The following is a 112,500-nucleotide window of genomic DNA, read 5'->3' as shown; positions in this document are numbered from 1 at the left end:
GCCGGGACAGAAGAAACGGCTGACGAAGTCGTACTCCTCGTCCGCCGCGCTGATGCAGACCATCTTGCCGAGCCGCTGGAGCTGGTGCATGTCTGGACGGACGGCCTCAACCTGCTGACGATCCGCCAGCACCACCAGATAATCACGCCCGACCCGCACGTCCAGCGCGTGGCTAATTCCCAGCCCGGCCAACAGCTCGGCGGGCAGGTGGGCAACTTCCGTCGTCGACCACGCCGGGAAGTCGAGGGTCAGCCAGTCGCCGTTGCGCGTCACCCGCAGCTCGCCGACAAAACGGGTGCTGAACACGATCGTCGCGGACGGATGGTCGAGGTATTCAAAAATAACGTGCGAGGCCGCCAGCGTCGCGTGGCCGCACAGGTTTATCTCATACTGCGTGGTGAACCAGCGCAGCTCATAGCCTTCATCGGTGCGCACGAAGAAGGCGGTCTCCGACTGATTATGCTGCTGGGCCATTTTCAGCAGCGTCTCGTCAGGCAGCCACTCGGTGAGCGGGCATACCGCCGCGGCGTTACCGCCAAAGTTACGATCGCTGAAAGCATCTACCAGATAAAAATCAATTTCCTGCATAACTGTAGTCCTTTTTTTTACTTATCCTCAACATGACATAAAAGCGCGTTGTGCACACGATCCAGATAGAAATTAATCTGTTAGCCCGTTTATCACTGTAACGGCATAATGAGACATAGATCACAAAATGATTGTATTTTCAGCAGCAATCGTTTTAAGATCGCCTTCTCTTCTTCTTCTAAGCACTAGTGCAAAACCTATGATTACAAACACGGTTTCACGCAGGGTCGCGTGGCTTCGGGTAGTCACGCTGGCGATCGCCGCTTTTATCTTTAATACCACCGAATTCGCGCCGGTCGGCCTGCTGTCCGATATTGCCGGCAGCTTTGGGATGGAAACCGCCCAGGTCGGCATGATGCTGACTATTTACGCATGGGTTGTAGCCTTAATGTCGCTGCCGTTTATGCTGCTCACCAGCCAGATGGAGCGCCGCCGCCTGCTGATCGGCCTGTTTATTCTGTTTATTGCCAGCCACGTGCTGTCGTTTTTTGCGTGGAGCTTTAACGTGCTGGTGATCAGCCGTATCGGTATCGCCTTTGCCCACGCGGTGTTCTGGTCCATTACCTCGGCGCTGGCGATCCGCATGGCGCCGCCGGGAAAACGCGCCCAGGCGCTGAGCCTGATCGCCACCGGCACCGCGCTGGCGATGGTCTTTGGTATTCCCATCGGCCGCATCGTTGGTCAGTATTTCGGCTGGCGCACCACCTTCCTGGTCATCGGTCTTGGCGCGCTGGTGACGCTGGTGTGTCTCTACAAGCTGCTGCCGAAGCTGCCAAGCGAGCACTCCGGTTCGCTGAAAAGCCTGCCGCTGCTGTTTCGCCGCCCGGCGCTGCTCAGCATCTATCTGTTGACCGCTATCGTGGTGACGGCGCACTACACCGCGTACAGCTATATTGAGCCGTTTGTGCAGACGGTGGCCGGTATGAGCGGTAATTTCGCCACCGTATTGCTGCTGGTGCTCGGCGGCGCGGGGATTATCGGCAGCGTGATGTTCGGCAAGATGGGCAATAAGCACGCTTCAGGGCTGATTAATATGGCGATTGGCCTGCTGCTGGCCTGTCTGCTGCTGCTGCTGCCGGCATCGCAAAACGCCAACCACCTGATGCTGCTGAGCATCTTCTGGGGCGTGGCGATTATGATTATCGGCCTCGGGATGCAGGTTAAGGTACTGGCGCTGGCCCCGGACGCAACCGACGTTGCTATGTCGCTGTTCTCGGGGATCTTTAATATCGGTATCGGCGCCGGCGCGCTGGTCGGTAGCCAGGTGAGCACCCATCTGTCGATGGCCTCTATCGGCTACGTCGGAGCCATTCCGGCGCTGGTAGCGCTGGTCTGGGCGGTGATGATTTTCCGCCGCTGGCCGGTGTCGCTGGAAGAGCAGCCCCACCACTCCTGATAGCGGCAGTAAAAAAGCCGGATAGCGCTACGCTGTCCGGCTTTTTTGAGCGGCTGTTCACCCGTCAGGCATGATAGGTGGTAATGATTTCCAACACCCCGTTAATAATAAACTGCACGCCCATGCACACCAGCAGGAAGCCCATCAGGCGGGAGATCGCCTCGATGCCGCCCTTCCCGACCATGCGCATAATCGCCCCGGAGCTGCGCAGACAGCCCCACAGAATAATCCCCACCAGGGCGAAGATAATCGGCGGCGCCACCAGCACCACCCAGTTGGGGAAATCAACGCCGTGTTTCACCGTCGACGCCGAGCTGATGATCATCGCAATGGTCCCGGGACCTGCCGTACTCGGCATCGCCAGCGGCACGAAGGCGATATTGGCGCTCGGCTCATCGACCAGCTCTTCCGATTTCATTTTCGCTTCCATCGAATCGTGCGATTTCTGCTGCGGGAAAAGCATCCGAAATCCGATAAAGGCGACAATCAGCCCGCCGGCAATACGCAGCCCCGGTATCGAAATACCAAAGGTGTTCATGACCACCTGACCGGCGTACCACGCGACCATCAGAATAATGAACACATACACCGAAGCCATCAGCGATTGTCGGTTACGCTCGGCGCTGTTCATGTTGCCCGCTAACCCGAGGAACAAGGCCACGGTAGTGAGCGGGTTTGCCAGCGGCAATATCACCACTAACCCTAGCCCTATCGCTTTAAAGAGTTCGATCATGATTAATTAAGGCCCTGTTAATATTACACTATTAAAAAAGTTTCCCGGCGCAAGTATAGCTTTTGTGGCGTTGGCCTTGCCAGCGCTTATCTTGCTTCTGCCGCCGCGCCAGCGCCGTCTCGCCCCCGCTATCGGCGCTATTTATTGCCGCTTTAGCAAATCGTGTCATCAGCTAATTCATCAGGTTGACTTATGATTGCCTAGGCAATAATATCAACAGCAATTAAATAATTGCCTGGGCAACCATTGTGAAAAGCACAAGTGACCTGTTTAACGAAATGATCCCCCTCGGTCGCTTGGTCCAGATGGTTAACCAGAAAAAAGATCGCCTGCTCAACGAGTACCTCTCTCCGATGGATATCACTTCCACCCAGTTCCGGGTGCTCTGTTCCATTCGTTGCGAAGTATGCATTACCCCCGTTGAGCTGAAAACTGTGCTCTCGGTCGACCCAGGCGCAATGACGCGCATGCTCGATCGCCTGGTCTGTAAAGGCTGGATTGAACGGTTACCCAACCCCACTGACAAACGCGGCGTACTGGTGCAGTTAACGCCAGACGGCGCGGCGCTATGTGAGCAATGTCATCAGGTTGTGGGTCAGAAATTGCACCAGGAATTAACAAAAAATCTGTCGGCGGATGAAGTGGTCACCCTTGAGTATTTACTCAAGAAAGTCCTGCCGTAATAAGAAGAGGTAAGATGATGTCCAGACGCAATAACGACGCCATCACTATCCATAGTATTTTGTCGTGGATCGAAGATAACCTGGAATCGCCGCTGTCGCTGGAGAAAGTGTCTGAGCGCTCAGGTTACTCTAAATGGCACCTGCAAAGAATGTTCAAGAAAGAGACCGGTCACTCCTTAGGCCAGTACATCCGCAGCCGCAAGCTGACCGAGATTGCCCAGAAGCTCAAGCAGAGCAACGAGCCGATTCTCTACCTGGCGGAGCGTTACGGATTTGAATCACAGCAAACGCTGACCCGAACCTTTAAAAACTATTTCGACGTTCCGCCGCATAAATATCGCATGACAAATATGCCGGGTGAATCCCGCTATCTAATGCCACTGAACAACTGTTGTTAATCGCCTGCAAAAAGACGTATTGAGGAAATCATGAAACTATTCGCTTCCGCTGCTTTTGTCCTGCTCGCGCTGGTCTCCAGCCAGAGCTTCGCGGAGCAAACCACCACGCCGGTACGCCACAATCAGCACGATGCCATGATTATGCCGTCCGAGCACAACGACTCGCCGTTTGATTTCAATCATCTGGCCGCCGGTAGCGATAAATCGGATGAGTTAGGAGTACCCTATTATAACTAATTGCACTACCCGAGCATTTCGCCCCGTTTACGGGGCTTTTTTTTGCCTGCCGGAAAACCGCAGTTTACCCTCGCAGACGTTTGCTCATATTAATACCGGTGACATGAAAACCGCTGGCCTCATAGACGTGCCGGGCGCGCGCATTGTCGCCCGCGACGCGAAGCCCGATCTGCTCAAACCCCTGCTCCCGCATCGCATCTTCAAACACCTGCATGGCCTGCTTACCCAGCCCCATTCCCTGGCAGGCGTTGAAGATATGAAAATCATAGATGAAGACCCGGCACCGGTCGGCATCGGGTTTGTACCACAGGTAGCCGACCAGCCTGTCGTTATTATCCTGTCGGGTCATTAAACACAGCAGGACCTGACCAGGGGTATTAACGCCAGCAGGAAGGTCGTCCGCGATCTCCTGCTTTGCCCTGGCCAGTGATGCCTCAGCCGAAAGTCGGTAGTTTGCCGTAATTTCTCGCGCGTAATCGGCAATAAAGTAATCCAGATAGCCCGGATATTCATCCTCGCGCATGGGGCGCAGCGTAATCATTGAAATTCCTTCTAGCGTGTTTTCTTTATAAAAATCCGCGCTTGCGCCGGTGAAATCTGCGCAAGCGCCTGGGCTTATCTCGGCACCGCACCAGCCCGACGCACCCGCAGGCCGAACACGTTGATATACAGCCCGCCCATGATCAACACCGCCCCCAGCATCTGCAATCCGTTCAGGGTTTCGCCGAGCAGTAGCGCGGCGCTGGCCATCCCCACCACCGGTACCAGCAACGACAGCGGCGCCACCCGCCAGGTTTCATAGCGCCCGAGCAGCGAGCCCCAGATGCCATAACCGACGATGGTGGCAATAAACGCCAGATACAGCAGCGAGAACACCGTCAGCATATCGATATGGCGCAGGCTGTCGGCCATCACTTGCGGGCCATCAATAAACCATGACGCCAGCATAAACGGCAGGACAGGAATCAAGGCGCTCCACACCACCAGCGACATAATCTGCGGCTTCTCGGCATGGGACATGATTTTCTTATTAAAGATATTACCCGTGGCCCAGCTCAGCGCGGCGGCCAGGGTCAGCATAAAGCCAATCACCGGCACATGCTGGCCGCCGAGGCTCGCCTCAACCAGCACCAGCACGCCGAAAATGGCCAGCGCAATCCCCGCCATCTGCTTGCCCTGCAACCGTTCGCCAAAGGCAAAGACGCCGAGAATAATAGTGAAGAACGCCTGCGCCTGCAGGACCAGCGACGCCAGTCCGGCGGGCATGCCTAAAGAGATGGCGCAGAATAAAAAGGCGAACTGGCCAAAGCTGATGGTCAGCCCATAGCCCAGCAGCAAGCGCAACGGAATTTTCGGCCGGGCGACAAACAACAGCGCCGGAAAGGCCACGAGTAAAAACCGCAGCCCGGCCAGCATCAGTGGCGGCATATTATGAAGACCGAGCTTAATCACGACAAAATTAAGCCCCCATACCACGACCACCAGCAGCGCCAGCAGCCCGTCTTTACGTGTCATACCCGGCCTCTGTTGTTATGTAAATTTTTGTGAACTAAATCAAAGTACCGAAAAACTGCTCCGGCGGATAGATCATTATTTTTGGCAGGGTCGGAAAGCACCTCCGGACACCTGGCAAGGCTATACAAGCTATTAAGAGCATGATATTTCTGAAGGGTACAACATAAAAATAACATTTCATCAGGCAAAAAAATGATACCGACCATCAGGCGCTCGACCATTGCGTTGCTGGCGTCCTCGCTGTTGCTGACTATCGGTCGCGGCGCCACGCTCCCCTTTATGACCATCTTCCTCACCCGTCAGTACCATCTGGCGGTGGATCACATTGGCTATGCGCTGTCCATCGCCCTGACGATCGGCGTAGTGTTCAGCATGGGGTTTGGCATTCTGGCGGATAAGTTTGATAAAAAACGCTATATGCTGATTGCGATACTGGCCTTTATCGGCGGCTTTCTCGCCATTCCGCTGGTCAATAGCGTGACGCTGGTGGTGTTCTTCTTCGCCCTGATCAACTGCGCCTATTCCGTCTTCGCCACCGTGCTGAAGGCCTGGTTTGCCGATATGCTGTCACCGGAGAAAAAAGCGCGGATTTTTTCCCTCAACTATACCATTCTCAATATTGGCTGGACCGTCGGGCCGCCCATCGGCACGCTGCTGGTGATGCACAGCATCAACCTGCCGTTCTGGCTGGCAGCGGCATGCGCGTCGGTACCGCTGGTGTTTATTCAGCTTTTCGTCCAGCGCACAACGGCGGCGGTCGCCCAGGATAACGCGGTGCAGTGGTCGCCGTCGGTGCTGCTACGCGACCGGGCCCTGCTGTGGTTTACCTTTTCCGGCCTGCTGGCCTCGTTTGTTGGCGGCTCCTTCGCGTCCTGTATTTCCCAGTATGTACTGGTGGTTGCCGATAGCAGCTTTGCCGAAAAGGTAGTGGCGGTGGTGCTGCCGGTGAACGCCGCGGTGGTGGTCTCCCTGCAGTACGCCGTGGGTCGGCGACTGAGTGCCAGAAACATCCGCCCGCTGATGACCTTCGGTACGGTCTGTTTCATCCTTGGACTGGGCGGTTTTATGATCTCTGACAACAGCTTGCTGATGTGGGGCCTGTCTGCCGCGGTGTTTACCCTCGGCGAGATTATCTATGCCCCAGGCGAATACATGCTGATTGATAACATTGCCCCGCAGGGGATGAAAGCCAGCTACTTTTCCGCCCAGTCGCTGGGCTGGCTGGGCGCGGCCTTTAACCCAATGATGACCGGCGCTATCCTGACCCATATGCCACACTGGTCGCTGTTTGTGGTGTTGATGGTGGCGATAATCGTCGCCTGGATCATGATTTTACGCGGCATGAAAGCGCGACCGTGGCATAGCGGCGGCTGCGCGACCGCCAGCGCCTGAGCCCCGTGTCATGCGGCTGTCAGGTTACTGTCGGGTGCGGATCGTGGCGCCCGACGGTGCTCTGTCGCACACTCCATCTCAGGTTTTCACCCGGAGATAGACAACATGAACAGCAGCAATCAGGTTAAACAATTACGTCTGCAACGTGCCTGGTCCCAGGAGCAGTTAGCCGAACTGGCCGGCGTCAGCGTGCGCACCATTCAGCGCATCGAGAACGGCGATCGCCCAGGCCTGGAAACGCTCAGCGCCCTCGCCGCCGTATTTGAGGTTAACGTGGCCTGTCTGAGCGATGACGCGCCCGTCGGTCACGAAGAGTCGCTCGATTTACGCATTGAGGAAGCCAAAGAGCGGCTCCACCAGGAGAGCAGCTTCTTTCGCTCGCTGTCGGTAGCTGTGGTGGTTTGCCTCCTGTTGGCGGTACTAAACCGGGTCACCGGCCCCGAAAACTACTGGTCAGCATGGGTCGCCGCCATCTGGGGCGCGCTGCTGCTGATGAGAGCGGCCCGGCTGTTTGTCTTCAGCGGAATGGCCCGCAGCTGGCGCCAGGCCCGGCTGCAGCGATTGTTGCGCAAGTAGACTCTGTTCAGCGCGACGTCAGGCGTCGCGCTGAACGGTTATTGCGGCTTAGATAGCCACCATTCCGCGCACGCCCTCGGCTTCCATATCCGCACCCTTTCCCTGCTGAATAATTGTCCCTCGCGACATCACCAGGTAGTGGTCGGCAAGGGCAGCGGCAAAATCATAGAACTGCTCAACCAGCAGGATCGCCATATCGCCACGGTTCGCCAACTGGCGGATAACTTCGCCGATCTCCTTAATCACCGAGGGCTGAATGCCCTCCGTTGGCTCATCGAGGATCAGCAGCTGCGGCCGGCTTGCCAGCGCCCGGCCAATCGCCAGCTGCTGCTGCTGACCGCCGGAGAGATCGCCCCCACGCCGCTGCTTCATCGTTTTTAACACCGGAAACAGCTGATAGATCTCCTCCGGAACCTGACGCGCGTCGCGGGCGGAAAAGCGCGACAGCCCCATCAACAGATTCTCTTCAACGGTGAGGCGGGGAAAGATCTCTCGCCCCTGCGGAACATAGGCGATCCCGGCCTGTACGCGCTGATGAGGCCTGCGCGCCGTGATAGTCTTGTCCTGCCATATCACCTCGCCGCTGCGCGCCGGGACCAGCCCCATCAGGCACTTCAGCAGCGTGGTTTTCCCGACGCCGTTGCGCCCCAGCAGGCAGGTAATTTCCCCCGGGCGGGCGGCAAAATCGACGCCGCGCAGAATATGGCTGCCGCCGTAGTATTGATGTAACTGGTTAACCTGCAGCATCGGCGCTCCTTAGCGTCCAAGATAAACGTCAATCACCTGTTCGTTGGCCTGCACCTCGCGCAACGAGCCTTCCGCCAGCACCTGCCCCTGATGCAGCACGGTTACCCGGTCGGCGATGGTTTCGACAAACCCCATGTCGTGCTCCACCACCATCAGCGAGTGCTGCCCGGCCAGGGTACGAAACAGCTCGGCGGTATACTCGGTTTCGGCATCGGTCATCCCGGCGGCGGGTTCATCGAGCAGCAGCAGGTGCGGCTCCTGCACCAGCAGCATGCCGATTTCAAGGAACTGCTTTTGCCCGTGGGAGAGCAGCCCCGCCTGCCGCCCGCGCTCGGCATCGAGACGCAGCAGGCGCAGGGTCTCGCTGATGCGATCCTCCTGCTCCCCGCTCAGCCGCGCGCGCAGGCTGGCCCAGACCGATTTATCGCTTTTCAGCGCCAGCTCGAGATTTTCAGCCACCGTCAGCGCTTCAAAGACCGTCGGCTTTTGAAACTTGCGCCCGATCCCCTGGCGGGCAATGGCTATCGGGTCAAGGGACATCAGGTTGATGGACTGATCGTACAGCGCCCTGCCGCTCTGCGGCCGGGTTTTGCCGGTAATCACATCCATCAGGGTGGTTTTTCCGGCGCCGTTGGGCCCGATAATACAGCGCAGCTCGCCCACGCCAATCTGCAGCGAGAGGTCGGTCAGCGCCTGGAAGCCGTCGAAGTTGACGTTAATCTTTTCCAGCTGCAGCACCGGGTCGGTTTGCTCGCGAAAGCGATCCGTCGGCAGTTGGCGGGTAAACAGGCCGTCATCCGGTTGCATCAGCGGTCTCCTTTACGCAGCAGGCCAATCACCCCACGCGGTAAAAAGAGCGTGACGATGATAAAAATCAGTCCAAGAAACAGCTGCCAGTACTCCGGGATCGCCATCGTAAAGTAGCTTTTCGCACCGTTGACCAGCCCCGCGCCCAGCACCGGGCCGACCAGGGTTCCGCGACCGCCGAGCGCCACCCAGATGGCGGCCTCAATCGAGTTGGTCGGCGACATTTCGCCAGGGTTAATGATCCCCACCTGCGGGACATACAGCGCCCCCGCCAGCCCGCACAGCACGGCGGAAAGCGTCCATACCAACAGCTTAAAGCCGCGCGGATCGTAGCCGCAGAACATCAGCCGGTTTTCGGCGTCACGCACCGCCGTCAGAATGCGGCCGAACTTGCTGGTCGCCAGGCGAAAGCCTATCCACAGCGTTAACAGCAGCAGCAGCACCGTCGCCATAAACAGCGCCGCGCGGGTGCCGGTCGCGGTGACGGAGAAGCCGAGCAGCGTGGTGAAGCCGGTAAAGCCGTTGTTGCCGCCGAAGCCAGTCTCGTTGCGAAAAAAGAGCAGCATGCCGGCGTAGGTCAGCGCCTGGGTCATTATCGAGAAGTAGACCCCTTTGATTTTGGAGCGAAAGGCAAACCAGCCGAACACCAGCGCCAGCAGCCCGGGAACCAGCACCACCAGCAGCATCGCCCAGGCAAAGTGCTGGGTTCCCCACCAGAACCACGGCAGCTCGGTCCACGACAGGAAGGACATAAACGCCGGTAGACCGTCGCCGGCCGCCTGACGCATCAGATACATGCCCATCGCATAGCCGCCCAGCGCAAAGAAGATGCCGTGGCCCAGCGACAGCATGCCGGCATAGCCCCACACCAGGTCCAGCGCCACCGCCACGACGGCGTAGCAGAGGATTTTTCCGGTCAGGGTCAGCAGCCAGGTCGGCACCGCCAGCGGATGCGACTGCGGAAGCAGCGCCAGAAACGGCATGCTCAGCAGCGCCAGGATCGCCAGCAGCCCAAGCCACCGCAGAGGCCGCGGCGCGTTGCGCGCAAGTCGTAAGGTCATCGGTTGGCTCATCAGTCAATCACCCTGCCTTTTAACGCGAACAGCCCCTGCGGGCGTTTCTGGATAAACAAAATAATCAGCACCAGGATCAGAATTTTTCCCAGCACCGCGCCCAGCTGTGGCTCGAGGATTTTGTTAAAGATCCCGAGGCCAAATGCCGCCACCACGCTGCCCGCCAGCTGGCCAACGCCGCCCAGCACCACCACCAGAAACGAGTCGATGATATAGCCCTGGCCAAGCTCCGGGCCAACGTTGCCGAGCTGCGACAGCGCGACGCCGCCCAGGCCCGCGATCCCGGAGCCGAGGCCAAACGCCAGCATATCGACCCGGCCGGTCGGTACGCCGCAGCAGGCAGCCATGGCCCGGTTCTGCGTGACCGCCCGCACGTTCATGCCCAGACGGGTTTTATTCAGAATCAGCCAGGTAAAGAACAGAACGAGGATCACAAAGCCAAGCACCGCCAGCCGGTTCCACGGCAGGATCAGGTTGGGCAGCACCTGCATGCCGCCGGAGAGCCACGCCGGGTTCGCCACCTCGACGTTTTGCGCGCCAAACAGCATCCGCGTCAGCTGAATAAGCATCAGGCTGATCCCCCAGGTCGCCAGCAGCGTTTCCAGCGGGCGCCCGTAGAGATGACGAATGATGGTACGCTCCAGCGCCATGCCGATCCCGGCGGTGACCAGAAAGGCCACCGGCAGCGCAATCAGCGGATAGAGCGCCAGCCACTGCGGAGCGAACTGGGACAGCGCCTGCTGCACCAGCCAGCAGCTGTAGGCGCCGATCATCAGCATTTCGCCGTGGGCCATATTGATGACCCCCAGCAGCCCGTAGGTGATGGCCAACCCCAGCGCCGCCAGCAGCAGCACCGACCCAAGCGACAGCCCCATAAAGGCCTGGCCGAGAATTTCCCCGAGCAGCAGCCGCTGTTTAATCTGGCTCAGGCTGTCGGCCGCCGCGCTGCGTACGCCGGCATCAGGCTCATGCTGCGCATCGGTAAAGGGCACCAGCAGCGCCTGGGTTTCGGGGTCGGAGGAGTGGCCCAGCCGCTCAACCGCCGCCAGCCGCTGCTCTCTGGCAGGGCTGCTGAGCTGAAGGCGAGCCAGCGCCATCTCCAGCTGCGTTTTGACTCCGTCATCCGTTTCTGCCGCCAGCCGCTGCAGCAGCAACCCGCTCATTTCCGGGGTGGCTTCCCGCTGGAGGATCTTCACCGCCGCCGCCCTCTCAGTGACACTGTCACTCACAAGCAGGTGCGTGGCCAGCGCCCCGGCGGCCAGGTTTCGCAGGCGGTTGGTGAGCCGAACTGGTTTGGGGGTGCCTGAAGGTTCCGCCGCCGCGCCCAGCGCCTGCTGATTGCTGAAAGCGTGGCCGCTGCTATCAACCTGCAGCGTTTCTGCCGCTAAGGCGCGCAGCAGCGGCAGACGCTGGGCCTGCGGAGCTGCGGCCCACTGCTCGAGCAGTCGCGCCTGCTGGCTACGATTTGCCGTCACGAAATCATCCGCGTCCGCTGCCTGCGCGCGCCACGGCAAAATCATCACCAGCAGCGCGAAGTAGTAACCCATGATGCGCAGCGCCTTCATGATTGCTCTCCTTGTGGCGTTCCGGGTCGCCCGTACGCTCGTTAATGCACGTTCCACCCGCCCGGGCCGTAGCCCGGGAAGGTGACGCTAAGTGACGTTTAGTTGCTGACGGTTTTTACCGGATGGTCGGGCTTCTTGTCGTTACCGGCGATCCACGGGCTCCACGGCTGGGCGCGAACCGCGTCGTCGGTCTGCCAGACGACGTTGAACTGACCGTTGCCTTCGATTTCACCGATCATCACCGGCTTATGCAGATGATGGTTGGTGGCATCCATGGTTAAGGTAAAGCCGGACGGCGCTTTGAACGTTTGCCCGGCCATCGCCGCGCGAACCTTGTCCACATCGGTCGTACCGGCCTTGCTCACCGCCTGAGCCCACATGTGCAGCCCAACCCAGGTGGCTTCCATCGGATCGTTGGTGACGACGGTATCGGCGTTCGGCAGCTTGTGGGCTTTTGCATAGGCGCGGTAGTCGGCTACGAACTGTTTGTTGGTCGGGTTGTCGACCGACTCAAAGTAGTTCCACGCCGCGAGGTTGCCGACCAGCGGTTTGGTATCGATGCCGCGCAGCTCCTCTTCCCCCACCGAGAACGCAACCACCGGGACATCGGTAGCCTTCAGTCCCTGGTTCGCCAGCTCTTTATAGAACGGAACGTTGGAGTCGCCGTTGATGGTCGAGACCACCGCGGTTTTTCCGCCGGCGGAGAATTTCTTAATATTGGCGACAATCGTCTGGTAATCGCTGTAGCCAAACGGGGTGTAGACCTCTTCGATATCCTTATCCTGAATCCCTTTGGCGTGCAGGAAGGCGCGCAGGATCTTGTTAGTGGTGCGCGGATAAACGTAGTCCGTCCCCAGCAGGAAGAAGCGTTTCGCCCCGCCGCCGTCTTCGCTCAGCAGGTACTCCACCGCCGGGATAGCCTGCTGGTTTGGCGCCGCGCCGGTATAGAAGACGTTCGGCGACATCTCTTCACCTTCGTACTGTACCGGGTAGAACAGCAGCCCGTTGAGCTCCTCGAAGACCGGCAGAACCGATTTACGCGATACCGAGGTCCAGCAACCGAAGACCGCCGCCACCTTGTCCTGAGTCAGCAGCTGGCGGGCTTTTTCCGCAAACAGCGGCCAGTTCGAGGCCGGGTCAACCACCACCGGTTCGAGCTTTTTGCCCAGCACGCCGCCTTTGGCGTTAATATCGTCGATCGCCATCAGCGCGACGTCTTTGAGCGGCGTTTCGGAGATGGCCATCGTCCCGGAGAGTGAATGCATAATGCCGACCTTAATGGTGTCGGCGGCAAAAGCCGGGAATGTGTAGCCCATGCTGATGACAGAGGCGGAGAGTGCAAAAGCTTTTAATAGTGTTCGACGCTGCATGTTCACTCCTGAATATCGCAAAAACAAAAAATGAATTAACGACTAACCGGAAGTGATAAGGCAAAAAAGATGCCAGGTTGCGAAACAACCTGAAGGCGCGGCGCGCGGCGGGAGCGTATAAAAGGAGGCGCGGCGTTGCCTCAAAACGGTGCAACGCTGCGCTAAGAAGAGAGGTTACCAGACCTGGGCGGCCACTCCGGTGACGAGGCGGACTTTATCCCACTGCTGCGCCTCGGTCAGCGCGTTTCCCTCTTCGGTCGAGGCGAAGCCACACTGCGGGCTGAGGCAAATTTGCTGCAGCGAAACATACTGCGCCGCCTCCGCCAGCCGCGCCTTCACCCCTTCAGGATTTTCCAGCTCGCCGTTTTTGGTGGTAATGAGCCCCAGCACCACCTGCTGATGACCCGGGCGGATAAAGCGCAGCGGCGCAAAGTCGCCGGAGCGGTCGTTATCGTACTCCAGGAAGAACGCATCGATATTGACGCTGCCGAACAGCACTTCCGCAACCGGCTCGTAGCCGCCTTCGGAGATCCACGTGGAGCGGAAGTTACCCCGGCAGACGTGCAGACCGACGGTTAAATCATCCGGCTTGCCTTCGAGAGCCTGGTTAAGCACCCGGGCATAGATCCGCGCCAGCTCGTCAGGGTCTTCCCCACGGTCGCGCACCTGCTGACGCTGTTCGTCGGAGCACAGGTAGGCCCAGACGGTATCGTCCAGCTGCAGATAGCGGCAGCCGGCGTCATAGAACGCGCGGATCGCGTCCCGCCAGGTGGTCGCCAGGTCGGTAAAATAGTCGGCGAGGTCCGGATAAACGGTGGCGTCAATGTCTTTGCGTCCGCCGCGGAAATGCAGCACGCTTGGGCTGGGAATGGTCATTTTTGGCTGCGCGTCGCCGCTGATGCTTTGCAGAAAGCGGAAGTCTTCCAGCATCGGATGTTCGCCAAACGCCAGCTTGCCGGTGACCCGAATGCCGTGCGCCCGGGTCTGCACGCCGTTGAACTGGATGCCGTGGTCCGAATCGTAGCGCTCGACGCCCTGCAGGCCGTCAAAGAAATCAAAGTGCCACCACGCGCGACGAAACTCCCCGTCGGTTACCACGTGCAGGCCGCAGTCGCACTGCTGCTGTACCAGCTGGCGAATCGCTTCATCCTCCACCCGGCGCAGCTGCACGCCGTCGATAGCGCCTTCGGTAAACTGCTGACGCGCCAGCTTGATGGCGTTTGGACGGAGGAAGCTGCCGACAATATCAGCGCGGAACGGGGCCTGTGAACGTTGCATGGTGTCTCCTTAGCGGCAGGCCGGTTTAGTTGCCCACCGTGATAGTTCATTATTTGAATTTATAGACTTCTGGATGGCTATATGCCCAAATACTGGCACGCAGCATGCCGATCGGCAAACGAGAAAATTTCATGGCTGATGAAATATTTTCATCCAGCGGTCAGCTTACTCTCCAGAGGCTGACCACCACCCGGCTTAGTCGGCGAAAGGTAGCCCTTCATCCTGCCAGCCGGTCAGGCCGCCGATCATCATCTTCACCGGTCTACCCAGCAGCGCCAGCCGCAGCGCCGCGACGTCCGCGCCGTTGCAGTGCGGACCGGCGCAGTAAACCACGAACAGCGTCTCCATCGGCCATTCGCACATTCTGCCGGCATCAATGTGCCGATGCGGAATATGCAGCGCCCCGGGAAGGTGGCGGTGGGCAAAAGTTTCCGTACTGCCGACGACGTGCAGCAGGACAAAATCGGCCTCTCCTTCGCTCATCGCCCGGTGGACGTCAGCACAATCTGTTTCAAGACCCAGTTTTTTGCCGAACCAGGCGGCGGCTTCGGCGGGTGCGGCAGGGGTAAATTCGGTAACAACACTCATGGCGTATTCTCCTTGTCTGTGATACCACTTATTTAATGACATCTTCACTCTCTTATCCGCTGGCAACCATGACAGAAAACGCTGAAATCATGCCAACCTCCACCGTGACGTTGTCACCTAATCGGGTGGTTGCGCTGGCCTACGACGGCCTCTGTACCTTTGAATTTGGCGTGGTGGTCGAGATCTTCGGCCTGCCGCGCCCGGAAATGGGCGCCGGCTGGTATCAGTTTGCGGTAGCGGCCGTCGACAGCGGCGAGCTCCGCGCGACCGGCGGTATACGGCTGATGGCCGATGGCGGCATGGATCTGCTCAGCAGCGCGGAGACCATTGTAGTACCCGGCTGGCGCGGAATTGATGCCCCGGTTCCCGCAGCGCTCTGCGCGGCGCTGGTTGCCGCCCGCGCCCGCGGCTGTCGCATCATCTCGATTTGCTCCGGCGTGTTCGTGCTTGCCGCCGCCGGTCTGCTCGACGGGCGCCGGGCAACCACCCACTGGCGCTATACCGACCAGCTGCGCCAGCGCTACCCGCAGATAGAGGTGATCGACGACGTGCTGTACGTCGGCGACGAGAACGTGATGACATCGGCAGGCAGCGCCGCCGGGATTGATTTATGTCTGCATCTGGTGCGCGAAGACTACGGCATTGATGCGGCGAATACGGTTGCCCGCAGGCTGGTTATCTCCCCGCACCGCGACGGCGCCCAGGCCCAGCAGGTTGTCCGCCCGGTGGCGAAGGCGCGGGAAAGCCAGCGTCTGGGGCTGCTGTTCGATTTTCTGCATCAGCAGCTGGCGGTCAGCCACAGCGTCGCTTCGCTGGCGCAGCGCGTCGGCATGAGCCCGCGGACCTTTTTACGCCGCTTTGAGGCGGCAACCGGCAAAACCCCGGCGCGCTGGCTGCTGGATGAGCGTTTGCTGCGCGCCACGCAGCACCTCAGCGACACCCGGCTCAGCGTGGAGAAGATCGCCGAGCTTTGCGGCTTTGCCAATGCCGGCGCCCTGCGCCATCATTTTCGCCAGCAGTTTGCCCTCAGCCCGTTACAGTATCGCAAGAAGTTTTCTGCCCCCGCGGTTGTAAAACCGTAGCGGTAGAGCACAATAGCTTGAATTTGTTTATCTAACGCAAGGAGCTGGTTCCAATGAAAAAAGAGTGTCGCGTGGTGCTTTATAAGGAAGGGATACTGGGAAGTATGTTTTTCGGCGAGGCTAAAGCTGACCCCGATAAGATGAGCCGTTTCCTGAATGAATACACCATGCAGGGCTGGGAAGTGAAAACGATGTCCGTGGAAAGGCGCCGCACCGGCCTTTTCTGGTCACGGGAAGCCTATCTTTTCGTACTTGAACGCGCCCTCTGATCCCCCTCTTCGCCCGCCCGCTTGCGCCGCGGGCGTCATTATTGAGATCTTAAATAATACCTTTTGTTAACATCCGGTTGAAGTTGCGCGGACTACTATAGCTTCAACAACCGTACACCCTGTTCAATAAGGACAACCTTAGCGCAAATAAAAACTCGATGGAGGTTAATCATGCTGGGAAATATGCATGTATTTATGGCAGTTCTGGGAACCATTCTGTTCTTTGGTTTTCTTGCCGCGTATCTAAGCCACAAATGGGATGACTGATGAACGACGATAATCCCCACCCTTAAACGCCCCTTGCTGCTGATGCATCAAGGGGCGTTCTGCTTTATTGCGCTGCGCCGCATACCGCGCTGAACCAGGGTGGCGTCGATAGTACCGGACTAGCGTCTTCCCTGCGCATTTTAGCTATACCGGATTTGTTATATCCGGGATTTATTCAATTATTGCTGGACGCCTTCTACGGAGATAATAAGCTCGACGTCCTGTGAGGCCGGGCCCAGATCGCTTTTAATATTGAAGTCTTTGAGGTGGATGCTGCCTGTGGCCTCAAATCCGGCACGCTTGCCACCCCACGGGTCATCGCCCTGACCAATGAGCTTCGCATCCAGAACAACTGGCCGTGTCACGCCATTCAGCGTCAAATCACCCGTAATCTCCAGCTTCTCACCGCTCTTTTTGACCGCCGTCGATACAAACGTCGCCTCAGGGAACTTGCCCGTATTGAGGAAATCAGCCCCTCTCAGATGCTTGTCACGTTCAGCATGATTGGTGTCCAGACTGCCGGTAGCAATTTTAACGTTAACCTTATCCGCCGATGGGTTACTTTCGTCATAGGTGAAGGTGCCATCAAAATCTTTAAATGTTCCATACAGCCAGCTATAGCCAAGATGTTTTATTTTGAAGTTTACAAATGCATGTTGGCCCTCTTTATCAATTTTATAATCCGCCGCTAAAGCAGAACCTGAAACGAACAGAGCGGTAAATAGCGAAAGTCCCAGCAGGTGTTTTTTCATTTTTTTACTCCAGAGTGTATTGACGTTTTACCCAACATTCTGAGCAGCGTTGCGTCTTTATCAATAAAATGGTGTTTAATTGCCATGAGGCCATGAAGAATGGATACCACAACGACGCCCCATGCAACCCACAGGTGTATTACGCCCGCAGTGTCAGCCTGTATCGCGGCGTCCGATACGATTGCGGGTACAGAAAACCAGCCAAAGACGATTATCGGTTTGCCATCGGCTGTTGATATGAGGTAACCGCTAATAACAATAGTGAAAAGTGCCAGATAAAGTAACGCGTGAACGAAACCGGCACCTATGCGAGTTATCTTTGAATAGCTTTTTAACGGCTGAGGCGCAGAGGATATAAACCGCCATAATACCCGGATGATTAGCCCCGTCATCAAAAGGATACCGATCCCTTTATGGATATCCGGAGCTTTATGGTACCAGGTATCATAATATCCTAACGTCACCATCCACAGCCCGAGCGCGAACATCCCATACACCACAGCAGCCGTTAGCCAGTGCAGGGTTATGGATATAAAACCATAAGCTGATTGTGAGTTTATCAGACGCATTTGCCCAGACTCTTTCATGTAACAAAAAACACAAAATGACTTCATTTAATTAATAAATCAATCATTAAGTTAACCTTAATGTGAATTTTTATTGGCATTCAAATTTATTGTTCAAACCAAAGTTTCTCTTACAAATATTCAGCATGCACAATTAAATAAGATGCTTCCTTTTTAATCTTTTATTTATTTACGTAAATTGCATTTACATAAACTCAAGAAAACATTCATTTCTTTGTTTAAGCCCGGAGAGCGTTTCACAGCCAGACTGCGGCGCGGATAGACATAAACATTTGAGCCGTTCAAAGGAGGTCAGGCCGGAGAGTCCGTTTAGTCAGTTTCTTTTGCAGAATGATAACGATAATTGACAACCCTGCTGCGGAAATTGCAGATACCGCCAGCAGCGTGTTCATATTTTGTGGCGCCATGCCATGCTCAGGTAATAGAAAAGCGGACAGGAAAAATGCAACGGTTGTAATCAGATACATTATTGATGTCTGTAATGAAGAGAATCCAGCGCGCTGCCTGTCATCAGGAAACTGAATCGCCACCGCCGAAGATGAAACCAGGCGACTGTAGGATGCACCGAGAAATAACGTTATAAATAACACCGCATGCTGATAGCCGAGAATGGCTATTAGCAAACTCAGTATAAAGACGATGGTTGACCCGCTAGCCAGCGTCAAAGCGGAAAAACGGGAAGTTAGCACGCCGGTAATTTTTGTAGACAGATAACCTGTCACCCCCCCGGCGAAGAACAACCAGGGCAACTGGTCTGGCGAAGCGCCTAGCTGCTGGCTCATTAAGGGTACCAGAACCGGAATAACCAGCATGGGACTAAACTGTACAAGCGCATTACTGGAGGCAAACAGTAAAGTATCCGCATCGAGCGGCTGCGCGGGGAGCGTGTCAAAAGAGACGGGGTCCAGGGGGATGATCAATACAATCAGCGGCAATGCCAACAAACAAAGCGTACTTATTAACCACAAAGCGACATGCCAGCCATAATACGTACACAAAAATAATATCGTGGGCAAGCCTACAATGCTTACCATCGAAAATGACGCAATGACCGTCGCCAGCATCTTTCCGCGCAAATGCGTCGGGGCGTTGTTTATCAATATACTTATACCCACGCCCGTTGTCGTACCTCCAATTAATCCTGCACAGAATCGTAGCGTCAGCAGAAGACTAAAACTGGCGGTGAAGGTAGTCAAAAATGTCAGCAGGCCTAACAGCGCCATATTGGCGATTAAAAAACGTTTTTTATTGAAACGACCAATCCGGTAAAAGGCGATAATTCCTGAAAGGACGGCACCCGCTGTGTATATACCGGATACATACCCTGAGAAGGAGACGGGAACGGCAAAATCGGCTGCCATAAAAGCAAAAATAGGGTTGAACATCATATATTCCAGCGCATTAGCGAACTGGATAAAAGCCATTACAGCGGCTACCCGCATGAGGGCTTTATGATTAAACGTTGGTGTGACCAGTGGCATAGCAAGCAACCTGTGGATGAAAGAGATCCAAGTTTAACCCCTATCAAAAATGTTCATTAGATGGTAAAAATGGCACTCATTATTATCATATGTGGGATAGTTGATGCGCCCGGTTCTTGATTTTAATACCCTGAAAGTGTTCATTACCGTGGTTGAAAGAGAAAGTTTTGTGGGGGCATCGAAAGCCCTTGAAATGCCGACCTCAAGCGTGAGTCGTTGTATTTCTCAGTTAGAAGACAAACTGAATCTTCAGCTTATTGAGCGCAGCACCCGGCATATGAAACTCACCCAGGCGGGGCACCTACTCTATACCCGAGCGAAGCCATTACTGGAGGCGCTTGAGCAAACTGAGACAGAATTAACGTTGCGGCAAATGCAGCTCAAGGGCCCATTACGTATCTGCATTCCCAATGAAATAGGGCCTGCGCTGCTGGGTTCTGTTGTTGCCGATTTCGCCTGTCAGTACCCGGAACTGGAGATCAGCTGCGTCACCAATTTGTCAGGTTTCGAATCCCTGCGCGAGGATCTGGATTTAGCGGTCATTGTCAGTCGCGGTCAGATGGATGACTGTGACTACATAGCCCGTCATCTGCTGACGATCCCCTGCACCATCGTTGCAGCCCCCAGCCTCATTCAGCGGTATGGTACCCCTTCTCGTATACAGCAATTTGAAGAATTACCCTGTATTACAACGGTAAGTGCGCTGAAAGGCGCGCCCTGGCAGTTCGTCAATAAAAAAGGGGGATTCGAAACAATTAAGGTCAGAGGTCATTATCGGGTAAACAGCGGAGAGATGGCAGGAAGAGCCGCGGTCTCAGGTGTCGGTTTTGCCATTCTCTCTAAACAAGCCTGCCAGCCCTATATTAACGATGGTCGGTTAATCGAGATTAAGTTTGAACAATCGGTAGCCCCACTGCAGTTGTTCGCAATTTATTCAGATCGCCGCTATTTGCCCGCTAAAACAAGAGCGCTAATTGATTTCATGCATCAGCAGCTGAGCAATATATCCTTCGAAATATAAAGCAGCGTGGAATAGCCGCAGAGAGTCCAGCTGGCATAATGAAACTCGCCTTAACGCACAACCTCCGCTTCACGCTCAAAACCGCCCCAGGTCTTCGCGTTTGGCTGCCTGATGCCAGAAGCATATATTGTTCGTATAATAGCGTTTTAATCAGGCTCTGTTCACCGCGACCCGCGCCCCTGCAGCCATGCGCCGCGTGGCAGCGTCGACGTCGAATGGGTGCGGCTATGAGGAATTTCGCCATGACCCCCTTTTATCAACTGACTGCCACCAGCCTGCGCGGCCAGCGCATCTCTATGGCCGACTATGCTGGCAAGCTGATTCTGGTGGTTAATACCGCCAGCCATTGCGGCTTTACGCCACAATACGCTGGCCTTGAAGCGCTCTACAAGAAGTACGCCGCTCGGGGTCTGGTGGTGCTTGGTTTCCCCTGCAACCAGTTCGGTAAGCAGGAGCCCGGCGGCGCTGACGAAATAGCGCAGACCTGTCACATTAACTACGGCGTGAGCTTCCCAATGTTTGAGAAAGTGGAGGTCAACGGCGCCGCAACGCATCCGGTGTTTCGTTACCTGAAAGACCAATTGCCGGGCGTGCTGGGGGGACGGATCAAGTGGAACTTCACTAAGTTCCTGATTGGACGCGACGGTAAACCGCTCAGGCGTTTTGCTCCGTTCACCACCCCAGAGAAAATGGAAGCCGCAATCCTTGCTGCACTTGAAATTTCAATGGATTCCAGCTCCGGGAATGAATGAAAGGCCGGTGGTTCTTTCCTTCGATCGATAATGCCTGCTCCTGGCTCAACGCTGCCCGTCATGCCAGCCTGCGAAATTGGCTTAACGATACGCGCAGAGCGGTTGAAAACGGGATTACTTCATCCAGTTTTCGGCGAGGAAATCGACAAAGCAGCGTATTCTCGAAGAGAGGTGGCGTCTGGCGGCCCATAGTGCACAAAAGTGTCCCTGCCTGACGCACGAACCCGGTAAAACTTCTCTCAAGTCCCCCTTCTCCAGCGCATCGCGAACGACAAAATCAGGTACGTAACTTATGCCCATTCCCGCCGTGCTTATGCCGATAACGGCTTCAATATTGATAGAAGCTAATGTACTACCGGGCGGTATCAGTTCAATACGTTCTGTTGACTTATTCTGTAAAAGGATTACTTTTCAGGACATGAAGAAGATACTCATTATTGTCCCCGATGGCGGCATGCTGTTTGAATCCGCCGGTATTGCCGACATTCTGATGCAGGCCAACCGCCTGCATCCGCAAGGCGCTACGGACGCCTGTTACCAGGTTCAGCTGGCGACAACCCAACCGCATCAGGTTATCCATGGTCAGTCGGGTTTAAATCTACTGGCGGATCATCGCCTGCATGAGATAGACCCTCGCGAGCCTCTCGATACCATCATTATCACCGGCAGAGGTCAAAACCCGCAGGAAGGGATTGCGGTAGTCGACTGGCTGCGCCTTGCCGCACCTCATGCCCGCCGCATCGCCTCCATTTGCGGCGGGGCGATGCTGCTGGCGCAAAGCGGGCTGCTGGACGACAGACGAGCCACCACCCACTGGAAGCTACTGGAAACCCTGCAGGCAGAATTCCCTCAGGTGCGCGTCGAAGGCGGTCCGCTGTACGTTCAGGACGAACACATCTGGACATCAGGCGGGGTCAGTTCCGGCTTTGACCTTACCCTGGCGCTGGTGGAAGAGGACTACGGCTTCAGCCTCGCCCGCGACATCGCCCAGGACTTCGTCATGTACCTGCGCCGTCCCGGAGGCCAGCTGCAGTTTAGCCGCTACAACCTTCAGCAGACCAGCACCCTGGGCCCGGTTAACGATCTGCTGGCCTGGCTTCTCGAGAACCTCACCGCCGACCTCAGCGTGGAAAAGCTGGCGGCAAGAGTCGCCATGAGCCCGCGTAACTTCACCCGCGTGTTTACCCGGGAAACCGGCGCCTCGCCGGCGCGCTACGTCGCCGAGGCCCGCCTGGCCGCTGCCCGGCAGCGTCTGGAGCAGACCAACGAGACGCTGGATCGTATCGCCGAACAATGCGGATTTGGCAGCAGCATTAACCTGCGACGGCTATTTGAAAAACAGCTTCACCTGACGCCGGGTGAATATCGCCAGCGCTTTCACTGCCGTAAAATGGCGTAAAGTGATCCTTTTTTGTCATTTACGCCAACTGGTGACCGGCCTACATTACCTTCAGAGACAACAGATAAGGAGTTGATCATGGTAAAGGTCGGTATTAACGGTTTTGGCCGTATTGGACGCAACGTACTGCGCGCCGCGCTGGGTAATCCGGATATTCAGATTGTGGCAATCAACGATCTGACGGACAGTAAAACGCTGGCGCATCTGCTGAAATACGACTCGCTGCTCGGCAAGCTCGACGCCGAGGTCACCGCCGGCGAGGGGCAGCTGGTGGTTGACGGTAAACCCATCACCGTGTTCAGCGAACGCGACCCGGCCAATATCCCGTGGCGTCAGAGCGAGGCTGATATCGTCATTGAAGCCACCGGCTTCTTCACCGATCGCGACAAGGCGGCGGTGCATATCCATAGCGGCGGCGCAAAGCGGGTGATTATCTCCGCCCCCGGTAAAAACGATGATTTAACCATCGTGATGGGCGTTAACGACGGCCTCTACTCCCCGGATAAGCACTACGTGGTCAGCAACGGCAGCTGCACCACCAACGGTCTGGCGCCTGCCGCGCAGGTTCTGCACCAGCATTTCGGTATCAAGCATGGCCTGATGAATACCACCCACGCCTACACCAACAGCCAGGCCCTGCACGACCAGCCGGAAAAAGACCTTCGCGGTGCCCGCGCTGCGGCACTGTCGATTGTGCCTTACTCCAGCGGTGCCGCGAAGGCGCTTGGCAAAGTCATTCCCGAGCTGGATGGCCGCTTAACCGGCTACTCGCTGCGCGTACCGGTGCCGGTGGTCTCCATTGTCGACCTGACCGTAACGCTTGAGCGGGACGTGACGGCAGAAGAGGTCAATAATGCGTTTCGTGAAGCCGCCGCGGCGGGACCGCTGAAAGGGGTCCTCGGCTACAGCGATGAACCCCTCGTCTCAAGCGACTACCAGGGTGACCCGCGCTCTTCCATTATCGACGGTCTGTCAACGCTGGTGATTGGCGGCAATATGGTCAAAATCCTGGCGTGGTACGACAATGAATGGGGATTCTCTAATCGCCTCGTCGACCTGGCGCTGCTGATGGCAAGGCGTGAACGCTAACCCCCTGCTCTTCCACTTCCTCTAAAATCCACGCCTGGCGTGGATTTTTTATCTCTGTCGCGAGCGAGTAGCCGCATGGCGATTCACAACCCGCCATAACGGTTAACTGTCTTTCTTTAACGCGGATGCGGCTTTCCCTTCAGCGAATATACTTTCCAGCCCCTGGCGGTAAGTTGTTATGCGAAAGTCCGGAAAATGCATCTTAAATTTTGAAGAGTCAAAAAGATTATCCGCTTCATAGCGCGGCAGGAGTTCCCGCAGTTCACGTGGCCCTTTAGAAAACATCCCCGCAATGTATAAGGCGAATTTCCCGAGAACTGACCATGACGGTTCTTTTCCAAAGACACTGCACGCCAGAGAAACAAACTGCGCATAGGTCAGTCGTTCTTCACAACAGGGCAGATGCCATGTCTGACCGTAGGCATCTGGCGTGTTACCCAGCAGCGCTAAGGCCCGACTGGCATCGGGGGTCCAGATGAGCGTGCGTAATGTGTCATCACGCAATGGGACGAGTGGTTTTTTCCCAGCTTTAAGTCTGTCTAAAACCAGGGCATTGGTAAAACTCTGGGTTTTCCCGGGCCCATAAAATTCAGGGGAGCGGCCAATGAGTACGGGAATATCACCCCGCTGCATCTCCTCCAGCACCATGTTCGCCATCATAGCCCGGACACGCCCTTTTCGCCCCGCTGGCTGGAACGGTGAGTCTTCCGTCTGCAGCCTGCTGTCCTGAGGGTACATATAGGTATTGTCAAAATAGACAAAATGAGCCCCTGCCTGCCGGGCAGCATTCAGCGCATTCTGCAGCATTACCGGAAACTGCTGCTCCCAGAGAGAGGAATCCGGCGGCAAGCCTGCCGCGAAATACACAATCCGGCTTCCTTTTACCGCTTCCAGCGTCTGACTGTCGTCAAGTAAATCAGCTGACATAAGGGTATCACCGTGAGTGACCTTATGCGGATTGCGGCTAACAAGCCTCAGTTCAGCGTTGAAGGAATGCGTTAACTCGCGGGCCAGTTCCCGGGCAATCTGTCCGCTTGCGCCCAGAATCGTTTGCATTTCATTTCCTCTTCTACAGTTGTGGACGGATGTCCCGGGATTGGCTTTTTTTGAAGTATAAGTTTAAAGTTAACTTTAATGTCAAGAGACTCTCCGGAGATGAAATGAAGATAGGCGATCTGGCAAAAACGACGGGGCTTACGCCTTCCCGCATCCGCTATTACGAGGCGGAAGGCCTGATCGGTGCCCCTCCCCGCCAGAATAATGGCTATCGCCATTATCCGCCTGAGACCGCACTGATACTCATGCTCATTGACCGGGCACAGATATTTGGCTTCACGCTTGAGCAAATCCGGCAGGTATTACCTCAGGGAAAAGGAACCTGGAACCATGAAGGCTTAGTGGCTTCTCTTGAATCAAAGGTTGATGAGATCCGACTCCTGCAGCAGCAGCTCAGGGATAATCAGGCCATGATACTGAGTTTAATCACCGGCATCGAAAACAGGCCAGAGGGTATTTCATGCCAGGAAAATATGCTGCGGGTTATGGGGTTAATGCAGGTCGATGCACCGGTCCTTCATTCCATTAAGTAATCTGACAGACGCTGCGCCTGGCCGGGTTCTGGGCGAAGAGTTCATTAACCAGGCCTGATTTTTACGACCTGTCTTCACCTACAAAATGAAATAAAAAAAACGAGTTAGCAGGAACACTGAAATAACAAGGATGCTTTATGCAAGAAAAAAATACAGCTGTAAAAACACCAAAAGAGCCCAGGTTTGGCCCGATCCTGCTTGTTATAATGTTATCGGTTTGCTACATATTAGTAACAAGAATAGATCTCATGCATACGTATTTTACTATATACGCGTCACTGGATGATGACTCTCAGGTAAAGGGATACTTCATAATTTCTTTTGTTGCTCTTCTTATCCTCTCTGTTTTATGTGTTTTTTTCCTTTATGCTTTCTTTAAAAGAAAAATAATAACCAAAAAACTCCTCCTCTACATTTACTCCATTTATATATTAATTTCTGCCGCAAGCTATCTGTATGGCATTTACGTGGTAGATATTGGAGTCGATATCATCGCCGCCGGATATATTAACAACCTGTTGATTGATATTGTTATTTTTACTTTGTTTATCTTGTACGCTTACTTATCAGAAAGAACAAAAGCGATTTTCACAAACTAACATCAATGATAGCCAGGACATTCAGATGAAGATTTACTGGACAAAAAAAAGCATCCCGGAGCTAGCGGAACTTCCGCGAAACTTAAGAAGGAAAAATTTCAAAGATGCATACAGCGCCATCTCTACCCACAGCGAATATTGGGTCGGAGCTGGCATAGCATTTCTTTATATTGTATTTTTCTTTAGGGCTTATGATTATTTCCTGCCGGGGCCAAACTCATTTCCGCGAGATATAGTAAGAACGGTCGTTGTTGTCTATCCCGCCATGCTTATCTGGTTCCAGTTCACTGTTTATGGTATGAGGAAACATTATCGCCACATACTGGAAAGAGAAAAAAACGAAAAAGAGGAAACAGACGTAGAAAAACTGATTCGTGAAGCCGACGCCAGAGAATATAAGCAATGGATGCCTTGTCGTCGCCTTGCCCTTATCATAATAATTACAGCTGGGCTGTTACTTTTCATCGAGCTAGCCAGAACGACATATTAAAAACAATGTAGCGCCATTACCGACGCGCAGCGGGCTTGCGTGGGGCTGGCTGGTTTTCCCGGCACAGCCAGCGCAACTCGCTGGGCGTCATGGCTGCGATTCTTAATCCTGGTGCCAGCGTGCGCCGCGGCGATTCCGGCGCGCTGGCGCTGGCCTGGGTAGCCAAAGGCCGCACCGACGGCTCACTATCCTCGCCCGCCAGTCAACCCGATCGCGGAAGATTTTCCCGGCTGGGGGATCAATATCTATACAGGCGATAAGCCATCTTAGAAAGCCTGAATTTTTAGACTGACAAAATCATTTATTTCAACCCAGTTTAGGTAATGGCATAATCAGACTGGCAAAAGTGAGGGTAAAAATGGATAAAACATCTAAAAATCAGATAGTAGATAGCGACATCGCGCGTTTATTGCTTAAACACAGAAAGGCTCGCAGCTTGACGGTAACGGAGCTTGCCCAACGATCGGGCGTCAGTCAGGCCATGATCAGCAAAGTTGAACGAGGCGCCTCCAGCCCCAGCGCAACTATTCTTAGTCGCTTAGCCAATGCCATGAATATAACGCTATCAAAACTTTTTGCGGAGCTTGAGCAACATCAGAACTCACTGGTTCGTTTCGCTGATCGGCAGCAGCATTGGACAGATGAACAATCCGGCATTACCCGCTGGTCGCTGTCCCCAGCGGGGGCATGCCCGGAGCTGATAAAAGTTGAAATTCCCGCTTCGGGTCAACTGACGATACCCGCTTCTGCGAATGAGCATCTTTCCGGGCAAACGCTTTGGATGCTGAGCGGAAGACTTGATTTTCGGGTCAATCATCAGCCCCATCATTTACAAGCCGGTGACTGTCTGGCCCTTACCTTTGCAAGCGAGTACCAAATGAGCAATCCTGATAGCGAGCAGAGCTGTTCCTACATCGTCGCTTTTAGCCAAAAAAATCAATGATATTACCCCTGCTAACCGGGTTACATCGCATTAGCCTTACGTAGGTGTAATAGAGGATAGGGCCTTCCCTGATTGTCCCGCTCGGAACGCCCTGAAGGCTGAAAGCCCATATGCAGATAAAACCCTACCGCTTGCTGATTTTGTTCATTTACATCGACGCTTAAATCAGGATGCAGAGCCAGCGCATGTGAGATCAACCGTTTTCCGACGCCAAGTCCGCGAGCAGAAGCATCGACAAAAAGTGCCTCCAGATGGCCCTCATGCAAAAACATGAATCCTAGCGGTTGGTCTTCCTGATTTGTTGCTACCAATACGGGTGTTTGTGAAAAAAAGCTGACAACTTCTTTTTCGATCTCTTGTCGGTCGTGGGCGGTCAGAAAATCGTGCGTAGCATCGACAGAATTTTTCCAAATCCGGATGATGTCTGGCGCTTCGGATGGCCGTGACGTTCTGATTTTTAACATTTTTCTACCTTAAAGTGGTCATTGCGTTGTGCATTAACATACAAAATAAGTCCACTTAAATTTACTATAGTAATATTAAATTCACAATAGTAATTCAACTTCCATACCTTATCATCCCCCCATGAGAAGCGCTAACACGCCGGTTAGTCCGATCCTCTTCACCATCAGCGACAACGATCCTGGGGTTTTGCAAATCAAACCTCCGCTCCTCGCGGATAGCAGGCCTTCAGCCCCCTACTCCTGTCCGCCCCAAGGCAGAAGCGGACATCATCTACTCGTTAGCTCCGGGCGCTGGTTTCAGGGTTATGGCAGCGTCAGCCGATCTTTTATTTCATCAAACAGGGAAATTAAATGATCGGCGACCACTCTCACTCGCCGCGAGTTGGCTAAGTCGGAATGCATCACCAGCCACAGGGTTTGATCGACGCCGATCTGCGCATTCACGCACTGCAGGCCGTTTTCCCTCGCCATAAAGTGCGGCAACACGCCAAGGCCTATGCCGGCTGACACCGCCGCCAGCTGGGCCACCAGCGTGTTCGCTTCCATCCGGCACGGCCTGCCGCGAAGCGCCCGCGTGACCCAGCGCGCAGCGGGCAGATGCTGATGAGATTCCGGCCACCCGATATACTGCGCCTGACTGAACGCCGCGTCAGCGGGCCCTTGTGCGCACGTTTTTAGATAGCCGGCAGCGCCGTATAAGCCAAACCCCACGCTTCCGAGACGCTTCAGCGTCAGGTTTCCGCTATCGGGCTTGACCATCCTGATTGCTAAGTCGGCGTCCCGTCGATGCAGATTGACGGATTGCACGCCGCTGAGCACTTCCACCCGCAGGTCGGGATGTTTTTCCATCAACGCGTTGAATGAAGGCAATATAAAATGCGCGGCCAGATTATCCGAGGTAGCCAGCCGGACATGACCGGCGACGCGCCCCTGCTGCCTCGCCACCTCGCCAAATGCCAGTCCTGCATATTCCAGCGCCTCGGCGTGTTCCAGCAGAGCCTCGCCATCATCCGTTAACCGGTAGCCGCTCTGATGTCGACTGAAAAGGGGGACAGCCAGCGACTTTTCAAGCCGGTCCAGCCTTCTTGACAGGGTGGCAATGCCCATATCCATGGTTTCTGCCGCGCCGCTTAACGTACCCGCGCGGGCAACAGCCAGAAAAACACGCGTATCGTCCCAGTTAAAATCTGCTTTCATCTTTTTCCATTTATGGAAAACGGCTCTCCATTTTCAGGGCTGTTTTATCACTTATCTCAGGATGATACTGCACGCCACGCCACGAGATGGCAACGAGGAACGACGCAAAAATTCGATCGCATCGGCTAAACCGATTCTTTTTCTCCAATTTTTCCAGGGATATACATTAAATGAACGACAGCGTTTTACAGGTAAACCCGGTACCCACGCGCGCCTGGCTCGCGGTAACCGCACTAGGGATCAGCGCATTCACGATTGTGACCAGCGAACTGGCGCCCGTTGGCATGCTCAGCGCACTGGCAAAAGATTTGCACCAGACCGAAGCGGGAGCGGGTCTTGCCGTTACCGCCTACGGCTGGGTGGCCGCGCTTGCCGCTTTGCTGGCCGGTGCGATCCCCACCCGCTTTTCCCGCAAGGCGCTGCTGATTGCGCTCATGCTGATTCTGGCACTCTCCTGCCTGGCGGCGACGCAGTCACACAGCGTGCAGACGTTTGTGACGGCACGGATGACAGGAGCGGTGGCGCACGGCGCTTTCTGGGCATTAATTGGCACCGTGGCGATACAGCTGGTTCCGGCCGACAGGCTGGGGCTGGCTACCGCAGTTATTTTTTCCGGCGTTTCAGCAGCCAGCGTACTGGGTGTTCCCCTAGCCAGTTTTATTGCCAACGTGGCCGGATGGCGGCTGGCATTTACCGCGATAGCCCTGCTCTCATTGGCTACCGCCGTGGCGTTGCTCTGGACGCTTCCGGCGCTGGCGTCACCGCAGCCGCTGAGGCTGAGGATTTACGTCGGGATTTTTAAAAACCCGCTGCTGCTTTCACTCTTCGGCGCCACGGCCTGCATTATTTCCGCCCACTTTGCCGCCTTCACATATCTTGAGCCCTTGCTGACTCAGACCCATGGGATACCGACGGCAACCATTTCAGCTCTGCTGCTTATTTCAGGACTCGCCGGCCTGCTGGGGAATATCATTGCCGGTAAACTTATCGATCGACATATCAAGATACTGATTATGACGTCACTGCTGCTAAGCGCAGGCGCGCTGGGTATGCTGGGCATAAAGAGCGGATCATCGCTTCCGGTCGGGTTCACCGGTACGCTGCTTGCAATCTGGGGAGCAGGAATGGCCATCGTGTTCGTTGGCTTACAAACCTGGCTGCTGCGTAGCGCGGGTAATACGGCGCAGCCCGCATCAGCCGTCTACGTCGCTATTTTCAATGGCGCGATCGGCACGGGCGCGCTTGTCGGAGGCCTGGTGTCGACGAGAGTTGGCCTTCAGACAATGGCGTTACTGGCAGCGGTGGTCATGGTCTGCAGTATGGCACTGATTGGGATGCTGAAAAGCCCGGCACGGCTGAGGTAATGCTGAAGCGGCGCCGCCCATTTTAGAAGGACAATAACCGACAAATAAAAAGATAAAGGAGCCTCCTGGCAGGCGTCATATTTGCCGCAGGAGGTCCGCCGTGTGCCGGGAGCGGACACAACATGGCTGCGCTCCTTGCATCCCGGCAGTAAACCCAACGACGCCTGCCGTGAAGTAAGGTGCAATCCCATTTCGCGCGGTCGCACCTTGCGTCAAGGTCCCGCCCGGGATATTTCCACTACAATAGAATCCCCTAAATTTTAACTTCCCTTCGTAATTTGACACCCTTGGTATAAATTCAAACGTTTCATAAAGTTATACAATAAATATCAAATTGATATCTTTTTCACTTGAAGTATTGATATCATATTGATATATTAATTCTGCTTCATTTCGAAGAACGTTGAGAAACGACACAAATAAACCGGAGAAAACATATGAAAAACAATCTAATGGCCAAATCAGGGCATAGATAAGTCCGTCTTCAATAAGAGAGGTAAATCACTGTAACAACCGAGGTAAACAATATGACAGTCCACATCGTTAAAAAAACCGGCGATTTCGTTCTTCGCTTACGCGAGAAAGATACGCCGAACGCCATCAGCGGAATCACGCTGGAAGCGCTGATGACGGTAACAGGGATGACTAAAACCGAGTTGGCCCACTTGGCTCTTCGTAAACTGGCTGATGCCTATCTGCCGCATTACGAGAAAGATGATGGTCCACTCACCACTGCTCAAATCCAGGCTATTCGTGAAGCCTCAACTGCAAGCGGTAAATCGGAGGAGCGATTTAATAAAACTCTTTTATAAGGAGAGAAGATGGCAACTACCACTAAACCTTTTCCACAACTGCCTGAGCCAGGTGATTTTGTATGGTGTCGCTTTCCACACCTGCCAGGATTCCCTGATGTACCTGGGCCAAAGCTCCGCCCCGGATTAGTGATCGCGGTGTCGGATGCAGACCACGAAGTGATGGTTGTCTATGGGACGAGCCAGAAGACCGATAAAATCTATCCGACTGAGTTTTTGCTCAAAACGACAGATGCCGGTTTCGCTGTATCTGGACTGGCTCATGATACGAAGTTCGATATGGCAGTTCGCATTGAGCTTCCCTACGATAGTGACTGGTTTGATCTTGCCCCGATTAAAAATGGGGTGGCTACGACGTCACCGGTAATGGGTACACTGCACACAACTTACATGGCTGCTGTGAAGCAGGCCAATGCAAAAGTGAGTCATGCTGCATAGTCGCACTCAGCAACCTGTTAAAAAGAAATCCCCGCCGCTGGCGGGTTTTTTTTGCCTTCAATCAGGAACTGTTAAAGTAGATGTGACCTGCTCCCTGATAATTCACACAGAAGGCTGTTAACAATGTCCGTTGATCTCTCAAAGCAGCCCTCAGCCTCAACCTCTGTCTCACCGGCAGCACGGCGAGACCGCCTCTGACGCAAAGCGCGGCAGCCTGCCGATCGACCGGTGTCGTCGTTCTGGGCAAACGGGACGAAAAAAAACCGCAGAGATATAACGGGCTGATTCAATAGTGCAAAATCCATTTAATGCAAACAACATCACAATAACCGGACGTTATTATATGACTTCCGTCACAAAAACACGCCTCCCTGTTTGGGGGGGAGAGGTTATTGAACGGCAAAAGCCTTATCTTTCGCCAGCAAGAACGGCCGCAGATACGCCACCGTATTCGCCAGCGGGATCACATCATCCGCAATATTAATATGAAGTACCTTACGGATATACTCGCGGCGAGCGGCGATACGTGCCCACAGTTCAGGATAAGACGCCTGGATTTTTTTCTGCAGCGCGGCATCGGCTAACGCCACGCTCTCTTCTGCGCTGACGCCGGTATAGCCCGCTATAGAGGGAATAATATCGATCTGCATAATCATCCCACTCTTCAGCGTTTCCTCTGAATGACGGTAGACGGGAGAGGACATCCACTCCTCATCAGCGCTGAGGTGACCCGGATTGAGGTGCCAGCCGTATTGCGCTTTCGGCAGAACTGACTCAACCAGATCGTACAATTCGCCGCCAGTCATCCCTGTTTTGATGTTTTCCAGCCAGCTGACGACTGCCACAAAATATGGTTTTGCCACACGATCCAGATAATCTTTCTGATTTTCAGGGAGCCCGCTCTCGTCTGCTATCACAAAGCCGGTGCGGCTGGATAGCCCGCCCTTAAAACCGGTGGTCAGTGAGAGAGAATTGCCGCGTTCCACTTTTTTATATGTCGGGTAGAAGTTCGCTTTTGCAAAACGTTGACCGGCTGCTGCAATGGTCACAACGGTCTGATACTGCCCTTCTGCGGCCAACAGCGCGCCGAGTTCGGTTTCACGAATACCCGGCTCTACCGCGTTCATGGCATCCAGAATAGCGTTGGAAGCCAGATTTGCGCCGTACTCATAGTGGGCAATTTCGTTTTCATTATTTGTGCTTCGGGCGCCTTTATCACCGCGAATAAACAGATGGGCGGCATTTTCAAGGACCACGTTGGGAGCGGTGCTGTTTTTAACAGCCTCAACGATAAAGTAAGGCAGGTCGAAATAGGCCTTATTATCGCCCAGAGTAGAGGTGAACATTTTCCAGCCGACCAGACCAACTTTAGACCGGGAGTTCAAGCCTGACTCAATGAACAGCGCTTCGAGCGACTTTTCATTATCCATTGGCTGGTTAGGCAGAGAGAAATATGGACAATGCTTCAGGGTAACCGGGATACGGCAATAGTTAGCCATTTTCAGGTTCTCATTTCCCAGAATAACCGTTGCGCTACCTGATTTGTCGAGGATCAGCAGGCCTTCCTCAAACCGAGGAACAAACCCTGTCAGGTACTCAAAGTTACCCCCGTGCTCTTTATCCGCATAGATAACGAGCGCATCGAAACCTTCCTCATTCATTCTCGCCAGTACTTTATTTTTTCGTTCAACCATTGTTGCATCGCTTAAAAATACAGGCGGGACATCAGTGAATTTACGTGGGGGTTCGGTAGTTTGCAGCTGGATATCTTTAGAGTACATAATTTACCTCGCAATCAAGTAGCAGTCAGAATCAGTTCGACGTCGCTTTCCTGTAACGCCTGAATAAAACTGTCGTCAGGACGTATATCGGTAATCAGACAATCAATCAGAGACAGGTCACACACCTTGAAAAAGCCTGTGGTATTAATTTTGCTGTTATCTGCCAGGGCGATGACCCTGGTTCCCTGCATGACCATCTGCCTCTTCACCAGGCCTTCTTCTTCGGTATGAATGAAAACGCCTTTGTCAGAAATGGCGAAAATCCCCAGCAAAACATAGTCAACGTGATATTCGGCTAATTTCTGAATGGTTTCACTGCCGAACAAAAAGAGCTGCTCTTTGTGCAGTTTCCCTGGCAAAATCTTCACATCGGTTGTTGCGTTTTTAGCCAGCCGGTTGGCATTGGTTAAAGAGTTAGTGATTGCCAGTATGTGTTTATCAGCAAGTTTAGGGATAACGGCTTCAACCGTGGTCGACGCATCAAAGATGACGCTGGCGTTGTCGTGGATTAACTCTGCTGCTTTTTTAGCAATCTTTTCTTTAACCGGGCTAAGGGTTCCCGAGCGCTGGCTGTAATCAAAAATCAGGGCGTCACGGCTGTTGATCACCGCCCCGCCATGAGTCCGCTTGATGACATTGTCCTGTTCGAGCCTGATCAGGTCGCGCCTGATGGTGTCTTTAGACACCCCCATTCGCGAGACAAGTGTTTCTATCGAGACACTTTTGTTCTCCTGAATGATTTTTTTAATTTTGTTTAAACGATCTTCAATGAACATAGTTGACTCCTCGATGCAAACAGCCTGGCATGACTTGCATTATTTTGCAATGTTTAGATCGTAAACTCACAAATAAATGCATAACAATGCATTTCGATGCAAAAATCTCTATTCAACCCTGTCATGACCTGAGTCTACGCGCCGCGGCGACAGCCGGCGCGGGTATTATGTTGCCGTTATCCAATATGTGACTATCATCTTTCCCTTAAGCTCTTATCACCTCTAAAAGGATTGTCCGCCGCTATGCCCGTTAATTTTGATCTCAACGATCTTTACGCCTTCCGGGCGCTGGTTGAATACGGTAACTTTCGGCGTGCCGCTGAGTCCATCTGCCTGTCACAATCGGCATTGAGCCGCAGAATAGAGAAGCTGGAATCCGCGCTGGGCATTAAATTATTCGACAGAACGACCCGCCGGGTCACCCTGACGCTTTATGGGCAAACCTTTGCCGAGCGTTCGGATCAGCTGCTGGCAAACGTTGAGCTGGTATTAGCGGATATCGACAAGGTCAGCCAGGACCGCGTGGGGCTGGTCACCGTCGCTACGGTGCCCTCGGCGGCCTACTATTTCATGCCTGACATTATTCGCCGCTTCCAGACCCGCTATCCACGGGTACGCGTCAAGCTTATTGATAGCAGCGCAGGAAACGTCATTGAAGCGGTTGCCAGCGGCCAGGCCGACTTCGGCATCTCTTTTGAGATGAGCATGCAGCCCAATATCGAATTTTTACCGCTGGTGAGGGACCCCTACGTGGCCGCCTGCCGGCGAGAGCACCCTCTCGCCGGTAAAAAAAGCCTGACCTGGCACGAGTTTTATCAGCAGGATTATGTCGGGCTCGATAAGACTTCCGGCAACCGCAATCTGCTCGACAAGATGCTGGAACACATCATTCCACAGCGTCCCAGCATTTGTGAAACCCGCCACGTGACGACCATGCTGGGTATGGTTGAAGCGGGAATCGGCATTGCCGCCGTTCCCGCGATGTCGTTGCCGACGATAGAGCATTCGGTGCTCACCCACCTGCCGCTGACGGAGCCGCAGGTGATGCGCACGGTGGGACTGATCAGGCGCCGCGGACGTATGCAGTCCTACGTCGCCGCCGAGCTGGAAAAACTGCTTACTGAACTCTATCGCGCGGTTTAAGCGGCTTCTCTGCCTTCACGCTTCTCATACCGGTGGTTCGAATGACGCTTTGCACCTCGGCGGAAGAGAGGAAATCCAGCAGCGCTTTACCCTCCCGGCGATGATCGGCATTGGCGGTTACCGCGCCGGCAAAGCGCGTAATGTACTGCAGGTTTTCCGGCAGCTCGCCAATAAAGGTCACGCCCGGGACGGGAATCAGCTCACTGACCTGCTGGAACCCGAGCGTATAGGTTCCTTTTGCCACCTCGGATGCCACAGGAATGCGCTCAATCATGTGCGCCTTCTCTTTTACCTGCTCTTCGATACCCAGTTTTTTGAAAAGCTGGCTGCTGACATAGCGGCCGCTGGCGCTATCAGAATACGCAATGGATTTAGCATGCAGGAGCGTATCGCGCAGTTCCGCCGTCGTTTTAAACCTGGGTTGAGGAGCGCCTTGCTTGACCACCATGCCAATCGACGAGTCGGCGAGCTCCACGCGCGAACCACGCTGTAGCCAGTTCTCTTTTTGCAGATTATCCAGCGCCTCGCCCACCATGATCACCACATCGGCGCGTTCGCCGCGCGCCAGCCGCGCGGGAATGGCCTGAGGTGTTTTACCCATTGAGGGGCCAGACACCAAAATGATGCTATCGCCGCTGGCTGCTTCAAATTGTGGGGCCAGTTTCTCCAGCGCGGCTTTGAAGCCGCCTGAGATCATGACGGTGACGTCTTTTGCCAGCACCTGGGGGCTGACGACAGCAAGCGCCAGCGCGACAGGGAGTAAGGGATTCATTTTTTTCATTACCTGCCCTCTGGTTAACCTGCTGCTTGCAGCGAAAGCGCGCTGCGGCGATAGAGATAAAGCGTCGCCAGCAAGGCGCATACGGCGGCAAAGCTCATCCAGTAGCCGGGAGAGGCCTTATCGCCGGTGAACTCAATCAACGCGGTAGAAATAACCGGCGTAAATCCGCCAAAAACAGCGGTTGCCAGGCTGTAAGCCAGCGAGAAACCGGCAACCCGCACCTCCACAGGCATAATCTCGGTCAACGCCGGGATCATCGCGCCATTGTAAAGGCCGTAGAGGAAGGAGAGCCACAGCAGCACCGCCAGCATCATGGAAAAGCTGGGGGCATTCGCCAGCAGGCTAAGCGCAGGATACGTGGAGACCAGGGCCAGCAAGGCCATGCTAATCAGGACCGGCTTGCGGCCAAAACGGTCGGACAGCGCGCCGCCTACCGGCAGCCACAGGAAGTTAGAAATCGCAACCAGCAACGTTACCAGCAGGCTGTCAGAAGCGCTGAGCATCAGTACCTTCTTACCGAAGGTCGGCGCATATACGGTAATCAAATAAAATGCGGTGGTGGTCATGGCGACCATCAGCATGCCGGCGATAACCACCTGCCAGTTAGCCAACAGGGTTTTAAACACCTCGCGCATTGCCAGATGATGACGGCGGCTGGTGAACTCCTCGGTCTCTTCCAGCCTGCGGCGCAGGAAAAAGATGAAAGGCACAATCAGGCAGCCGAACAGGAAAGGCAAACGCCATCCCCATTCACGTATGGCGCTTTCTTCCATGACGGCATTAAGCGCAAAGCCCATGGCTGCCGCCACCATAATGGCCACCTGCTGGCTGCCGGATTGCCAGCTGGTGAAGAAGCCTTTGCGCCCTGGGGTGGCTATTTCAGCCAGATAAACCGACACGCCGCCCAGCTCTGCGCCTGCTGAAAAACCCTGTAATAAACGACCCGCCAGCACCAGCAGCGGCGCCCAGAGTCCAATCGTTTGATAGGAGGGGATGAGGACAATCAGGAAGGTGCCCGAGGCCATGATGGACAGCGTCACGATCAGCCCTTTACGTCGGCCAACTTTATCAATATAGGCGCCCAGTACGATGGCGCCGACAGGACGCATCAAAAAGCCCGCGCCAAAGACCGCGAAAGTCATCATCAGCGAGGCAAATTCGCTGCTGGCAGGAAAGAAGGTATGCGCGATGTAGGTGGCATAAAATCCGAACAGGAAAAAATCAAATTGCTCCAGAAAATTGCCAGAGGTTACGCGCAGTATCGCGCTGGCTCTGCCCCAGGCCGTCATGCTTGCGTGAGAGGAATACATCTTAATCTCCAGTTTGTTATTGACGCTTTCACCGCGCCTGTTGCAGCAGACTGGCTCAGTAAAATAAAGTAAATAAGCGCAATAAACTCATGGACTGATGCGTTTGTCGCATGAATCAGGTTTAACATTTAGTCGCGACAAGCTGTAACTGGCCATTAACAAAATGAACCTGTAGCGCCGTGCTCCCTGCAGGCTAAAAACTTTATGCATTTTTTGTGACCGGGTTCATGTAGGTGTAAGCGCATAAAATAGCGGAATTTGACGCAGCAAGGCGCGTTTGGGTCCTCTCAGGGCGTGCAGGAGAAAAGCATTTCCCCTGCTTCTGCATGACCTTCATCGCCGGCCGCGGCCGCGAATATTATTTGAAACAGTCTGAGATCTTGCGAATAAACAGGAGAGCACGTGCGGGCAGCAATGAAGGAAAAAATCATCACCACCTGTGAGGCAAAAATCGCGGCTAAGGGCAGTCAAGTGGGGCTTTCATTCTACGCCTTTTTTGCCAATAAAAATGATGACCCTGAGCTGCTGATGGAGGTTGCGCACTGGTGGATCATGGAGATGAAGCTGGATCATTTTGAAAAGGCAGAAAAGATAAAAGCCCTCGTTTTAGATATGTGACGAACAGACCGGCCTGCTGCGCACGTGCATTCGTTCACGGCTGAGGCAGGTCAGCCTCGGCTCTGACGGTTCCATTCCTCTCTGGTGATTTCCCATAATTCGGAGTCCAGCCCCCCCTCTATATACTGTTTCTTACCGGTTTGAATCAGGCGCATCCCGTCATTCAGCGATATTTTTTTGGAGGCGTCATTTCCGCTGGCCTTCGGCGCTCGCAGGGCCTCCCGGTTAAGAGTGTTAAACCAGAAATCCGTCACGATACGGCAGGCTTCGGTCATATAGCCCTGGCGTTGCCACTCCGGCACCAGCCAGAACCCGCGATTGTTGTCCTGCTCATCCGAGAGGCATATATGCCCAATCATCACCGACGGATCTTCCCTGCGCCTGGTCGATCATGAACTTTTATACGTGGGATGCATGTTCCACGACATCGGTTTAACGCATGAGCACTGCAGCTGTGATAAACGCTTTGAGGTGGACGGCGCGAATGCGGCCCGCGAGTTTATGCAAGGCTATGGGATGAAGCAGCAGGATATTGATAAAGTGTGGACCGCTATTGCCCTGCACACGACGCCCGGCATCCCGGAATTTATGGCCCCGGAAATTGAGCTTGTTACCGCCGGCGTGGGGATGGATGTTTTGGGCATCGGCTACGATACCTTCGAAGATAAGGAGAGAGCAGCCGTCGTTAACCAGTATCCGCGCCTTGACAACTTCAAGGAGGAGATTATCCAGGCCTTCTACGATGGCATCAAGCACCGCCCCGAAACGACGTTTGGCAACGTGAAGGCGGATGTCCTGAAGGACAAAGACCCCGGCTTTGCGCCGTTTGATTTCTGCCGCATCATTCGCCAGTCGCCCTGGAAAGGCTAATCCTCTTTCGGCGCTACCCGGGCAATATCAACGATTGTCCGGGGTATTAAGAACCGTTTTGCTCCATTCATAGAACGCGCGCACCGCGGGGGGGAGGTAGCGGTTCTGTGGGTAGACCAAAAACAGGGGTAAATCGAAAGAGCACATATTCAGGCAGGAGACCAGGGCTCCAGTTTTTAAATAGGGAGCCGCCAGATAGCTGGCCACTCTAATTAATCCAGCTCCCGCAAGACCGGCCTGTATATAGGCATCAGTATCATCGACGACCAGGGTTTCCCGCAGGCGAACCGCCCTCTCTTCGCCCTCCAGCGTAAATAGCCACTCCGTGGTGCGCCCGGTTCGGTGATTAAGGAATCCCACCGCCCGGTGGTTCTCCAGACAGTCCAGAGATTCAGGCTTCCCGTGCGCCGCGATATAGTTCGGCGAGGCCATCACCGCCCATGTAAACCTGGCGAGCGGGCGGGCAACCAGGGTCGTAGAGTCTTCGACCCTTCCTGCTCTGATCGCACAGTCATACCCTTCCTGAACCAGGTCCTCAACGTTATCGCTCGAGCAAAGGATCATCTCCAGCTCAGGGTAGCGGTCTAAAAATTCATGTACCCTGGGGATAAAGCTGTGCCTTGCCAGGGAGTGAGGCATCCCCACTTTAAAGCGCCCTCTCGGCTGGCCCGATCTACCCGGAAAGGACGACTCCACGGTAGCGATATCGGCGAGGATCCTTTTGCACTCTTCGTAGTATCGGCGTCCGTCGGCCGTGACGCTCAGCTTTCGCGTGGTTCGCTGTAAAAGCTGAAGTCCCAGATAGGTTTCCATCTCCTTGATGACGCGAGAAACGGTCGATCGCGGCAGGCCCAGCACCTCCGCTGCCCTGGCGAAACTGTGCGTATCCACCACGTGGACGTAGACCTGCATTGCATCCAGCTTATCCATCATTCCACCCTCGCCCTGACGTGCAACTATTCCATTTTTACTCACAGTCTAACCTGTATTCGTAGACTTATCGAATGACCTTCATGCCAGTAAACTTGCCCTCAGTGCAGTAAATTCGCTGCTTTACAGGCTGAGGTATCAACATGCAAGATCGTAAACTCACTTCTCCAGAGAAAGTATTGGTGCTGGGAGCGGGACAACTGGGCGATGCCCTGCTCAGCGCGCTGGTGCCTGGCGTGGCGCAGCGTATGGGATCGGTGACGGTCATCGTTTCCCCTGAGTCACGGGATGCACAAGGCCGCCTTCGCTATGAGAGTCATCAAAAGCATGCGGCGGCGGGCGCTAAATTCATTTCGCTGGATATGGCCGTTGCTACGACGGCGTCGCTGCGGGAAATATTCCTCGGGTATGACACCGTCATAAACTGCATGGGCTTTGTCGCCGGCGCAGGCACGCAGCTGAAGATCGCGCAGGCCGTTCTCGACGCGAAGGTGACGCGCTACTTCCCCTGGCAGTTCGGCGTTAACTATGACGTTGTCGGTAAAGGAAGCGGCCAGCCGGTGTGGGATGAGCAGTACGATGTCAGAAGTCTGCTGCGCGGGCAAAAGGCAACGGAATGGGTCATTGTTTCAACCGGCATGTTTACCAGCTTTCTGTTTGAACCGGCGTTTAACGTGGTTAATCTCGCAGAAAAAACAGTTAACGCCCTCGGGAGCTGGGATACCCGGGTCACGGTCACCTCACCCGCCGATATTGGCCGCCTGACGACCGCCATCTATTTGCATCAGCCGCGTATCAGGAATGAAGTGGTGTTTGTTGCCGGTGAAACCCTCTCCTGGGCTAAGCTCGCCTCGACGGTAGAACAGGTGACGCAGCAATCCTTCAGGAAGCACGTCTTAACCCTCCCCGCGCTGCTTGATGCGCTTGGTGCTGACCCCGACGATCGGATGCTTCGCTACCGTGCCGCATTTGCGCGAGGAGTCGGCACGTGGTGGCCAATGAGCGAAACGTTTAATGCGAAAAACAATATCACCACCGAGGATGTTGCCGGCTGGCTGAAGGCATCGATTTGATTCCTCGTCGCTCGTGAGCGGCTGCCGACGCTGAAAATATGAGTGTCGGCTTTGTTTATCTCTTTCATTCTGCCATTTTGCGTATTCGTCAACGCGGTTACCGCCACCGGCGATACGCAGGAACAGGCTGAATCGCCGCGCCCGGCCGCAACGCCGGTTCGGTGCAACAGAGCGATAGCGCTTACCTTCTTCCCGCGGCCCGGGGGATAATCAGGTGACCGGGGCGGGCTCTCCGCTATCAAGAAGCCACGCGGAGGAGAGGCCGCACCAGGCGACTATCCACATCAGCAGACGCTGGCGATCGAGTTCAGCCTGCTCCGTCACAACGCGCAACCGCTGTTGAAATATCTCAGGCCTGACGGCGACCGGCGTCGCGGGATCCGCCAGGTCGGGATTGGTAAATATATTGGCAAAATCAAAGCCGCGCTCGCCGATTAAGCCCTTAGGGTCAATGGCCAGCCACCCGGAAGTGGCGAAATCGAGAATATTGCCGTGATGCAGGTCGCCGTGCAGTACGACAACCTCGCGGGGAGCGGACAGCAGCGCCTTCGCCACCGCTGCGCAGCGGGTCAGTATGCCGCCATGAGTTCGCGCGGCGGGCTCGAGATCGCCAAACCAGCTCTCCAGGGGCGTGAGCTTCGGCAGCGCCGCCGCTGGCGGGACGTGCAGACGGCTGGCAACTTCGCAAACGATCCGGCAGGCCCTCTCATCCTCCCCCGTTCTCGACATGACGGACAGCAACGCCTCGCCGGTCGCTCGCGTTAATAGAAGCGCCCCCGGTTCATGAGCCAGCACCTGCGCCGCTCCCCGCCCGTCCCACCACGCCATCAGCTCGCAGCCGGTTCGCTCACTGCTATCGGCGGTGAGCTTGAGCATCGCTTTTATGCCCTCTTTGACGGTCAACACCGGCAAAAGATGCGACGTATGGGTCATGACCGGTTCACCATCCGCAATAAGCGCCCAGCGGCTCAGCCAGGGACTAAACATCGACTTTCCTCTGTCTCTGCGCAGATCGGCGCATTTTATCGAAACGGCTTATCCATATTCATTGGGCCAGCATCACAGCGCCTGCGCAAGGCGGCGAATCCCCTCCTCTAGCGTTGCGGGCGAATGGTTGGCAAAGCCCAGCAAAACCCCCTCCCGCGCCATCGGCCGCTGGCAGTAGCGGGCAAAGGTTTGGATCCCCATCCCCAGCTCGCGGGCTCTCTCCACCACGTATTCTGCCGTCAGGCCGCCGTGCAGCCAGCACACCAGATGCACGCCGGAATCCGTCGGATGAACGCTCATTTTCTGCGGCAGATAGCGCTCAACGGCGGCGGCCAGCGCCAGCTTACGCTCATAGCAGGCTTTGCGGACCCGACGAACGTGGCTGGCGTAGTGGCCTTCTGCGATAAAACGGGCCAGCACCGCCTGCTCAAGATAGCCGCTGCACAGATCGGAGAAGTATTTCGTCGTGGCAAACTGCTCGCGTAAATGACCGGGAACGACCAGGAAACCGAGGCGAAACTCCGGATACATCATCTTAGAGAACGTCCCGGCGTAAATGACCCGATTATGCTTATCCAGCCCCTGCAGAGCCTGCAATGAACGCGCGGCGTAGCGAAACTCGCTATTGTAATCGTCTTCGAAGATCCACGCCTGCCGGGATTCGGCCCACGCCAGTAGGGCCAGCCTGCGCGCGAGGCTAAGGGTGGCGCACAGCGGGAACTGGTGCGAGGGTGCGGTATAGGCCAGCCGGGCGTGAGGATAATGCGTCATTCCGTACTCAACGTCCATTCCCTGGCTATCGACCCTCACCGGCCTGACCGTTGCCCCTACCGAGGCAAACGCGCCGCGGGCGCCGTTATAGCCGGGATCGTCGAGCCACACCTCATCTCCACGCGAAAGCAGCGAGCGCGCGGTGATATCCAGCGCCTGCTGGATACCGTTGACGATAATCACGCGATCCTCCGTACAGTTAACCCCTCGCGTCGACTGAATGTACTGACATATCACCCGCCGCAGAGGTTGATAACCATGGGGGCTGGCGTGAAGGCCAATCTCGCGGCGCGACTGCCGCCAGACTCTCCCCAGCAGGCGGCCCCAGAGATCGTAGGGGAAGAGATCGGTGCAGCCGACGCCCACGGCAAACAGGCGGTTTGCGCCGCCTCCGGCCTGGCTTTCTGACCACAGGGGCCGCAGCCCGGTGATATCCGGATTAAGCGACCCGACCGACGGCGGACCGTCAACCTGCCCGCCACCCGAGTCGTCCGTATGGATAAGCCAGTCGGGGATATGCTTGACCACAAACGTCCCCGCCCCCTCCCGCGTGACCAGATAGCCCTCATCGCTCAGGCGCTCAAAGCCGGCAATAACCGAGTTACGCGAAATCCCCATCACTTCGGCCAGCGCGCGGCTGGAGGGAATTTTTGCACCCGCGCTCAGGCGGCCGTCGAGGATAGCGCGACGAATCGCATGATAGACCTGATCCTTGATGGTCCCGCTCTCTAACAGCAGATCCTCAAACAGAGGAGAAACGGTTTTTTTCACAGGCGCCCACGTCCTTTTGGTAAAAGTGGATCCTATAAATATACAAAAAGCGTGACTTATCTGGAACCAAAAATCTCCCTAACATCACCGGCACAGAGACAATCGGGTCATAACACAAACAAGGAAAAGCGATGCACAGAGCAGCAATGACTGGCGATCCAGACAATATTACTGTCGAGATCGTTGCCGAAAATGATTACCCGCAGTGGTTAGCGTTATGGAAAAACTATCAGACGTTTTATCGCGTCGATATTGCGGAAAGCACCACCCAGCTAACCTGGAACCGTTTCTTTAATCCCATCGAGCCGGTGTACTGCGCGGTGGCAAAAGAGAACGGAACCGTCGTCGGGCTGGTGCACTACCTGTTTCACCGTTCGACGTGGGCCGACACGGATTACTGCTATCTGGAGGACCTCTTTGTCAGCGCTGATGTGCGGGGCAAACAGATTGGTAAGCGGCTTATCGAGCACGTTCAGCGGCAGGCGAGAAAGCGGCACTGCGCCCACCTTTACTGGCATACGCATGAAACGAACCTGCGCGGGCAGCGGCTTTATGACTGGATCGCCAGCAAAAGCGGGATGATCGAATACCGTATGCCGCTGAGGTAGGCCCGCGCGGGAGCGGCGGCCTCTTCCCCGCCCTTCGCATAGCGCAGCGATAACGTCCGGCGGCAGTCGATGCCGACCCGCCGGGCCGAGAGTGAACGCCACGCCGCGATCGCGGACAAAGCTCGATACCCCGTCTCAGCGCTCAGCTCTGCGCGGGAAATTTCGCAAACAGCGGCAGCGCCTCAAGCTGCTGAGAGATCGCCTGCAGTCGCGGGTAGCCGCTGGCGCTGACCACCTCTGGAATCATCATCTGAATGAACCCCCACACCACGGCGCTGGTAATGGCGACCTGATCCAGCCTGGCGTCGTTGATTTGACGATGCTGCAGCCCGGCCTCCCATGCGGCGCAATCCGCCAGCAGCTGCCGGGTGACCCGGTCTATCCACGGCTGATGCCTTTTCTCCTCCGGCCGCAGGCGATGCTCGTAAACGTGCTGCACCGCCTTCTCACTCGCCGCGAGCGCCAGCCCGAGCAAGCGGCTATCCTCCGCCAGCGCCGCAATATCCGCGGGCAAAAGCTTAGCGGCGGCATCCGCCTGCGCTTCCAGATAGTGCAATATCAGCGTGGAATCCATTAACACCGTGCCATCATCCAGCAGCAGGGTTGGGGCTTTCACCGCCGGATTCAGCTCGGCAAAGGCCGCATAGTCGCTAAACACGGACAGCGGCCGGTGTTCAAAAGCCATGCCGTAAGCCGCCAGCGATATTGCTACGCGCCGCACATAGGGTGAATCCAGCATGCCAATCAGTTTCATGACTACTCCTCGTTAATTTGTGGATACTAACCTTATTACGCTCGCGCAGGCACGCTTTATGCACCAGCGGACGAGCAGGCTGAGAGCGTTTTCCTCAAGCGCCCGGCAGAACTAAGATAAACATGGAATAGCGCGCCGTTCAGGGTAAAGTAAGCGACTCTCAGCGTGATAGCGACGTTCGAAAAGACCAGCGTCACGCCCTGATAATTGGCAAAGGCATGAACACCGTATCCGCTTAGGTCAGAGGACCTCGGGCCAGGACTTATTCCCTCGCGCAGACTGGCACCCATTAGTCCGATCCAACAAGGAAATATATGCTGACCACACTGATCTACCGGAGTCAGTTAGCTCCCGCCTGGCAGCCGACCGACCTGAGCACTCTCGTCAGCCGGGCACGACAGAAAAACACAAACCTCCACGTCACCGGTATCCTGATTTTTAGTGGGTCCCAGTTTTTTCAGGTCCTGGAGGGCGATGAGCAGGTGGTCGATGCGCTATTCAGCCAGATCCGCAACGACCCGCGCCACACCGACGTGGTGGAGCTAATGCGCGATTACTCTGCCTACCGGCGGTTTCGCGATATCGGTATGCATCTGTTTGATTTGCAGCTAAACAAGCCGGGGGCGTTGACGGAACAGATCCTCCATTTAGGTGAGTTCAGAAACGCGCTCTCTGCGGATGACCGGATGTTCAAGTTTATCAAGGCCTTTATCGCGCACGGCGGGCGCTATATTCTGCCGGAAGGGCTCAATCCCGCGCTGTGGACGATGGAGAGCCGTGGCACCCCTTCGCTCTGCCCGCTGTCGGAATTGTCTCCCGGGCAGCCCTGCCAGTTTGCGCTTCAGCCGATTGTCGAGCCGGAAAGCGGCCATATCTCATCGTTTGAGGCGCTGATCCGCAGCCCATCTGGCGGCTCACCGGCGGAGATGTTCTCCTCGGTGCCGGAAAAGAAGCGCTACGATTTCGATCTGGAAACCAAAGCCTACGCCTTTTCGCTTGCCGGCAGCATTAACCTCGGTGAGCAGCGGCTGGCGGTAAACCTGCTGCCGGGCTCGCTGTATAACCGCACCGGCTCGGTGGCGTTTTTACTGGATAAAATCCGCGACGCCGGGCTAAAGCCGGAGCAAATTATAATAGAAGTCACCGAAACCGAGGTTATCTCCGGTTTCACCGAGTTTCAGCAGGTGCTGAAGGATATCCGCGTGGCCGGCATGAGCCTGGCCATTGATGATTTTGGCGCCGGCTATTCTGGACTTTCGCTTCTGACCCGCTTCCAGCCGAATAAAATTAAGATCGACGCCGAGCTGGTGCGCAATATTCACATGAGCGGAGCCAAGCAGGCGATTGTGGTATCCGTGGTCAGATGCTGCGAAGACCTCGGGATCACCGTCGTCGCCGAGGGCGTGGAGACCATTGCAGAGTGGTGCTGGCTTCACGCTATCGGAATTCGTCTTTTTCAGGGCTTTTTATTCTCCCGACCCCAGTTGAACGGCGTCGGAGAAGTCCGCTGGCCGGTCAGGCTCCCCGGTAAAGGGCTGCCAGCGGCCGCACTGGCGCCATAAGCGGCGGTCAATATCCCCTCCACGCCGCCATCAGAACGCACGTGCCCAGCGGCGGAGGCCGGATAATCTCCGCCGCTGATGACAAAAAAATCAGCTGACGAGCGATTTATCCGCCAGCGCTGAAGCGGGCTCAGGCACCGTCACCCTGAACGTCTCGCGCAGTATATGCGGGAGCTCGTCATCGGAGAGCAGCCGCTGGCGCGTCTCCTGGCCGCGGATCGTCTTAAGCGCCTGGCCGGAGAGAATATCTCTGCCGTCGGGATGGTGTAACACGACCACTAATTGCCTGACAAACACGGTGTCCGGGTGGGTAGAGTTCAGATAGTTGGCGGGCTCAAAATCGATCAGCTCGTGGCGCGAGAGATCGAAACTGTATTGGTTGTGCCAGCCGCTATCAACCCACGCCTGCAGCGTATACACGCCGGTCGCATCGAGGCTGAGACGGAAGGTATCCGGATTTTGCGGCTGTTCAGTATCAAGAATGGCGAGGTCAACGGGCGCCCGTATTCCATAATGACCAAACCCGAGATCGCACAGCCAGCGCCTGCCGTCAACAAAAGCAATCACTACCATATGCGTTCGCGGGCGGCGGGCTGGATAGAACATCGGGCGCGCGGCGGCAAACTGGTAAGGGATCCCCAGCGCGTCAAGCGCCATGGCAAACAGCGCGTTAACTTCGTAGCAATATCCGCCCCGCTGCCGTCCGATCAGTTTTTCGACAATATCTTCCGCGACCAGCGAAACGCCTTTCCCGTCCCGCACGTCGATATTCTCAAACGGAATTGAAAATAGCTGTCTCTGCATAACGTCATGCAGCGTTGCGGCATCCGCTCGCGGCGAACCGCGATAATCAATACGCTGAAAATAGGCGGCAAGGTCAAAATTTTTAGCTTTCATGGCAATCTCCGTGTCTTCGTCATTTGCAGCCGAGAATAGCGTTACGGGCGCTAAGCGGATATATTCAGATTTATTGAAAACCAGCCTGTACAGATCCCATGCTTCCCCGCTATCAGCGCATTGCCCTTTCGCTCCGACAGGCCATCATTGCCGGCGCGCTTCATCCCGGCGACCGCCTGCTTTCAGTACGCAAACTGGCTGAACGGGAGCAGGTCAGCATCCCGACGGCCCAGGAAGCATTGCGTTTTCTGGAAGCCGAAGGGCTGATCGTCGCCCGCCCGCGCTCCGGGTATTACGTCAGCCTCGTCACCCCCGCAGCCGCGTCTGGCGCGGTCCCCAACGCCGCTCCGGTCTCCGTGGATATGTCGACCCTCGCCAGAACGCTGTTTAGCGGTCAGGAGAGTCGCCTGGTTCCGCCTGGCGCCGCGCAGCCCGATCCGGCCTGGCTGCCGGCGGCCCGGCTGCAGCGGGTTCTACAGTCCGCAAGTCGCCGTCTGGAGGCCTGCGGACAGACCTACAGCATGCCGCCGGGAAGAGCCGATCTGCGTTATCAGATAGCCCGCAGGGCCGTCCAGTGGGGCGCGACCTTCGGCCCCGACGAACTGATCGTCACGGGCGGGGCCACTCAGGCCGTACGCCTGGCGCTACAGGCCGTCTGCGTTGCCGGGGATGTTGTGGCGATCGAACGTCCCGCCTGGTTTGGCGCATTGCTGCTTCTGGAGTCAATGGGCCTCAAGGCGCTTGAAATCGCCACCGATCCGCAGGAAGGCATCTCCCTTCCGGCGCTGAATGAGGCCATCGTCAGCTATCGCCCTGCCGCGGTGCTGGTCTCCCCCAGCGCGCAAAACCCAACGGGCGCCGTGATGCCGGTAGCCGCCAAAAGGAAGCTGGTTTCGATGCTGGAGAGACACGGCGTTCCGCTGATTGAAGATGACGTCTATGGCGACCTGGTCGGGGATGGCGCCCGTCCGCCGGCGTGTAAGGCATTTGACCGCAGCGGCTCCGTGCTGTACTGCTCCTCGGTGTCGAAAGCGCTGACGCCAGGCTGGCGTACGGGTTGGATCGCGCCGGGCCGCTACTATGAAGAGGTGATGAAAATTCGACTGGCCAGCGACTGGGCCGGCTCGCCGCTGACGGAGGCGGCGGTAAGCGATTTTATGTCCCGAGGGGACTACGATCGTCACCTTTTACGCCTGAAGAGCAGGATCCAAAAAAGCATCGACATCATCTCCCGCACGGTAGCGGCTCAATTTCCCGCGCTGACCCGGGTGGTCATTCCGCAGGCCGGATTTCTGATGTGGGTGGAGCTGCCCAAATCCATTAACGCGCTTGATGTGCACCGCGCCGCGCTTGAAGCCGGAATTGGCGTCAGTCCGGGACAGCTTTTCTCCCCGCGCCAGGATATGACTCATTATCTCCGGCTTAATTGCGCCTGCGAACCCACGCCACAGCTGATAGCGGCGGTAATAAAGCTCGGCGAGATTTGTCGGCATGTGGATAATAAAATTTAATAGCCTGGCGGCAGCGTTATTGATATTGCGCAGTACTAGTGGCGGGCTGGCCGCCGCCGGTTGCCTGACGCCGTCCGCGCCTGGAAATGGGGAAGACGTGGTTTCAGGATAAATAATATTCAGCTGTGCAGCGGCGATTATTTTTCGTGATTAATAGCCGGCGGCTTTATTGGCAGCCTTAATACGTTTGATTCGGTCGTCTTTTTACTGCTGGTCTTTCGCCTGCATTATTCCACCCGCCGCGTTAATCCAATCACCGGCCGTACATCCTGATAAGGTCATACTCAACATTGCTGCAAATAGATACTTCATTCCGGGTCCCTGTGCTTGAACTGTGGCTCTGTTCGTCCGCGTAAACTTCGAAATGCTTGAGGCGGGATTTTGACAAAAAAAACTGATTTTAATCAAGCCGTGCTGGCTAAGGCCGCTTACTCGTGGGCAGGTTGCGGGCTGTTGTGAAGGCCCCCTGCTGCCGACACGCCAGGGGGCTTATGCCTTGAGGGCTGCTTAGCCCACTCTGCGTTTACTCGCTCTCTTCGAGCGCATCCTGAATAGCGTCAGCTAATGAAGCCACTTCTTGCGCCACGTTGCGCAGATCCATCTGGCTGCGGATCCCTGAATTCGCGGTTGATGAAGAGACGGCGGCTTTCGAGATTTCTAAGGCGGCCTGGACGGCAAGGAGTCGTTTCTTCTCTTCTGCCGTGGCAGCATTACCAAAATATTCTTCTAACATCCTTTCATCCCTATAAGCGTTGGTGGAGCGCCATAATAGCACAGGAACTGGGCGGTATTATATGAGAGGCAGGAAGTCGATGCCCTCCTCCTTTAACGCCTCGCGGACCGCCGGTCTCGCCAGCACCCGCTGATACCATGCGGCAATATTTTTATAATCCGTCAGGTCAATATCCAGGTTATAAACCGATATCAGCCATTCCGCCTGCGCCCAGCCAACCAGCGCGAACAGATAGCCATCGGCAATCGAGAACTGCGCTCCGGTGATAAATGCTTTATCCGCCAGCTGCTGGTCGAGCCAAGCAAAACGCGAAAGCAGCTTCTCGCGCGCAATATTGATATAGGCCCCGCCGTGCTCGCTATAAAAGAGGGGAATAAAGGCTTTATGAATTTCACTATTGAAAAAAACCAGCCACTCTTCAAGGCGATAGCGTTCGAGGGTCCCGCTGGCGGGAGCCAGCCCGGCGGCGGGTGCTAAATCAGCAATATACTGAATAAGCGTGATGCCCTCTCTGAATATATCCCCGCCGGCGGTCTCTAATGCGGGGACATAGCCCAGCGGATTAATATCATAATAGTTATTCCCGGCGCCCCAGGCATGGATTTTGGTATCGACGCGAATAAGCTCAAAATCAAGACCCGCTTCACGCAAGGCAATATGGGGAGAAAGCGATCAGCTGCCCGGAGAATAATAAAGTTTCATACAATAACACCCTCACCGTTTAAGTATAGCGCGAGGTTAACAAAGTGAGTTGATACTTTAAAGAAGGCACATTATTGTAGTATATACTCGTCATACTTCAAGTTGCATGTGTGTTGGCTACGTTCGCTCACCCGAATCACTTACTGGTGTAAGCTCATCGGGATTCACTCCCTTGCCGCCGTCCTGCAACTTGAATTATTTAGAGTATAGGTACATAAATTATACTGAGTATTAAGATGAAAGACGTTATCTCCGGCTGTTCCGTCGAAGTTGCGATGAATCTCATTGGCGGCCGCTGGTGTTTACTTGTTGTGTCGTACCTGCTGGAAAAGCCGAAAAGGTTTAGCGACCTCCGTCGCGATATCCCCACCATATCTCAGCGGATGCTCACCATGGATCTCAGGGCGTTAGAAGAGGCCGGCGTCGTGCAGCGTACCGTGTATCCCGAAGTGCCGGTTAAGGTTGTTTACAACCTGACGGCCGACGGTCTCAGGCTGGTAAAAGTGGTCGAGGGCGTTAAGGAGCCAGGGCTGTGGCTGAAGCAAAAGCAGGATCCCGCGAATGGCTGACGGGATCCTGTTCATCGCCGACCGTCTCTTATCGATGAGGCGGTCGGCGGAGCGGCCTGTCATAGCTGACGCTCTTCCCCCTGACGCAGGGTCAGGACCTCAAAGCCGGTGTCGGTCACCGCGATGGTGTGCTCCCATTGCGCCGAGAGCTTCTTATCGCGGGTCACCACCGTCCAGCCATCTTTCTTGAGCTTCGTTTTGCTGTCGCCCTGGTTGACCATCGGCTCGATGGTAAAGACCATTCCCTGTTGCAAAACGGCCCCTTCGCCGGGTTTACCATAGTGCAGCACCTGCGGGTCTTCATGCATCTCTTTGCCCACGCCGTGGCCGCAGTACTCCCTGACGACGCTGTAGCCATTCTTCTCAACATGGGATTGAATCGCATGGCCAATATCGCCCAGCGTGGCGCCGGGTTTCACGACCTTGATCCCCTTCCACATCGCTTCATAGGTCGTTTTAACCAGCCGGCGAGCGAGCGGAGAAACGTCGCCGATCAGGTACATTTTGCTGGAGTCCGCAATCAACCCGTTCTTCTCAAGCGTAATATCGACGTTAACAATCGTCCCTGATTTCAGGTGCTCCGTCTCCTTCGGCATCCCGTGGCACACCACCTCGTTGATAGAGGTGTTCAGCACGTAGGGGTAATCATACTGCCCCTTGCTGGCGGGCCGGGAGTGCAGCTGGTTGACGATGAAATCCTCGGCGCGATTGTTAATCTCCATCGTGGTGACGCCCGGCTGGATAAACGCGTCCAGCATGTCAAAAACGGCGGCTAACAGTTCCCCGGCATGGCGCTGTAGAGCCAGCTCTTCGGCGGTCTTAATGGGAATGGATGGCATTAATCACCTCCAGCAGACGGTCGGACCCTGATTTGAGCATCAGCAGCTTAATCTGCTGATGGTTAAACTCAGGATAGAGTTCGCTCATCATCCCCACGCGGATCCAGTATTCGGCCTGAGCGTTCACCGATCGCGACATGGCCCGGCTGGCGTCGCGGATATCGTCATGCAGCAGATCTGAAATTTTTACGATTCCCATATATATATACCGTAATAAAACATATACGCATCGTATGCTTTTTGGCCGCTAAAGTCACGCGGTTCGTCGCGCCGGTTGGGATCGTCAGCCGCTGGCCGAAGGGTCGTCATTCCCGGCGGCCGGGTCGGTCATACAAAACACAAATGGGATAACTGTCACATTTTTAGTGTAGGGTACTGAAAATCGCATTGACCGCCAGGACCGTTATAAAGTGAAAACCTCGCTCGCATTCCCGCTGTTCACCCTTTTTGTCGGGCTTCTTATCAGCGCTTTATTTAACTCATCGTCAACCCATCGCGGGCGCAGTAAATGCCAGTGGTCCGATAGCGTGATGCTGACCTGCCTGAGCAAACAGCATGGCGCGGTCGGGCGCATCAATCCCCTGGTTAATAGAGTAAACAGATAGGGTTAACAACGAACAGCGTGGGTTCGGTGGATTTTAGCCTGCCGTTAACGGCCCGACGAGCGACGGCCTGAAGCCGCCCTCTGCTGCCGGCACCAGAGGACGTTTTTTACGCACGGGCGACGGCCCGGACCGTTAACTACACGGATTTATCGACGCGGGTATTGCTCCCGGACGTCAAAACGCGAACCTTATCGCCCTGACTAAAGGTCAGTCTGCCGTCAACCTGCTGAACAACCTGAATTAATTGTCCCGACTGCATTTTGATCGTCAGCTCAAGCTGCTGTATGGCCTGCTGGCTTTGCCGATGACGAGAAACCCCGGCTCCGGCCACCGCGCCCGCGGCGGTCATGGCGGTTTGTCCTTTACCGTTACCAAACTGATGGCCCACTACGCCCCCTAGCGCCCCGGCGGCGACGGTACGCAGAGGGTGGGAGCGCGTTTGGCTGCTGATAATCTGGCTCTGCTGCACAACGCCATACTCCACCACCGTTTTGCTGCCGGCAAAGCCCGGCAGGCTGGTGAAGGCAAGCAGACTAAGCGCGACGAACGTGAATTTCTTCATAGTGCCTCAAACATTGTGCCTCAAAAGAGAGTGCCTCGAGGGAGCGTGCCGCAAAGCGTTATTCCGGCGCCGTTTTGGCAATCCTTCCCCGAAGGGATCCCGCCACTGCTGGCGGGAGCGGATTAATTAAGCGCTTCGCTGAGATCTTTTTTAACCTGGCTGCGCTGGTCCGCCGTCAGAACCTGATTGACGCCAAAATAGTATTTTACACGGTAGTAGCGAACCTGCTGATCGAGCTGACCAAAGGCCGCCAGCTGCTGCTTCACTTTTGCGTCGTCCCACTTCCCGGACTGAATGGTCTCCACCAGCGCGCCCTCTTTGAAACCGTCAATTTTGATATTATTCACGTTGGTTTCAAATTCCTGATGCAGCGCCTTTATTTTAGTCACCTGCTCATTGCTTAATTTAAGATGCTGAACCACCGGGTCCTGAGATACCGGCGGAACGTCGCTCGCGCTGGCAGCCTGAGCGGCGGCGGAGAAACCGGTGGTGATGGCAACGGCAATCAGGGTATTACGCACAAATTTATTCACGAAAGATTATCCTTAATGTTGTAAAAGAACCTGAATTATTACCTGAATAATAAACTCCATCTGTAACAAAGGGTTAAATTTAAATCTGGACAATTAATCATTTGATTATATTGATTGTGCCGCATCTATTGATGGTAATTATGAATTCCGCAACCGCACGCTTGAGCGCCAGACGGCACCGTTCTCTTTTTTCGCCCGTTAAGGGCGCAGATATTATGCAATTATCGCCGAAGCGATATTTAACCCTGCGAGGAGGGCAGAATATAAGACTCTGCCAATTCAGCCGCGGCGATATTGTCGCTCGCCCGCAGAACCCGCGAAGATAGCCGCAGAGGGAAGCGCACCAGGCTTCCTGGCCGCACATGGCCTCACAGCATTTTATGCTGGGTTGAAAACTCTCGCCCAGGAAAGCCGGCGCACAGCCTGCTGCAAAAACAGCGTGTTTATTCCGATAAACGGCTAATAAGAACGCAAATGGTAGCATTAAATAAAATACGCCCGGACGACGTGGGCATCACGTGGGCAAAGTGCGGGCGAAAAAAAACCGCCAGTGAAATGGCGGTAAATAAATGCTTGCATGGATAGATTGTGTTTTGCATTGTACGCAAAAAAAGAGTCCATCCTTCTTTACGCCTGTCGCGCACCTTAGCACCTTCTACTTCAATGAAGCTTAAACCAACCGACTTAAAGCTTTTCCACCAGCGTTTTTAGCTGAGCAATCAGCGGATCGCGGGCCGGCTCGGCACCGTACGCCCAGGTGGACTGGCGCACAATCAGCGTGGTGGGCAGGAGTTCGCGAATCCGCATCTGCGGCGCCGCCATCTGCTGAGCCAGCAGCTCCACGGCCCTTTTCCCCAGCAGATCGAAATTCTGCGCGACGGTGGTCAGCGGCGGCTGGAAGTAGAGGCTATCGGCGGTATCGTCGTAGCCGGTCACCGAGATGGCGCTGCTGCCGGTGCGGTTAAGCTGCGCCAGCGCGCTGAGCACCCCCAGCGCCATCTGATCGTTGGCCACCACGATAGCGCTGATCCGCGGCTGAAGGTGCAGCAGTTCAAAGGTCTTTTGCCAACCGCTGGCCGCGCTCCAGTCGCCGAAGACCGTCACCTCCCGGCTGATGCCGAGGCGATGCAGCGCCTCGCGCCAGCTGCCGAGGCGCATTCGCGCCGAAATAGAGCTCTCCGGCCCCGCCAGCAGGCCAAACTCCCGATGCCCGGATTCCCACAGATGACGCACGCAGGCCCCGCAGCCATCACGGTGATCGAAGCGCACGCAGGAGACGTCCGTTTCTGGAGAGACGTCGAGAAACAGGCAGGAGATATCGGGGTTTTCGGCGGCCAGACGCTCGGCGGTGCTGCTCTCCAGCGGCAGGCTGACGATGGCCCCGCGGATATGCTGGGCGCGAAACTCGTCCAGCCGCGCCTGCAGCGAGGCATAGTCGGTCTGTTCCGGCATGGCGATCGACACCTCCAGCCGGTGCATGCCGGCATGCAGCTTCACCGCCGCGGCAATTTGCGATGGCGCATGCAGGGTCAACGAGGCGGTGATCAGCCCTATTGACGGCGCCGCCTTCCCCGCCAGCAGCTGGGCGGAACGGTTAGGGACATAGTGCAGCGCCTGCATCGCGCGAATCACCTTGTCGCGGGTGCGGTCAGAGACCACGTCCGGATTATTCAGCACCCGGGAGACCGTCTGCTGAGAGACTCCGGCCTCTTTCGCCACATCATCTAAGGTTGCCGAACGCCGCTGCATAATCCTCTCCTGGTCGCCAAAATTCAGTAGGTATTGGTTAAATGTCTCACGCTAACATTTTATGTCTAATTCACGACAAAAATCAGCTCTAATTCCGGCATTTCGTGATCGTTAATGGGTTTCATTTCCAACGATATTGCGGCACGAGGAAAAATATCTGATAACACATTCATTCTTGTCTAGCGAATGACATTTCCTTCACTTATCCGTCAGGTATGCGTATGCAACAACACGACTCAACCGCCGCCCGCGCTCCGCTGTTCCACGAAGTGCTGGCCCGTGAAGATTGGCAAAACCAGACCATTACTCACCTTAACCGCTTAGCGGCCCACCCGACCTTTGCCAGCTGGCGAAATATCGCCGACGCCCGCGACAATCTGCCCGGCGATCGCCGTCGTCTGCTGGACGGACTGTGGCAGTTTTCCTACGCCCGCAGCCCGTTCGCCGTTGACGCCAGCTGGATCGACGCCGATCTGCCGGACAGCCGCAGCACCCCGGTTCCCTCAAACTGGCAAATGGAAGGCTACGACGCGCCAATTTACACCAACGTCCGTTACCCCATCGACACCACGCCACCGCGCGTGCCGGAAGATAACCCGACGGGCTGCTACTCGCTGACCTTTACCGTTGATCGGCAGTGGCTGGCGGAAGGCCAGACCCAGGCGATCTTCGACGGCGTCAACTCGGCCTTCCACCTGTGGTGCAACGGCGAGTGGGTCGGCTACTCCCAGGATAGCCGCCTTGCTGCCGCGTTTGACCTTTCGCCGTATCTGCAGCCGGGCGATAACCGCCTGTGCGTGATGGTGATGCGCTGGAGCGCTGGCAGCTGGCTGGAAGATCAGGATATGTGGCGCATGAGCGGCATTTTCCGTTCGGTGTGGCTGCTCAATAAGCCCCATCAGCACCTCAGCGACGTGCAGATCACCCCCAGGCTGGACGCGCTCTGCCGCGACGGCGAGCTGGCGGTCGATCTGACCATCGCCGCGCCTGCCGGCGAGCTCGACGCGCTGACCGCCGAGGTCAGCCTGTGGCAGGAGGATCAACAGGTTGCCAGCATCCGCCAGCGTCCCGGTTCGCCGGTCATCGACGAGCGCGGTAACTATGCCGAGCGCGCCAGCTTAACCCTGGCGGTCGAGCGCCCGGCGCTGTGGAGTGCCGAAACGCCGCACTGCTACCGCGCGGTGGTCTCGCTGTGGCAAGGCGATCGGCTGATTGAAGCGGAAGCCTGGGACATCGGATTCCGCCGGGTCGAGATAAGCAACGGGCTTTTGCTGCTTAACGGCAAACCGCTGCTGATCCGCGGCGTTAACCGCCATGAGCACCATCACCAGCGCGGCCAGGTGGTGACCGAGGAGGATATGCTGCAGGATATCCTGCTGATGAAGCAGAACAACTTTAACGCCGTGCGCTGCTCGCACTATCCGAACGTCTCCCGCTGGTACGAGCTCTGCAACCGCTACGGGCTTTACGTGGTCGATGAGGCCAATATCGAAACCCACGGCATGGTGCCGATGAACCGCCTTTCCGACGACCCGTCGTGGCTGCCGGCGTTTAGCGCCCGCGTGACGCGTATGGTGCAAAGCAACCGTAACCATCCGTCGATTATTATCTGGTCGCTGGGCAATGAATCCGGCGGCGGCGACAACCATGAAGCCCTCTACCACTGGATCAAGCGTAACGATCCTTCTCGTCCGGTGCAGTATGAGGGCGGCGGAGCGGACAGCAGCGCCACCGATATTATCTGCCCGATGTACGCCCGCGTTGAGCGCGACCAGCTCATTCCGGCGGTGCCGAAATGGGGCATCAAAAAGTGGATCAGCATGCCGGGCGAACAGCGCCCGCTGATCCTCTGCGAATACGCGCACGCAATGGGCAACAGCCTGGGCAACTTCGCCGACTACTGGCAGGCGTTTCGCGAATATCCGCGCCTGCAGGGCGGTTTTATCTGGGACTGGGCGGATCAGGCGATTACCAAAACCTTCGAAGACGGCAGTACCGGCTGGGCCTACGGCGGTGATTTTGGCGATAAACCCAACGACCGTCAGTTCTGCATGAACGGGCTGGTTTTCCCCGATCGCCGCCCGCACCCGTCGCTAGTCGAGGCCAAACACGCCCAGCAGTTCTTCCAGTTCGCGCTGCTGGCGCAGTCGCCGCTGCGGGTCAGCGTCAATAGTGAATACCTGTTCCGCACGACCAATAATGAAGAGCTACGCTGGCAGGTGCAGTCAGCGGGCGAAACCGTCGCCAGCGGCAGCGTCACCCTCGACCTCTCCCCGCAGGGCGAGGCGGATCTGACGCTGTGCGATACCCTGACTCTGCCTCCGGGTGCGAAAGAGGTCTGGCTGCTGCTGGAGGTGGTTCAGCCGCAGGCTACCGCCTGGTCGCCGGCCGAACACCGCGTCGCCTGGCAGCAGTTTGCCCTCGCCGCCCCGCTGACGCTCGCCAAACCGGCGCCTACCGGCAGCGCGCCGGCGCTGGAGATCGATGAGTCTTTCTACGTCGTCAGCCAGGGATCGCAACAGTGGACCGTCGATCGGCAAAGCGGCCTGCTCAGCCAGTGGCGCGCCGACGGCGAGGAGCAGCTGCTGACCCCGCTGCGCGACCAGTTTGTTCGCGCCCCGCTGGATAACGATATCGGCGTCAGCGAAGTGGAACGCATCGACCCTAACGCCTGGGTTGAGCGCTGGAAAAGCGCCGGGCTGTACGACCTTGAAGCGCGCTGCGTTCGCTGCGAAGCCCAGCGTCTGGCCCATGAGGTGGTCATCGACAGCCGCTGGCACTATCTGCGCGGCGATGAAGTAGTCATCGTCAGCAGCTGGCGTATGACCTTTGATAGCGAAGGCCGCTTACACCTGGCTGTGGACGGCGAGCGCGCCGGTACCCTGCCGCCGCTGCCGCGAGTCGGCCTCAATTTCCAGGTTGCCGATCAGCAGCAGCCGGTCTCGTGGCTCGGCTACGGCCCCCATGAAAACTACCCGGATCGCCGGAGCAGCGCGGAGTTCTCCCGCTGGCAGCTGCCCCTTGCGGAGATGAGCACGCCGTACATCTTCCCCACCGAGAACGGCCTGCGCTGCGATAGCACCGCGCTGGACTGGGGACGCTGGCACGTCGCGGGCCACTTCCACTTCTCGGTGCAGCCCTACGGCACCGCGCAGCTGATGGCGACCGACCACTGGCACCTGATGCGTCCGGAGAGCGGCGTCTGGATCACCCTCGACGGCCGGCATATGGGCGTCGGCGGCGATGACTCCTGGACCCCGAGCGTTTTGCCGCAGTGGCTGCTTCAGGAGACGCAGTGGCAGTATCAGATAAGCATTCATTTCCAGTAATAAACCCGGAATAATCGGGCTACGCCGCGGGTGATTCAGCAAGCGAATCGCCCGCCGGCCGCCTGGATCATGACGGTATAAACCCGAAGTAATTCGAGTTGCAGGCAGGGAACCCGACCGCTTACTGACGTCAGCGGCCGGGATGAGCGAGGAAAAGCAGCGCACATGCAACCTGAAGTATGAGCGGTATAAACGGGGCGTCACGCCCCCAACCCTACAGGCATAATAAAAATGGAATCTCTCTATGAAATTCTCTGAACTCGCGCCGCGAGAACGGCATAACTTTATCTATTTCATGCTGTTCTTTTTCTTCTATTACTTCATTATGTCGGCCTATTTTCCCTTTTTCCCGGTGTGGCTGGCGGACGTTAACCATTTAACCAAAACGGAAACCGGGATCGTCTTCTCCTCAATTTCGCTATTCGCCATTATCTGCCAACCGATATTTGGCCTGATCTCTGACAAGCTCGGACTGCGCAAGCATCTGCTGTGGACGATCGTGGTGTTATTAATTCTGTTCGCCCCGTTCTTTATATTCGTCTTTTCACCGCTGCTGCAGATGAATATTATCCTCGGGGCGCTGGTGGGCGGCGTCTATCTGGGGATCGTCTTTTCCAGCGGCTCCGGGGCGGTCGAAGCCTATATCGAACGCGTCAGCCGCGCCAACCGGTTTGAATACGGCAAGGTGCGCGTAGCCGGCTGCGTCGGCTGGGCTATCTGCGCGTCGATTACCGGGATCCTGTTTGGCATCGACCCGAATATTACCTTCTGGATTGCCTCCGGCTTCGCGCTGGCGCTCGGGGTGCTGCTGTGGTTTTCTCGTCCGGAAAGCAGCAATAGCGCCCAGGTGATGGACGCGCTGGGCGCCAACCGCCAGGCCTTCTCGCTGCGCGTTGCCGCCGAGCTGCTGCGCATGCCGCGGTTCTGGGGATTTATTATCTACGTGGTCGGCGTTGCCAGCGTTTATGACGTCTTCGATCAGCAGTTTGCTAACTTCTTTAAAGGCTTCTTCTCCAGCCCGCAGCGCGGAACCGAAGTCTTTGGTTTTGTCACCACCGGCGGCGAGCTGCTGAATGCGCTGGTGATGTTCTGCGCTCCGGCGATTGTTAACCGCATCGGGGCGAAAAATGCGCTGCTGACCGCGGGGATAATTATGTCGGTGCGCATTCTCGGCTCCTCATTCGCCACCAGCGCGGTCGAAGTCGTAATATTAAAAATGCTGCATATGTTTGAAGTTCCGTTCCTGCTGGTCGGCACCTTTAAATATATCTCTTCCGCCTTTAACCCGAAGCTCTCCGCCACCCTGTTCCTGATCGGCTTTAACTTATCGAAACAGCTCTCCGGCGTCGTGCTGTCGGCATGGGTGGGACGCATGTACGACACGGTGGGCTTCCATCAGGCCTATCTGATCCTCGGATCGATTACGCTGTGCTTTACGCTTATTTCGCTGTTTACCCTCAAAGGCAGCAAAACCCTGCTGCCGGCCCCGGGATATAACAACGCCGTCTGAGGCATAATGCCCGCCGCGCGGCGGGCTATCAGCGCCTGATTCGGGTCTCACCGCCGCTGTTTTCCAGCTCATAAATTTGGCTTTCCGCCAGCGAAGAGATGAGTTCGGTCAGCTCCGCCGAGTGGCTGGTCAGCCAGATCTGGCTATAGCGCGATGCTTCAACGATCAGCCGCGCCAGCGCCGGAAACATCTGCCGGTGCAGGCTGTTTTCTGGTTCGTTAATCGCCAGAAATGCCGGCGGCCTTGGGCTCAGCAGCGCCACCGCCAGGCACAGGAAGCGCAGAGTGCCGTCCGACATTTCCGCCGCCAGCAGCGGCCGGTAAATGCCGTCGCGGCGCATCTTAATCGAAAAGCGCGAATTCTCATTTTCACAGAAGAAACGGCACTCCGGAAAGGCGCTCTCGAGGATTTCGTGCAGCAGCTCCACGGCGCCAATTTCGACAATAGTCTGAAACGCGGCGGCCAGATTGTGCCCGTCGCTATCCAGCACCGGCGAGCGATAGCCCACCGCCGGGTGGCGCAGCGCGGAGTGACGGCCGATATTGAATTCGTGATAAAAGCGCCACTGGCGCATGGTCTCCCGGACGCGGGATATTTCCGGGAAGCGGTGCGGTTCACCAAGCTGGCCGAAGATCGATTCATTCTCGTAGATAGCTTCGGTAAAGGTGTTTTTCTCGCCGTTCACGTCAATCAGAAACGCCGCCTGATTTTTACGCTGCAGCACTCTGGCCGAGGGGCGACGGGAGAAGCCGGCCAGCCAGATAGACTCCTCTTTGACAATCGGATCGAGCATAAACTGGGTGGGATACGGCAGCTTTTCCGGAAATCCGACCTGCAGCTCATAATCGAACTGTTCCGTCAGGCAGGCGATCTGTAGCCGTTTCGGGTAGCGGGCCGTGGGCGCGCTCTTTCCCGACCACATGATGTTTTCGAGGCCGCCTTCATCGCTGATATAGCTGGAAAATTTGCCGTCCGCAGAGGCGGTGAGCAGATGGATAGCCTTGTAGATATTGGACTTGCCGCAGCCGTTCGGCCCGAAGACGATATTTAGCGCCCCCAGATCCAGCTCGATATCCCTTACCGATCTGAAATTTTGTATGCGGAGATGGTGGATCATGGTGCTCCCTAAGATCGCGAAATCATTTGCTGCCGCAGGGAGAACGCCGCCTGAGCGGACGGTGGTCTGCCGTCCGGTGCAGGCTCAGCATAGCGATTTCTTCATACCCCGGGTCAGCGCAACTCGCGTTAGCTTATCCGTATCGTCGTGAGTATCGCTAAACACGCCAAAAAAGTAACGCTCATTATCGATAGTCTGCGAGACGATCCGATAGCTCAGCGGCTGCCCGGATTTCGCGCCATATTGCGCGGCGGTGACGGAAAGTTCCGTTGCGGTACCGGCGACGCTGACCAGCAGACCATCCGCCTTCCCCCCCACCAGCATGACCTTAATTAGCGGGTCCACCATGTTCCTCCCGGATTGGGGTCAATGATTAACGTTCGATAGCCGACGGCTGGTAGCAATAACGCTACCTTCAGTACATTCTTATAGTTCATACCGGCCTTAAATAAAAAAACTCTTTCTTATACTGAGCTAAGCATTGATTATTACGACTAAAAGCTGACGAATGATGAAGGAAAAAAGAGAAATTGTGAATCTTCACAACTCTTATTTCGCATTATTTTCAGGTGTGAGCGCCGCCGGGCTCTGCCCATAGCGGCGTGAAGAAATAAAAACTAAGGAACAGTCACCGAAATGCGCCACGCTCTTTTTGCCCCGCTCCTCCTGCTCGCCCTATTCGCCCTGCCCGCCTGGTCTCATGAGGCGACGGTAAAACAAGTCAAAGCCGCTGAGCGCCTGCTTGAGGCGAGAGTAGGTTACGCGGAGCTGGATATCGCCAGCGGACGGCTGCTGACAAGCTATCGCCCCGGCGAGCGTTTCCCGATGATGAGCACCTTTAAAGTGCCGCTCTGCGCGGCGGTACTGGCGCGCGTGGATGCAGGAGAGGAGCAGCTCGATCGCCGCGTGCGCTACCGTCAGCAGGATCTGGTTGAATACTCCCCGGTGACCGAAAAGCACCTCGCCGATGGCATGACGGTAGCGGGGCTGTGCGCTGCGGCAATCACTCTTAGCGATAACACCGCCGCTAACCTGCTGCTGGCGAGCGTCGGCGGCCCGCAGGGGTTGACCGCCTTCCTGCGCCGCAGCGGAGACCAGACTTCGCGCCTCGACCGCTGGGAGACCGAGCTTAATGAGGCCCTGCCCGGCGACGCGCGTGATACCACCACGCCGCAGGCGATGGCAAAAACCTTGCGCAATCTGCTGTCCGGCAGCGTACTCTCCGCCGCATCGCGACAGCAGCTACGCAGCTGGATGGTTGACGATAAGGTTGCCGGCCCGCTGCTGCGCTCGGCGCTGCCGCACGGCTGGTTTATCGCTGACAAAACCGGCGCGGGCAACCGCGGGTCGCGCGGAATTATCGCCGCTCTCGGCCCGGACGGGCAGCCCGCGCGCATCGTGATTATTTATTTAACCGGCACCGAGGCCTCGATGAAGGAGCGGAACCGGCAGATTGCCGAGATTGGCGAGACGCTGGTTAAGCACTGGTAAGGCGCGCGCTGTCGTTCGCGATGGCGGCAGAACGGACGTCCGGTGCGCGATGGCCGGGCATTCGTTCGCCGGCGGGTGCGTTATTGCTGATAAAAGTCGTAGATATTGCGGGCAACCGTTTTATCCGCAGTTGACAGGCTGAAGCCATTCTCTGTTTTCATCTGCGAACCAATTTTCGCTATTAGCAGCTCCTGCCGCTGGAAGGTGACAACCAGGTCCTTGTTGATATTATCCGCGATGACGTTGTTCAGCGCCTCAGAGCAGCTTACGCTGTGTTTGAGTTTAATGAACACCCCCGGCGAGAGTGCATCTCTTACGCGAATCTCTTCCAGACAGCGCTTATTGAGATAAAACGCGTCGTCACCGGCCCGGTAGGTCAGCCCGCTGCCCGCGCGCAGATCGCTACAGGCGCTCATCAGCGCGATGGTTAAAATAACAGCTAAAGCTTTGCCCATACTTATCTTCATCATCTAATCCCTTGCTGAGTGTGCTCTGCGCCCGGCGAGTAAAACGGTCATATGACTGCTGCCCGTTTTTTTTAGCATCCGCGCAATGCGCGGATGCTGCCCGCGCCACGACGTGGACGGCGTCTGCTATACCGTCCGCGAGTTTAAGCGGAGTCCGCCAATCAGGAAAATCATGTAAGCCATTATTTTTTATTACATTACATCTATAGGGAGTCGGTTCTTCGCTGCCGTACTGCACATTTAAGGTTTAAGTAACCGCGAAAGATCGGTGGTTATAAAGCAAGCTATTTTCTCTCCAATGGTATATGGTTAGTAACCGCTCACCAGGACAAATATCATGTCTATTCTCAAAGATAAGGTACGTACATTACGACCGTTAAAAAGTACCTGCCCACACTGCTCTCGCCAGTCAACGCATAGCCTGTCGAGAATTAAAAACGATATAACGTTAATCTGCCCCTACTGCGGCAATATTTTCCTTCCTTCTGAAAGTAAACCAATCAAATAATTGATTGATGACCCGCCAGCTGAAGTTTGAGTCCGCTCTCAGGCTTCAGTAAACAGAAGGTTCAAGCGCGATACCTTATTTTGGGTCAGGATCGGCTTATTCGGGCGTCCCCTTCAACTGGTCAGCCTTATCACCGGTATCGCCCGGCTGCGGCTCCCTTCGGGCGATCAACACGCCCGTCCTCTTCAGCGGATGCGAATGTCAACGTCAGCGCTCCACACAATAGCCCCTGAAGAAACATCTTTTTCCAACCACAGAATGAATATCGTTCTGTCGGCACAAATAAAAAAGCTGCCGCAGGGCAGACTTAAACTAATAAGAGTCGATTAATATCGCTTCATTGTATTGATCGGCGTTCTTTCTGACCAGTCAGGCCGCTCACCAGTCATAATCGCGCGCTGTTGCGATGGCGTCACCGACTGCGTTATTTCAGGCATTGGCTTGTAAACAGGCTTTGTCGCTGGAGCGATCGCAATATCAGAACTACAACCAGATTTTAGGCACATTGTTGTAGCCGGCGTTCATATTCATGAAGCGATATCTTTCCCAGCCGGTAATGCCGACGCTTCAGATTATAAAAACTGTCGATATATCGGCCTTTTCCTCCACCAGCTGCACTACCGCAGTCCCTATCACGTTAATAATTTGAGGTCGCATTCGCATAAAAAACACATTTCCTTTTAACATAACCACACACCTCCTACGGTCTTTTGGCAGGATAACATGGCGTATTATTAGAGGGATCGAAATTTATGCCCTCATTCCCGTATTTAACTGCGTGGCCATGAACTCATTGTCGCCCTGTAGCGCCACTCTGAATATGGCAAGTATTTTGCATAATCACCTCTTACTAAGATGCAAATGGCAGGAAGTGATGATGTTTCGGAAAATTTCCCCGAGCGAACAAGGGCTAATGACGTTGCTGAAACTGGGGCGACTATGTTGGTGCGACCCGCTTGGCCCCCCGCCGCCTGCATATGCAAACAACAGCAGTTACTTTCGGTACGTGGGACTACATCCGAATCGAATAGATATCGATGAGCAGACGCTGCTCCGCTGGGCGGAAAACGCAGAGTTATACGAATATATGAAAGAAAAACTCAACGCCCCGCCCACAGAGAAATGGGGCTAGAACAATCCTGTTTTTCGCCCTCCTGATAGGTAGCGTTCTCGTATTTTGGAGCTATGAATTGACTTACCGCGTTCCCTTGACGATCTGCGAACGGGTCGGGGTGCACATCATTGCACCTTAATAGTGCAATGATGGAAGGTTGAAGGATTCCCGGAGGCCCTACTCACTCAGCCCGCGATTCGCCAGCATCGGTTCAATCTTAGGATCGTGCCCGCGCCACTGGCGATAAAGTTCAGCTAAATCCGTACTGTTGCCGCGCGACAGAATAGCCTCGCGGAAGCGCTGGCCGTTTTCGCGGGTCAGACCGCCCTGCTCAACAAACCACTGGTAGCCGTCGTCCGCCAGCATCTGCGTCCACAGATAGGCGTAATAGCCCGCGGCATAGCCGCCGCCGAAAATATGCGAAAAATAGCTGCTGCGATAGCGCGGCGGTACGGCGGCAAGATCGCACTTTTCCGCGCGCAGGGCCGCGGCTTCAAAGGCGTCCACGTCATGCAGGACCTTCGCCGACGACAGGCTATGCCAGTGCATATCCAGCATCGCCGCCGCCAGCAGCTCGCTCATGTCGTAGCCTTTGTTAAACTTCGCCGCCCGGTACATGCTCTCACGCAGCGCGTCGGGCATCGCTTCGCCGGTTTGATAATGACGCGCGTAGCGGGCAAATACCTGCGGCTCGCTGGCCCAGTGCTCAAAGATTTGCGACGGAAACTCGACAAAATCGCGCGGGGTATTGGTTCCCGACAGGCTGGCATAGCGCTGGCTGGCGAACAGCCCGTGCAGCGCGTGGCCGAATTCGTGGAATAAGGTGATAGTTTCATCCCACGACAGCAGCGCGCTGCGGCCTGGGCCGGGCTTTTGATAGTTACAAACGTTGTAGATAACCGGCTGCTGCTGCAGCTCCGTGGATTGCTCAACGAACACGTCCATCCACGCGCCGCCGCTTTTTGAATCTCGCGCGTAATAGTCGCCGTAAAATAGCGCCATTCCGGCGCCGTTAGCGTCGAAAATTTCCCACACCCGCACGTCAGGATGATAGACAGGAATGTCAAAACGTTCGACGAAGCGCAGGCCAAACAGCTGCGATGCGGTCCAGAATACGCCGTCCAGCAGCACGCGATCGAGCGCAAAATAGGGTTTTAGCTGTGCCTCATCGATAGCGAACCTGGCTCGCCGCACCTGCTCCGCGTAGTACGGCCAGTCCCAGGCGGCGGCGGTGAAATCCTCGCCTTCATCATCAATAACCTGCTGAATATCTGCCAGCTCCCGCTCCGCCCTTGCACGTGCGGCCGGAGCAATTCGACGCATAAACTCAAAGGCCTGGGCAGGCGCGCCCGCCATCTGATCGGCCATTGACCAGCTGGCGTAGTCAGCCGCGCCCAACAGCTCCGCTTTCTGCGCCCGGATCGCCACCAGCTGCAGCAGCAGTTCGCGGGTATCGTTATCATCGCCCTTCTGATTGCGCGTCCAGCCTGCGGCAAACAGGTTTTCCCGGGTCTGACGACTGCTCAGTGACAGCAGCGCCGGCTGCTGCGTGGTGTTGAGCAGCGGCAGCAGCCAGCGGTCCTGGAGACCCTTTTCCGCCGCCGCTCTTGCGGCCTCGGCGATCTCCTCCGCGCTCAGCCCGTCCAGCTGGTGCAGATAATCAAGCACCAGGCCGCCGGCTTTTGCCGCGCTCAGCAACCGCAGCTGAAACTGGCTCTGCAGCGCCGCGGCCTGAGTATTCAGCGCCCGCAGCACCGATTTCTGCTCTTCCGCCAGCCGCGCGCCGGCCAGCAGAAACCGCTGCCAGGTGACCTCAAGCAGTCGCCGGGATTCCGCATCGATCTCCAGATGCTCACGATCCTCCCACACGCGCTGCACGCGTTCAAACAGCGCCGTGTTAAGCCAGATATCGTTGCCCGCCTGCGCAAGCTCGGCGGAAAACTGCTCGTCAAGCTGCTGCAGAAGCGGATTGGTATGCGCCCCGGCCATCGCAAAAAAGACCCGGGTTACGCGTGACAGCAGCTGTCCGCTCAGCTCCAGCGCCACCAGCGTATTGGCAAAATCCGCGGGCGCCGGATTATTCACTATCGCGGCAATCTCTTCGCGCTGGCGTCGCATGCCTTCATCGAAGGCCGGACGATAGTGTTCATCCTTAATCAGATCGAAACGCGGCGCCTGATAGGGCAGCAGGCTGACGCTTAAAAAGGGGTTATTTTCCGACATTATTATCTCCAGGCTGCGGGCATCAGGTTAGATTAGGCAACTCATTGATTGACCGCAATCAATTCCCGAAATGTCGCCTGGCTGTGCCTCATTTTTCATCGCCTGTAACCGCACCAGGCGCAGTGATTTCCGTTACCGGTCCGCGCTAACGCATGCTATGGTATGACGACACAAAAGCGTTGAGGAACAGTAAGATGATTATCCTGGTTACCGGAGCAACTGCAGGTTTTGGTGAGAGTATGACCCGCCGCTTTGTCGAGAATGGGCACAAAGTGATCGCCACCGGACGTCGTGAAGAACGTCTGCAAACGCTGAAAGACGAGCTTGGTGACGGCATTTATACGGCCCAGCTCGACGTCCGTAATCGCGCGGCCATCGAAGAGATGATGGCCGGCCTGCCTGCGCAATGGCAGGCCATCGACGTGCTGGTCAATAACGCCGGTCTGGCGCTGGGGCTGGAGCCTGCGCACAGGGCCAGCGTTGAAGACTGGGAAGATATGATCGATACCAACAACAAGGGGCTGGTCTATATGACCCGCGCCGTGCTGCCGGGGATGGTTGAGCGCAACCGCGGCCATATTATCAATATCGGCTCAACCGCCGGAAACTGGCCCTATGCGGGCGGTAACGTCTACGGGGCGACCAAAGCCTTCGTGCGTCAGTTTAGCCTCAACCTGCGTACCGACCTGCACGGCACGGCGATTCGCGTCACCGACATCGAGCCTGGGTTGGTGGGCGGCACCGAGTTCTCCAACATCCGCTTTAAAGGCGACGACGCTAAAGCCGGCAAAGCCTACGAAAATACCCAGGCGCTGACGCCGGACGACGTGACGGAAGCCGTGTGGTGGGTCGCCAACCTGCCGAAACACGTCAATATTAATACCCTGGAAATGATGCCGGTTAGCCAAAGCTTCGCCGGCCTCAGCGTGCACCGCCAGGGCTAATCCCCTTGCCCGGCCTGCGGGCCGGGTATGGGCGAAAAGGCAAAAAACGCGTAAAATAGCGCACATAATCCATTAAAAAGTAACCATCAATGGCCGCAGAATCACAGCTCAATCCAACACAGCCGGTAAATCAGCAGATTTATCGGATCCTCCGCCGGGATATCGTCCATTGTCTGATCCCACCCGGCACGCCGCTGTCTGAAAAGGAAGTCTCCGTGCGCTTTGACGTTTCCCGTCAGCCGGTGCGTGAAGCGTTTATTAAGCTGGCGGAAAATGGCCTGATCCAAATTCGCCCCCAGCGCGGCAGCTACGTCAATAAAATATCCCTTTCTCAGGTCCGCAACGGCTGCTTCGTGCGCCAGGCCATCGAGTGCGCGGTGGTTCGTCGGGCGGCGGGAATGGTCAACAGCGAGCAAATTTATCAGCTTGAGCAAAATCTTAATCAGCAGCGCACGGCGGTTGAACGCAAGCAGCTCAATGACTTCTTCCAGCTGGACGATGAGTTTCATCAGAAGCTGTCGCTCATTGCCGACTGCCAGCTTGCCTGGGACACCGTGGAGAATATTAAAGCGACGATTGACCGGGTACGCTATATGAGCCTCGATCACATCAGCTCGCCGGAAATACTGCTGCGTCAGCATCACCAAATTTTCAAGGCGCTGGAAAATCGCGATGCCGACGCGGTAGACGCGGCGATGCATCTACACCTGCACGAAATTAGCGAGTCGGTACTATTAATTCGCCAGGAAAACCGCGACTGGTTTAGCGAAGAGTAGTTGCGCTAGCGGCAGGCACTCTCTCCTGTCGCTAAAGATGCAGACCGGGCCGTTATCGAACCACCAGCACCGGTATTTTAGCGTAGCGTAAAATAGACTCGGCGTTAGAGCCCAGCAGATGAGTGGAAATACCCGGTTTGCGCGAGCCGACAACAATCACGTCATACTCATCGCTATTGCTGATAGCTAATATTTCGTCACGCACGTTGCCAAACACGACCCGGGTATGAAGACGCTCTGGCGGGATTGAAAACAGACGCGAGAGGGTCTTCATTTTTTTCTCCGACTCCTCTTTCATAAAGGCTTCGAATTTATGAATATCGGCCGCAAAACCGCGCAGAATAGAACGACCGCTGTTTGGCAGGACGTTTAACAACGTAATTTCGCTGTTTTCCGCTGAGGCTAAAAATTCAGCGTGACGTACCGCCTTATCGCTTAAATCCATTTCAAAAACATCTACAGGCAATAAAACTTTTTTGTACATAGCCCGCTCTCCTTTTTCCCGAGGAAGTGTATTCCAGAGGCCTCACTACGCCATAAAAACTCTATACTCTAAATAATTCAAGTTGCAGGACGGCGGCAAGGGAGTGAATCCCGATGAGCTTACACCAGTAAGTGATTCGGGTGAGCGAACGTAGCCAACACACATGCAACTTGAAGTATGACGAGTATATTTATTTAACTGTGGATAGCTATAGTTATGTATATTTAATGGCGCGGATCATATTTATTGCAGAAAGAGTGAAGATCGGCGGAATGACGTACGGGTAAGACGCGCTGGCGAACGTTGTTCGCCAAAGCCGCGTTAATGCCGCCGGAGCCGACGGCATTAACGCGCGATTACTGCGCCAGTGCCCAGGCCGCAACGGTCGCTTTAGCTCCCTGACGCTGCAGGGAGAGATAGGCTCTAGTCACCGCATCGACAAAACGCGGATCCTGCGCCAGGCTGGTACCGAAGATCGCCTCGATGCCGAGCAGCGCAAGCACCCGCGCCTCACCATCGCTGCTCGCGCCCACGGCCTGTTGAATCACCGGCAATAGCGGATCGGAGATCTCAATCGCCTCGCCCCGGTCGTCGATGCCGCCAACGTAGCGCATCCAGCCGGCTACGCCCAGCGCCAGCAGGCTAAAATCGCTGCGCTGCGCCAGATGCCAGCGTACCGAATCCAGCATTCTCTGCGGCAGCTTCTGGCTGCCGTCCATCGCAATCTGCCACGTCCGGTGCTGAAGCGCTGGATTACTATAACGATCGATCAGCAGCCCGGCGTAGCGAGCCAGGTCAACGCCCTGCACTTTCAGCGTCGGCGCCTGTTCGTTGAGCATCAGGCTGCGGGCAGCGCGAAGATAGTTCTGGTCCTGCATACAGTCGTTAATGTGCTGATATCCGGCAAGGTAGCCGAGATAAGCGAGGAAGGAGTGGCTGCCGTTGAGCATACGCAGCTTCATCTCTTCAAACGGCACAACGTCGGCCACCAGCTCGGCACCCGCCTTTTCCCATTCCGGGCGCCCGGCGACAAAATTATCCTCAATGACCCACTGACGGTACGGCTCGCAGGCGACACCGGCCGGATCGCGCACGCCGGTCAGCTGTTCGATTTTATCCAGGGTCGCAGGGGTCACTGCCGGAACGATACGATCGACCATCGTTGACGGGAAGGTCACGCTCTCGGCGATCCAGTCGGCAAGCTCGCTATCGATAGCCCGCGCCAGGGCGCAGACCACGTTACGCAATACGTGACCGTTTTCCGGCATATTGTCGCAGGACATCACGCTGAATGCCGGTAAACCGGCGGCTTTACGGCGCGCCAGCGCCTCCACGATAACGCCTGGCGCAGACTTCGGCTGATGCGGGTTTTGTATATCGGCGACAATCAGCGGATGGTCCAGCTGCAGCTTACCGGTGGCCGGTGAATGGCAGTAACCCTTTTCCGTGATGGTCAGCGAAACAATCGCCACCTGCGGTTCACACATTTTTGCCAGCACGCTTTCCAGCCCCGCAACCTGCGCATGCATCGCCTGCTTAATGACGCCGACCACCCGCGCGGTCCAGTCTTCCGCCGACATTTCGGCGACGGTATACAGCAGGTCCTGCTGCTGCAGATCGGCAATTTGCTGCTCGCCGCCAATCAGGTTTACCTCGGTATACCCCCAGTCGCTGCCGTGTTCCGCAGCCAGAATATCGGCATAGACCGCCTGGTGCGCGCGGTGAAAGGCGCCGAAACCGAGGTGAACGATACGGGAAATCAGTTTTGTACGATCGTAGTCAGGAAGAGCAGCCTTTGCCGCCAGGAGCTTGTTTTGCATTATATAACCTACTTAATAAATGAAATCAGGACTGTTTCAGAGTAACGCCTGTATGGTTGTATGTTTTGATTTGAATTAAGTTTTGCAGTATTGGTATGACACCATTTTGAAGTTATGTACCACGCAAAGAGGTTTTGGCGGCATTGAAGCCGCCAGGGAGTGTTAGTGTGTTTGCCACTGCTGGTATTCACGCTTGAGCCGCTGTGGTGCAGTTTCTGGCATCATAAGTAAGCCAATTATTGAGATAACACCCAAAACAATGACGTAGGTTGCAAGTCCGTAATAATGACCACCAGTAACTTGCAGAATCTTCACCGCCACCAGGCCAAGGATCCCGCTACCAATAAGAGATCCCATCTGCCAAATCAATGCAATACCGCTACAACGAATATGGGTCGGGAACAGTTCAGGGAAATATGATGCCTGAGGGGCATAACACATACTGTGCCCTATGCTCAGAACCAAAATCATTACTAACTGAGTAAGCCAGAAACTATCCTGATTAATAGCAAGGAAGAATGGAACAATCATAATAACTTGAATCAGCGCTCCAATAATATAGACTGGTTTGCGCCCGATTTTATCACATAGCGATCCCATCAGCGGTATTGCAATAATTTCTATTATTACAGCAACAATCATTGCCTCCATCAAGATATTAGCATCAAGATTATTTACCTTACCATAGGCCAAAACAATGACTGTAAACATCGCAAATGTACACGCTTCGATCAATTTTGCGCACACCCCCTTTACAACAATTCCAGGGAAATCACGAATGACTTCAACTAATGGGCGAGATTCTTCAGCCTTGGTCTCCCGAATTTGAGCGAACACTGGCGATTCATCAATTTTTAAACGAATAAACAACCCTACAATAACCAATAGCAGACTTAACAGGAACGGTATACGCCATCCGTAGTCCATCATCGCCTCTGGAGAGAGCGTGGCATTTAACAAAGCAAACAGAGCTAATGGAAGTAGAAAACCAACTGGCGCACCGATTTGAACCCAACTGGAGAAGTATCCACGATGCTTTGGTTCAGAATATTCAGCGGTCATCAATACCGCTCCGGCCTGCTCACCACCAACACCAAAGCCTTGTAACACACGAATAAAGATAAGCAATGCTGGAGCCCAAATACCAATTTTTTCATATGTAGGTAACAGCCCAATACAAAACGTACCTAAACCTACAATTAATATAGTAATCACCAGCGCTTTTTTACGGCCGACCTTATCACCGATGTGACCAAAAACAATTCCGCCTAGTGGCCGAGCTAAAAAACCAACTGCATATGTTGCAAAAGCAGCAAGAGTACTAATTAAAGGGTCATCACTTGGGAAAAATAGATGTCCAAAAAAGAGTACCGCTGCCGTCCCATATGCAAAAAAATCATAATATTCAGCAGCGGTACCAATTGCAGATGCAGAGGCCACCCGGCGAATAATAGGTTTATTATCTACACTATTTTTAATATTGACTGAACTAACCATAGATTTTTTTACCTTTGATAGGGTATTGGATTAATCGACATCTTTCGTGCGTACAAATTCTGATTACCAGTTCCACAAGGTGCCATCTTCTAACCGGGCCACCGGCAGGTAAGCCGGATCGTACGGATATTTCGCCGCCAGCTTCTCGTCAAAATCAATGCCCAGCCCCGGCTTTTCGCCTGGGTGCATATAGCCGTTATCGAACGTCCAGCTATGCGGGAAAACGTCGAGCATCTGCTCGGAGTAGCCCATGTACTCCTGGACGCCGAAGTTCGGCACCCACAGGTCAAAGTGTAGCGCCGCCGCCATGCAGACCGGCGACAGGTCGGACGGGCCGTGCGAGCCGGTGCGCACCTGATAAAGCGAGGCAAAATCGGCGATACGGCGCATGCCGGTGATCCCGCCGGCGTGGGTCACGGTGGTGCGGATATAGTCAATCAGCTGCTCTTCTATCAGCTGCTTGCAGTCCCAGATGCTGTTAAAGACTTCCCCGACCGCAATGGGGGTCACGGTGTGCTGGCGGATCAGGCGGAAGCACTCCTGATTTTCAGCCGGAGTCGGATCCTCCATCCAGAACAGACGATACTCCTCGATGCTCTTGCCAAAGCGCGCGGCCTCGATCGGCGTCAGGCGATGGTGCATGTCATGCAGAAGGTGCTCGTTGAAGCCAAATCTTTCGCGCACGGCGGCAAACAGCTGCGGGGTAAAATCAAGATACTTCTCCGTCGACCACAGCTGCTCTTCCGGCCAAAGGCCCTTGGTCGCCGGCTCGTAGGCCTGCCCTTTGCCTTTTGCCATCCCGTAGGTGGTCTTCATCCCCGGAATGCCGCACTGCACACGGATGGCCTTAAAGCCCATATCTTTGTGGCGAGCGTAGTCATCCAGCACTTCGTCAATAGAGTGGCCCGTGGTGTGACAGTAAACCATCACCCCTTCACGGGATGCCCCGCCCAGCAGCTGATACAGCGGCATCCCCGCCGCCTTCGCTTTAATATCCCACAGGGCCATATCGACGGCGGAGATAGCCGACATGGTCACCGGCCCGCGGCGCCAGTAGGCTCCCTTGTAGAAGAACTGCCAGATATCTTCGATACGCTGCGCATCGCGGCCGATAAGCTGCGGGCAGAGGTGATCCTGCAGGTACGATGCGACGGACAGCTCGCGACCGTTTAAGGTGGCATCCCCCAGCCCGACGATGCCGTCATCGGTGGTGATTTTTAGGGTGACAAAGTTACGTCCAGGACAGGTGACGAAAACTTCAGCGGCAACGATCTTCATCTTTTTCTATTCCTTACATCTCTGCGGTTAGTGAATAAAATTAAATCACTAGACCTACTACCATACAAGTATAACGATCGAAAAAGATGCCATTGGTCACATTAATGCCCAGACCTGACTCGGCGGTCGCTGGCTGAAGAGGAGAAAAGCGGTAAACAGTGGTGGACTCAGGCGGCCGGCGCATCGTCTGCCCCGGGCTGCGCCCGTAAGGTTAGCCAGGCGCGGCCCCACCCGGCGACGATAATGAGCATCCCGCACAGCGCAATAACCGCGCCGGCCCAGTCGTAGTGGCTGAGCTTAACGCCGTCAACAAAGCGCAGCCACAGCAGCGCGGTGCAGACATAGACTCCGCCGTAGACGGCGTAAACGCGCCCGCTCGCCGCCGGGTGCAGGGTTAGCAGCCAGACGAACATTGCCAGCGCAAGTCCAGCGGGCAACAGTAGCAGCGGCGTGGCGCCCCGCTTTAGCCAGCGCCAGGGTAAATATCAGCCGAGGATTTCGCACAGGGCGGTGGCAAAAAAGAGCAGCGTAGTTTTGAGCATTAAAGATACGTAAATAGCGCAGAGAGTGCGGCATTCTACGCGATAATTGCCCCGCTCCCACTTCCTTTTGTCGGGTATGCCGTAGAAAAGAGATGTAGTAAACTCATATTAAGGGCTATCCCTTTTTATCACTCAAAGGAAACCGTGATGAAAATGACACTGAACAAACGCTGGTGCCTGACCGCCATGCTGGCGCTAAGCGCCGTGGCCTTCACCGCCTCGTCTTTTGCTAAAACCGACACGCTGGTGATTGAATCCGGCGATAGCGCGCAGAGCCGCCAGAACGCCGCTATGGAAAAAGAGCAGTGGAACGACACCCGCACTCTGCGCCATAAGGTCAACACGCGCACCGAGAAAGAATGGGATAAGGCCGACGTCGCTTTTGATGCCCAGGATAACTGCCAGAAAAGCGCGAACGTCAACGCCTACTGGGAGCCAAATACCCTGCGCTGCCTCGATCGCCGCACCGGCCGTACCGTAGCGCCGTAACCCGTCACGCATGGCGCCTGCGGGCGCCATAATTCATTATTATCGCCAGCATTGCTGCACAGGAACTCCCATGACTGACGCTCATACCGTCAAGCTGCGCCCGTTAGAGCGCGAAGATCTCCGTTTTGTTCACCAGCTCGATAACAACGCCAGCGTAATGCGCTACTGGTTTGAAGAGCCGTATGAGGCCTTTGTCGAGCTCTCGGATCTCTATGACAAGCATATTCACGATCAGAGCGAGCGCCGGTTTGTGATTGAGTGCGACGGGGAAAAAGCCGGTCTGGTCGAGCTGGTTGAGATTAACCACGTCCACCGCCGCGCCGAGTTTCAGATTATTATCTCCCCGGACTATCAGGGACGAGGTCTCGCGACCCGCGCCGCTAAGCTGGCAATGGACTACGGCTTTACCGTCCTCAACCTCTATAAGCTGTACCTCATCGTCGACAGCGAAAATGAAAAGGCGATCCACATCTACCGCAAGCTTGGGTTTATGGTGGAGGGCGAGCTCATTCACGAGTTTTTCATTAACGGCGAATACCGCAATACTATTCGGATGTGCCTGTTCCAGCATCAGTACCTTAGCGAACACCGCACGCCGGGACCGACACTGCTGAAGCCAACGGCTCAGTAGTATTCGATGCTATTTTTGATGGTGTAGCGGCGCGTTAGCGGCGGCTGCACGCTTTCATCAACCACCTGCAGCTCGCACTTCACCGGGTTGTCATGACTGTCGTAGTCGCAGGTCTGCCGCACGCTGCCAAGCTCGCGATCGTTGAAGGTGCTCACCGCCGTGTAGTCCAGCTTTTTACGCGGATCGGCCGCCGGCGTTGAGACCACCGTAAAGCGCTCGTCTTTGGCGGTGGTGGTTTTGCCGAGCGGATAGCCTTCGTCATCATAGCGGTAGCTGGCCGTGGTCTCTTTGCCGCGGGCGGTCACCACAAAGCCATTGTCATCCGTTTCCCAGCTCACTCCCGCCGACGGCATTTCGGCAAGCTGACACTTTCCCTGCAGGCGCAGGCGCTTTTCACGCGTTTGCGCATCGAGATAGTAGTTCGCGTCGAGCAGCAGCGTGGCGCCGGTGTTATTTTCGCGATCCTGGAAAGCCAGCAGATCGAAGCAGCCCTCGCTGGACAGTCGCCCGCTGACCTGTTTTACCACTTCATCATGCTCATCGAGCAGCGTCTGGCTGAAATCTTTCACCGGGCCACGCAGCGGATCGAATTCAAATTCGTTGGAGAAACTCGCCATTTCTGGCGTAAAGGCCTGCGGCGCGGATTGATTATCGCAGGCGCTGAGTGCCATGGTCGCCAGTAGCAGTAAAAACGGTTTGTTCACGTCCGGTTCCTTCTGTATCCCTATGCAATCATATTAGCAAATACAATTGTTTACACCAGTTCTGCTATGCTTAAATCTGGATGACGTCAATAAGGAGTTTATAAGGAGTTTATGATGAAAATATCCCCCTTGCTCTGCGCGGCTCTGCTGCTGGGTTCGACATCAGCGCTTGCCGCACCGGATTCCTGCGAACGGGTAAAAAACGATATTCAGCAGAAAATCATCAATAACGGCGTGCCGGCGACGAGCTTTAGCCTGAGCATCGTCCCCAGCGACCAACCTGACCAGCCCGGCGCCCAGGTTGTCGGACACTGCGCCAACGACACCTTCAAAATCACCTATACCCGCGGCGCCGGTACCGACAGCGAAGCGCAGTAACCCGCCCCCGATTCAAGTGAAGGATCAATTATCCCTGGGTTGACCGGGGATAATATTCATCTACCTCTATATAAGTATTATGGCTCTCCCATCCGCTCGAATGCAGAACCGGCGGAATTTCATCATAATAACAATCAGGGAGTGAGTGATGTCTTATCCGGAATATGACGGCGGCCTCAGCCGTCGCGCGCTAATTAAATCCTCAGCGATCGGTTCACTGGCGTTAGCGGCCGGCGCAGTGTCACTGCCGTTTAGCCTGCGCGGCGCGGCGGCGGCCGTTCAGCAGGCCACCCAGGGCGAAGAACGGGTGGTGTGGGGAGCCTGCTCGGTGAACTGCGGCAGCCGCTGCGCGCTGCGTCTGCACGTGCGCGATGACGAAGTGGTGTGGGTTGAGACCGATAACACCGGACAGGATATTTATGGCGATCACCAGGTGCGGGCGTGCCTGCGCGGCCGCTCTATCCGCCGGCGTATCAACCACCCTGACCGCCTGAACTATCCGATGAAACGAGTCGGTAAGCGCGGCGAAGGAAAGTTTGCCCGCATCAGCTGGGACGAAGCGCTGGACACCCTGACCGGCAGCCTGCAGCGGATCGTTAAAGAGTATGGTAACGAAGCGGTCTACATCAACTACTCCTCCGGGATCGTCGGCGGCAACATGACCCGCTCGTCGCCCTCCGCCTCCCCGGTAACCCGCCTGATGAACTGCTACGGCGGCTCTTTAAACCAGTACGGTACCTACAGCACCGCCCAAATTGCCTGCGCCATGCCCTACACCTACGGCAGCAACGAGGGCAACAGCACCTCCGACATCGAAAACAGCAGGCTGGTGGTGATGTTCGGCAATAACCCGGCGGAAACCCGCATGAGCGGCGGCGGGATTACCTATTATCTCGAACAGGCTCGCGAGCGCTCCAACGCCAGAATGATCGTTATCGATCCGCGCTATACCGATACCGCCGCCGGCCGCGAAGACGAGTGGATCCCCATTCGCCCCGGCACCGATGCGGCGCTGGTGGCCGGCATCGCCTGGGTGTTGATAACGGAAAACCTTGTCGACCAGCCGTTCCTTGATACCTGCTGCGTAGGCTACGACGAAAAAACGCTGCCCGCAGGCGCGCCGGCAAACAGCCATTATAAGGCCTGGATCCTTGGCTTAGGGGATGATGGAACCGCTAAAACGCCGCAGTGGGCGTCGCGGATTTGCGGCATTCCGGTCGACCGCATCGTCAAGCTGGCGCGAGAGATCGGCAGCACCAGGCCGGCCTATATTTGTCAGGGCTGGGGGCCGCAGCGCCAGGCCAACGGCGAGCTGGCCGCCAGGGCCATCGCCATGCTGCCGATTCTGACCGGCAACGTCGGGATTAGCGGCGGCAACAGCGGCGCGCGCGAATCAACCTATACCATCACCATTGAGCGCCTGCCGGTACTGACTAATCCGGTAAAAACCGCCATCTCCTGCTTTAGCTGGACCGACGCCATCGAGCGCGGGCCCGAAATGACCGCCCTGCGTGACGGCGTACGCGGCAAGGATAAGCTGGACGTGCCGATCAAGTTCCTGTGGAACTACGCCGGGAATACCATTATCAATCAGCATTCTGACATCAACCGGACCCACGAAATCCTGCAGGACGACAGCAAGTGCGAAACCATCGTGGTGATCGATAACTTTATGACCTCATCGGCTAAATATGCCGATATCCTGCTTCCGGACCTGATGACCGTCGAGCAGGAGGATATTATCCCCAACGACTACGCCGGCAATATGGGCTACCTGATCTTTATTCAGCCCGCCACCTCGCCGAAGTTTGAGCGCAGACCGATCTACTGGATCCTCAGCGAAGTGGCCAAACGTCTTGGCGATGAGGTCCTGCAGAAGTTCACCGAAGGACGCACCCAGGAGCAGTGGCTGCAGCACCTTTACGCCCTGATGCTGGCGAAAGATCCCGCGCTGCCCGCCTACGACGAACTTAAAGCCATGGGGATCTATAAGCGTAAGGATCCCGCGGGCCATTTTGTCGCCTATCGCGATTTCCGCCGCGACCCGCTCGCCAATCCGCTAAAAACGCCCTCCGGTAAAATTGAGATCTATTCCAGCCGGCTGGCCGATATCGCCGCCAGCTGGCAGCTGGCGGCGGATGACACCATCAGCCCGCTGCCGGTGTACGCCTCCACCTTCGAAGGCTGGGATGACCCGCTGCGCAGCCAGTTTCCGCTGCAGCTTTTTGGCTTCCACTATAAAGCGCGCACCCACTCGAGCTACGGTAACGTCGATATTCTGCAGGCCGCCTGCCGCCAGGAGGTGTGGATTAACCCGCTGGACGCCGAGCGGCGCGGGATTAAAAACGGCGATATGGTGCGCGTTTTTAACCAGCGCGGCGAGCTGCGCATTCCGGCAAAAGTGACGCCGCGCATTATGCCCGGCGTCTCGGCGATGGGCCAGGGGGCATGGCATGACGCCAATATGGACGGGGATCGTGTCGACCGCGGCGCCTGCATTAATACGCTGACCACCCACCGTCCGTCGCCGCTGGCGAAAGGCAATCCTCAGCACAGCAACCTGGTTGAAATTGCCAAAGCCTAAGGAGAACGAGCATGGGAAACGGATGGCATGAATGGCCGCTGGTGCTGTTTACGGTGCTGGGTCAGTGCGCGGCGGGAGCGCTCATCGTCAGCGGCCTGGGCTGGCTGTCGCTGAAAAATAACTCCGAGGCCCGGCAGCGTCTGGTGCGCAGCATGATCTTTATCTGGCTGATGATGGGGGTCGGCTTTCTCGCCTCCACGCTGCACCTCGGTTCACCGCTGCGGGCGTTCAATTCGCTCAATCGCCTCGGCGAGTCGGCGCTGAGTAATGAAATCGCCAGCGGCATCATCTTCTTTGCCGTCGGCGGCCTATGGTGGCTGCTGGCAGTCACCGGGAAAATGCCCGCCGCGCTGAGCGCGCCGTGGCTGGCCGCGAGCATGCTGCTGGGGGTCGTTTTTGTCTTTGCGATGACCCGGGTATACCAGATTGATAGCGTCCCGACATGGTATAATGGCTATACCACCGGCGCCTTTTTTCTGACCATGCTGCTCTGCGGGCCGCTATTTGCCGCACTGCTGCTGCGCGCCGCCAACGTGTCGTTTAGCGGCAGCGTCTTCGCCTCGCTGAGCGTTCTGGCGCTGCTGGCCAGCATTGTCATCGTCGTGCTGCAGGGTTTTGGCCTCGGCGATATTCACAGCTCGGTGCAGCGCGCCGGCGCCTTGGTTCCGGGGTATGGGTTTTGGCAAACGTGGCGCATCGCGCTGCTGACCCTTGGTCTCGGCTGCTGGCTGTGTCCGCTCATTCGCGGCATCTGCCCGCGTACCGGCGGGTTATGCCTCGGGCTGCTGCTGGTACTGGCCGGAGAACTGATTGGCCGCGGCCTGTTTTATGGCCTGCATATGACCGTCGGCACGGCAGTTGCCGGTTAATTTTTCGCGCGCGGACAGCCGCGCCGCAGTAAGGAATATAAGTATGATGCACCCCCCATTCCGCGACGCCGTCGCGCTGAGCGCCCGCACCCTCGGCGCGCTATTTTCGTTTGCCCCGCAAAGCGAGCAGGCCGCCCCGCTGGTCAGCGCCCTGCGCGACGGAAGCGGGAAGGCCCAGTGGCCCTTTGCGGTGCCCGCTGAGGTGGTTGCCCGCTTCGCCGAACACAGCGACGAGCCGCTGGCCGAGGCGTGGCAGCGTCTGTTTATCGGCCCCTGGGCCCTGCCGGCGCCGCCGTGGGGCTCCGTCTGGCTGGATAAAGAGAACGTCCTGTTCGGCGATTCGACGCTGGAGCTCAGGGAGTGGATGCGGCAGAACGGCATCGCCCGCGCCGCGCAGAACAACGAGCCGGAAGATAGCTTTGGCACCCTGCTACTGCTGGCCGCATGGCTATGCGAGTCCGGCCAGGATGAGGCCTTTTCGCAGCTGCTGGCCCGGCATCTGCTGCCCTGGTCGGGCCGCTTCCTGGCGGTTTTCGTTAGCGAAGCCGGACATCCGTTCTACCAGGCTCTGGGTCAGCTAAGCCAGGCCACGCTGGCGGAGTGGCAAAACGCACTGACTCTTGCCGTCGCCGATAAACCGCTGTATCGCTAGCCTCATCGCCATCCCGACGGCCTGGGGATGGCGAATACGTGAGTGACAACGTCACCTAAATCCCTTCCGTTTCTCCTTTGCTGCGCCGATCTGCGGCAAAGGAGGCACTTATCGCTTTTGCTTATAACGTTATTCCCCTGCACAATAAGGCACTCATTCCCGCAACGCGTAATGTCCGATGCATCGTTTGCCTGCTTATCCTGATATTCAGGTCATGTTTCGCCGCCTGCTGGTCGCCACGCTGATCGGAATTCTGGCGGCGCTCGCCGTGGCGCTATTTCATGCCGCAATGGGGCTGCTGGAGGCGCTGCTCCTCAGCAATCGCAGCGGAAGCCTGGTTAACGCCGCCGAATCGCTGCCGTGGTGGCGACGGCTGCTGACGCCGGCGGCCGGAGGGTTTGCCGCCGGCGCCCTGCTCTGGCTCTGGCAGCGCCGCACCCGCCAGCGTCCCCATGCGCCGACCGATTATATGGAGGCGCTGGAAACCGGCGACGGCCGCTTCGATACGCCGGCCAGCCTGATAAAATCCTGCGCCTCGCTGCTGGTGGTGACCACCGGCAGCGCCATTGGCCGCGAGGGGGCGATGATCCTGCTGGCGGCGCTGGCGGCCTCGCTGTTCGCCCGGCGCTTTACACCAAAAGAGGAGTGGAAATTGTGGGTTGCCTGCGGCGCCGCCGCCGGGATGGCCAGCGCCTATCACGCCCCTCTGGCCGGAAGCCTGTTTATTGCCGAGATTCTGTTCGGTACGCTGATGCTGGCCTCGCTCGGCCCGGTGGTTATTTCTGCGGTTGTTGCGCTTCTGGTCAGCAATCTGCTAAACGGCAGCCAGCAGCCCCTTTACCAGGTGACGCTCAGCCTTCCCCTCACCGCCGTTCACTACGGGCTGATGCTGGCAACCGGACTGCTGGCCGGGCTCTGCGGACCGCTCTTCGTCTGGCTGATGGGCTGGAGCCATCGCGGCTTTCTGCGCCTGCGTCTCTCGCCGCCCTGGCAGCTGGCGCTCGGCGGTGTCATCGTTGGCCTACTGTCGCTGCTGACGCCGGCGGTATGGGGGAACGGTTACAGCACGGTGCAGAGCTATCTGCAGTCACCGCCGCTGCTGGGGGCAATCGCCGTGGTATTCGCCTGTAAACTGCTTGCGGTACTGGCCAGCAGCGGCTCGGGCGCGCCCGGCGGTGTGTTTACGCCGACGCTGTTTGTCGGGCTGGCAATGGGCATGCTGTTCGCCAGCTTCACCGGCCTGTGGCTGTACGGTTCTGAGGTAGCGATTATGCTGGGTCTGGCCGGAATGGCGACCTTCCTGGCGGCAACAACGCACGCGCCAATTATGTCGACCCTGATGATTTGTGAAATGACCGGGCAATATGCGCTACTGCCCGGCTTGTTGATGGCCAGCGTGCTGGCATCGGTGCTGTCCCGAACGCTACGCCAGGACTCGATCTACCGCCATCACCTCACCTAGCCGCGCGAGGTCAATATACTGGCTCAGCTCGCGCTGCTCGGCGCGCGGCAGATAGGGCAATTCGCCGATCAGCGGACCCGGCAGCTTTTTACTTAAGACGTCGATGATTTCAGCGTAGTGCGCCAGCCCCGGATTAATGCGGTTGGCGACCCAGCCGATAAGCGGCAGGCCGTCATTAGCAATGGCCTGCGCGGTCAGTAGGGCGTGGTTGATACAGCCCTCCTGAATGCCCACCACCATCAGCACCGGCAGTTGCTCCTGCACCACCCATTCGGAAAGCGGACGCAGGTCGTTCATCAGGCTGCGCCAGCCGCCGGTTCCTTCAACCACCACGTGGTCGACCTGGCCGCTCAGGCGCTGCAGTCCGTCCGTCAGCAGCCCGTAGTTGATGGGGCCACTGTGCGCCACGCTGCTTTCATCTTCGCTTAACGCTATGGGATTGACAGCATCATAGGGTAACGCCAGCGTCGACACGCTTTGTAAAATCAGCGCGTCTTTGTTACGCAACCCGTCCGGCGTCTCTTTGCTGCCCTTCGCCACAGGCTTGTATCCGGCGACGCTTTTGCCCTCAGCGGCCAGTGCCTGCAGCAGCGCACGAGAAACCACCGTCTTCCCGACGGCGGTGTCAGTACCTGTTATAAAGAAACGCTTAAACATCACTAACCCCACAGTTATGTTGATGAAATATATACCCGTCATGCTTCAGGCGGCATAGCGGTTAGCGCTCCTCGCTCACCCTGAACACTTAGCAAAGTAAGGCGTCGGGATTCCCTGCGTAGCGGCCTTCCGGCTGCGCGAATCGTGCGGATATATACAGAAAATGGATAGAAAACTGTGGGAAAAGTCTACGCGAAGCCGGCGAATGCCAGCTTGAGATAGCGCAATTTTTAGTGTGACTATGAAAAAATGTTAACCCTGTAACAGTCGTATCAGCAACGATCCGTTATAGAGGGCATCTTTGACCAGCGCGGCGCCGGCCATGGTTCCACGGTTGGAGAACTGGGTGCTTTCGACGGTAATGTGTCGGCTATAGGCCGGCAGCGACTGTTGACGAATGCAGTCAGAAATAGCCGGAAACAGGATATCCGCCGCGAGGCTAAACGGAGAGCCGATAAGAATTTTTTGCGGATTGAAGAGGTTAACCATAATTGCCAGAATTCGCCCGACGTGCTGGCCGACGCCGCTGATAATATCGCGAGCCAGCAAATCACCCTGCAGCGCCGCCTGACAGAGCCACTCCACGCTCAGCGGCTGCTGGTGCAGCATTGAGCTCATTGATTTGGCCATCCTCACCTGAGCAAGCTCCAGCACGCTCTCGACGCTGGCAATGGTTTCCAGACAGCCGTGGTTGCCGCAGTAGCAGCGCTTGCCGTAAGGGTCGACCTGAGTATGGCCGATCTCCACCAGGCTGCTGCTCCCGGCGTGCAGCAGGCGGCCGTCGGTAATCACCCCGGCGCCGACGTTATGGTCAATCACCACCTGAATCACGTCCCTCGCCCCTCTGGAGGCGCCAAACAGCGACTCCGCCATGGTCCAGGCGCTGATATCGTGCTGAATATAAACCGAAACTCCGGTATGGTTGGCCAGCACTTCCCCGAGCGGCAGATCCTTCACGTCATCATAAAACGGCATCCGATGGATGATGCCATTTTCGGTATCGATAATTCCCGGCATGGTCACGGCGATTGCCGTCAGGCGTTCCAGCTTCTTTTGATGGCGAATAAAAAAGCGGTCGATATGCTCAACGACCCGGCTCAGGAAAGGCTGTTCGTGCTGCAGCGCCAGCTCGAGCTGCTCTTCGACCACCAGCTTGCTGCTTAAGTCGCGCAGCGCGAGGTGAATCTCTCCCCGGCTGATGCGCACGGAAAGATAGTGCCAGGCCTCGGTTTCCACCATCAGGCCCACCGCCGGACGCCCACGGCTGCCCGGATCCTGGATTTCCGTCTCCTGCACCAGATGCGCTTCCAGCATCTCGCGGACAATTTTGGTAATACTGGCCGGCGCCAGCTGGGCAAAACGGGAGAGATCGATGCGCGATACCGGGCCAAGCTGATCGATCAGGCGATACACTGCTCCTGCATTGGTCTGCTTTATTTGATCGATATGGCCAGGCTGACTATCGGCTACCACCGTTGACTCCCTTTATTTTCGCGCTTCGAAATAAACTTTCAGCTATGGTGAAGCACTTCGACGGTGCACGTCAAATTTTTGCTTAGCCTTGTGATTTACCGCACAATTTTGAGCTAATTTTGGCCTAATTGTCCATCAAAGCGGCGTGAAGAAGCTGCTCCCGGAAGCGCTGCGCCGCCAGCCCCTGCTCGCGGTGCTTCGACCAGACCAGCCACATTTCGGAAACCGCGTCCTGCTCGACGATCGGCAGCCAGCGCATCTCATTTAGCTGAACCCGCTTAAATGAGGCTGGCAGAATGGATACGCCAAGCCCGGACGACACCAGGCCAATAATCGTCATCGCCTCGCCGACCTCCTGAGCAATCGTCGGCGTGAGGCCATAGCGGCGCATCAGGCCGAGAATATCGTCGTACAGCCCGGTACCCACGTGCGGGTCAAAAAAGACGAACGGCTGGCTCGCCAGATCCGCCAGGCTGACCGCATCCTGCCGCGCCAGGGGATGATCGCTGGGCACCATTGCCAGCAGCGGTTCGCGCAGAATGCACTGCCACACCAGCGTTTCCGGCAGCCGGGTGTTGCGCATCAGCCCGAGGTCTAACGCCCCTTCGTTAAGCGGCACAATTTGTTCCCGGGTATTGGTTTCCCGGGTTTGGATATGCACGTCCGGATAGCGGCGGCGAAAGGTCGAGAGGGTATCGGAGACGGCCTTAATAAACGGCGCCGAGGAGGTAAAGCCGATATGCAGTTCGCCGGTTTCGCCGTGGTGCAGGCGCCCCGCCCGGGCGGCGGCATCCTCAACCTGGGTGAGGATTTGGCGGCTATCGGCAAGAAACTGCTTTCCCGCCGCCGTCAGGCTGACGCTGCGGTTGGTGCGGGCAAACAGCCGGGCGCCGATCTGCTGCTCGAGGATCTGGATCTGCTGGCTCAGCGGCGGCTGGGAGATATTCAGCCGCGCCGCCGCGTGGCCAAAATGGAGCTCTTCGGCGACGGCAATAAAGTAGCGCAGGTGGCGCAGCTCGATATTCATATTTAAAACGTCTTATTTGAGATTATTAATATATTAGACAGAATATTTACATTTTCATACTCTAAAAATGTGATCTGTGAGGTCACCTAACCCGAGTTTCTCAGCAAGGATTTTCCGTGAGTCGTACAACTACTGTTGACATCGCGCCGGCAAGCGAAGTCATCGACAATGTGGTATCCCAGCCAAATCAGTTTATCAAACGCGGTACACCTCAGTTTATGCGCGTCACCCTGGCGCTGTTCTCTGCCGGTCTCGCCACCTTCGCCCTGCTCTACTGCGTGCAGCCGATTCTACCGGTCCTGTCGAGCGAGTTCGGTATCTCACCGGCCAGTAGCAGTATTTCGCTGTCGATTTCCACCGGCATGCTCGCCGTCGGGCTGCTGTTTACCGGCCCCATTTCGGATGCCATCGGGCGCAAAAAGGTGATGGTCACCGCGCTGGTGCTGGCCTCCTGCTGCGCCCTGCTGTCAACGGTCATGACCACCTGGCACGGGATCCTCATCATGCGCGCGCTGATCGGCCTGTCGCTCAGCGGCGTGGCGGCCGTTGGCATGACCTACCTGAGCGAGGAGATCCACCCCAGCGTGGTGGCCTTCTCAATGGGGCTGTACATCAGCGGCAATTCGATCGGCGGCATGAGCGGACGCCTGCTCACCGGGGTGTTTACCGACTTCTTCGGCTGGCGCGTGGCGCTGGCGGCGATCGGCTGCTTTGCCCTCGCATCGGCCATTATGTTCTGGCGAATTTTGCCGGAGTCGCGCCATTTCCGCCCGACCTCGCTGCGGCCAAAATCCCTGCTGATTAACTTCCGCCTGCACTGGCGCGATCGCGGCCTGCCGCTGCTCTTTCTCGAAGGGTTCCTGCTGATGGGGGCTTTCGTGACGCTGTTTAACTACATCGGCTATCGTCTGATGATGTCGCCGTGGTCGCTGAACCAGGCGGTGGTCGGCCTGCTCTCTGTCGCCTATCTGACCGGAACGTGGAGCTCGCCGAAGGCTGGAGCCATGACCGCCCGCTACGGACGCGGCCCGGTGATGCTGGTCTCTACCGCGGTGATGCTTGGCGGCCTGCTGCTGACGCTTTTCGCCTCGCTGTGGCTGATATTCAGCGGCATGCTGCTCTTTTCGGCCGGTTTTTTTGCCGCGCACTCGGTCGCCAGCAGCTGGATTGGCCCGCGCGCCCGCCGCGCCCGCGGCCAGGCATCGTCGCTGTATCTGTTTAGCTACTATCTGGGTTCGAGCATTGCCGGGACCTTAGGCGGAGTGTTCTGGCATAACTACGGCTGGAATGGCGTTGGCGGCTTTATCGCCCTGATGCTAACGGCAGCACTCGTTACCGGCGCCTGTTTGCACAAGCGTCTGAAATAGCGAGTAATCACGTGGCCTTAACGGCCACGCTGCTCACCACATTCCCAGAATCGATGAGGCCCCCAGCAGCTCTCTGACGGCGTCGATTGAAAGGAGTGCGATAAACAGTAAGGTGAACGGATTCATATTAACCCCGCATCAGCGGCCCTGGCTCCCTAAGAGTTTAGCCGCTGGCTGAGAAAGAATCTGCTATCCTGGCCACGTCATGATGACATTTTGATGACCGCCGTCGTCGCGGGATTGCTACAGCATTCCCGCCCACGCGGAAATCAACAGCAGCAGCGCCATCGCGCGCTGGAAGCGAACCAGCGCCGCGGGGGTGCGAAAGACCCGGTTGACGATCTGTCCGAGCCACGCCCACGCCGCCAGGCACAGCAGCGAAATCACTAAAAACCACGCTGCCATCCGCGCAATGCTCCACATCGCCCCTTCGCCGGCGGGCGCAAACAGGCCAACCACCGCCAGCGCCATCATCCACGTCTTCGGATTAACTATCTGCAGCAGCGCGGCCGCGCGAGCGGTAAAGCGTGCTGCCGTGGACGTTTGCAAATTCGGCGCCGGGGCGTTGAAGAGCTGCCAGCTAAGCCAGCTGAGCCACAGCGCGCCGGTCCAGCTCATCAGCTGGCGGACCAGCGGGTGATGATGCAAAAGCTCCCCGGCGCCGGCGCCGGATATCAATACAATCACGCTGGCCGAGACGCAGGCTCCTGCCACCGCGGAGAGCGTCGCGCGTACGCCATAGCGCTGGCTGTTGGTGAGGATCAGGATATTCGTCGGCCCAGGGGTAATGGAGGCGACGAAGGCAAACAGCAGATAGGGCAGCAGATCCACAGGTAACTCCTTGTTGTCAGGAGCCACCACTGTGCGGCTATTTTCTGCAAACGTCTGGAAGGTTTGTGCACAGGCGCCGGTAGTGGGCCGGGGTGAGCCGATACGAACGCAGGAACCAGCGGCCAAGATGGCTTTGATCGGCAAACCCCGTCGCGGCGGCGACGTCCACCGGCAGCTCGCCACAGGCCAGCAGCTGGCGCGCTTTCGCCAGCCGCAGCTGGATAAGCCACGCGTGCGGCGCGAGGTGAAACTCGCGCTTAAAACAGCGCGTCAACGTGAAGCGATCGGTCCCGGTGGCCGCCGCCAGGTCGGCAAGACCGATATTGTCCCCCATATGCGCATACAGATAATCCCGCGCCCGGTGCGCCACCGCCGCGCTCTGGATATGCGACGGCAGCTTCTTCCGCCAGCTGCAGTGCGCGGTGAGCTGGGCCAGGAGGTCATCCATACGGCTCTGCTGCACGATGCGCATCTCATTGCCGTGCAGCGTCGAAAACGTCTCGCCGATAGCCCGAACCAGCCGCGGCTCGCGGGTCAGGGTGCGGGAAAAATGGAGCGAGTAGCTGCCGGGAACCGACTCGTAGAGGCCCTGCAGGGTGTGCGTCAGCCAGCGTTCGTCGAGATAGAAGGTCAGATAGGTGAAGCCCCCCGCCACCGGCGCGTCGCCGTCGTGGATCTCGCCGGGCTCAAGCAGGAAGGCGTCACCGGGATGGCTACGATGGCGCTCCCGGCGACAGGAGAACTGCTGGGTCCCGGACAAGGTTATCCCCACCAGATAGCTGTCGTGCCAGTGCGGATCGTAGGCGTGCCCCTCGAAGTGCGCCTTGATGGTTTCAATTCCCGAATCTGCATGCTGTCGCAGCTCAAGCCAGTCGTTTGTCATAATCTCTCCCCCACGCCATCAGCATTGTCTATCCTTTTACGTCTGTCTGGAAGATTTGTGCAGTTCAGCGCATCGGCCAATCCTGGCAGGCAATTCAGTCGCGTCACTCGACCCGTCCGGAGGATCAGGATAGTGTAGGGGTCAACAGGCTATGCCTCTCGTTCACTTGCAACAGGTCAGAATTTACTATGGCAGAAAACAAAAACTATCAGCAGCTTACCCATACTTTCCAGCGTCTGTCGCGCTTTTCACATCTGGGCGCCATCGCCGGGTGGGATATGTTCGCCATGATGCCGCCGGGCGGCAGCGCGGCGCGCGGTGCGGCGCTGGCAGAGCTGGGCGTGCTGCAGCACCAAATCCTGACCGATAAGAGCGTGGCTCAGGCGCTGCAGAACGCCCTGCAGGAAGATCTTAACGACGTTGAGCAGGCCAACCTGCGCGAAATGACCCGCCAGCACGCCCAGGCGGCCCTGCTGCCGGGGAGCCTCGTTGAGGCTAAATCGCTGGCCGGCAGCCGCTGCGAGCACGCCTGGCGCAGCCAGCGTCCGGCCAATGACTGGGAAGGCTTCGCCGATAACCTACGTGAAGTCGTCAAGCTGAGCCGCCAGGAGGCGGCCCTGCGCGCCGAAGCTAAGGGCTGTTCGCCGTACGATGCCCTGCTGGATATTTTTGAACCCGATATGACCAGCGCCCGGCTGGACGTGCTGTTTGCCGACCTCAAGTCCTGGCTGCCGTCGCTGCTGGCGAACGTGGTTGAGAAACAGGCCCAGCATCCGCTCATCGCGCCGCAGGGCCCGTTCCCTATCGCCGAACAGCGCGAGCTCGGGCTGGAAGCGATGCGCGTGCTGGGCTTTGACTTCAACGCCGGGCGTCTGGACATCAGCGCCCATCCGTTCTGCGGCGGCGTGCCGCAGGACGTGCGTATCACCACCCGCTACAACGAAGACGATCTGCTGAGCGCGCTGTTTGGCGTTATCCACGAAACGGGCCACGCCCGCTATGAGCAGAATTTGCCGCGCACCTGGATCGATCAGCCGGTCGCCCTCGCCCGCTCGACGGCGATCCACGAATCACAAAGCCTGTTTTTCGAAATGCAGCTGGGCCGCAGCGACGCGTTTTTAAACCGTCTGCTGCCCGCCGTGCGCCAGCGCTTCGGCGAGCAGCCGGCGTTCAGCAGCGAGAACTTCGTTGCCTGGAATCAGCGCGTTAAGCCCGGGTTTATTCGCGTGGACGCCGATGAGGTCAGCTATCCGGCGCACGTTATTCTGCGCTATGAGATTGAGCGGGCGCTGATCGATGGCGACATCGAGGTTGACGATATCCCGGCGCTGTGGGATGAAAAAATGCAGAGCTGGCTGGGACTCTCCACCACCGGTAACTATCGCAACGGCTGTATGCAGGATATTCACTGGACCGACGGCGGCTTTGGCTACTTCCCTTCCTATACCCTGGGGGCGATGTACGCGGCGCAGCTTATGGCGGCCGCCAGACGCGCCTTGCCGCAGCTCGATAACCAGATTGCCAGCGGCGACTTCTCCAGCTTGTTCGACTGGCTGCAGCAGAACATCTGGCAGCACGGCAGCCGCTTCACCACTTCCCAGCTGATTCACAACGCCACCGGGGAAGATTTGAACAGCGACTACTTCCGCCAGCATCTGACCTCCCGCTACCTGTAAAACTCCGCGCCGGGCAACGCCCCGGCGCATTATTTCTACATGATGAACCACGTCGTACATTCGGTTACACGCCGATACCAAACACTCACGGAAAGCTCGAAAAGAGAAGCATATAGTTCTTTCACCGGCCCCGCAGTGGGGTTGAATGAAAAAAACCTTTTCGAGGATATCAGAATGAAAAAAGTATTAGCTCTGGTCGTTGCCGCTGCTATGGGTCTCTCTTCTGCTGCTTTCGCTGCTGATGCGGTAAGCACCACTCAGGCTCCGGCTGCTGCAACTCACAGCACCACTGCCAAGACCACTCATCACAAAAAACACCATAAAGCCGCCGCTAAACCGGCCGCAGAGCAGAAAGCTCAGGCTGCGAAAAAACACAAAAAAGCAGAAGCTAAACCGGCCGTAGCCCAGAAAGCCCAGGCCGCTAAAAAACACCACAAAGCCGCAGCAAAACCTGCCGTAGCCCAGAAAGCTCAGGCTGCGAAAAAACATCACAAAGCCGCAGCAAAACCTGCCGTAGCCCAGAAGGCCCAGGCCGCTAAAAAACACCACAAAGCCGCAGCAAAACCTGCCGTAGCCCAGAAAGCTCAGGCCGCTAAAAAACACCACAAAGCCAAACACCACGCTGCCGCTAAACCTGCTGCACAGCCGGCTGCATAATTAACCCGGTTAGTCTGGTATCGTAGTAAATCGGCGCTGCTTCAGCGCCGTTTTTTTCTGGAGGATACTATGCTGCGGCGCTATCGTTTCGAGCTCATTCTGATCCTGCTGATTATCTGTGCGCTGGTTGCGACCCGCTTTTTTCTCTACTAACGCGGCAGCGCTTAGTCATCCCCTTCGATCGGATAACCCGCCTGACGTATCGCATTTCGACAATCGCTGACCCCTGCCGCATAGCCCGCTTCAATCTCACAGACCGGACTCGCACAGCACACCGGCAGCCTCACCGGCGTTGCCAGCTGCCGCTCCAGCTGCGTAATTCTCTCCCGGGCAGCCAGAAGCTCGGCGGCGAAAACCGCAGGCGCAATATCGTCTCTTTCACCGTTCGCCGCTGCGCGCAGCGCGTCATTCTCGATCATCGTTCACTCTCCTCACCGGTAGCCCCCTTCAACCATAGCCTCTTTACGCGGAACCAGGCCCGGCTACCGATGAATTGCCAGAGATTGTAGCCAAGGCCGTAGAGGGATAAGGCCAGCAGAAAAGCAGCCGAAATCGTCGTTAACAGCCGGCTGTGCGCCAGCGTCAACCAGCGATGAATGGCGAGAATATAAAATGAGAGTACGCTGAGGTCGATAACCACCCACAGCGCGGTCAGGATCCCAAGGCTCGTGCCGCTATCGGCGGTGATATGAATAAACTGCGGAAAAAACGCGAAAAAAGCAGAATGTCTTTGGGATTACCCAGCGCGGCGATAAATCCCACCGTCAACCCGCCGCGCCGGGCCGCCGGGCGAGCGGCTGAGGTTTCGCGCAGCATTCCTACCGCCAGAAAGGCAACGTACAGCGATCCGCCGATCGCCACCAGCGTCAGCGCCTGCGGGTCGAGCTTCAGCGCGCCGGTCAGCGTTGCCGCGGCGACGGCAATCAGCAGCAGCGAGGCCAGATTGCCGCCGATCATCGTCCGTACCGCCCGGGCGTAACCCTCCCGCGCCGCCGTCCCTGTCACCAACAGCACCACCGGCCCCGGGGTCGCAATCAGGGCCACGACCGTCAGACAATATCCCGCCACCAGCATGTAGTTCATGATAATAACTCACTCAATGATTTAGATTTCTGCATTCTGTTCTTTGATTAACAGATTGAAAAACGAGAAATGCTGAGTTTGAATGTGAGTATGACTCACTATAGAGATCCATAACGATGTCGACGCCTCCCCTCTACGCCCTGCGCGCGTTTGAAACCGCCGCGCGTCTGGGCTCGTTTAGCCGGGCCGCCGCCGCGCTGCACGTAACCCCCGGCGCAGTCAGCCGGCATATCGCTACCCTGGAGGCGTGGTTCGAGTGCCGACTGTTTATTCGTCAGGGGCCAAAGGTGATTATCACCGATGCCGGGCGGCAGCTGGCAAACGCGCTGGAGGAGAGCTTTTCGGCCATCGACAGGGCCTGCCATTCGCTACGCCGACAGGCGGGAAAGCTGCGGCTGAAGGCTTCCTCGACGCTAACCATGCGCTGGCTGCTGGACGTACTGCAGCGCTTTCGCCAGCAGCATCAGCGCCCTGAAATCGAGCTCAGCAGCGTATGGATGGATAAGGACAGCGTTGATTTCGCGCGGGAGCCGTACGACTGCGCGATCCTCCTCGGTAACGGGAACTTTGGCGCGGATAAGCGCCAGACGCTGCTGTTCGCCGAGTGGCTGATCCCGGTCTGCGCGCCGGCAATGACCCCGGCGGCGCGGGAAGATTTAACCTCCTGCCCGCTGATTCACCCCGACCACCGACCGCCGGGACTGGCGGCGCTGGCTGCAGCATAGCGGGCAGCATTCAGCGGTAGATCTCTCCCAGGGGCTGGTTTTCGATAGCCTGGAACAGGGCAATATGGCGGCCATGAGCGGTCACGGCGTTTCTGTGGGCGATCTGCTGCTTAGCCAGCAGGCGCTGCGGGCGGGACTGCTGACGCTGCCGTTTTCGCAGGCCGTCGCTACCGGTGAGGGATACTATCTGGTGTGGTCGGCAAATACGCTCAGCCCGCAGCCGATTGCTCTGCTGCAGGCGTTTTTGCTCGCGCACGTCCCGGGGCCTTTTCCTGACGGGATCCTTCTTCGGGGAAAGGCCCCGCAATGACGTGCAGCGATGTGGTGATGGCTTACAAAACGCTGACCGCCTGCGCCACCAGATACCCCGCAGCGCCCCAGATAATGACGGACACAACGGATACATAAACCAACGCACGAATACCTTTTTTCGACATACGTCCTCCCGAGACTGGAGCCAGAAATCACCGATATCATCGCGGGGACAACATCTCTGCTTGCTCAACGGCTGCTATCAATAACAACCTTTTGAGTGAGAAAATGTTTCGTTTTGCAAGTAAGCACAAATGGTGTAAAAAAGGACAATTTTTTGTGAAGTTGTCTGTTTTATATAGCATTACTCTAATGATTATTATTAACAAACACTGGAAAAACGCATCATGCCCGGGCGCAGATGGCGCCCTCTTTTTGGTACTTTCTGTAACCCGATATCTGTTGCTTCCAGGGCCGGTTTCTGCGGAAATGACAGCAGCAAAAAATGCGCGCTAACTGGTTGAGTTATCGACCTTCTTTTCGTTCAAAGCGGCAATTTTACCGGGGGCTGACGGTGTGTTGATTTAATTAAAATTACTGTTAACTTTCATAAACTTAAATCTCCTGCTACTTTCAATATAGCCAAAATCATCCCTGGTGCACTCGGGTGGCCAGCAGGATGGTGAGTATAATTATCTCCTCAGAGAGTGATATGCGTAGAGACGTACTGTTATTACTGTGTTCATTTTGCCTGTTTCCTCTGTTTGCACAGGCTGACGATGACGGCATGAGCGCGAAAGATATCAAGACCCTGTTTTTTGGTCATGATGACCGCAAGCCGGTAAGCAACCCCGCCGACGCCCCGTGGGACGCCATCGGCCAGCTGGAAACGGCCAGCGGCAATCTGTGCACCGCCACCCTGATCTCCCCCAACCTGGCGCTGACCGCCGGGCACTGCCTGCTGACGCCGCCGAAGGGCAAGCCGGATAAAGTCGTCGCCCTGCGCTTTATCTCGCGCAAAAACGGCTGGGTTTACGAAATTCACGGCGTCGAGGGTCGCGTGGACCCGTCACTAGGCAGGCGCCTGAAGGCCGACGGTGACGGCTGGATCGTCCCCTCCGCCGCCGCGCCTTCGGACTTTGGCTTAGTCGTGCTGCGCTATGCGCCTTCCGGAATCGACCCGATCCCGCTGTTTCCCGGCAGTAAGGCCGACCTGACCGCCGCGCTAAAGGTCGCCGAGCGCAAGGTGACTCAGTCCGGCTACCCGGAAGATCACCTCGATAATCTGTACAACCATCAGGACTGCATCGTGACCGGCTGGGCCCAGACCTCGGTTCTGTCGCACCAGTGCGATACCTTACCCGGCGATAGCGGTTCTCCGCTGCTGTTAAAAACCGAAAGCGGCTGGCAGGTGATTGCCGTCCAGAGCTCGGCGCCGGGGCCGAAGGATCGCTGGCGCGCGGACAATCGGGCCATTTCGGTGACCGGTTTTCGCGATAAGCTGGAGACGCTGGCCGGCGAGTAACCGCTACCCCTGCTGCTGGCGCAGCTGAAGCAAAGAGGCAATCGGCATGGGCTCGCTAAAATAGTAGCCCTGCAGCTTGTCGCATCCCGCACGACGCAGCAGCGCCAGCTGCTGCTGATTTTCCACTCCCTCCGCCACCACCGTCATGCCCAGCGCGCCGGCGATGCGCACGGTACCGCGTACCAGCTCCGCCGCCTGCGGATCGGTGTCGACCAGCCCGGCCAGCGATTTATCAATCTTCAGCGTGTCAAAACTGAAGCTGCGCAGATAGCCAATACTGGAGTAGCCGATGCCGAAATCATCCAGCGCAACGGCCGCCCCCAGCGCCTTCATGTTTTCAATGGCTGCGCGGGCGCGTTCGGGGTTCTCCATCACGTAGCTCTCGGTGACTTCAACCTGCAGGCGACGGGCCGGGAAATGGCAGCGGGCGAGGACCTGCACCACCCGCGACTCAAACTCCGGGTCGCGAAACTGCGCCGGCGAGATATTTACCGACAGCATCAGATCCCCCATCGGCTGCAGGTCGCAACAGGCGCGATGGAGCACAAACTGGCCGAGCGCGTAAATCAGGCCGCTGCTCTCGGCGATGCTAATAAAGGCGTCCGGGGGCAGCGCGCCCTGGGGCCGACGCGGCCAGCGTATCAGCGCCTCCACGCCTTCGATGGTCAGAGTTCCGGCGTTGACTATCGGCTGATACCAAACGTCAAACTCGTCGTTTTCGAGCCCCTGACGGATGCCGTTTTCCAGATTCAGCTGATACTGCCTGGCGTCGCTCAGCGCCTCGTCGTACCAGGTTGTGCGCCCCTTTCCGGTCTTCTTCGAATGATACATGGCGATATCGGCGCGGCGGAAAAGCTCGGTGCTGGAGCACAAGGCCGGCGCTCCGCTGGCGATCCCGAGGCTGGCGCTGATATAGATTTTGCGATCGCTCAGGTCAATCGGCGATTTCAGCATTTCCAGCACCGCCCAGGCGAATGCCGACGCCTGGTTTATCGCCTGCTCGCCGCCGACGGTCATGGCAAACTCATCCCCGCCCATGCGTGCCAGCATCCCCCCGGCGGGCACCCTCTCCTGCAGCTCGCGGGCGACGTGGGTAATCAGCGCATCGCCAACGTCGTGCCCGTAGTTATCGTTAACATCTTTAAAGCCATCAAGGTCGATAAACACCACGCTCTGCATCTCGTGCTGCGATCGTTCACACACCACGTTGAGCCGCTCAATCAGCGCCCGCCGGTTGGGCAGCCGGCTCAGCCAGTCGGTCATGGCAATTTTACGCGCCAGCTTTTCCCCGCGCGCCAGCTTATACAGCCCCAGGCAGCTAAAGAGGATAAACAGCAGGATCAGGCTGGCGGCCACCAGCGCGATCAGGCGAATGCTGCCGGATGCCGCCTGAGCCGCCTCCGCCCCCGGCAGCCGCGGCTGCCAGCTGAGGTAGCTAATAATCTCCCCGCCGTTGGTGCGCAGCGCCACGCTATAGTCGCCGCTGGTTTTGGTGGTGTGCAGATGACGAATTTGAAAAGTATCCCCGAGCTTTTGCAGCATATCGGGGTTGATGTGTCGGGTAATAACCAAATAGCGCCGCGTATCGTCATACACCTGCAGGCGGCCCATGGTCGGGCGTATCAGGCCAATAGCGATAAAGGCAATGCCCTCCCGGGTTCGAGTTATCCCGGCCCAGGCGCTGGTTCCGTTGCGCAGCGCCACGCCGTGCTCGGCGATCATCGACTGCAGGCCGCTGCCGAAAAAGCCGATATCCGACTCATTAAAGGACTGACTGCGAAACGATCCCCACAGCACCCGGTAGTGCTGATCGAGGACAAAGGTACCGTCGTAGAGGTTATTTATTTTGAAGCCCGAACCCCAGGAATCAAACAGCCATTTGGTATCGAGCGTTGGGGCATAGGTCTGTTTAACGGCGTCGTCCCAGATGGAGTTATCCAGCACCAGCGACATCACGCGGTTCACGGAGGTCTGCACCGCGCCGTTAACCGAAAGCACCGAGCGGTGGCGGTCGATCTCGTTCGCCTTGATGCCAATCAGGTGCTGCGACAGATAAAGCAGAGAAATAACGGAAGCGATCAGGCCTATTCCGGCGAGGAGAATAATGACCGCAAGCGTTTTGGCCGAAGGAAGATGACGCCAACCAGGCAAGTTAACCATTATCTATCCTCATCGCGGCTGGGGAAAAACGCACCGAATATACTCTTTTTTAAAGAGTAATACAGAGAACAGATTTTGCCGCCTACGTAGGCAGGCGGCGTTCAATCAGGCCAGTTTTATTAACACCATCCCGATAATCAACAGCATCACGCCGACCCAGCCTTTACTGTTCAAACGCTGGCCGAACAGGACCCAGCCGGCGGTGATGGTCGCCGCGATACCGAAGCCGCCCCAGAGCGCATAGGCAACCGACAGCTCAATCCCTTTCACCGCCTGCGATAGCGCGCTGAACGCGCCCAGCACGGCGAGCAGTGACATCACGCCGTAGATCTTGCGGCGAAAGCCATCAGAAAACTTCAGGAAGACGTTAGCGGCAATCTCCAGCACGATGGCCAGCGCCAGCCAGGCCGCATGGATCCACTCAAACTGTTGCATGGGTCCTCTCTTCTGGCTGCTTCACCGCCTTTTTGGTGCCGGACTTGATGAGAACAATCCCGACCACCAGCGTCGCCAGACCCGCCATTTTGACCACCGAGAGCGTCTCGTCAAACAGCAGGACGCTGAACAGCGTGATCAGCAAAATACCGATACCCTCCCACAGCGCGTAGGCCACCCCGAGGGCAATTTTTTTAACCGCGAAGGCCAGAAAAATATATGAAAGCGCAATCATTGCCAGCATCAAAATAAAACCGGTGTGGTCGCCACTGACGCTCGCCCATTTCATCGAAAGGGTCCCGGTAATTTCTGCAACGATAGCAAGTGCTAATAAAATCCAATAAAACATGATCCCTTCTCCTGCTTGAGAATATAATCCATTACGGCCTACAGCAAAGGTAAACCGAAAAATTCTGACGTAGATTTAGCCGTGCGCAACGCTGCGCCAGCTCAGGCAGAGAGAGGGATCTAAAGCGCCGAACGCCAGTGCTGTTCGCCAGCAAAGCGTGAGTTTGTGCGGGAAAGCGAAGGGAGATAACAAATATAGATACTGAACTGATTGTCCATAAAATTACAATTATCCGCGGTATTGCTTCTCGTCATTGCGGATGAAAATTGTCCTCGGTAGTTATACACAGCTAATTTGTAGCATAATGCTACATTATACTCAAAGCCTTTGCATTTCTTTACCTCGGCTATTTGATTTAGATTAGCTTTTTCTGATGCCGATCGCCATTATGATGGCGCGCCGTTATTTTAATTCTGTCGCCTGATGATTTTATCGCCGGCGGCAGAGGTGTAGCGAACAAATACTCCACGCTGTACACGCAACAAAGTCGTGATTTTTTATCCGCATCTGCGTCTACAATGTGAGGAAAACAGGCTCTATTTTCAGGGATTCGTATGGCCAAACCCATCATCACTCTTAACGGATTAAAGATTGTCATCATGCTGGGCATGCTGGTCATCATCCTTACCGGCATCCGCTTCGCCGCGGATATTATCGTCCCCTTCGTTCTGGCGCTGTTTCTCGCGGTGGTCCTTAACCCTCTGGTGCAGCTGATGGTGCGCTGCCGGGTCCCGCGGGTGCTGGCGATCTCACTCTTAATCAGCGCGATCGTGATGCTGGCGGTGGTCCTGCTGGCCTCGCTGGGCACCTCCCTGAACGAGCTGGCGCGCACCCTGCCGCAGTATCGTACCTCGCTATCAGAACCGGTGCAGACCGTCACCCCGTGGCTGCAAAGATTCGGCTTTACCGTCTCCGTCGTCGAGCTGAACAAATATATTGACCCCAACGCGGTGATGACGATGGTCACCGGCCTGCTCACCCAGCTCTCTAACGCCATGTCGTCGATCTTCCTGCTGCTGCTGACCGTGGTGTTTATGCTGCTGGAGGTGCCGCAGCTGCCGGCCAAGCTGCAGCAGCTGATGACCCGCCCGGTTGAAGGCATGGGCGCAATCCAGCGCGCGCTCGACAGCGTCTCGCACTATCTGGTGCTAAAAACCGCCATTAGCCTGGTGACCGGGCTGGTCGTCTGGGGCATGCTGGTACTGCTGGAGGTGCGCTTTGCCTTTATGTGGGGACTGCTGGCTTTCGCGCTCAACTATATTCCCAATATCGGCTCGGTGCTGGCGGCCATTCCGCCTATTTTGCAGGTGCTGGTGTTCGGCGGCCTGTATGACGCGCTGATTCTGCTCGCGGGCTATCTGGTGATCAACCTGCTGTTCGGCAATATTCTCGAGCCGCGGATTATGGGGCGCGGGCTCGGGCTCTCAACGCTGGTGGTGTTCCTGTCGCTGATTTTTTGGGGCTGGCTGCTGGGGCCGGTGGGGATGCTGCTGTCGGTGCCGCTGACCATCATTGTCAAAATTGCCCTTGAACAGAGCGAGAGCGGACAGAGCATCGCCTTCCTGCTGAGCGACCTCAGCAAGGATTAACCCCCCGCTCCCACTACGGGCCAGCCGGCCCGTAGACCACTACTCCTTTAGCATTATTGATCCTCGTCACATCCTGCGTCCGTCATTCATTACTCTTAAGCTAACAATCTGCCCGCGGGCTTAATTGATGCCCTGCGCCTCGCGTCGCACACTAACTTCCACACCATGACAGTCAAACGATTTGTCAAATCAGGAGGTTAATAATGAATGCCGAACAAACGACGGGACGGGTCTGGAACCGCCGCCGTACGGAAAAGCAGCGGCGACTGGCCGCTGCCAACGTCTCCGGTAAGGTTATCCCCAGCGAACAGCTGGTCGACGCGCTGGAGCATCTGCTCGCCCCCGGCGATCGCGTGGTGCTGGAAGGCAATAACCAGAAGCAGGCCGACTTCCTCTCCCGCATGCTGGCGGAGGTGAACCCGCAAAAAGTCCACGACCTGCATATGATCATGCCGAGCGTCGGGCGCAGCGAGCATCTGGACCTTTTTGAAAAAGGCATCGCCCGCAAGCTCGACTTCTCCTTCTCAGGCACCCAGAGTCTGCGCATCTCGCAGCTGCTGGAGGATACGGTCTGCTGGAGATCGGCGCCATTCACACCTATATCGAGCTCTACTCCCGCCTGTACGTCGATCTTTCGCCGAACGTCGCGCTGATTGCCGGCTATAAAGCGGATCGCAAAGGCAACCTCTATACCGGGCCGAGCACCGAAGATACCCCGGCGCTGGTTGAGGCGGCGGCCTTCCACGACGGCATCGTGATTGCCCAGGTGAACGAACTGGTCGACGACGAGTGCAACCTGCCGCGTGTCGATATTCCGGGTTCGTGGATCGACTCCGTGGTGGTCGCCGACAGGCCGTTCTTTATTGAACCGCTGTTTACCCGCGACCCGCGCCTCATCAAGCAGGAGCATATCCTGATGGCGATGATGGCCATTAAGGGCATCTACGCCGAGCATCAGGTGCAGTCTCTTAACCACGGTATCGGCTTTAACACTGCCGCTATCGAGCTGCTGCTGCCGACCTACGGCGAACGGCTCGGCCTGAAGGGAAAAATTTGTAAACACTGGACGCTCAACCCGCACCCGACGCTGATCCCCGCCATCGAAAGCGGCTGGGTGGAAAGCGTGCACTGCTTCGGCGGCGAGCTGGGGATGGAGGAGTACATTCGCGCTCGTCCGGACGTGTTCTTCACCGGCGCCGACGGCTCCATGCGCTCGAACTGCGCCTTCTGCCAGCTGGCGGGGCAATATGCGGTCGATATGTTTATCGGCTCAACCCTGCAGGTTGACGGCCTCGCCAACTCGTCAACGGTGACCCGCGGCCGGCTGTCAGGTTTCGGCGGCGCGCCGAACATGGGCCACGACCCGCACGGCCACCGCCACGCAACCCCGGCCTGGCTGAATATGATAACCGAGCCCGACCCGATGCAGCGCGGTAAAAAGCTGGTGGTGCAGACGGTCGAAACCTTCCAGGCCGGCGTGAAGCCCACCTTCGTCGAAAAACTCGATGCTATCGAGGTGGCAAAAGCCTCCGGCATGCCGCTGGCGCCGGTGATGATCTACGGCGATGACCTCACCCACGTGCTCACCGAAGAAGGCATTGCCTACCTCTACCGCGCCGAAAGCCTGGAAGAGCGCCGGGCGATGGTGGCGGCGGTCGCCGGGATCACCGACATCGGCCTTGGCGTTGCCGCGCTGCGCCAGAGCGGCAAGGTGGTTTACCCGGAAGATATCGGCATTCGCCGCAGCGACGCGACCCGCGCCCTGCTGGCCGCCGGCAGCGGTAGCAGGGAGCGTCCCTTATGCACAAACAGCGGGCAGCCCACTCCTTCTTCGAGGGTATGCAGGGCCCGGTGGACGCTGACGCCGCTGAGCTGCATCACTTAGGCGGTTCTGGCGATATTGCCTTTGGCCATAAACATCATAAATACCACCAGCTTACGGAAGGTAATATCCTGGCTAATGTCGTCTTTCATTGCGCTGCTCTCCGTATCTCCGCCGCGTCTCGCTATTTCTTGAGTGAATTCAAGCCAGTATAACCGTAACGCCGGTAAATGCTTTAACGCAGAGTAAGGAATTGCCGAACGGGGCGTGAGGTGGTGCTGGCGTGGATTGCCTCCGGGCGCAGGGGCGGATAAGGCAAAAAAAATGCCGGCCAGCTGCTGAGCTGACCGGCATGCCGCGCGCGGGCGGAGTTAATACGGCGGCTACAGCGCCATATCGTGCTGCGGAGATTCCGCAGGCTTAAGCTCGGCGGACGGCGCGGCGGCGGCCTGCGTGTGGGTCATATCAATCACCGGCGGCCTGGTCAGCTGCAGCGTTGCGGCGGTATCGTCCCACACCTGCTGGGTCAGCGCCGGGCTGTCGTTCAGCTTCTGGCCATAGCTCGGCACGATCGCGTGGATGCGGCCCTGCCACTCCGCGGAGCTGAACTGCTGCGGGAACATCTGCTTGAGCACGTTCAGGGTAATCGGCGCGGCGGTAGAGGCGCCCGGAGAAGCCCCAAGCAGCGCGGAGATGGTTTTCTGCTCGTCGACCACCACTTCGGTCCCCAGCTTCAGCACTCCGCCCTTCTCGGCGTCTCTTTTAATGATCTGCACGCGCTGGCCTGCCTGAATCAGCTTCCAGTCCTCTTTACGCGCTGCCGGATAGTACTCTTTCAGCGCCGCAAAGCGGTCGTCGTCGCTGAGCATCACCTGGCTCACCAGGTATTTGACCAGATCGAAGTTGTCGAGACCGACGTGGGTCATCGGCAGAACGTTATCGGTGGTGGTAGTGCTCAGCAGGTCGAAGATCGAACCATTTTTGAGGAACTTAGTCGAGAAGGTGGCGAAAGGCCCGAACAGCACCACGCGCTTGCCGTCAATGAAACGGGCGTCAAGGTGCGGAACCGACATCGGTGGCGCGCCGACCGAGGCCTGACCGTAAACTTTTTGCAGATGCTCTTTGGTCACCGCCGGGTTTTCGGTCATCAGGAAGGAGCCGCCCACCGGGAAGCCCGCGTAGTTATCAGCTTCCGGAATGCCGGTCTTTTGCAGTAATTTCAGCGCGCCGCCGCCGGCACCGATAAAGACATATTTTGCGTCAATCGCCTGCTCGTCGCCGCTATTAACGTTCTTAATCGTCACGTGCCATGAATTATCGGCATTACGCTTAAAGGCGGTAACCTCAGAGGAGGTTTGCAGCGAGAAGTTATTATTTTTCTTCAGGCTGCCGATCAGCTGACGGGTTATTTCGCCGTAGTTAACGTCGGTCCCGACCGGGGTCCAGGTAGCCGCTACCTTTTGCTGCGGATCGCGCCCTTCCATTACCAGCGGCGCCCACTGTTTAATTTGCGCATGGTCGGTGGAGAATTTCATCCCCTGGAATAAGGCGGTTTGCTGCAGCGCGGTATAGCGCTTTTGCAGATAATCCACGTTATCGCCCCAGACGAAGCTCATGTGCGGGGTGGAATTAATAAAGGAGTGCGGGTCGCGCAAAATGCCGCGCTTGACCTGCGCCGTCCAGAACTGGCGGGAGATCATAAACTGCTCGTTGATATCCAGCGCCTTGCTGACGTCGATAGAGCCGTCCGCACGCTCTGGCGTGTAGTTCAGCTCCATGTTTGCCGAGTGGCCGGTACCGGCATTGTTCCAGCCGTTCGAGGACTCCAGCGCCACGCCGTCAAGCTTCTCTACCATCACCTGCTTCCAGTCAGGCTGGAGTTCCTGCAGCCAGGTCCCGAGCGAGGCGCTCATGATCCCGCCGCCAATCAGCAGAAAATCAGTTTTCTTTGCGGCGTCGGTATTTGCGTAGGTTGCCGTACTGACGAACATCGCCAGCGCGGTCAGGGATAAGATCGAGTTTTTTATTGCAGGCATAATAGAATTATCGCATAGCATAATGAAATAAGTGTAAACATGTTAACGCACTTTCATTATATTTTAAAATATCATTTACATTTTCCGCACAGTTAATCAATTATTTGATTTCACTTTTTTAACTTAAAAAACCAGAAAATGATTAATGAAATTAAATCGGGGCAACGTAGGGCGATAATTAAAGGACTGGCGGCGCAAGCGCCGGTTTATTTAGTTACATAAGGCAAAAATAGCGGCGCACGGAATTATAGCGCGCCGCTGATAATTAACGCTGCGACTCTGCCAGCTGATGCGTTTTATCCCGTAACGCAATGCGCAGATGATCGTTATTTTCCATCAGCAGCTCCCGCGCCTGCCACGCATCAAGCCCGGCGAGCAGCATCAGAATCGCCGTCCGACAGTGCTGGTTGCAGGCGGCAAGCGCGGCTTTCGCCTCGCTGCGCGAACAGCCGGTGGCCTCCATAACGATGGCAATTTGCCGTTCAGCCCAGCGCGGGCTGGTGGCCTGCAGATCGACCCGCAGGTTGCTGAAGACCCTGCCACCGCGAATGGCCAGCCCGGTGGTGAGCATGTTGAGCAGCTGCCGCTGCGCCAGCTGCGCTTTCGGGTTACCAAACCCCGCCACCGCTTCCGGGCCGGTTTGCGGCGCCACGATAATATCCGCCAGCTGCGCCGCTTCGCTATCCGCCTGCTGGGTCAGCACCGCAACCGGCGCACCGAGCGACCAGGCGTGGCGCATCGCGCCCCACACCCACGGCGTTTTGCCGCTGACCGTCAGCGCCAGCAGCATATCGTTATCGCTGAACCGCAGCGCCTGCAGCTCAAGGGCGCCAAGATCGTAGTCGTTAGCGGCCGTTTCCATCTCCTGCAGCACCGCCGTTGGCCCGCCGGCAATGAGCCCTACCAGGGGGTGTTTCTCCTCAGGCGCAAACTCGCTGACCGCCTGCAGGGCCGCGCGGCCGGATGCGCCGGCGCCGACAATCACCAGCCGCCCTCCGCGGCTCAGGGTCGCGGCGGCGTTATCGACCAGGCGGGTCATGTCTGCCAGGCAGGCGTCGATGGCGTTGGCAATCTGCCGGCCGTCGGCGTGCAGCAGCGTGAGCATGTCATAGGTGGTGAGACTATCGATGCGGCGGGTATCCGGGTGGCGTCGTTCCGTCATTGAAGCGGTTGGCTTACTGCTCATAAAAACCTCCATTTAAATAACTCCGCATTTACTATAGGGATATTTAACCTCGCCTCCTGCGAGTGGGGTCACGCTTCCCGGCTCCCGGCGGCGGGTTTCTTGCTTTTTTACATGCCTTTAAGAAATTCACACCTTCAGCGATAATAGGCCTTCGCTGTTTACCCTGGGGTTGTTATGAACGAGTTAGCGGAGCAGGAACCGCCCGCACGCAGACGCCGTAAGAGCATGAAGCTGAGTACCGCCGTGACGCTGATGATTGGCAGCGTGCTGGGATCGGTGCTGCTGCTGGTGTACGCGCTGTGGTTTATCCAAATCAGTGATACCACCCGCGACGGGCTGAAGGACACAGCCCTGGCGGTGGCGCGAACGCTGGCCGATATGCCGGAAGTGAAGCGCGGCCTGACTCTGCCAGCGGACAGCAATATTATTCAGCCGCTGGCGCAGGCGATCGTTCGGCGCAACGATCTGCTGTTTGCGGTGGTCACCGATATGCAGGGTATTCGCTACTCGCACCCCAACGGCCAGATCATCGGCAAGCGGTTTATCGGCGATGACATTAATCCCACCCTGCAGGGAAAGGAGAACGTTGCCGTCAACCACGGCGTGCTGGCTCCGGCCCTGCGCGCCTTTACGCCGGTCTTTGACGCGAACCACCGGCAAATTGGCGTCGTGGCGATCGGGATTTCGCTCAGCAAGGTCGATACCCAGATCGCCAACAGCCGCTGGGACGTCCTCTTTACCGTGCTGTTCAGCGCCGTGGTCTGCGGTATCGGAACCTGGAGCCTGGTTCGCGGCCTCAAGCGCGTGCTGCTCGGCCTCGAGCCGCAGGAGATCTCCACCCAGTTCCAGCAGCGCCAGGCGATGCTGCATTCGTTAAAAGAGGGCGTGGTGGCAGTCGATACCGAAGGACGGGTGACCCTGATCAACCCCGCCGCGCGCGAAATGGTGTTCAGCGGCCCCGATAAAACCCTCGCCCATACGCCGCTGCTCGCCGATCTCCAGGAGGTTCTGCGCACCGGAAGGCCCATTTACGACCGCGAGCTCGGCTGCAACGGCCTGCTGCTCATCAGCAACACCGTGCCGGTGCGCAGCCAGAATGCCACCGTCGGCGCCATCAGCACCTTCCGTGACAAAACCGAGGTCAGCCAGCTGCTGCAGCGCCTCGACGGCATGGTCAACTATGTGGATGCGCTGCGCACCACGTCCCATGAGTTTATGAATAAGCTGCACGTGATCCTCGGCCTGCTGAATATGAAAAGCTATGACAAGCTGGAGGAGTACGTGCTACAAACCGCCCATAATTATCAGGCGGACATCGGCGAAATCCAGCACCGCATCAAATCTCCGGTGGTCGCCGGCTTTTTGATTGGTAAAATCCAGCGCGCGAAAGAGCGCGGATTTAGCCTTAGCCTCGCGGAAGAGAGCCTCGTCCCCGACTGCCCGAACGAAAAGCAGATTACCGTACTGGTCACCGTGCTGGGTAATTTGATTGAGAACGCGCTGGACGCCATGAGCGGCCAGCACGAGGGCGAAGTCAGCCTGTTGCTACACTATCAAAACGGCTGGCTAAGCGGCGAAGTGAGCGACGACGGTCCGGGGATCCCGGAGGCCAATATCGACGCCATCTTTAATAAAGGTTTCTCCACCAAAGGCGAGAATCGCGGCGTCGGCCTGTTTCTTGCCAGCCAGCAGCTACGCGAACTCGGCGGGACGCTTGCCGTCGAGTCCGAACCCGGCGTATTTACCCAATTTTTTGTTCACCTCCCCTGGGATAGTAAAAGGAACAGTGCGTGATAAATGTATTAATTGTTGATGACGATGCCATGGTCGCCGAGCTGAACCGCCTGTACGTGGCGAGGATTTCCGGTTTCCGCTGCTGCGGCACCGCATCGACGCTGAATAAGGCCCGGGAGATGATTAACGACGGCGAGCTGGAGATCGATCTGGTGCTGCTCGACGTCTATATGCAGCATGATAGCGGCCTGGATCTGCTGCCGACCATTCGCGCCTCCGGCCGCGCCATCGACGTGATTATGATCACCTCCGCCGCCGATGCCGCAACCGTGCAAACGTCGATGCACTACGGCGTTATCGATTATCTGATTAAACCCTTCCAGTTCCCGCGTTTTGAGGAGGCGTTAACCGCCTGGCGCGAGAAAAGAAAGCTGATGACCGGACAGACATATTATGAACAGGCTGACGTTGACCGCCTGCTGCACGGCGACGCGCCGGAAGCCACCGACGCGCGCAAGCTGCCGAAGGGGCTCACCTCGCAAACGCTGCGCACGCTGTGCCAGTGGATCGATGCCCATCCGGCGACCGAGTTCTCCACCGACGAGCTGGCGGTGGCAGTGAATATTTCCCGCGTATCCTGTCGCAAATATCTGATTTGGCTGGCACAGATTAATATCCTCTACACCAGTATTCACTACGGCGCCACCGGCCGCCCGGTCTATCGCTATCGGCTGGTCGCCGAGCAGTACGGCCTGCTTAAGCAGTACAGTCAGTGAGCCGATAGCCGCTATCCAGCAGCTGAAAGCGAAAGCGGCGCTGCGATGAGAGGATCACTTCGCGATTTCTAGTCACAAAAATCGCTTCAATATCCTCCCGTTGACGCAGCGCCGCGCGCCCCTTCTCCACGCCCAGGCCGTAGATCAGGGTGGTCCAGATATCGCCGTCGAGGGCGTCGTCAGAAATGATGGTCACGCTCTCCAGCTCGTTATCCAGCGGATAGCCGCTGCGCGGGTCGAGAATATGGTGCCAGCACCTGCCGTCCTGCTCGAAATAGCGCTCATAGACGCCGGAGGTCACCACCGACTGACCGCTCACCGCAATCGTGCCCACCAGCTCGTCGGATGCGGCAAAGGGTTTTTTCAGCCCAATGGACCACTCGCCGAGGGTATGCACATTCCCCCCGAGATTAATCAGCGCCGCGTCGACGCCCTGGCGCCGCAGGTCATCGCGCACCCGATCGGCAATGTAGCCTTTCGCGATGGCACCAAGATCGATCTCCATGCCCGGCTGGGCAAGAAACACGCTGCCCGCCGCCTCATCGAGGATCACATCCTGCGGCCGGGTCAGCGGCAGACGGGCGGCAATCTCTGCCGCCGCCGGCACGCTGCGCCCCTGAAAGCCGATGCGCCAGAGCTTGACCAGCGGGCCAATCGCCAGGTTGAAGGCGCTATCCCGCACCATGCTGGCAGCTTTCGCGCACTGGATCAGCTGAAACACCGGGCGGCTGACGGCAACCCCGTGGCGACCGGCGGCATGGTTAATATCCATGACCTGGGAGTGAGCGCGGTTGACGGTAAGCAGGTCTTCATAGCGTTTAATTAACTGGAAGGTACGTGAGGCGAGTTGATCATCGTGACGCCAGAGCTTAAGCAGAATGGGGGAACCCATTAACACGGCGGAGTAGCTATAGACGCGGCTGTCATCAGACATGATTGCAGCTCCTGTGGATGACCCCGGCGCGCGGCCGGGGCAAATCGCTAAGTGTTATCCTCTGGCGCGTATTGCCGCCTGGTGGCCTGCCAGGGTACCAAAGATAATGATATCCGCCACCGCATTGCCGCCAATGCGGTTGCCGCCGTGGATGCCGCCGACCACTTCCCCGGCAGCATAGGCGCCCGGAATCGGCTGCTGAGCGGTGTTTAACACCGCAGTCGCGGTATTAATCGTCACCCCGCCCATGGTGTGGTGAACCCCCGGGGCGATGCGGATCGCGTGGAACGGCCCTTCGTTAATCGGCGCCCGCAGCGCGGTGGTGCGGCCAAAATCCTCATCGCGCTGGGTTTCAACAAAGCCGTTGTAGCGCTCAAGGGTGGCAAGGAAGGCATGGTAATCCATCCCCAGCTTCTCCGCCAGCTCGCGCGGGGAGCTGGCGCTGGTGGCGAGCTCTTTGGCGATGTATTCATCGGCCGCCTTGTTTTTTGCCCGCACGTGCTCGTCAAAGACGATCCAGGCGTACTGCTCCGGCAGCGCGATAATCGCCGCCGAGACCCTATCGCGGGTCGCCATTTCGTTGTAGAAGCGCTGACCGCGCTGGCTCACCAGAATCGCCCCGCCGCCGCGAATCGACTCTGAAATCAGGTATGAGGTCTTCTGCTCAACGGTCGGGTGGATCTGGATTTCACCCATATCCACGGTGCCGGCGCCGATGCGCTCCAGCAGCGCGATGCCGCCGCCGGTCGCCCCTTTATGGTTGGTGGTAACAAAGCCGGCGAGGTCCGGACGATATTTGACCACCATCGCGCTGTTGGCGCTGAAGCCGCCGGTGGCGACCACGATGCTCTTCGTCTGCACCTCGATGCGCTCCTGCTCGTCGTTAAGCAGACGCACGCCGCTCACCTCGTCGTTGGCCATCAGGATCTCTTCGACCGAGGTATCCAGCATCACGTCAATCCCGCGTTTGCTGATATTGCGTACCAGGCCGCTGATCAGATAGCCGCCGACCGCCGACCCGTCGCGCGGACGGTGGGTACGGTCAATGCTCATCCCGCCGGTGGTGGTGATGTCGTTCAGCATGATCCCGCGACGGGCCAGCCACTCGATGGCCTCGGGGGCGTTCTCGACAAAGCGGCGCAGCAGCTCAGGGTTGTTTTTGTTGTGCCCGCCCTTCAGGCTCTCCTCAAAGAACAGCTCTTTGCTGTCGACGATCCCTTTTACCCGCTGGAAGCGCGTCTCCGCGGCGTTCATCCCGGCGGAGGCTTTAATGGTGTTGCCGCCGATAGTCGGCATTTTTTCAACGATCAGCACGCGGGCGCCTTCATCGTGGGCCTGAATCGCCGCCGCCAGACCCGCGCCGCCGCTGCCGACCACCACCACGTCGTAGCTTTTCACCGCCCGATCGTCGCCGCCTTCCTCAACTGCCAGCGCTTTGCTCGATTTCAGCATCGCTTTGGATACCGCTTTTTTCACCGCCTCGCTTTGGCTGGTGGCGCCGGAGATGGCGTCAACGTGCGGGGTGTTGGCGGTCAAAATACGCTCGCGGATCTCCTCAAAGCTAGTGGTGAACTCTACGGTCTGTACCGCGGCAGAGGCCAGCTCAACGTCAGCAATGCGGTCGTTCTCAAGGCTGACGTGGATCACCAGCTCCCCGGCCTCGTCCTGTATGCTTTCGACAAAGACGCCGGGCTTAAACTTCGCGTCGCCCATGCTCATATCGCGGATCATCGCTTCCACCAGCGAGAAGCGCCACAGCGGCTCCGGAATGTGCAGCGCTTCGCGGCGGGTGCTGTCGATAAACAGCTCCAGGTTTTCGCCATCGGCAACGCGGTCGGTCCAGTCCGGGTAGGCAATGCAGGCGCGCCCGACGGCGATCAGATCGTAGCCGTGGTCCAGCCCCTGCTCGGCGTCCGCGACGTTAACGATCCCGCCAACGCCCATCACCGGAACCTGCGCGAGGCTGGCGGAGCGCTGCGCGCAGTATTTTTCAATCAGCGGCGTCGGATCGCGGGTATCAACGATGGAGGGACGCAGCGAGGCGCCCACCGAGAAGTGCAGATAGTCGAGGCCCCGCGCCGCCAGCTTTTCCAGCAGATAGAGGGTGTCGTCAAAGCGGATGCCCGGCTCTTCCAGCTCTTCCGGCGAGAAGCGGTAGCCGATAATAAAAGCGTCGTCCGCGTACTGGCCAGCCATTTTATGGGCGATCTCCAGCACCGCCAGCGGGAAACGGGCGCGGTTGTCGCGGCTGCCGCCCCAGCAGTCGTCACGCTGGTTAGAGTTTGGGGAGTAGAACTGCTGGATAAGATAGGTATTGGCGCCGTGGATTTCGACGCCGTCAAAACCGGCCTGAATCGCGCGGCGAACGCCGTCACCGAATTTCGCGATGGTCTCCTCGACTTCCTCGGTACTCAGCGCGCGCGGCATCGCGGCGCCGTCGCGCGGGGCGGCCAGCGCGCTCGGCGCGACCGGCTGCCGGCCGCCGATAAGCTGCGGGTCGACCATGCGGCCGCCGTGATAGATCTGCAGGATGGCCTTCGACCCTTCCGCCTGGATGGCTTCGGCAATTTTGGCAAGGCCGGCAATTTTTTCATCGCTGTCGATACCAATGGCGCCAGGGAAGGCCAGGCCATAGTTATCGATAAAGCAGCACTCGACGATAATGGTCCCGATGCTGCCAGCACGGGCACGGTAGTACTCCACCAGCTCGCTGGTGACCGAGCCGTCATAATAGCCGCTACAGGTGGTCATCGGCGCCATAAACAGGCGGTTTTTTAGCTCAGTTCCGTTTGGTAAGGTAAAGGGCTGCAAAATACGTTGATTACTGGTCATAGTAACACTCCAGATTTTAAATATTGAAATTCAGGATTCGCTAAGGAATTTATTTTTGGTTGTGTTTTTAATTCCTGTTGTCATGTTAATAATATAGCGAATTTTTTAGTTACCAAATCACTTACGTTAGTTAAAAAACTATTTAATACTCACAATAACATCACTACTCCTATCGTATTATTATTTTAAAATACAATATTTACACAAAGCATAATGCCGATAACAAATAAGACACTTTTGTTAATAAAAATAAAATCAACTATTTTCATTTAAAGAGATTAAAATCAACATGTTACAATAGATAACCTTGCTAATCAGACGCTAATAATCGACTAAAATTTAACATTTAGCGGTATTTTATACAAATAAACCACTCTCCCCCAGGGTTATTGCGAAAAATAAAAAAAACGCCAGACCCCTGGATTTATTGATCTCAATCAATTGCAATTCGACATCAAAGAGCAATATATAAATAACAAACAGATTTAATTTAGCGCCCTAAAAAATGCGTTAAATAACCGTCGCGGTAATAATAAAAACCAACGATTAATAACTAAAGAAAGTTTTGAAATTAAAGAAAGTAAAAATCACCGACGACTCAAACTTATTTTCAACTACTTGCAGATACTCATTATGAAAGAGAAAAAGACAACCATATCGCCTGCCAGCGCAGCCAGTCCTCAGGCTGCTGATAAGCGTCGTCTGCTGATGATGGCGCTGCCCATTATCGTGGCCGTAATGCTGCTCTTCGTCCCGGTGCCTGACGGCCTGCCGCCCTATGCCTGGCACTACTTTGCCATTTTCGTCGGCGTGATCGTCGGCCTGATTTTCGAACCCCTTCCCGGGGCGGTGATCGGCATCACCGGAGTGGTGGTTATCGCCCTCTGCAGCCAGTGGCTGCTGTTCGACCCGGCGCAGCTGGCGGACCCCAAATTCAAGCTGGCCGGCGCCTCATTTAAGTGGGCGGTCAGCGGGTTTGGTAACTCTACCGTGTGGCTGATTTTCGGCGCCTTTATGTTTGCCGCGGGCTACGACAAAACCCAGTTTGGGCGCCGTCTGGCGCTGATTCTGGTGAAATATCTTGGCCGCCGCAGCCTGACGCTGGGCTACGCCATCACCTTTGCCGATCTGCTGCTGGCGCCCTTCACGCCGTCGAATACCGCCCGCAGCGGCGGGACCATTTACCCAATTATCGCCAACCTGCCGCCGCTGTATGGCTCTAAGCCTAACGACCCTAGCGCCCGCCGTATCGGCTCCTATCTAATGTGGGTCGCCATTACCGCCGCCTGTATTACCAGCTCGATGTTCCTTTCGGCGCTGGCACCTAACCTGCTGGCGCTGGCGCTGGTGAAAAGTATCGTCGGTATCAATATCTCCTGGGGTACCTGGTTTATCGCCTTCCTGCCGGTGGGCGTGCTGCTGATTGCGGTGATGCCGCTGCTGGCCTACTGGTTCTACCCGCCAGAGGTGAAGATCAATGATGAAGTGCCCCTGTGGGCCGCGCGCGAGCTGGAAAAGCTTGGCCGCCTGTCGCGTAATGAAATTCTGCTGCTGGTGTTCGTCTGCTTCGCGCTGACGATGTGGATCTTCGCCGCCGAGTGGATTGAGCCGGCGCTGGCGGCCCTGCTGGTTATCGTTCTGATGCTGTGGACCGGGGTCCTGTCATGGAGCGATATCACCAATAATAAAGCGGCGTGGAATACCTTTGTCTGGTTCGCCACCCTCGTGGCGCTGGCGGACGGCCTCTCCTCTACCGGTTTTATCGCCTGGCTGGGTAAAGAGGGCGGCGCGCTGATGAGCGGCATCTCTCCGGGCGTGGCGACGGTCGTCCTGCTGCTGGCGTTCTTCCTGCTGCACTACCTGTTTGCCAGCACCACCGCCCACACCACCGCGCTGCTGCCGGCGATGCTGACCATCGCCTCCACCATTCCGGGGATCAATATGCAGGTGTTCGTGTTGCTGATGGTCACCTCGCTGGGCATCATGGGGATCATCACCCCGTACGGTACCGGCCCAAGCCCGATCTACTACGGCAGCGGCTATCTGCCGACCAAAGACTACTGGCGCCTCGGCACCATCTTCGGCGCCATCTTCCTGGCCGCCCTGCTGCTGATTGGCTATCCGTGGATGTCCATGATGTTCTGATTCACAACCGTCGGGGTCACTCCCGGCGGTTTTACTCTTAGGGAGCTTAAACAATGTCGACTAAACCGTTTGTTTATCAGGAAGCGTTTCCGCTGGCGAAAGATGAGACTGAATACTATCTGCTGAGCAAAGAGCACGTCAGCGTCGCCGGATTCGAGGGCGAGGAGATTCTCAAGGTTGCGCCTGAAGCCCTCACCCTGCTGGCCCAGCACGCCTTCCACGACGCGGCCTTTATGCTGCGCCCGGCGCATCAGCAGCAGGTGGCCGATATCCTCAGCGACCCGGAAGCCAGCGAAAACGACAAATACGTCGCCCTGCAGTTCCTGCGTAACTCCGAGATTGCCGCTAAGGGCATTCTGCCGACCTGCCAGGATACCGGCACCGCCATTATTACCGGCAAGAAGGGCCAGCGGGTGTGGACCGGCGGCGGCGATGAGGCCGCGCTGGCGCAGGGCGTCTACAACACCTACATTCAGGACAACCTGCGCTATTCGCAGAACG

The 112,500-nt window shown here is 56.7% G+C and carries 107 protein-coding genes and 8 pseudogenes (1 of these 115 only partly in view); 53 read left to right on the top strand and 62 right to left on the bottom strand.

The annotated features are described in order from the left end of the window. Positions 1-588 carry the 5' portion of a PhzF family phenazine biosynthesis protein gene (locus GVK32_RS10215; RefSeq protein ID WP_159869032.1) on the bottom strand. Its footprint begins 216 nt before the window's first position, so only the first 588 of its 804 coding nucleotides appear in the window; it begins with the start codon at positions 586-588; its stop codon lies beyond the left edge, outside the window. A 199-nt stretch (positions 589-787) separates the two neighbouring features. Here GVK32_RS10215 and GVK32_RS10210 point away from each other — a divergent pair, with 199 nt between their 5' ends. Next, positions 788-1,984 carry a sugar transporter gene (locus GVK32_RS10210; protein ID WP_159869029.1) on the top strand — a complete coding sequence of 399 codons (1,197 nt, stop codon included), beginning with the start codon at positions 788-790 and terminating at the stop codon, positions 1,982-1,984. 64 nt (positions 1,985-2,048) lie between these two features. Here the strand turns inward: GVK32_RS10210 and GVK32_RS10205 are convergent, their stop codons facing one another. Continuing rightward, entirely contained in the window at positions 2,049-2,717 is a 669-nt protein-coding gene (locus tag GVK32_RS10205; protein WP_159869026.1) for a MarC family NAAT transporter, read from the bottom strand. Between the two features lie 248 nt (positions 2,718-2,965). Between GVK32_RS10205 and marR the strand changes: the two genes are divergently transcribed. Genes marR through marB form a run of 3 tightly spaced genes read left to right on the top strand, consistent with a single transcriptional unit; the run spans position 2,966 to position 4,035 of the window. Continuing rightward, positions 2,966-3,400, top strand: coding sequence for a multiple antibiotic resistance transcriptional regulator MarR (gene marR, locus GVK32_RS10200; protein WP_159869023.1), 435 nt, complete (start codon positions 2,966-2,968; stop codon positions 3,398-3,400). Between the two features lie 17 nt (positions 3,401-3,417). Then, positions 3,418-3,798 carry an MDR efflux pump AcrAB transcriptional activator MarA gene (marA, locus tag GVK32_RS10195; RefSeq protein ID WP_004862191.1) on the top strand — a complete coding sequence of 127 codons (381 nt, stop codon included), beginning with the start codon at positions 3,418-3,420 and terminating at the stop codon, positions 3,796-3,798. Between the two features lie 30 nt (positions 3,799-3,828). Next, positions 3,829-4,035: a multiple antibiotic resistance protein MarB gene (marB, locus tag GVK32_RS10190; protein WP_159869020.1), complete on the top strand. Its 207-nt coding sequence runs from the start codon at positions 3,829-3,831 to the stop codon at positions 4,033-4,035. A gap of 64 nt (positions 4,036-4,099) precedes the next feature. On the opposite strand, the gene GVK32_RS10185 is transcribed toward marB, so the two are convergent. Beyond that, positions 4,100-4,576, bottom strand: coding sequence for a GNAT family N-acetyltransferase (locus GVK32_RS10185; protein ID WP_159869017.1), 477 nt, complete (start codon positions 4,574-4,576; stop codon positions 4,100-4,102). Between the two features lie 74 nt (positions 4,577-4,650). After that, positions 4,651-5,550, bottom strand: coding sequence for an O-acetylserine/cysteine exporter (gene eamA / locus GVK32_RS10180; protein WP_159869014.1), 900 nt, complete (start codon positions 5,548-5,550; stop codon positions 4,651-4,653). A 192-nt stretch (positions 5,551-5,742) separates the two neighbouring features. On the opposite strand from eamA, the gene ydeE reads away from it, so the two are divergent. After that, complete coding sequence (gene ydeE / locus GVK32_RS10175) at positions 5,743-6,942, top strand: efflux MFS transporter YdeE (RefSeq protein WP_159869011.1); 1,200 nt, start codon at positions 5,743-5,745, stop codon at positions 6,940-6,942. Between the two features lie 105 nt (positions 6,943-7,047). After that, complete coding sequence (locus GVK32_RS10170; protein ID WP_159869008.1) at positions 7,048-7,518, top strand: helix-turn-helix domain-containing protein; 471 nt, start codon at positions 7,048-7,050, stop codon at positions 7,516-7,518. Positions 7,519-7,566: 48 nt separating this feature from the next. Here GVK32_RS10170 and urtE read toward each other — a convergent pair whose 3' ends face one another. The 7 genes from urtE to GVK32_RS10135 all read right to left on the bottom strand — a co-directional run bounded on the left by urtE (position 7,567) and on the right by GVK32_RS10135 (position 14,946). Beyond that, complete coding sequence (gene urtE, locus GVK32_RS10165) at positions 7,567-8,265, bottom strand: urea ABC transporter ATP-binding subunit UrtE (RefSeq protein ID WP_159869004.1); 699 nt, start codon at positions 8,263-8,265, stop codon at positions 7,567-7,569. A 9-nt stretch (positions 8,266-8,274) separates the two neighbouring features. Further along, complete coding sequence (gene urtD, locus GVK32_RS10160) at positions 8,275-9,072, bottom strand: urea ABC transporter ATP-binding protein UrtD (RefSeq protein WP_159869001.1); 798 nt, start codon at positions 9,070-9,072, stop codon at positions 8,275-8,277. After that, positions 9,072-10,145 (bottom strand): urea ABC transporter permease subunit UrtC, encoded by a 1,074-nt coding sequence (urtC, locus tag GVK32_RS10155; protein WP_115192673.1) that lies wholly within the window; start codon positions 10,143-10,145, stop codon positions 9,072-9,074. The genes urtD and urtC overlap by 1 nt, the downstream gene beginning before the upstream one ends. Continuing rightward, positions 10,145-11,710 (bottom strand): urea ABC transporter permease subunit UrtB, encoded by a 1,566-nt coding sequence (gene urtB / locus GVK32_RS10150; protein WP_159868998.1) that lies wholly within the window; start codon positions 11,708-11,710, stop codon positions 10,145-10,147. The genes urtC and urtB overlap by 1 nt, the downstream gene beginning before the upstream one ends. A 98-nt stretch (positions 11,711-11,808) precedes the next feature. Further along, on the bottom strand, positions 11,809-13,080 hold the full coding sequence (urtA, locus tag GVK32_RS10145; protein WP_159868995.1) for an urea ABC transporter substrate-binding protein: 1,272 nt from the start codon (positions 13,078-13,080) through the stop codon (positions 11,809-11,811). Between the two features lie 174 nt (positions 13,081-13,254). Then, the gene (locus tag GVK32_RS10140; RefSeq protein ID WP_159868992.1) at positions 13,255-14,358 is read right to left on the bottom strand and encodes a cobalamin-independent methionine synthase II family protein; all 1,104 of its coding nucleotides are present in this window, start codon (positions 14,356-14,358) and stop codon (positions 13,255-13,257) included. Between the two features lie 195 nt (positions 14,359-14,553). Further along, positions 14,554-14,946: a rhodanese-like domain-containing protein gene (locus tag GVK32_RS10135; RefSeq protein WP_159868989.1), complete on the bottom strand. Its 393-nt coding sequence runs from the start codon at positions 14,944-14,946 to the stop codon at positions 14,554-14,556. Positions 14,947-15,014: 68 nt separating this feature from the next. Between GVK32_RS10135 and ftrA the strand changes: the two genes are divergently transcribed. The 3 genes from ftrA to mgtS all read left to right on the top strand — a co-directional run bounded on the left by ftrA (position 15,015) and on the right by mgtS (position 16,564). Then, a complete protein-coding gene (gene ftrA / locus GVK32_RS10130) occupies positions 15,015-16,028 on the top strand; it encodes a transcriptional regulator FtrA (RefSeq protein ID WP_159868986.1) in 1,014 nt (337 codons plus the stop codon). A 53-nt stretch (positions 16,029-16,081) separates the two neighbouring features. Further along, positions 16,082-16,297, top strand: a complete 216-nt coding sequence (locus tag GVK32_RS10125; protein ID WP_041145651.1) for a DUF4177 domain-containing protein — start codon at positions 16,082-16,084, stop codon at positions 16,295-16,297. 171 nt (positions 16,298-16,468) lie between these two features. Then, positions 16,469-16,564: a protein MgtS gene (gene mgtS / locus GVK32_RS10120; RefSeq protein WP_004102377.1), complete on the top strand. Its 96-nt coding sequence runs from the start codon at positions 16,469-16,471 to the stop codon at positions 16,562-16,564. A gap of 179 nt (positions 16,565-16,743) precedes the next feature. On the opposite strand, the gene GVK32_RS10115 is transcribed toward mgtS, so the two are convergent. From GVK32_RS10115 to GVK32_RS10105, 3 genes are all read right to left on the bottom strand, one after another. Next, complete coding sequence (locus GVK32_RS10115) at positions 16,744-17,316, bottom strand: YceI family protein (protein WP_041145653.1); 573 nt, start codon at positions 17,314-17,316, stop codon at positions 16,744-16,746. After that, positions 17,313-17,885, bottom strand: a complete 573-nt coding sequence (locus GVK32_RS10110) for a cytochrome b (RefSeq protein ID WP_159868983.1) — start codon at positions 17,883-17,885, stop codon at positions 17,313-17,315. Before GVK32_RS10110 ends, GVK32_RS10115 begins: the two co-directional genes overlap by 4 nt. Positions 17,886-18,184: 299 nt before the next feature. After that, on the bottom strand, positions 18,185-19,384 hold the full coding sequence (locus tag GVK32_RS10105; protein ID WP_159868980.1) for an MFS transporter: 1,200 nt from the start codon (positions 19,382-19,384) through the stop codon (positions 18,185-18,187). A 103-nt stretch (positions 19,385-19,487) separates the two neighbouring features. On the opposite strand from GVK32_RS10105, the gene GVK32_RS10100 reads away from it, so the two are divergent. Further along, positions 19,488-20,405, top strand: coding sequence for a LysR family transcriptional regulator (locus GVK32_RS10100; protein ID WP_159868977.1), 918 nt, complete (start codon positions 19,488-19,490; stop codon positions 20,403-20,405). Positions 20,406-20,647: 242 nt separating this feature from the next. Further along, positions 20,648-21,157 carry a glutathione peroxidase gene (locus tag GVK32_RS10095; protein WP_159868974.1) on the top strand — a complete coding sequence of 170 codons (510 nt, stop codon included), beginning with the start codon at positions 20,648-20,650 and terminating at the stop codon, positions 21,155-21,157. 114 nt (positions 21,158-21,271) lie between these two features. On the opposite strand, the pseudogene GVK32_RS10090 reads toward GVK32_RS10095, so the two are convergent. After that, positions 21,272-21,517 (bottom strand): annotated as a pseudogene (locus GVK32_RS10090) (LysR substrate-binding domain-containing protein); the annotation flags it as partial. Between the two features lie 58 nt (positions 21,518-21,575). On the opposite strand from GVK32_RS10090, the gene GVK32_RS10085 reads away from it, so the two are divergent. Beyond that, complete coding sequence (locus tag GVK32_RS10085; RefSeq protein ID WP_159868971.1) at positions 21,576-22,556, top strand: GlxA family transcriptional regulator; 981 nt, start codon at positions 21,576-21,578, stop codon at positions 22,554-22,556. Between the two features lie 78 nt (positions 22,557-22,634). Further along, complete coding sequence (gene gap / locus GVK32_RS10080) at positions 22,635-23,645, top strand: type I glyceraldehyde-3-phosphate dehydrogenase (RefSeq protein WP_159868968.1); 1,011 nt, start codon at positions 22,635-22,637, stop codon at positions 23,643-23,645. Between the two features lie 102 nt (positions 23,646-23,747). On the opposite strand, the gene GVK32_RS10075 is transcribed toward gap, so the two are convergent. Continuing rightward, complete coding sequence (locus GVK32_RS10075) at positions 23,748-24,701, bottom strand: NAD-dependent epimerase/dehydratase family protein (RefSeq protein WP_159868965.1); 954 nt, start codon at positions 24,699-24,701, stop codon at positions 23,748-23,750. Positions 24,702-24,805: 104 nt separating this feature from the next. Here GVK32_RS10075 and GVK32_RS10070 point away from each other — a divergent pair, with 104 nt between their 5' ends. The 4 genes from GVK32_RS10070 (at position 24,806) to GVK32_RS10055 (ending at position 27,266) form a co-directional block, all read left to right on the top strand. Then, complete coding sequence (locus GVK32_RS10070) at positions 24,806-25,234, top strand: MerR family transcriptional regulator (RefSeq protein WP_159868962.1); 429 nt, start codon at positions 24,806-24,808, stop codon at positions 25,232-25,234. 137 nt (positions 25,235-25,371) lie between these two features. Beyond that, positions 25,372-25,833 carry a DUF2569 family protein gene (locus tag GVK32_RS10065; protein ID WP_159868959.1) on the top strand — a complete coding sequence of 154 codons (462 nt, stop codon included), beginning with the start codon at positions 25,372-25,374 and terminating at the stop codon, positions 25,831-25,833. Between the two features lie 25 nt (positions 25,834-25,858). Next, positions 25,859-26,323: a hypothetical protein gene (locus tag GVK32_RS10060; protein ID WP_159868956.1), complete on the top strand. Its 465-nt coding sequence runs from the start codon at positions 25,859-25,861 to the stop codon at positions 26,321-26,323. A 358-nt stretch (positions 26,324-26,681) separates the two neighbouring features. Continuing rightward, positions 26,682-27,266 (top strand): helix-turn-helix domain-containing protein, encoded by a 585-nt coding sequence (locus GVK32_RS10055; RefSeq protein ID WP_159868953.1) that lies wholly within the window; start codon positions 26,682-26,684, stop codon positions 27,264-27,266. Positions 27,267-27,286: 20 nt separating this feature from the next. On the opposite strand, the gene GVK32_RS10050 is transcribed toward GVK32_RS10055, so the two are convergent. Both GVK32_RS10050 and GVK32_RS10045 read right to left on the bottom strand, forming a co-directional pair. Next, positions 27,287-27,730, bottom strand: coding sequence for an acetyltransferase (locus GVK32_RS10050; protein WP_159868950.1), 444 nt, complete (start codon positions 27,728-27,730; stop codon positions 27,287-27,289). 303 nt (positions 27,731-28,033) lie between these two features. Then, positions 28,034-28,927 (bottom strand): LysR family transcriptional regulator, encoded by an 894-nt coding sequence (locus GVK32_RS10045; RefSeq protein ID WP_159868947.1) that lies wholly within the window; start codon positions 28,925-28,927, stop codon positions 28,034-28,036. A gap of 170 nt (positions 28,928-29,097) precedes the next feature. On the opposite strand from GVK32_RS10045, the gene GVK32_RS10040 reads away from it, so the two are divergent. The 3 genes from GVK32_RS10040 to GVK32_RS10030 all read left to right on the top strand — a co-directional run bounded on the left by GVK32_RS10040 (position 29,098) and on the right by GVK32_RS10030 (position 31,541). Continuing rightward, entirely contained in the window at positions 29,098-30,291 is a 1,194-nt protein-coding gene (locus GVK32_RS10040; protein WP_159868944.1) for an MFS transporter, read from the top strand. A gap of 527 nt (positions 30,292-30,818) precedes the next feature. Next, positions 30,819-31,103, top strand: a complete 285-nt coding sequence (locus GVK32_RS10035; RefSeq protein WP_159868941.1) for a hypothetical protein — start codon at positions 30,819-30,821, stop codon at positions 31,101-31,103. 9 nt (positions 31,104-31,112) lie between these two features. Beyond that, on the top strand, positions 31,113-31,541 hold the full coding sequence (locus tag GVK32_RS10030; RefSeq protein WP_035887132.1) for a hypothetical protein: 429 nt from the start codon (positions 31,113-31,115) through the stop codon (positions 31,539-31,541). Between the two features lie 389 nt (positions 31,542-31,930). On the opposite strand, the gene GVK32_RS10025 is transcribed toward GVK32_RS10030, so the two are convergent. Next, positions 31,931-33,322, bottom strand: a complete 1,392-nt coding sequence (locus GVK32_RS10025) for a Xaa-Pro peptidase family protein (RefSeq protein ID WP_159868938.1) — start codon at positions 33,320-33,322, stop codon at positions 31,931-31,933. A gap of 14 nt (positions 33,323-33,336) precedes the next feature. Continuing rightward, positions 33,337-34,098, bottom strand: a complete 762-nt coding sequence (locus tag GVK32_RS10020; RefSeq protein WP_159868935.1) for a DeoR/GlpR family DNA-binding transcription regulator — start codon at positions 34,096-34,098, stop codon at positions 33,337-33,339. 243 nt (positions 34,099-34,341) lie between these two features. Between GVK32_RS10020 and GVK32_RS10015 the strand changes: the two genes are divergently transcribed. Continuing rightward, the gene (locus GVK32_RS10015; protein WP_159868932.1) at positions 34,342-35,241 is read left to right on the top strand and encodes a LysR family transcriptional regulator; all 900 of its coding nucleotides are present in this window, start codon (positions 34,342-34,344) and stop codon (positions 35,239-35,241) included. On the opposite strand, the gene GVK32_RS10010 is transcribed toward GVK32_RS10015, so the two are convergent. Both GVK32_RS10010 and GVK32_RS10005 read right to left on the bottom strand, forming a co-directional pair. Then, positions 35,216-36,022: a substrate-binding domain-containing protein gene (locus GVK32_RS10010; RefSeq protein ID WP_159868929.1), complete on the bottom strand. Its 807-nt coding sequence runs from the start codon at positions 36,020-36,022 to the stop codon at positions 35,216-35,218. The two genes, GVK32_RS10015 and GVK32_RS10010, sit on opposite strands and share 26 nt — an antisense overlap. 14 nt (positions 36,023-36,036) lie before the next feature. Then, entirely contained in the window at positions 36,037-37,332 is a 1,296-nt protein-coding gene (locus GVK32_RS10005; protein ID WP_159868926.1) for an MFS transporter, read from the bottom strand. Between the two features lie 402 nt (positions 37,333-37,734). Here GVK32_RS10005 and GVK32_RS10000 point away from each other — a divergent pair, with 402 nt between their 5' ends. Next, positions 37,735-37,950, top strand: a complete 216-nt coding sequence (locus tag GVK32_RS10000) for a DUF6500 family protein (RefSeq protein ID WP_159868923.1) — start codon at positions 37,735-37,737, stop codon at positions 37,948-37,950. A 50-nt stretch (positions 37,951-38,000) separates the two neighbouring features. On the opposite strand, the pseudogene GVK32_RS09995 reads toward GVK32_RS10000, so the two are convergent. Next, positions 38,001-38,333: pseudogene (locus tag GVK32_RS09995) on the bottom strand (GNAT family N-acetyltransferase); the annotation flags it as partial. 1 nt (position 38,334) lies between these two features. On the opposite strand from GVK32_RS09995, the pseudogene GVK32_RS09990 reads away from it, so the two are divergent. After that, a pseudogene (locus GVK32_RS09990) lies at positions 38,335-38,820 on the top strand (phosphohydrolase); the annotation flags it as partial. A 27-nt stretch (positions 38,821-38,847) separates the two neighbouring features. On the opposite strand, the gene GVK32_RS09985 reads toward GVK32_RS09990, so the two are convergent. Then, complete coding sequence (locus GVK32_RS09985) at positions 38,848-39,750, bottom strand: LysR family transcriptional regulator (RefSeq protein ID WP_159869250.1); 903 nt, start codon at positions 39,748-39,750, stop codon at positions 38,848-38,850. Positions 39,751-39,893: 143 nt separating this feature from the next. On the opposite strand from GVK32_RS09985, the gene GVK32_RS09980 reads away from it, so the two are divergent. Continuing rightward, positions 39,894-40,823, top strand: a complete 930-nt coding sequence (locus GVK32_RS09980) for an aromatic alcohol reductase (RefSeq protein WP_159868917.1) — start codon at positions 39,894-39,896, stop codon at positions 40,821-40,823. Positions 40,824-41,033: 210 nt separating this feature from the next. Here the strand turns inward: GVK32_RS09980 and GVK32_RS09975 are convergent, their stop codons facing one another. Together GVK32_RS09975 and GVK32_RS09970 are read right to left on the bottom strand one after the other, a co-directional pair. After that, the gene (locus GVK32_RS09975) at positions 41,034-41,810 is read right to left on the bottom strand and encodes an aminoglycoside phosphotransferase family protein (RefSeq protein WP_159868914.1); all 777 of its coding nucleotides are present in this window, start codon (positions 41,808-41,810) and stop codon (positions 41,034-41,036) included. Between the two features lie 72 nt (positions 41,811-41,882). Beyond that, the gene (locus tag GVK32_RS09970) at positions 41,883-43,352 is read right to left on the bottom strand and encodes a PLP-dependent aminotransferase family protein (RefSeq protein WP_159868911.1); all 1,470 of its coding nucleotides are present in this window, start codon (positions 43,350-43,352) and stop codon (positions 41,883-41,885) included. Between the two features lie 146 nt (positions 43,353-43,498). Between GVK32_RS09970 and GVK32_RS09965 the strand changes: the two genes are divergently transcribed. After that, positions 43,499-43,960 carry a GNAT family N-acetyltransferase gene (locus GVK32_RS09965; protein WP_159869247.1) on the top strand — a complete coding sequence of 154 codons (462 nt, stop codon included), beginning with the start codon at positions 43,499-43,501 and terminating at the stop codon, positions 43,958-43,960. A 142-nt stretch (positions 43,961-44,102) separates the two neighbouring features. On the opposite strand, the gene GVK32_RS09960 is transcribed toward GVK32_RS09965, so the two are convergent. Then, a complete protein-coding gene (locus tag GVK32_RS09960; RefSeq protein WP_159868908.1) occupies positions 44,103-44,714 on the bottom strand; it encodes a glutathione S-transferase in 612 nt (203 codons plus the stop codon). Between the two features lie 314 nt (positions 44,715-45,028). On the opposite strand from GVK32_RS09960, the gene GVK32_RS09955 reads away from it, so the two are divergent. Further along, entirely contained in the window at positions 45,029-46,276 is a 1,248-nt protein-coding gene (locus GVK32_RS09955) for a diguanylate phosphodiesterase (protein ID WP_159868905.1), read from the top strand. A 90-nt stretch (positions 46,277-46,366) separates the two neighbouring features. On the opposite strand, the gene GVK32_RS09950 is transcribed toward GVK32_RS09955, so the two are convergent. Beyond that, positions 46,367-47,173 carry an arylamine N-acetyltransferase gene (locus GVK32_RS09950; protein ID WP_159868902.1) on the bottom strand — a complete coding sequence of 269 codons (807 nt, stop codon included), beginning with the start codon at positions 47,171-47,173 and terminating at the stop codon, positions 46,367-46,369. 98 nt (positions 47,174-47,271) lie between these two features. Between GVK32_RS09950 and GVK32_RS09945 the strand changes: the two genes are divergently transcribed. Continuing rightward, entirely contained in the window at positions 47,272-48,684 is a 1,413-nt protein-coding gene (locus GVK32_RS09945; protein ID WP_159868899.1) for a PLP-dependent aminotransferase family protein, read from the top strand. A gap of 523 nt (positions 48,685-49,207) precedes the next feature. Here GVK32_RS09945 and GVK32_RS09940 read toward each other — a convergent pair. Together GVK32_RS09940 and GVK32_RS09935 are read right to left on the bottom strand one after the other, a co-directional pair. Beyond that, positions 49,208-49,417 carry a hypothetical protein gene (locus GVK32_RS09940; RefSeq protein ID WP_041145718.1) on the bottom strand — a complete coding sequence of 70 codons (210 nt, stop codon included), beginning with the start codon at positions 49,415-49,417 and terminating at the stop codon, positions 49,208-49,210. A gap of 57 nt (positions 49,418-49,474) precedes the next feature. Continuing rightward, positions 49,475-50,074 carry a glutathione S-transferase C-terminal domain-containing protein gene (locus GVK32_RS09935; protein ID WP_304623237.1) on the bottom strand — a complete coding sequence of 200 codons (600 nt, stop codon included), beginning with the start codon at positions 50,072-50,074 and terminating at the stop codon, positions 49,475-49,477. A 281-nt stretch (positions 50,075-50,355) separates the two neighbouring features. On the opposite strand from GVK32_RS09935, the gene GVK32_RS09930 reads away from it, so the two are divergent. After that, the gene (locus GVK32_RS09930; RefSeq protein WP_159868896.1) at positions 50,356-50,688 is read left to right on the top strand and encodes a helix-turn-helix domain-containing protein; all 333 of its coding nucleotides are present in this window, start codon (positions 50,356-50,358) and stop codon (positions 50,686-50,688) included. A 59-nt stretch (positions 50,689-50,747) separates the two neighbouring features. Here the strand turns inward: GVK32_RS09930 and map are convergent, their stop codons facing one another. Beyond that, entirely contained in the window at positions 50,748-51,527 is a 780-nt protein-coding gene (gene map, locus GVK32_RS09925) for a type I methionyl aminopeptidase (RefSeq protein ID WP_134526214.1), read from the bottom strand. After that, the gene (locus tag GVK32_RS09920; RefSeq protein WP_159868893.1) at positions 51,508-51,726 is read right to left on the bottom strand and encodes a ParD-like family protein; all 219 of its coding nucleotides are present in this window, start codon (positions 51,724-51,726) and stop codon (positions 51,508-51,510) included. The genes map and GVK32_RS09920 overlap by 20 nt, the downstream gene beginning before the upstream one ends. Positions 51,727-51,937: 211 nt before the next feature. On the opposite strand from GVK32_RS09920, the gene GVK32_RS09915 reads away from it, so the two are divergent. After that, positions 51,938-52,132 carry a hypothetical protein gene (locus tag GVK32_RS09915; protein WP_159868890.1) on the top strand — a complete coding sequence of 65 codons (195 nt, stop codon included), beginning with the start codon at positions 51,938-51,940 and terminating at the stop codon, positions 52,130-52,132. A 136-nt stretch (positions 52,133-52,268) separates the two neighbouring features. Here the strand turns inward: GVK32_RS09915 and GVK32_RS09910 are convergent, their stop codons facing one another. From GVK32_RS09910 to GVK32_RS09900, 3 genes are all read right to left on the bottom strand, one after another. Beyond that, complete coding sequence (locus tag GVK32_RS09910) at positions 52,269-52,694, bottom strand: glycine zipper 2TM domain-containing protein (RefSeq protein ID WP_159868887.1); 426 nt, start codon at positions 52,692-52,694, stop codon at positions 52,269-52,271. Positions 52,695-52,816: 122 nt separating this feature from the next. Next, positions 52,817-53,227, bottom strand: coding sequence for a Spy/CpxP family protein refolding chaperone (locus tag GVK32_RS09905; RefSeq protein ID WP_159868884.1), 411 nt, complete (start codon positions 53,225-53,227; stop codon positions 52,817-52,819). A 684-nt stretch (positions 53,228-53,911) separates the two neighbouring features. Next, positions 53,912-54,976: a LacI family DNA-binding transcriptional regulator gene (locus GVK32_RS09900; protein ID WP_123708057.1), complete on the bottom strand. Its 1,065-nt coding sequence runs from the start codon at positions 54,974-54,976 to the stop codon at positions 53,912-53,914. Positions 54,977-55,197: 221 nt separating this feature from the next. On the opposite strand from GVK32_RS09900, the gene GVK32_RS09895 reads away from it, so the two are divergent. Further along, positions 55,198-58,305 (top strand): beta-galactosidase, encoded by a 3,108-nt coding sequence (locus GVK32_RS09895; protein ID WP_159868881.1) that lies wholly within the window; start codon positions 55,198-55,200, stop codon positions 58,303-58,305. A gap of 244 nt (positions 58,306-58,549) precedes the next feature. Further along, positions 58,550-59,815: an MFS transporter gene (locus GVK32_RS09890; RefSeq protein WP_041145726.1), complete on the top strand. Its 1,266-nt coding sequence runs from the start codon at positions 58,550-58,552 to the stop codon at positions 59,813-59,815. Between the two features lie 28 nt (positions 59,816-59,843). On the opposite strand, the gene GVK32_RS09885 is transcribed toward GVK32_RS09890, so the two are convergent. Further along, the gene (locus GVK32_RS09885) at positions 59,844-60,932 is read right to left on the bottom strand and encodes an AAA family ATPase (RefSeq protein ID WP_132510184.1); all 1,089 of its coding nucleotides are present in this window, start codon (positions 60,930-60,932) and stop codon (positions 59,844-59,846) included. Positions 60,933-61,016: 84 nt separating this feature from the next. Next, complete coding sequence (locus GVK32_RS09880; RefSeq protein WP_128879516.1) at positions 61,017-61,277, bottom strand: hypothetical protein; 261 nt, start codon at positions 61,275-61,277, stop codon at positions 61,017-61,019. A gap of 291 nt (positions 61,278-61,568) precedes the next feature. On the opposite strand from GVK32_RS09880, the gene blaTER reads away from it, so the two are divergent. Next, on the top strand, positions 61,569-62,423 hold the full coding sequence (gene blaTER, locus GVK32_RS09875; RefSeq protein ID WP_159868878.1) for a TER family class A beta-lactamase: 855 nt from the start codon (positions 61,569-61,571) through the stop codon (positions 62,421-62,423). A gap of 80 nt (positions 62,424-62,503) precedes the next feature. Here the strand turns inward: blaTER and GVK32_RS09870 are convergent, their stop codons facing one another. Next, entirely contained in the window at positions 62,504-62,893 is a 390-nt protein-coding gene (locus tag GVK32_RS09870) for a hypothetical protein (RefSeq protein WP_159868876.1), read from the bottom strand. 334 nt (positions 62,894-63,227) lie between these two features. Here GVK32_RS09870 and GVK32_RS29510 point away from each other — a divergent pair, with 334 nt between their 5' ends. Next, on the top strand, positions 63,228-63,398 hold the full coding sequence (locus tag GVK32_RS29510) for a YnfU family zinc-binding protein (RefSeq protein WP_223261804.1): 171 nt from the start codon (positions 63,228-63,230) through the stop codon (positions 63,396-63,398). Positions 63,399-63,579: 181 nt separating this feature from the next. Here the strand turns inward: GVK32_RS29510 and GVK32_RS29110 are convergent. Together GVK32_RS29110 and dcp are read right to left on the bottom strand one after the other, a co-directional pair. Continuing rightward, positions 63,580-63,663 (bottom strand): annotated as a pseudogene (locus GVK32_RS29110) (phage holin, lambda family); the annotation flags it as partial. A 1,026-nt stretch (positions 63,664-64,689) separates the two neighbouring features. Continuing rightward, positions 64,690-66,735: a peptidyl-dipeptidase Dcp gene (gene dcp, locus GVK32_RS09865; protein ID WP_159868873.1), complete on the bottom strand. Its 2,046-nt coding sequence runs from the start codon at positions 66,733-66,735 to the stop codon at positions 64,690-64,692. A gap of 194 nt (positions 66,736-66,929) precedes the next feature. Here dcp and ydfG point away from each other — a divergent pair, with 194 nt between their 5' ends. Together ydfG and GVK32_RS09855 are read left to right on the top strand one after the other, a co-directional pair. Next, positions 66,930-67,679 carry a bifunctional NADP-dependent 3-hydroxy acid dehydrogenase/3-hydroxypropionate dehydrogenase YdfG gene (ydfG, locus tag GVK32_RS09860; protein WP_159868870.1) on the top strand — a complete coding sequence of 250 codons (750 nt, stop codon included), beginning with the start codon at positions 66,930-66,932 and terminating at the stop codon, positions 67,677-67,679. A gap of 89 nt (positions 67,680-67,768) precedes the next feature. Continuing rightward, positions 67,769-68,455 (top strand): GntR family transcriptional regulator, encoded by a 687-nt coding sequence (locus tag GVK32_RS09855; protein ID WP_159868867.1) that lies wholly within the window; start codon positions 67,769-67,771, stop codon positions 68,453-68,455. Positions 68,456-68,507: 52 nt separating this feature from the next. On the opposite strand, the gene GVK32_RS09850 is transcribed toward GVK32_RS09855, so the two are convergent. From GVK32_RS09850 to GVK32_RS09830, 5 genes and pseudogenes are all read right to left on the bottom strand, one after another. After that, positions 68,508-68,939 carry a universal stress protein gene (locus GVK32_RS09850; protein ID WP_159868864.1) on the bottom strand — a complete coding sequence of 144 codons (432 nt, stop codon included), beginning with the start codon at positions 68,937-68,939 and terminating at the stop codon, positions 68,508-68,510. A 356-nt stretch (positions 68,940-69,295) separates the two neighbouring features. After that, a complete protein-coding gene (locus GVK32_RS09845) occupies positions 69,296-70,759 on the bottom strand; it encodes a mannitol dehydrogenase family protein (protein WP_159868861.1) in 1,464 nt (487 codons plus the stop codon). A gap of 162 nt (positions 70,760-70,921) precedes the next feature. Further along, a complete protein-coding gene (locus GVK32_RS09840; RefSeq protein ID WP_159868859.1) occupies positions 70,922-72,256 on the bottom strand; it encodes an MFS transporter in 1,335 nt (444 codons plus the stop codon). A gap of 63 nt (positions 72,257-72,319) precedes the next feature. Further along, positions 72,320-73,534, bottom strand: a complete 1,215-nt coding sequence (gene manD / locus GVK32_RS09835) for a D-mannonate dehydratase ManD (protein WP_159868857.1) — start codon at positions 73,532-73,534, stop codon at positions 72,320-72,322. A gap of 167 nt (positions 73,535-73,701) precedes the next feature. After that, positions 73,702-74,076: pseudogene (locus GVK32_RS09830) on the bottom strand (YnfA family protein). 147 nt (positions 74,077-74,223) lie between these two features. Here GVK32_RS09830 and GVK32_RS09825 point away from each other — a divergent pair. Together GVK32_RS09825 and speG are read left to right on the top strand one after the other, a co-directional pair. Further along, positions 74,224-74,565, top strand: coding sequence for a DUF1283 family protein (locus tag GVK32_RS09825; RefSeq protein WP_041145743.1), 342 nt, complete (start codon positions 74,224-74,226; stop codon positions 74,563-74,565). Positions 74,566-74,635: 70 nt separating this feature from the next. Then, the gene (gene speG / locus GVK32_RS09820; RefSeq protein WP_095103262.1) at positions 74,636-75,196 is read left to right on the top strand and encodes a spermidine N1-acetyltransferase; all 561 of its coding nucleotides are present in this window, start codon (positions 74,636-74,638) and stop codon (positions 75,194-75,196) included. Here speG and GVK32_RS09815 read toward each other — a convergent pair. Then, entirely contained in the window at positions 75,190-75,867 is a 678-nt protein-coding gene (locus GVK32_RS09815) for a YnfC family lipoprotein (RefSeq protein WP_255429376.1), read from the bottom strand. The genes speG and GVK32_RS09815 overlap by 7 nt on opposite strands. A 147-nt stretch (positions 75,868-76,014) precedes the next feature. On the opposite strand from GVK32_RS09815, the gene GVK32_RS09810 reads away from it, so the two are divergent. From GVK32_RS09810 to clcB, 5 genes are all read left to right on the top strand, one after another. Further along, positions 76,015-76,278, top strand: coding sequence for a DUF1161 domain-containing protein (locus GVK32_RS09810; RefSeq protein WP_159868851.1), 264 nt, complete (start codon positions 76,015-76,017; stop codon positions 76,276-76,278). A 148-nt stretch (positions 76,279-76,426) separates the two neighbouring features. Then, entirely contained in the window at positions 76,427-78,862 is a 2,436-nt protein-coding gene (gene ynfE, locus GVK32_RS09805; protein ID WP_159868848.1) for a selenate/tellurate reductase subunit YnfE, read from the top strand. 11 nt (positions 78,863-78,873) lie between these two features. Then, positions 78,874-79,731, top strand: coding sequence for a DmsC/YnfH family molybdoenzyme membrane anchor subunit (locus tag GVK32_RS09800; protein ID WP_159868845.1), 858 nt, complete (start codon positions 78,874-78,876; stop codon positions 79,729-79,731). A gap of 43 nt (positions 79,732-79,774) precedes the next feature. After that, positions 79,775-80,383, top strand: coding sequence for a Tat proofreading chaperone DmsD (gene dmsD, locus GVK32_RS09795; protein ID WP_159868842.1), 609 nt, complete (start codon positions 79,775-79,777; stop codon positions 80,381-80,383). Between the two features lie 178 nt (positions 80,384-80,561). Next, positions 80,562-81,845: a voltage-gated ClC-type chloride channel ClcB gene (clcB, locus tag GVK32_RS09790; RefSeq protein WP_159868839.1), complete on the top strand. Its 1,284-nt coding sequence runs from the start codon at positions 80,562-80,564 to the stop codon at positions 81,843-81,845. On the opposite strand, the gene bioD is transcribed toward clcB, so the two are convergent. The 3 genes from bioD to GVK32_RS09775 form a co-directional block, all read right to left on the bottom strand. Beyond that, the gene (gene bioD / locus GVK32_RS09785; protein ID WP_076946855.1) at positions 81,807-82,502 is read right to left on the bottom strand and encodes a dethiobiotin synthase; all 696 of its coding nucleotides are present in this window, start codon (positions 82,500-82,502) and stop codon (positions 81,807-81,809) included. The genes clcB and bioD overlap by 39 nt on opposite strands. 252 nt (positions 82,503-82,754) lie before the next feature. Beyond that, positions 82,755-83,975, bottom strand: a complete 1,221-nt coding sequence (gene mlc / locus GVK32_RS09780; protein WP_159868836.1) for a sugar metabolism global transcriptional regulator Mlc — start codon at positions 83,973-83,975, stop codon at positions 82,755-82,757. A 124-nt stretch (positions 83,976-84,099) separates the two neighbouring features. Next, positions 84,100-85,002, bottom strand: coding sequence for a LysR family transcriptional regulator (locus GVK32_RS09775; protein WP_159868833.1), 903 nt, complete (start codon positions 85,000-85,002; stop codon positions 84,100-84,102). A gap of 116 nt (positions 85,003-85,118) precedes the next feature. On the opposite strand from GVK32_RS09775, the gene GVK32_RS09770 reads away from it, so the two are divergent. After that, positions 85,119-86,369 carry an MFS transporter gene (locus GVK32_RS09770; protein ID WP_159868830.1) on the top strand — a complete coding sequence of 417 codons (1,251 nt, stop codon included), beginning with the start codon at positions 85,119-85,121 and terminating at the stop codon, positions 86,367-86,369. Between the two features lie 33 nt (positions 86,370-86,402). Here GVK32_RS09770 and GVK32_RS29105 read toward each other — a convergent pair whose 3' ends face one another. From GVK32_RS29105 to GVK32_RS09760, 3 genes are all read right to left on the bottom strand, one after another. Beyond that, positions 86,403-86,495, bottom strand: a complete 93-nt coding sequence (locus GVK32_RS29105) for a KPN_01571 family protein (RefSeq protein ID WP_217698319.1) — start codon at positions 86,493-86,495, stop codon at positions 86,403-86,405. Positions 86,496-86,612: 117 nt separating this feature from the next. Further along, entirely contained in the window at positions 86,613-87,200 is a 588-nt protein-coding gene (locus GVK32_RS09765; protein ID WP_159868827.1) for a LysE family translocator, read from the bottom strand. Between the two features lie 37 nt (positions 87,201-87,237). After that, the gene (locus tag GVK32_RS09760; RefSeq protein ID WP_123708093.1) at positions 87,238-88,083 is read right to left on the bottom strand and encodes an AraC family transcriptional regulator; all 846 of its coding nucleotides are present in this window, start codon (positions 88,081-88,083) and stop codon (positions 87,238-87,240) included. A 188-nt stretch (positions 88,084-88,271) separates the two neighbouring features. Here GVK32_RS09760 and GVK32_RS09755 point away from each other — a divergent pair, with 188 nt between their 5' ends. Together GVK32_RS09755 and asr are read left to right on the top strand one after the other, a co-directional pair. After that, the gene (locus tag GVK32_RS09755; protein ID WP_159868823.1) at positions 88,272-89,759 is read left to right on the top strand and encodes a carboxypeptidase M32; all 1,488 of its coding nucleotides are present in this window, start codon (positions 88,272-88,274) and stop codon (positions 89,757-89,759) included. A gap of 174 nt (positions 89,760-89,933) precedes the next feature. After that, positions 89,934-90,416, top strand: a complete 483-nt coding sequence (gene asr / locus GVK32_RS09750) for an acid resistance repetitive basic protein Asr (protein WP_159880932.1) — start codon at positions 89,934-89,936, stop codon at positions 90,414-90,416. A 164-nt stretch (positions 90,417-90,580) separates the two neighbouring features. On the opposite strand, the gene GVK32_RS09740 is transcribed toward asr, so the two are convergent. Next, positions 90,581-90,835 carry a hypothetical protein gene (locus GVK32_RS09740; protein ID WP_159873881.1) on the bottom strand — a complete coding sequence of 85 codons (255 nt, stop codon included), beginning with the start codon at positions 90,833-90,835 and terminating at the stop codon, positions 90,581-90,583. A gap of 232 nt (positions 90,836-91,067) precedes the next feature. Further along, entirely contained in the window at positions 91,068-91,499 is a 432-nt protein-coding gene (locus tag GVK32_RS29100; protein WP_227697838.1) for a LysE family translocator, read from the bottom strand. 116 nt (positions 91,500-91,615) lie between these two features. Here GVK32_RS29100 and GVK32_RS09730 point away from each other — a divergent pair. Together GVK32_RS09730 and GVK32_RS09725 are read left to right on the top strand one after the other, a co-directional pair. Continuing rightward, a pseudogene (locus GVK32_RS09730) lies at positions 91,616-92,534 on the top strand (LysR substrate-binding domain-containing protein). A 654-nt stretch (positions 92,535-93,188) separates the two neighbouring features. After that, complete coding sequence (locus GVK32_RS09725) at positions 93,189-94,001, top strand: serine protease (protein WP_132510039.1); 813 nt, start codon at positions 93,189-93,191, stop codon at positions 93,999-94,001. A gap of 3 nt (positions 94,002-94,004) precedes the next feature. Here GVK32_RS09725 and GVK32_RS09720 read toward each other — a convergent pair whose 3' ends face one another. The 3 genes from GVK32_RS09720 to mdtJ all read right to left on the bottom strand — a co-directional run bounded on the left by GVK32_RS09720 (position 94,005) and on the right by mdtJ (position 96,945). Then, complete coding sequence (locus GVK32_RS09720; RefSeq protein ID WP_159873879.1) at positions 94,005-96,161, bottom strand: bifunctional diguanylate cyclase/phosphodiesterase; 2,157 nt, start codon at positions 96,159-96,161, stop codon at positions 94,005-94,007. A gap of 105 nt (positions 96,162-96,266) precedes the next feature. Continuing rightward, positions 96,267-96,596: a multidrug/spermidine efflux SMR transporter subunit MdtI gene (mdtI, locus tag GVK32_RS09715; RefSeq protein ID WP_041145763.1), complete on the bottom strand. Its 330-nt coding sequence runs from the start codon at positions 96,594-96,596 to the stop codon at positions 96,267-96,269. Further along, complete coding sequence (gene mdtJ / locus GVK32_RS09710; protein WP_123708103.1) at positions 96,583-96,945, bottom strand: multidrug/spermidine efflux SMR transporter subunit MdtJ; 363 nt, start codon at positions 96,943-96,945, stop codon at positions 96,583-96,585. Before mdtJ ends, mdtI begins: the two co-directional genes overlap by 14 nt. 554 nt (positions 96,946-97,499) lie before the next feature. Here mdtJ and GVK32_RS09705 point away from each other — a divergent pair. Together GVK32_RS09705 and mdcA are read left to right on the top strand one after the other, a co-directional pair. After that, positions 97,500-98,534: an AI-2E family transporter gene (locus GVK32_RS09705; RefSeq protein WP_159873877.1), complete on the top strand. Its 1,035-nt coding sequence runs from the start codon at positions 97,500-97,502 to the stop codon at positions 98,532-98,534. A 203-nt stretch (positions 98,535-98,737) separates the two neighbouring features. Beyond that, positions 98,738-100,314, top strand: a pseudogene (gene mdcA / locus GVK32_RS09700) (malonate decarboxylase subunit alpha); the annotation flags it as partial. Here the strand turns inward: mdcA and GVK32_RS09695 are convergent. From GVK32_RS09695 to GVK32_RS09685, 3 genes and pseudogenes are all read right to left on the bottom strand, one after another. Next, positions 100,302-100,508: pseudogene (locus GVK32_RS09695) on the bottom strand (LysR family transcriptional regulator); the annotation flags it as partial. The pseudogenes mdcA and GVK32_RS09695 sit on opposite strands and share 13 nt — an antisense overlap. A gap of 231 nt (positions 100,509-100,739) precedes the next feature. Further along, positions 100,740-102,392 carry a malate dehydrogenase (quinone) gene (mqo, locus tag GVK32_RS09690; protein WP_159873875.1) on the bottom strand — a complete coding sequence of 551 codons (1,653 nt, stop codon included), beginning with the start codon at positions 102,390-102,392 and terminating at the stop codon, positions 100,740-100,742. 265 nt (positions 102,393-102,657) lie between these two features. Further along, positions 102,658-103,578, bottom strand: coding sequence for an N-acetylmuramic acid 6-phosphate etherase (locus GVK32_RS09685; protein WP_159873873.1), 921 nt, complete (start codon positions 103,576-103,578; stop codon positions 102,658-102,660). 174 nt (positions 103,579-103,752) lie between these two features. Between GVK32_RS09685 and GVK32_RS09680 the strand changes: the two genes are divergently transcribed. Then, positions 103,753-105,372, top strand: coding sequence for a sensor histidine kinase (locus GVK32_RS09680; protein WP_159873871.1), 1,620 nt, complete (start codon positions 103,753-103,755; stop codon positions 105,370-105,372). Then, positions 105,369-106,088 (top strand): two-component system response regulator DcuR, encoded by a 720-nt coding sequence (gene dcuR, locus GVK32_RS09675; RefSeq protein WP_041145775.1) that lies wholly within the window; start codon positions 105,369-105,371, stop codon positions 106,086-106,088. The genes GVK32_RS09680 and dcuR overlap by 4 nt, the downstream gene beginning before the upstream one ends. Here the strand turns inward: dcuR and GVK32_RS09670 are convergent. After that, the gene (locus GVK32_RS09670; protein WP_159873869.1) at positions 106,069-107,022 is read right to left on the bottom strand and encodes an FAD:protein FMN transferase; all 954 of its coding nucleotides are present in this window, start codon (positions 107,020-107,022) and stop codon (positions 106,069-106,071) included. The two genes, dcuR and GVK32_RS09670, sit on opposite strands and share 20 nt — an antisense overlap. A gap of 54 nt (positions 107,023-107,076) precedes the next feature. Next, positions 107,077-109,854 carry a flavocytochrome c gene (locus GVK32_RS09665; RefSeq protein WP_159873867.1) on the bottom strand — a complete coding sequence of 926 codons (2,778 nt, stop codon included), beginning with the start codon at positions 109,852-109,854 and terminating at the stop codon, positions 107,077-107,079. A gap of 633 nt (positions 109,855-110,487) precedes the next feature. Between GVK32_RS09665 and GVK32_RS09660 the strand changes: the two genes are divergently transcribed. Next, positions 110,488-111,999, top strand: a complete 1,512-nt coding sequence (locus GVK32_RS09660; RefSeq protein ID WP_159873865.1) for an anion permease — start codon at positions 110,488-110,490, stop codon at positions 111,997-111,999. Between the two features lie 53 nt (positions 112,000-112,052). Beyond that, a partial coding sequence (locus GVK32_RS09655; RefSeq protein ID WP_200842856.1) for a fumarate hydratase occupies positions 112,053-112,500 on the top strand: 448 nt, incomplete at its 3' end.

Origin of the sequence: Klebsiella sp. 18074 (genome assembly GCF_902705905.1) — a bacterium.
GTDB classification, from domain to species: Bacteria; Pseudomonadota; Gammaproteobacteria; order Enterobacterales; family Enterobacteriaceae; genus Klebsiella; species Klebsiella terrigena.
This window is presented reverse-complemented; position numbering and strand designations above follow the sequence as displayed.

Coding starts and splice junctions, on each gene's coding strand:
- GVK32_RS09950 (WP_159868902.1), bottom strand. CDS start 47,173: ATGAAAGCTAAAAATTTTGACCTTGCCGCCTATTTTCAGCGTATTGAT.
- GVK32_RS10065 (WP_159868959.1), top strand. CDS start 25,372: ATGCAAGAAAAAAATACAGCTGTAAAAACACCAAAAGAGCCCAGGTTT.
- urtE (WP_159869004.1), bottom strand. CDS start 8,265: ATGCTGCAGGTTAACCAGTTACATCAATACTACGGCGGCAGCCATATT.
- GVK32_RS10075 (WP_159868965.1), bottom strand. CDS start 24,701: ATGCAAACGATTCTGGGCGCAAGCGGACAGATTGCCCGGGAACTGGCC.
- GVK32_RS09945 (WP_159868899.1), top strand. CDS start 47,272: ATGCTTCCCCGCTATCAGCGCATTGCCCTTTCGCTCCGACAGGCCATC.
- GVK32_RS10140 (WP_159868992.1), bottom strand. CDS start 14,358: ATGCAACGTTCACAGGCCCCGTTCCGCGCTGATATTGTCGGCAGCTTC.
- GVK32_RS10100 (WP_159868977.1), top strand. CDS start 19,488: ATGCGCCCGGTTCTTGATTTTAATACCCTGAAAGTGTTCATTACCGTG.
- GVK32_RS09900 (WP_123708057.1), bottom strand. CDS start 54,976: ATGCAGCGGCGTTCGGCAACCTTAGATGATGTGGCGAAAGAGGCCGGA.
- GVK32_RS10050 (WP_159868950.1), bottom strand. CDS start 27,730: ATGTTAAAAATCAGAACGTCACGGCCATCCGAAGCGCCAGACATCATC.
- GVK32_RS09920 (WP_159868893.1), bottom strand. CDS start 51,726: ATGGGAATCGTAAAAATTTCAGATCTGCTGCATGACGATATCCGCGAC.
- GVK32_RS10040 (WP_159868944.1), top strand. CDS start 29,098: ATGAACGACAGCGTTTTACAGGTAAACCCGGTACCCACGCGCGCCTGG.
- GVK32_RS09985 (WP_159869250.1), bottom strand. CDS start 39,750: ATGGATAAGCTGGATGCAATGCAGGTCTACGTCCACGTGGTGGATACG.
- urtA (WP_159868995.1), bottom strand. CDS start 13,080: ATGCAGCGTCGAACACTATTAAAAGCTTTTGCACTCTCCGCCTCTGTC.
- GVK32_RS09755 (WP_159868823.1), top strand. CDS start 88,272: ATGGCAGAAAACAAAAACTATCAGCAGCTTACCCATACTTTCCAGCGT.
- dmsD (WP_159868842.1), top strand. CDS start 79,775: ATGATGCACCCCCCATTCCGCGACGCCGTCGCGCTGAGCGCCCGCACC.
- GVK32_RS10045 (WP_159868947.1), bottom strand. CDS start 28,927: ATGAAAGCAGATTTTAACTGGGACGATACGCGTGTTTTTCTGGCTGTT.
- ydeE (WP_159869011.1), top strand. CDS start 5,743: ATGATACCGACCATCAGGCGCTCGACCATTGCGTTGCTGGCGTCCTCG.
- mdtJ (WP_123708103.1), bottom strand. CDS start 96,945: ATGTTTTATTGGATTTTATTAGCACTTGCTATCGTTGCAGAAATTACC.
- GVK32_RS10020 (WP_159868935.1), bottom strand. CDS start 34,098: ATGTTCATTGAAGATCGTTTAAACAAAATTAAAAAAATCATTCAGGAG.
- urtB (WP_159868998.1), bottom strand. CDS start 11,710: ATGAAGGCGCTGCGCATCATGGGTTACTACTTCGCGCTGCTGGTGATG.
- GVK32_RS09910 (WP_159868887.1), bottom strand. CDS start 52,694: ATGAAGAAATTCACGTTCGTCGCGCTTAGTCTGCTTGCCTTCACCAGC.
- map (WP_134526214.1), bottom strand. CDS start 51,527: ATGCCATCCATTCCCATTAAGACCGCCGAAGAGCTGGCTCTACAGCGC.
- GVK32_RS09825 (WP_041145743.1), top strand. CDS start 74,224: ATGAAAATGACACTGAACAAACGCTGGTGCCTGACCGCCATGCTGGCG.
- GVK32_RS09870 (WP_159868876.1), bottom strand. CDS start 62,893: ATGATGAAGATAAGTATGGGCAAAGCTTTAGCTGTTATTTTAACCATC.
- ftrA (WP_159868986.1), top strand. CDS start 15,015: ATGACAGAAAACGCTGAAATCATGCCAACCTCCACCGTGACGTTGTCA.
- GVK32_RS10010 (WP_159868929.1), bottom strand. CDS start 36,022: ATGAAAAAAATGAATCCCTTACTCCCTGTCGCGCTGGCGCTTGCTGTC.
- GVK32_RS09895 (WP_159868881.1), top strand. CDS start 55,198: ATGCAACAACACGACTCAACCGCCGCCCGCGCTCCGCTGTTCCACGAA.
- GVK32_RS10070 (WP_159868962.1), top strand. CDS start 24,806: ATGAAGATAGGCGATCTGGCAAAAACGACGGGGCTTACGCCTTCCCGC.
- GVK32_RS10125 (WP_041145651.1), top strand. CDS start 16,082: ATGAAAAAAGAGTGTCGCGTGGTGCTTTATAAGGAAGGGATACTGGGA.
- GVK32_RS10170 (WP_159869008.1), top strand. CDS start 7,048: ATGAACAGCAGCAATCAGGTTAAACAATTACGTCTGCAACGTGCCTGG.
- urtD (WP_159869001.1), bottom strand. CDS start 9,072: ATGCAACCGGATGACGGCCTGTTTACCCGCCAACTGCCGACGGATCGC.
- speG (WP_095103262.1), top strand. CDS start 74,636: ATGACTGACGCTCATACCGTCAAGCTGCGCCCGTTAGAGCGCGAAGAT.
- GVK32_RS09885 (WP_132510184.1), bottom strand. CDS start 60,932: ATGATCCACCATCTCCGCATACAAAATTTCAGATCGGTAAGGGATATC.
- GVK32_RS09845 (WP_159868861.1), bottom strand. CDS start 70,759: ATGCAAAACAAGCTCCTGGCGGCAAAGGCTGCTCTTCCTGACTACGAT.
- GVK32_RS09725 (WP_132510039.1), top strand. CDS start 93,189: ATGCGTAGAGACGTACTGTTATTACTGTGTTCATTTTGCCTGTTTCCT.
- GVK32_RS09855 (WP_159868867.1), top strand. CDS start 67,769: ATGGCCGCAGAATCACAGCTCAATCCAACACAGCCGGTAAATCAGCAG.
- GVK32_RS09850 (WP_159868864.1), bottom strand. CDS start 68,939: ATGTACAAAAAAGTTTTATTGCCTGTAGATGTTTTTGAAATGGATTTA.
- GVK32_RS09720 (WP_159873879.1), bottom strand. CDS start 96,161: ATGGTTAACTTGCCTGGTTGGCGTCATCTTCCTTCGGCCAAAACGCTT.
- GVK32_RS10025 (WP_159868938.1), bottom strand. CDS start 33,322: ATGTACTCTAAAGATATCCAGCTGCAAACTACCGAACCCCCACGTAAA.
- GVK32_RS29100 (WP_227697838.1), bottom strand. CDS start 91,499: ATGAACTACATGCTGGTGGCGGGATATTGTCTGACGGTCGTGGCCCTG.
- gap (WP_159868968.1), top strand. CDS start 22,635: ATGGTAAAGGTCGGTATTAACGGTTTTGGCCGTATTGGACGCAACGTA.
- GVK32_RS10210 (WP_159869029.1), top strand. CDS start 788: ATGATTACAAACACGGTTTCACGCAGGGTCGCGTGGCTTCGGGTAGTC.
- marA (WP_004862191.1), top strand. CDS start 3,418: ATGTCCAGACGCAATAACGACGCCATCACTATCCATAGTATTTTGTCG.
- GVK32_RS10105 (WP_159868980.1), bottom strand. CDS start 19,384: ATGCCACTGGTCACACCAACGTTTAATCATAAAGCCCTCATGCGGGTA.
- GVK32_RS10115 (WP_041145653.1), bottom strand. CDS start 17,316: ATGAAAAAACACCTGCTGGGACTTTCGCTATTTACCGCTCTGTTCGTT.
- GVK32_RS09975 (WP_159868914.1), bottom strand. CDS start 41,810: ATGTTTAGTCCCTGGCTGAGCCGCTGGGCGCTTATTGCGGATGGTGAA.
- GVK32_RS10110 (WP_159868983.1), bottom strand. CDS start 17,885: ATGCGTCTGATAAACTCACAATCAGCTTATGGTTTTATATCCATAACC.
- GVK32_RS09740 (WP_159873881.1), bottom strand. CDS start 90,835: ATGATCGAGAATGACGCGCTGCGCGCAGCGGCGAACGGTGAAAGAGAC.
- asr (WP_159880932.1), top strand. CDS start 89,934: ATGAAAAAAGTATTAGCTCTGGTCGTTGCCGCTGCTATGGGTCTCTCT.
- GVK32_RS10085 (WP_159868971.1), top strand. CDS start 21,576: ATGAAGAAGATACTCATTATTGTCCCCGATGGCGGCATGCTGTTTGAA.
- mdtI (WP_041145763.1), bottom strand. CDS start 96,596: ATGCAACAGTTTGAGTGGATCCATGCGGCCTGGCTGGCGCTGGCCATC.
- GVK32_RS09955 (WP_159868905.1), top strand. CDS start 45,029: ATGCTGACCACACTGATCTACCGGAGTCAGTTAGCTCCCGCCTGGCAG.
- GVK32_RS10185 (WP_159869017.1), bottom strand. CDS start 4,576: ATGATTACGCTGCGCCCCATGCGCGAGGATGAATATCCGGGCTATCTG.
- eamA (WP_159869014.1), bottom strand. CDS start 5,550: ATGACACGTAAAGACGGGCTGCTGGCGCTGCTGGTGGTCGTGGTATGG.
- marB (WP_159869020.1), top strand. CDS start 3,829: ATGAAACTATTCGCTTCCGCTGCTTTTGTCCTGCTCGCGCTGGTCTCC.
- manD (WP_159868857.1), bottom strand. CDS start 73,534: ATGAAGATCGTTGCCGCTGAAGTTTTCGTCACCTGTCCTGGACGTAAC.
- ynfE (WP_159868848.1), top strand. CDS start 76,427: ATGTCTTATCCGGAATATGACGGCGGCCTCAGCCGTCGCGCGCTAATT.
- blaTER (WP_159868878.1), top strand. CDS start 61,569: ATGCGCCACGCTCTTTTTGCCCCGCTCCTCCTGCTCGCCCTATTCGCC.
- GVK32_RS09680 (WP_159873871.1), top strand. CDS start 103,753: ATGAACGAGTTAGCGGAGCAGGAACCGCCCGCACGCAGACGCCGTAAG.
- dcp (WP_159868873.1), bottom strand. CDS start 66,735: ATGTCGGAAAATAACCCCTTTTTAAGCGTCAGCCTGCTGCCCTATCAG.
- GVK32_RS10055 (WP_159868953.1), top strand. CDS start 26,682: ATGGATAAAACATCTAAAAATCAGATAGTAGATAGCGACATCGCGCGT.
- GVK32_RS10135 (WP_159868989.1), bottom strand. CDS start 14,946: ATGAGTGTTGTTACCGAATTTACCCCTGCCGCACCCGCCGAAGCCGCC.
- GVK32_RS10095 (WP_159868974.1), top strand. CDS start 20,648: ATGACCCCCTTTTATCAACTGACTGCCACCAGCCTGCGCGGCCAGCGC.
- GVK32_RS10060 (WP_159868956.1), top strand. CDS start 25,859: ATGAAGATTTACTGGACAAAAAAAAGCATCCCGGAGCTAGCGGAACTT.
- GVK32_RS29510 (WP_223261804.1), top strand. CDS start 63,228: ATGTCTATTCTCAAAGATAAGGTACGTACATTACGACCGTTAAAAAGT.
- GVK32_RS09890 (WP_041145726.1), top strand. CDS start 58,550: ATGAAATTCTCTGAACTCGCGCCGCGAGAACGGCATAACTTTATCTAT.
- GVK32_RS09670 (WP_159873869.1), bottom strand. CDS start 107,022: ATGTCTGATGACAGCCGCGTCTATAGCTACTCCGCCGTGTTAATGGGT.
- mqo (WP_159873875.1), bottom strand. CDS start 102,392: ATGCCTGCAATAAAAAACTCGATCTTATCCCTGACCGCGCTGGCGATG.
- urtC (WP_115192673.1), bottom strand. CDS start 10,145: ATGAGCCAACCGATGACCTTACGACTTGCGCGCAACGCGCCGCGGCCT.
- GVK32_RS10030 (WP_035887132.1), top strand. CDS start 31,113: ATGGCAACTACCACTAAACCTTTTCCACAACTGCCTGAGCCAGGTGAT.
- GVK32_RS09660 (WP_159873865.1), top strand. CDS start 110,488: ATGAAAGAGAAAAAGACAACCATATCGCCTGCCAGCGCAGCCAGTCCT.
- GVK32_RS09665 (WP_159873867.1), bottom strand. CDS start 109,854: ATGACCAGTAATCAACGTATTTTGCAGCCCTTTACCTTACCAAACGGA.
- GVK32_RS09840 (WP_159868859.1), bottom strand. CDS start 72,256: ATGGTTAGTTCAGTCAATATTAAAAATAGTGTAGATAATAAACCTATT.
- GVK32_RS09980 (WP_159868917.1), top strand. CDS start 39,894: ATGCAAGATCGTAAACTCACTTCTCCAGAGAAAGTATTGGTGCTGGGA.
- GVK32_RS09940 (WP_041145718.1), bottom strand. CDS start 49,417: ATGTTAGAAGAATATTTTGGTAATGCTGCCACGGCAGAAGAGAAGAAA.
- GVK32_RS09815 (WP_255429376.1), bottom strand. CDS start 75,867: ATGGCACTCAGCGCCTGCGATAATCAATCCGCGCCGCAGGCCTTTACG.
- bioD (WP_076946855.1), bottom strand. CDS start 82,502: ATGTTTAAGCGTTTCTTTATAACAGGTACTGACACCGCCGTCGGGAAG.
- GVK32_RS29105 (WP_217698319.1), bottom strand. CDS start 86,495: ATGAATCCGTTCACCTTACTGTTTATCGCACTCCTTTCAATCGACGCC.
- GVK32_RS09705 (WP_159873877.1), top strand. CDS start 97,500: ATGGCCAAACCCATCATCACTCTTAACGGATTAAAGATTGTCATCATG.
- GVK32_RS10035 (WP_159868941.1), top strand. CDS start 30,819: ATGACAGTCCACATCGTTAAAAAAACCGGCGATTTCGTTCTTCGCTTA.
- GVK32_RS10205 (WP_159869026.1), bottom strand. CDS start 2,717: ATGATCGAACTCTTTAAAGCGATAGGGCTAGGGTTAGTGGTGATATTG.
- ydfG (WP_159868870.1), top strand. CDS start 66,930: ATGATTATCCTGGTTACCGGAGCAACTGCAGGTTTTGGTGAGAGTATG.
- GVK32_RS09775 (WP_159868833.1), bottom strand. CDS start 85,002: ATGAATATCGAGCTGCGCCACCTGCGCTACTTTATTGCCGTCGCCGAA.
- GVK32_RS09810 (WP_159868851.1), top strand. CDS start 76,015: ATGAAAATATCCCCCTTGCTCTGCGCGGCTCTGCTGCTGGGTTCGACA.
- GVK32_RS09685 (WP_159873873.1), bottom strand. CDS start 103,578: ATGAGCAGTAAGCCAACCGCTTCAATGACGGAACGACGCCACCCGGAT.
- GVK32_RS09760 (WP_123708093.1), bottom strand. CDS start 88,083: ATGACAAACGACTGGCTTGAGCTGCGACAGCATGCAGATTCGGGAATT.
- GVK32_RS10015 (WP_159868932.1), top strand. CDS start 34,342: ATGCCCGTTAATTTTGATCTCAACGATCTTTACGCCTTCCGGGCGCTG.
- clcB (WP_159868839.1), top strand. CDS start 80,562: ATGCATCGTTTGCCTGCTTATCCTGATATTCAGGTCATGTTTCGCCGC.
- GVK32_RS09965 (WP_159869247.1), top strand. CDS start 43,499: ATGACTGGCGATCCAGACAATATTACTGTCGAGATCGTTGCCGAAAAT.
- GVK32_RS10005 (WP_159868926.1), bottom strand. CDS start 37,332: ATGTATTCCTCTCACGCAAGCATGACGGCCTGGGGCAGAGCCAGCGCG.
- GVK32_RS09930 (WP_159868896.1), top strand. CDS start 50,356: ATGAAAGACGTTATCTCCGGCTGTTCCGTCGAAGTTGCGATGAATCTC.
- GVK32_RS09800 (WP_159868845.1), top strand. CDS start 78,874: ATGGGAAACGGATGGCATGAATGGCCGCTGGTGCTGTTTACGGTGCTG.
- GVK32_RS09960 (WP_159868908.1), bottom strand. CDS start 44,714: ATGAAACTGATTGGCATGCTGGATTCACCCTATGTGCGGCGCGTAGCA.
- mgtS (WP_004102377.1), top strand. CDS start 16,469: ATGCTGGGAAATATGCATGTATTTATGGCAGTTCTGGGAACCATTCTG.